This is a genomic window from Mesorhizobium sp. LNHC229A00 (genome assembly GCF_000502415.1).
Taxonomy (GTDB): domain Bacteria; phylum Pseudomonadota; class Alphaproteobacteria; order Rhizobiales; family Rhizobiaceae; genus Mesorhizobium.
The window spans coordinates 284423-397771 of sequence record NZ_AYWQ01000001.1; the positions used below are offsets into that span (position 1 = coordinate 284423).

The 113349-nt window shown below is 64.0% G+C and carries 101 protein-coding genes, 2 tRNA genes, 8 pseudogenes and 2 riboswitches (2 of these 113 only partly in view); of the genes and pseudogenes, 62 read left to right on the forward strand and 49 right to left on the reverse strand.

Translation table 11 applies throughout. The features are described from left to right. The 6 genes and pseudogenes from X742_RS168180 to X742_RS168160 all read left to right on the forward strand — a co-directional run. Window positions 1-45 carry the end of a LysE family translocator gene (locus X742_RS168180; RefSeq protein WP_023769741.1) on the forward strand. The gene continues 552 nt to the left of window position 1, outside the view, so only the last 45 of its 597 coding nucleotides appear in the window; its start codon lies off the left edge, out of view; it ends in the stop codon at window positions 43-45. A gap of 241 nt (window positions 46-286) precedes the next feature. Further along, window positions 287-1561: an efflux RND transporter periplasmic adaptor subunit gene (locus X742_RS168175; protein WP_023769742.1), complete on the forward strand. Its 1275-nt coding sequence runs from the start codon at window positions 287-289 to the stop codon at window positions 1559-1561. Beyond that, window positions 1558-4727: pseudogene (locus X742_RS01000000169460) on the forward strand (efflux RND transporter permease subunit). Before X742_RS168175 ends, X742_RS01000000169460 begins: the two are co-directional and overlap by 4 nt. Window positions 4728-4805: 78 nt before the next feature. Continuing rightward, the gene (nthA, locus tag X742_RS168170) at window positions 4806-5411 is read left to right on the forward strand and encodes a nitrile hydratase subunit alpha (RefSeq protein ID WP_023769743.1); all 606 of its coding nucleotides are present in this window, start codon (window positions 4806-4808) and stop codon (window positions 5409-5411) included. Continuing rightward, window positions 5408-6067, forward strand: coding sequence for a nitrile hydratase subunit beta (gene nthB, locus X742_RS168165; RefSeq protein WP_023769744.1), 660 nt, complete (start codon window positions 5408-5410; stop codon window positions 6065-6067). Before nthA ends, nthB begins: the two co-directional genes overlap by 4 nt. Continuing rightward, entirely contained in the window at window positions 6054-6515 is a 462-nt protein-coding gene (locus X742_RS168160) for a nitrile hydratase accessory protein (RefSeq protein WP_023769745.1), read from the forward strand. Before nthB ends, X742_RS168160 begins: the two co-directional genes overlap by 14 nt. A gap of 29 nt (window positions 6516-6544) precedes the next feature. On the opposite strand, the gene X742_RS168155 is transcribed toward X742_RS168160, so the two are convergent. Beyond that, window positions 6545-6868, reverse strand: a complete 324-nt coding sequence (locus tag X742_RS168155) for a hypothetical protein (protein WP_023769746.1) — start codon at window positions 6866-6868, stop codon at window positions 6545-6547. A gap of 208 nt (window positions 6869-7076) precedes the next feature. Here X742_RS168155 and X742_RS168150 point away from each other — a divergent pair, with 208 nt between their 5' ends. After that, window positions 7077-8204 carry an ATP-dependent RecD-like DNA helicase gene (locus X742_RS168150; RefSeq protein ID WP_023769747.1) on the forward strand — a complete coding sequence of 376 codons (1128 nt, stop codon included), beginning with the start codon at window positions 7077-7079 and terminating at the stop codon, window positions 8202-8204. 30 nt (window positions 8205-8234) lie between these two features. On the opposite strand, the gene X742_RS168145 is transcribed toward X742_RS168150, so the two are convergent. Further along, complete coding sequence (locus X742_RS168145) at window positions 8235-8663, reverse strand: STAS/SEC14 domain-containing protein (RefSeq protein WP_023769748.1); 429 nt, start codon at window positions 8661-8663, stop codon at window positions 8235-8237. 160 nt (window positions 8664-8823) lie between these two features. Here X742_RS168145 and X742_RS0135600 point away from each other — a divergent pair, with 160 nt between their 5' ends. The 3 genes from X742_RS0135600 to X742_RS168135 all read left to right on the forward strand — a co-directional run bounded on the left by X742_RS0135600 (window position 8824) and on the right by X742_RS168135 (window position 12792). Further along, window positions 8824-9708 carry a pyridoxine 5'-phosphate synthase gene (locus X742_RS0135600; protein WP_023769749.1) on the forward strand — a complete coding sequence of 295 codons (885 nt, stop codon included), beginning with the start codon at window positions 8824-8826 and terminating at the stop codon, window positions 9706-9708. 98 nt (window positions 9709-9806) lie between these two features. Continuing rightward, entirely contained in the window at window positions 9807-11720 is a 1914-nt protein-coding gene (locus X742_RS168140; protein ID WP_023769750.1) for a potassium transporter Kup, read from the forward strand. 31 nt (window positions 11721-11751) lie between these two features. Further along, on the forward strand, window positions 11752-12792 hold the full coding sequence (locus X742_RS168135; protein ID WP_023769751.1) for an aldehyde reductase: 1041 nt from the start codon (window positions 11752-11754) through the stop codon (window positions 12790-12792). Between the two features lie 34 nt (window positions 12793-12826). On the opposite strand, the gene X742_RS168130 is transcribed toward X742_RS168135, so the two are convergent. Then, a complete protein-coding gene (locus X742_RS168130) occupies window positions 12827-13717 on the reverse strand; it encodes an SDR family oxidoreductase (RefSeq protein ID WP_023769752.1) in 891 nt (296 codons plus the stop codon). Window positions 13718-13852: 135 nt separating this feature from the next. Here X742_RS168130 and X742_RS168125 point away from each other — a divergent pair, with 135 nt between their 5' ends. Further along, on the forward strand, window positions 13853-14275 hold the full coding sequence (locus tag X742_RS168125; RefSeq protein WP_023769753.1) for a helix-turn-helix domain-containing protein: 423 nt from the start codon (window positions 13853-13855) through the stop codon (window positions 14273-14275). Window positions 14276-14316: 41 nt separating this feature from the next. Next, a complete protein-coding gene (locus tag X742_RS168120) occupies window positions 14317-15582 on the forward strand; it encodes an NAD(P)/FAD-dependent oxidoreductase (RefSeq protein ID WP_023769754.1) in 1266 nt (421 codons plus the stop codon). On the opposite strand, the gene X742_RS168115 is transcribed toward X742_RS168120, so the two are convergent. After that, window positions 15530-16264: a glutathione S-transferase family protein gene (locus X742_RS168115; protein WP_023769755.1), complete on the reverse strand. Its 735-nt coding sequence runs from the start codon at window positions 16262-16264 to the stop codon at window positions 15530-15532. The two genes, X742_RS168120 and X742_RS168115, sit on opposite strands and share 53 nt — an antisense overlap. Window positions 16265-16364: 100 nt before the next feature. On the opposite strand from X742_RS168115, the gene X742_RS168110 reads away from it, so the two are divergent. From X742_RS168110 to ilvC, 3 genes are all read left to right on the forward strand, one after another. Beyond that, window positions 16365-16823 carry a MarR family winged helix-turn-helix transcriptional regulator gene (locus tag X742_RS168110; protein ID WP_023769756.1) on the forward strand — a complete coding sequence of 153 codons (459 nt, stop codon included), beginning with the start codon at window positions 16365-16367 and terminating at the stop codon, window positions 16821-16823. Between the two features lie 148 nt (window positions 16824-16971). After that, window positions 16972-17625: a TetR/AcrR family transcriptional regulator gene (locus X742_RS168105; protein WP_023769757.1), complete on the forward strand. Its 654-nt coding sequence runs from the start codon at window positions 16972-16974 to the stop codon at window positions 17623-17625. A 24-nt stretch (window positions 17626-17649) separates the two neighbouring features. Further along, window positions 17650-18669: a ketol-acid reductoisomerase gene (ilvC, locus tag X742_RS168100; protein WP_013531065.1), complete on the forward strand. Its 1020-nt coding sequence runs from the start codon at window positions 17650-17652 to the stop codon at window positions 18667-18669. A gap of 78 nt (window positions 18670-18747) precedes the next feature. Here ilvC and X742_RS168095 read toward each other — a convergent pair whose 3' ends face one another. Beyond that, window positions 18748-19329 carry a BA14K family protein gene (locus X742_RS168095; protein ID WP_023769758.1) on the reverse strand — a complete coding sequence of 194 codons (582 nt, stop codon included), beginning with the start codon at window positions 19327-19329 and terminating at the stop codon, window positions 18748-18750. 191 nt (window positions 19330-19520) lie between these two features. Between X742_RS168095 and X742_RS168090 the strand changes: the two genes are divergently transcribed. Further along, the gene (locus tag X742_RS168090; protein ID WP_023769759.1) at window positions 19521-20633 is read left to right on the forward strand and encodes an endonuclease/exonuclease/phosphatase family protein; all 1113 of its coding nucleotides are present in this window, start codon (window positions 19521-19523) and stop codon (window positions 20631-20633) included. A 78-nt stretch (window positions 20634-20711) separates the two neighbouring features. After that, window positions 20712-21428, forward strand: a complete 717-nt coding sequence (locus tag X742_RS168085) for a hypothetical protein (protein ID WP_023769760.1) — start codon at window positions 20712-20714, stop codon at window positions 21426-21428. Here the strand turns inward: X742_RS168085 and X742_RS168080 are convergent. The 4 genes from X742_RS168080 to X742_RS168065 all read right to left on the reverse strand — a co-directional run bounded on the left by X742_RS168080 (window position 21425) and on the right by X742_RS168065 (window position 25007). After that, the gene (locus tag X742_RS168080) at window positions 21425-21664 is read right to left on the reverse strand and encodes a hypothetical protein (protein WP_023769761.1); all 240 of its coding nucleotides are present in this window, start codon (window positions 21662-21664) and stop codon (window positions 21425-21427) included. The two genes, X742_RS168085 and X742_RS168080, sit on opposite strands and share 4 nt — an antisense overlap. A gap of 130 nt (window positions 21665-21794) precedes the next feature. Then, on the reverse strand, window positions 21795-23012 hold the full coding sequence (locus X742_RS168075; protein WP_023769762.1) for an ABC transporter permease: 1218 nt from the start codon (window positions 23010-23012) through the stop codon (window positions 21795-21797). Then, window positions 23009-23716: an ABC transporter ATP-binding protein gene (locus tag X742_RS168070; RefSeq protein ID WP_023769763.1), complete on the reverse strand. Its 708-nt coding sequence runs from the start codon at window positions 23714-23716 to the stop codon at window positions 23009-23011. The genes X742_RS168075 and X742_RS168070 overlap by 4 nt, the downstream gene beginning before the upstream one ends. Window positions 23717-23720: 4 nt before the next feature. Then, the gene (locus X742_RS168065) at window positions 23721-25007 is read right to left on the reverse strand and encodes an efflux RND transporter periplasmic adaptor subunit (protein WP_023769764.1); all 1287 of its coding nucleotides are present in this window, start codon (window positions 25005-25007) and stop codon (window positions 23721-23723) included. A 100-nt stretch (window positions 25008-25107) separates the two neighbouring features. Here X742_RS168065 and X742_RS168060 point away from each other — a divergent pair, with 100 nt between their 5' ends. Together X742_RS168060 and X742_RS168055 are read left to right on the forward strand one after the other, a co-directional pair. Further along, window positions 25108-26016, forward strand: coding sequence for a PhzF family phenazine biosynthesis protein (locus X742_RS168060; protein WP_023769765.1), 909 nt, complete (start codon window positions 25108-25110; stop codon window positions 26014-26016). Window positions 26017-26122: 106 nt separating this feature from the next. Further along, a tRNA-Lys gene (locus X742_RS168055) sits at window positions 26123-26198 on the forward strand. Between the two features lie 518 nt (window positions 26199-26716). Here X742_RS168055 and cobT read toward each other — a convergent pair. The 7 genes and pseudogenes from cobT to X742_RS168025 form a co-directional block, all read right to left on the reverse strand. Beyond that, a pseudogene (gene cobT / locus X742_RS01000000169465) lies at window positions 26717-27734 on the reverse strand (nicotinate-nucleotide--dimethylbenzimidazole phosphoribosyltransferase). Window positions 27735-27781: 47 nt separating this feature from the next. After that, window positions 27782-28558: an adenosylcobinamide-GDP ribazoletransferase gene (locus X742_RS168050; protein WP_023769766.1), complete on the reverse strand. Its 777-nt coding sequence runs from the start codon at window positions 28556-28558 to the stop codon at window positions 27782-27784. Between the two features lie 4 nt (window positions 28559-28562). Beyond that, window positions 28563-29876, reverse strand: coding sequence for a cobyrinate a,c-diamide synthase (locus X742_RS168045; protein ID WP_023769767.1), 1314 nt, complete (start codon window positions 29874-29876; stop codon window positions 28563-28565). Then, window positions 29873-30691: a uroporphyrinogen-III C-methyltransferase gene (cobA, locus tag X742_RS168040; RefSeq protein ID WP_023769768.1), complete on the reverse strand. Its 819-nt coding sequence runs from the start codon at window positions 30689-30691 to the stop codon at window positions 29873-29875. The genes X742_RS168045 and cobA overlap by 4 nt, the downstream gene beginning before the upstream one ends. Further along, on the reverse strand, window positions 30688-31452 hold the full coding sequence (gene cobM / locus X742_RS168035; RefSeq protein ID WP_023769769.1) for a precorrin-4 C(11)-methyltransferase: 765 nt from the start codon (window positions 31450-31452) through the stop codon (window positions 30688-30690). Before cobM ends, cobA begins: the two co-directional genes overlap by 4 nt. Continuing rightward, complete coding sequence (locus X742_RS168030) at window positions 31449-31835, reverse strand: cobalamin biosynthesis protein (protein WP_023769770.1); 387 nt, start codon at window positions 31833-31835, stop codon at window positions 31449-31451. Before X742_RS168030 ends, cobM begins: the two co-directional genes overlap by 4 nt. Beyond that, window positions 31832-33073: a bifunctional cobalt-precorrin-7 (C(5))-methyltransferase/cobalt-precorrin-6B (C(15))-methyltransferase gene (locus X742_RS168025; protein ID WP_023769771.1), complete on the reverse strand. Its 1242-nt coding sequence runs from the start codon at window positions 33071-33073 to the stop codon at window positions 31832-31834. Before X742_RS168025 ends, X742_RS168030 begins: the two co-directional genes overlap by 4 nt. 1 nt (window position 33074) lies before the next feature. Here X742_RS168025 and X742_RS168020 point away from each other — a divergent pair, with 1 nt between their 5' ends. Then, window positions 33075-33842 (forward strand): cobalt-precorrin-6A reductase, encoded by a 768-nt coding sequence (locus X742_RS168020; RefSeq protein WP_023769772.1) that lies wholly within the window; start codon window positions 33075-33077, stop codon window positions 33840-33842. Here X742_RS168020 and X742_RS168015 read toward each other — a convergent pair. The 8 genes and pseudogenes from X742_RS168015 to X742_RS167985 all read right to left on the reverse strand — a co-directional run bounded on the left by X742_RS168015 (window position 33806) and on the right by X742_RS167985 (window position 43905). Beyond that, on the reverse strand, window positions 33806-34570 hold the full coding sequence (locus X742_RS168015; protein WP_023769773.1) for a precorrin-3B C(17)-methyltransferase: 765 nt from the start codon (window positions 34568-34570) through the stop codon (window positions 33806-33808). The genes X742_RS168020 and X742_RS168015 overlap by 37 nt on opposite strands. After that, window positions 34567-35325: a precorrin-2 C(20)-methyltransferase gene (locus tag X742_RS168010; protein WP_023769774.1), complete on the reverse strand. Its 759-nt coding sequence runs from the start codon at window positions 35323-35325 to the stop codon at window positions 34567-34569. The genes X742_RS168015 and X742_RS168010 overlap by 4 nt, the downstream gene beginning before the upstream one ends. Beyond that, complete coding sequence (locus X742_RS168005; protein WP_023769775.1) at window positions 35322-35954, reverse strand: precorrin-8X methylmutase; 633 nt, start codon at window positions 35952-35954, stop codon at window positions 35322-35324. Before X742_RS168005 ends, X742_RS168010 begins: the two co-directional genes overlap by 4 nt. Window positions 35955-35956: 2 nt before the next feature. Next, on the reverse strand, window positions 35957-37369 hold the full coding sequence (gene cobG, locus X742_RS168000; RefSeq protein WP_023769776.1) for a precorrin-3B synthase: 1413 nt from the start codon (window positions 37367-37369) through the stop codon (window positions 35957-35959). After that, a pseudogene (cobN, locus tag X742_RS1000000171920) lies at window positions 37366-40794 on the reverse strand (cobaltochelatase subunit CobN). The gene cobG and the pseudogene cobN overlap by 4 nt, the downstream one beginning before the upstream one ends. Window positions 40795-40812: 18 nt before the next feature. Continuing rightward, the gene (gene cobW / locus X742_RS167995; RefSeq protein ID WP_023769777.1) at window positions 40813-41850 is read right to left on the reverse strand and encodes a cobalamin biosynthesis protein CobW; all 1038 of its coding nucleotides are present in this window, start codon (window positions 41848-41850) and stop codon (window positions 40813-40815) included. Between the two features lie 2 nt (window positions 41851-41852). Further along, on the reverse strand, window positions 41853-42281 hold the full coding sequence (locus X742_RS167990; protein ID WP_023769778.1) for a DUF1636 family protein: 429 nt from the start codon (window positions 42279-42281) through the stop codon (window positions 41853-41855). A 113-nt stretch (window positions 42282-42394) separates the two neighbouring features. Next, window positions 42395-42601: riboswitch (cobalamin riboswitch) on the reverse strand. A gap of 29 nt (window positions 42602-42630) precedes the next feature. Continuing rightward, on the reverse strand, window positions 42631-43905 hold the full coding sequence (locus X742_RS167985) for a winged helix-turn-helix domain-containing protein (protein ID WP_023769779.1): 1275 nt from the start codon (window positions 43903-43905) through the stop codon (window positions 42631-42633). 334 nt (window positions 43906-44239) lie between these two features. Between X742_RS167985 and X742_RS167980 the strand changes: the two genes are divergently transcribed. From X742_RS167980 to X742_RS167900, 17 genes and pseudogenes are all read left to right on the forward strand, one after another. Continuing rightward, entirely contained in the window at window positions 44240-44605 is a 366-nt protein-coding gene (locus X742_RS167980; RefSeq protein WP_010910112.1) for an NADH-quinone oxidoreductase subunit A, read from the forward strand. Continuing rightward, window positions 44596-45177 (forward strand): NADH-quinone oxidoreductase subunit B, encoded by a 582-nt coding sequence (locus X742_RS167975; protein ID WP_015317338.1) that lies wholly within the window; start codon window positions 44596-44598, stop codon window positions 45175-45177. Before X742_RS167980 ends, X742_RS167975 begins: the two co-directional genes overlap by 10 nt. A 4-nt stretch (window positions 45178-45181) precedes the next feature. Beyond that, window positions 45182-45784 carry an NADH-quinone oxidoreductase subunit C gene (locus X742_RS167970; RefSeq protein WP_015317339.1) on the forward strand — a complete coding sequence of 201 codons (603 nt, stop codon included), beginning with the start codon at window positions 45182-45184 and terminating at the stop codon, window positions 45782-45784. Next, complete coding sequence (locus X742_RS167965; RefSeq protein ID WP_023769780.1) at window positions 45784-46974, forward strand: NADH-quinone oxidoreductase subunit D; 1191 nt, start codon at window positions 45784-45786, stop codon at window positions 46972-46974. The genes X742_RS167970 and X742_RS167965 overlap by 1 nt, the downstream gene beginning before the upstream one ends. Next, a pseudogene (gene nuoE / locus X742_RS167960) lies at window positions 46975-47985 on the forward strand (NADH-quinone oxidoreductase subunit NuoE); the annotation flags it as partial. Window positions 47986-48007: 22 nt separating this feature from the next. Further along, complete coding sequence (nuoF, locus tag X742_RS167955; protein ID WP_015317342.1) at window positions 48008-49312, forward strand: NADH-quinone oxidoreductase subunit NuoF; 1305 nt, start codon at window positions 48008-48010, stop codon at window positions 49310-49312. A gap of 65 nt (window positions 49313-49377) precedes the next feature. Beyond that, window positions 49378-50073: an NADH-ubiquinone dehydrogenase subunit gene (locus X742_RS167950; protein WP_023769782.1), complete on the forward strand. Its 696-nt coding sequence runs from the start codon at window positions 49378-49380 to the stop codon at window positions 50071-50073. Window positions 50074-50146: 73 nt separating this feature from the next. After that, on the forward strand, window positions 50147-52228 hold the full coding sequence (gene nuoG, locus X742_RS167945; protein WP_023769783.1) for an NADH-quinone oxidoreductase subunit NuoG: 2082 nt from the start codon (window positions 50147-50149) through the stop codon (window positions 52226-52228). 2 nt (window positions 52229-52230) lie between these two features. Further along, the gene (nuoH, locus tag X742_RS167940) at window positions 52231-53274 is read left to right on the forward strand and encodes an NADH-quinone oxidoreductase subunit NuoH (RefSeq protein WP_015317345.1); all 1044 of its coding nucleotides are present in this window, start codon (window positions 52231-52233) and stop codon (window positions 53272-53274) included. Further along, window positions 53274-53765 (forward strand): NADH-quinone oxidoreductase subunit NuoI, encoded by a 492-nt coding sequence (gene nuoI / locus X742_RS167935; protein WP_015317346.1) that lies wholly within the window; start codon window positions 53274-53276, stop codon window positions 53763-53765. The genes nuoH and nuoI overlap by 1 nt, the downstream gene beginning before the upstream one ends. A 237-nt stretch (window positions 53766-54002) precedes the next feature. Beyond that, the gene (locus X742_RS167930) at window positions 54003-54623 is read left to right on the forward strand and encodes an NADH-quinone oxidoreductase subunit J (protein ID WP_023769784.1); all 621 of its coding nucleotides are present in this window, start codon (window positions 54003-54005) and stop codon (window positions 54621-54623) included. 1 nt (window position 54624) lies between these two features. Continuing rightward, on the forward strand, window positions 54625-54933 hold the full coding sequence (gene nuoK, locus X742_RS167925) for an NADH-quinone oxidoreductase subunit NuoK (RefSeq protein ID WP_013894819.1): 309 nt from the start codon (window positions 54625-54627) through the stop codon (window positions 54931-54933). Between the two features lie 10 nt (window positions 54934-54943). Then, window positions 54944-56917: an NADH-quinone oxidoreductase subunit L gene (gene nuoL, locus X742_RS167920; protein ID WP_023769785.1), complete on the forward strand. Its 1974-nt coding sequence runs from the start codon at window positions 54944-54946 to the stop codon at window positions 56915-56917. Then, window positions 56917-58422 (forward strand): NADH-quinone oxidoreductase subunit M, encoded by a 1506-nt coding sequence (locus X742_RS167915; protein ID WP_023769786.1) that lies wholly within the window; start codon window positions 56917-56919, stop codon window positions 58420-58422. Before nuoL ends, X742_RS167915 begins: the two co-directional genes overlap by 1 nt. Window positions 58423-58441: 19 nt before the next feature. After that, entirely contained in the window at window positions 58442-59878 is a 1437-nt protein-coding gene (gene nuoN, locus X742_RS167910) for an NADH-quinone oxidoreductase subunit NuoN (RefSeq protein WP_023769787.1), read from the forward strand. Window positions 59879-59882: 4 nt separating this feature from the next. Then, entirely contained in the window at window positions 59883-60704 is an 822-nt protein-coding gene (locus X742_RS167905; protein WP_023769788.1) for a biotin--[acetyl-CoA-carboxylase] ligase, read from the forward strand. 91 nt (window positions 60705-60795) lie between these two features. Next, window positions 60796-62466: a ribonuclease J gene (locus X742_RS167900; RefSeq protein WP_023769789.1), complete on the forward strand. Its 1671-nt coding sequence runs from the start codon at window positions 60796-60798 to the stop codon at window positions 62464-62466. Here the strand turns inward: X742_RS167900 and X742_RS0135625 are convergent. Then, window positions 62456-62824, reverse strand: coding sequence for a hypothetical protein (locus X742_RS0135625; protein ID WP_023769790.1), 369 nt, complete (start codon window positions 62822-62824; stop codon window positions 62456-62458). The two genes, X742_RS167900 and X742_RS0135625, sit on opposite strands and share 11 nt — an antisense overlap. A gap of 263 nt (window positions 62825-63087) precedes the next feature. On the opposite strand from X742_RS0135625, the gene mce reads away from it, so the two are divergent. The 6 genes from mce to X742_RS1000000171420 all read left to right on the forward strand — a co-directional run bounded on the left by mce (window position 63088) and on the right by X742_RS1000000171420 (window position 68897). Continuing rightward, window positions 63088-63492: a methylmalonyl-CoA epimerase gene (gene mce, locus X742_RS167895; RefSeq protein ID WP_023769791.1), complete on the forward strand. Its 405-nt coding sequence runs from the start codon at window positions 63088-63090 to the stop codon at window positions 63490-63492. Continuing rightward, the gene (locus tag X742_RS167890; RefSeq protein WP_023769792.1) at window positions 63489-63773 is read left to right on the forward strand and encodes a DUF1467 family protein; all 285 of its coding nucleotides are present in this window, start codon (window positions 63489-63491) and stop codon (window positions 63771-63773) included. Before mce ends, X742_RS167890 begins: the two co-directional genes overlap by 4 nt. Before the next feature lie 652 nt (window positions 63774-64425). Next, a complete protein-coding gene (gene proS, locus X742_RS167885; RefSeq protein ID WP_023769793.1) occupies window positions 64426-65754 on the forward strand; it encodes a proline--tRNA ligase in 1329 nt (442 codons plus the stop codon). Continuing rightward, window positions 65741-66970: a lipoprotein-releasing ABC transporter permease subunit gene (locus X742_RS167880; protein ID WP_023769794.1), complete on the forward strand. Its 1230-nt coding sequence runs from the start codon at window positions 65741-65743 to the stop codon at window positions 66968-66970. The genes proS and X742_RS167880 overlap by 14 nt, the downstream gene beginning before the upstream one ends. Further along, on the forward strand, window positions 66922-67650 hold the full coding sequence (locus tag X742_RS167875; protein WP_174361970.1) for an ABC transporter ATP-binding protein: 729 nt from the start codon (window positions 66922-66924) through the stop codon (window positions 67648-67650). Before X742_RS167880 ends, X742_RS167875 begins: the two co-directional genes overlap by 49 nt. A gap of 1061 nt (window positions 67651-68711) precedes the next feature. Continuing rightward, window positions 68712-68897 (forward strand): outer membrane beta-barrel protein, encoded by a 186-nt coding sequence (locus X742_RS1000000171420; protein ID WP_023769795.1) that lies wholly within the window; start codon window positions 68712-68714, stop codon window positions 68895-68897. Between the two features lie 129 nt (window positions 68898-69026). Here the strand turns inward: X742_RS1000000171420 and X742_RS167870 are convergent. Next, a pseudogene (locus X742_RS167870) lies at window positions 69027-69344 on the reverse strand (transposase); the annotation flags it as partial. A gap of 204 nt (window positions 69345-69548) precedes the next feature. Between X742_RS167870 and X742_RS167865 the strand changes: the two are divergent. Beyond that, on the forward strand, window positions 69549-71501 hold the full coding sequence (locus X742_RS167865) for a caspase family protein (RefSeq protein WP_084569468.1): 1953 nt from the start codon (window positions 69549-69551) through the stop codon (window positions 71499-71501). An 85-nt stretch (window positions 71502-71586) separates the two neighbouring features. Here X742_RS167865 and X742_RS1000000173740 read toward each other — a convergent pair. Then, window positions 71587-71753, reverse strand: a pseudogene (locus X742_RS1000000173740) (metalloprotease); the annotation flags it as partial. 410 nt (window positions 71754-72163) lie between these two features. Between X742_RS1000000173740 and X742_RS167860 the strand changes: the two are divergent. After that, the gene (locus X742_RS167860) at window positions 72164-73414 is read left to right on the forward strand and encodes a peptidase M50 (protein WP_023769799.1); all 1251 of its coding nucleotides are present in this window, start codon (window positions 72164-72166) and stop codon (window positions 73412-73414) included. A 7-nt stretch (window positions 73415-73421) separates the two neighbouring features. On the opposite strand, the gene lipB is transcribed toward X742_RS167860, so the two are convergent. The 7 genes from lipB to X742_RS167825 all read right to left on the reverse strand — a co-directional run bounded on the left by lipB (window position 73422) and on the right by X742_RS167825 (window position 79655). After that, on the reverse strand, window positions 73422-74165 hold the full coding sequence (lipB, locus tag X742_RS167855) for a lipoyl(octanoyl) transferase LipB (protein ID WP_023769800.1): 744 nt from the start codon (window positions 74163-74165) through the stop codon (window positions 73422-73424). Between the two features lie 142 nt (window positions 74166-74307). Next, a tRNA-Leu gene (locus X742_RS167850) sits at window positions 74308-74392 on the reverse strand. A 185-nt stretch (window positions 74393-74577) separates the two neighbouring features. Beyond that, window positions 74578-75477 carry a succinate--CoA ligase subunit alpha gene (gene sucD / locus X742_RS167845; RefSeq protein WP_023769801.1) on the reverse strand — a complete coding sequence of 300 codons (900 nt, stop codon included), beginning with the start codon at window positions 75475-75477 and terminating at the stop codon, window positions 74578-74580. A gap of 13 nt (window positions 75478-75490) precedes the next feature. After that, window positions 75491-76675: a malate--CoA ligase subunit beta gene (locus X742_RS167840; protein WP_023769802.1), complete on the reverse strand. Its 1185-nt coding sequence runs from the start codon at window positions 76673-76675 to the stop codon at window positions 75491-75493. Window positions 76676-76696: 21 nt separating this feature from the next. Continuing rightward, window positions 76697-77659 (reverse strand): CoA ester lyase, encoded by a 963-nt coding sequence (locus X742_RS167835; protein WP_023769803.1) that lies wholly within the window; start codon window positions 77657-77659, stop codon window positions 76697-76699. 13 nt (window positions 77660-77672) lie between these two features. Beyond that, window positions 77673-78863: an aminotransferase class V-fold PLP-dependent enzyme gene (locus X742_RS167830; RefSeq protein ID WP_023769804.1), complete on the reverse strand. Its 1191-nt coding sequence runs from the start codon at window positions 78861-78863 to the stop codon at window positions 77673-77675. A gap of 123 nt (window positions 78864-78986) precedes the next feature. Further along, a complete protein-coding gene (locus X742_RS167825; RefSeq protein WP_023769805.1) occupies window positions 78987-79655 on the reverse strand; it encodes a response regulator transcription factor in 669 nt (222 codons plus the stop codon). A gap of 387 nt (window positions 79656-80042) precedes the next feature. Here X742_RS167825 and mgtE point away from each other — a divergent pair, with 387 nt between their 5' ends. Both mgtE and X742_RS167815 read left to right on the forward strand, forming a co-directional pair. Next, entirely contained in the window at window positions 80043-81461 is a 1419-nt protein-coding gene (gene mgtE, locus X742_RS167820; protein ID WP_023769806.1) for a magnesium transporter, read from the forward strand. 139 nt (window positions 81462-81600) lie between these two features. Continuing rightward, window positions 81601-81987: a MerR family DNA-binding transcriptional regulator gene (locus X742_RS167815; protein ID WP_006203215.1), complete on the forward strand. Its 387-nt coding sequence runs from the start codon at window positions 81601-81603 to the stop codon at window positions 81985-81987. 6 nt (window positions 81988-81993) lie between these two features. Here X742_RS167815 and X742_RS167810 read toward each other — a convergent pair whose 3' ends face one another. Further along, the gene (locus X742_RS167810) at window positions 81994-82482 is read right to left on the reverse strand and encodes an isoprenylcysteine carboxylmethyltransferase family protein (RefSeq protein ID WP_023769807.1); all 489 of its coding nucleotides are present in this window, start codon (window positions 82480-82482) and stop codon (window positions 81994-81996) included. Next, a pseudogene (locus X742_RS01000000169475) lies at window positions 82479-83437 on the reverse strand (DUF1624 domain-containing protein). Before X742_RS01000000169475 ends, X742_RS167810 begins: the two are co-directional and overlap by 4 nt. A gap of 236 nt (window positions 83438-83673) precedes the next feature. On the opposite strand from X742_RS01000000169475, the gene X742_RS167805 reads away from it, so the two are divergent. Next, a complete protein-coding gene (locus tag X742_RS167805; RefSeq protein ID WP_023769808.1) occupies window positions 83674-84873 on the forward strand; it encodes an MFS transporter in 1200 nt (399 codons plus the stop codon). Window positions 84874-85013: 140 nt separating this feature from the next. On the opposite strand, the gene X742_RS167800 is transcribed toward X742_RS167805, so the two are convergent. After that, complete coding sequence (locus tag X742_RS167800) at window positions 85014-86180, reverse strand: aromatic ring-hydroxylating dioxygenase subunit alpha (protein ID WP_023769809.1); 1167 nt, start codon at window positions 86178-86180, stop codon at window positions 85014-85016. Between the two features lie 142 nt (window positions 86181-86322). Next, window positions 86323-86522, forward strand: a riboswitch (cobalamin riboswitch). A gap of 35 nt (window positions 86523-86557) precedes the next feature. Between X742_RS167800 and X742_RS167795 the strand changes: the two genes are divergently transcribed. From X742_RS167795 to cobO, 4 genes are read left to right on the forward strand one after another with little or no spacing between them, the layout of a single operon-like run. Beyond that, a complete protein-coding gene (locus tag X742_RS167795) occupies window positions 86558-86737 on the forward strand; it encodes a CbtB domain-containing protein (RefSeq protein ID WP_015317373.1) in 180 nt (59 codons plus the stop codon). A gap of 15 nt (window positions 86738-86752) precedes the next feature. After that, a complete protein-coding gene (locus X742_RS167790; protein WP_023769810.1) occupies window positions 86753-87556 on the forward strand; it encodes a CbtA family protein in 804 nt (267 codons plus the stop codon). Continuing rightward, window positions 87549-88064, forward strand: a complete 516-nt coding sequence (gene cobU, locus X742_RS167785; RefSeq protein WP_023769811.1) for a bifunctional adenosylcobinamide kinase/adenosylcobinamide-phosphate guanylyltransferase — start codon at window positions 87549-87551, stop codon at window positions 88062-88064. The genes X742_RS167790 and cobU overlap by 8 nt, the downstream gene beginning before the upstream one ends. Window position 88065: 1 nt before the next feature. Further along, on the forward strand, window positions 88066-88674 hold the full coding sequence (gene cobO / locus X742_RS167780; protein WP_023769812.1) for a cob(I)yrinic acid a,c-diamide adenosyltransferase: 609 nt from the start codon (window positions 88066-88068) through the stop codon (window positions 88672-88674). Here cobO and cbiB read toward each other — a convergent pair. Beyond that, window positions 88671-89645, reverse strand: a complete 975-nt coding sequence (cbiB, locus tag X742_RS167775) for an adenosylcobinamide-phosphate synthase CbiB (protein ID WP_023769813.1) — start codon at window positions 89643-89645, stop codon at window positions 88671-88673. The two genes, cobO and cbiB, sit on opposite strands and share 4 nt — an antisense overlap. Here cbiB and cobD point away from each other — a divergent pair. Together cobD and X742_RS167765 are read left to right on the forward strand one after the other, a co-directional pair. Continuing rightward, entirely contained in the window at window positions 89644-90690 is a 1047-nt protein-coding gene (gene cobD / locus X742_RS167770; RefSeq protein WP_023769814.1) for a threonine-phosphate decarboxylase CobD, read from the forward strand. The two genes, cbiB and cobD, sit on opposite strands and share 2 nt — an antisense overlap. Next, window positions 90687-91196 (forward strand): tyrosine phosphatase family protein, encoded by a 510-nt coding sequence (locus X742_RS167765; protein WP_023769815.1) that lies wholly within the window; start codon window positions 90687-90689, stop codon window positions 91194-91196. The genes cobD and X742_RS167765 overlap by 4 nt, the downstream gene beginning before the upstream one ends. Here X742_RS167765 and X742_RS167760 read toward each other — a convergent pair whose 3' ends face one another. Both X742_RS167760 and X742_RS167755 read right to left on the reverse strand, forming a co-directional pair. Further along, window positions 91197-92000 carry a creatininase family protein gene (locus X742_RS167760; protein WP_023769816.1) on the reverse strand — a complete coding sequence of 268 codons (804 nt, stop codon included), beginning with the start codon at window positions 91998-92000 and terminating at the stop codon, window positions 91197-91199. It abuts the gene before it with no gap. Window positions 92001-92055: 55 nt separating this feature from the next. Further along, entirely contained in the window at window positions 92056-92439 is a 384-nt protein-coding gene (locus tag X742_RS167755) for a RidA family protein (protein ID WP_023769817.1), read from the reverse strand. A 268-nt stretch (window positions 92440-92707) separates the two neighbouring features. On the opposite strand from X742_RS167755, the gene X742_RS167750 reads away from it, so the two are divergent. Genes X742_RS167750 through X742_RS167720 form a run of 7 tightly spaced genes read left to right on the forward strand, consistent with a single transcriptional unit; the run spans window position 92708 to window position 99260 of the window. After that, window positions 92708-93712, forward strand: coding sequence for an ABC transporter substrate-binding protein (locus tag X742_RS167750; RefSeq protein ID WP_015317382.1), 1005 nt, complete (start codon window positions 92708-92710; stop codon window positions 93710-93712). 11 nt (window positions 93713-93723) lie between these two features. Beyond that, entirely contained in the window at window positions 93724-94548 is an 825-nt protein-coding gene (locus X742_RS167745; RefSeq protein WP_023769818.1) for an ABC transporter ATP-binding protein, read from the forward strand. Then, a complete protein-coding gene (locus X742_RS167740) occupies window positions 94535-95383 on the forward strand; it encodes an ABC transporter permease (protein ID WP_023769819.1) in 849 nt (282 codons plus the stop codon). The genes X742_RS167745 and X742_RS167740 overlap by 14 nt, the downstream gene beginning before the upstream one ends. 4 nt (window positions 95384-95387) lie before the next feature. Next, complete coding sequence (locus tag X742_RS167735; RefSeq protein WP_023769820.1) at window positions 95388-96689, forward strand: cytosine deaminase; 1302 nt, start codon at window positions 95388-95390, stop codon at window positions 96687-96689. Then, on the forward strand, window positions 96689-98092 hold the full coding sequence (locus tag X742_RS167730; protein ID WP_031247596.1) for an FAD-binding oxidoreductase: 1404 nt from the start codon (window positions 96689-96691) through the stop codon (window positions 98090-98092). Before X742_RS167735 ends, X742_RS167730 begins: the two co-directional genes overlap by 1 nt. Further along, window positions 98092-98673 carry an NAD(P)H-dependent oxidoreductase gene (locus X742_RS167725; protein WP_023769822.1) on the forward strand — a complete coding sequence of 194 codons (582 nt, stop codon included), beginning with the start codon at window positions 98092-98094 and terminating at the stop codon, window positions 98671-98673. The genes X742_RS167730 and X742_RS167725 overlap by 1 nt, the downstream gene beginning before the upstream one ends. Beyond that, window positions 98673-99260, forward strand: a complete 588-nt coding sequence (locus X742_RS167720; protein WP_023769823.1) for an NAD(P)H-dependent oxidoreductase — start codon at window positions 98673-98675, stop codon at window positions 99258-99260. Before X742_RS167725 ends, X742_RS167720 begins: the two co-directional genes overlap by 1 nt. Window positions 99261-99418: 158 nt before the next feature. On the opposite strand, the gene X742_RS167715 is transcribed toward X742_RS167720, so the two are convergent. From X742_RS167715 to X742_RS167695, 5 genes are all read right to left on the reverse strand, one after another. Then, complete coding sequence (locus X742_RS167715) at window positions 99419-101713, reverse strand: FAD-dependent oxidoreductase (RefSeq protein ID WP_031247598.1); 2295 nt, start codon at window positions 101711-101713, stop codon at window positions 99419-99421. Further along, window positions 101710-102891: a pyridoxal phosphate-dependent aminotransferase gene (locus X742_RS167710; RefSeq protein ID WP_023769825.1), complete on the reverse strand. Its 1182-nt coding sequence runs from the start codon at window positions 102889-102891 to the stop codon at window positions 101710-101712. The genes X742_RS167715 and X742_RS167710 overlap by 4 nt, the downstream gene beginning before the upstream one ends. Further along, a complete protein-coding gene (locus X742_RS167705; protein ID WP_023769826.1) occupies window positions 102884-103789 on the reverse strand; it encodes a homocysteine S-methyltransferase family protein in 906 nt (301 codons plus the stop codon). The genes X742_RS167710 and X742_RS167705 overlap by 8 nt, the downstream gene beginning before the upstream one ends. Next, window positions 103786-106239 (reverse strand): FAD-dependent oxidoreductase, encoded by a 2454-nt coding sequence (locus X742_RS167700; protein ID WP_023769827.1) that lies wholly within the window; start codon window positions 106237-106239, stop codon window positions 103786-103788. Before X742_RS167700 ends, X742_RS167705 begins: the two co-directional genes overlap by 4 nt. A 92-nt stretch (window positions 106240-106331) precedes the next feature. After that, complete coding sequence (locus X742_RS167695) at window positions 106332-106928, reverse strand: XRE family transcriptional regulator (RefSeq protein ID WP_224682457.1); 597 nt, start codon at window positions 106926-106928, stop codon at window positions 106332-106334. An 891-nt stretch (window positions 106929-107819) separates the two neighbouring features. Between X742_RS167695 and X742_RS1000000175395 the strand changes: the two are divergent. Next, window positions 107820-107921, forward strand: a pseudogene (locus tag X742_RS1000000175395) (nitroreductase); the annotation flags it as partial. Window positions 107922-107942: 21 nt separating this feature from the next. On the opposite strand, the gene X742_RS167690 reads toward X742_RS1000000175395, so the two are convergent. The 4 genes from X742_RS167690 to X742_RS167675 all read right to left on the reverse strand — a co-directional run. Continuing rightward, window positions 107943-109385, reverse strand: coding sequence for an MFS transporter (locus X742_RS167690; protein WP_023769830.1), 1443 nt, complete (start codon window positions 109383-109385; stop codon window positions 107943-107945). Between the two features lie 163 nt (window positions 109386-109548). Beyond that, the gene (locus X742_RS167685) at window positions 109549-110136 is read right to left on the reverse strand and encodes a sarcosine oxidase subunit gamma (RefSeq protein ID WP_023769831.1); all 588 of its coding nucleotides are present in this window, start codon (window positions 110134-110136) and stop codon (window positions 109549-109551) included. Beyond that, entirely contained in the window at window positions 110129-113122 is a 2994-nt protein-coding gene (locus tag X742_RS167680) for a sarcosine oxidase subunit alpha (RefSeq protein WP_023769832.1), read from the reverse strand. The genes X742_RS167685 and X742_RS167680 overlap by 8 nt, the downstream gene beginning before the upstream one ends. Next, a protein-coding gene (locus tag X742_RS167675) for a sarcosine oxidase subunit delta (protein ID WP_015317398.1) crosses the window boundary here: on the reverse strand, window positions 113119-113349 show its 3' portion. Its footprint extends 66 nt past the window's final position; 231 of the gene's 297 nt are visible here — the last part of the coding sequence; the start codon falls outside the window, past its right edge; it ends in the stop codon at window positions 113119-113121. Before X742_RS167675 ends, X742_RS167680 begins: the two co-directional genes overlap by 4 nt.

The window sequence follows — 113349 nt, forward strand, 5'->3', positions numbered from 1 at the left end:
ATGGGCGTGCTGCTGGCGGCGACGCTTTGGCCGATGCTGCGCTAGATCATAAGCCTCCATCTGCCCCCTCGAAGCATTTTCGGAGCCCACCCTACCTCCGGTTTTTAACGATAGCCGGCTGCACAGCTATTGTGCAGTGCACATTAAATCTTCGTAATGCCGTGTTTTGGCCCTTTTCCGACAAACCCGCGTCCTATCTATTCGGCGAAATCGCGGCAACGAGCCGGAATTGCGCTAGAATACGACCACCTGGCTACGGCGTGTCGGACGGAGAGGTCTTTTGTCGATGCGTGGAAAAGTCGTTCTTTCATTGCTGGCGGTCGCCTGTGTCGGCGCGGCCTGGCTTTATCTGTCGCCGGACGCGCTGAATAAGGCTCAGCAGTTCCTCGGGGCAAAGCAGGTCGCCGCGACGGGCAAGCCGGCGGCCGACAAGCCAGCGGCCGACAAGCCGGCGGGGGACAAGGCGGCGGGTAGCGGCAACGGTGCCCGTTCGACCTCGATCGTTTCGGCGACGGCTACAACCGCGGATTTCCCGATCCGCCGCTATGCCATCGGGTTCGTTTCCTCTCCGGCCGTGGTCAACATCAACGCGCGCGTCTCCAGCCAGATCGTGTCGATCGACGTCAAGGACGGGCAGATGGTGAAGGCTGGCGACCTCCTGTTCTCGCTTGACGACCGGGCGCTGAAGGCGCAACTCGCCAAGGACCAGGCGGCGCTTGCCAAGGACCAGGCGCTGCTCGCCAGCTCGAACTCCGATCTTCAGCGCGCCAAGGACCTTGTCGCCAAGCAGGCCGGTACGCAACAGACCTACGATCAGGCCGTTGCCGCGCAGAAGGCGGCGGCGGCGACGGTCGAGGCCGACAAGGCGACGATCGACGCCGACAACGTCCAGCTTGGCTTTGCCAGCATCACCGCGCCGATCGACGGCAGGCTGGGCGCCGTGAATGTCGCCGTAGGCGACCTCGTCACCGTCAGCAACGGGAACAGCAGCACGGCGACGCCACTGGTGACCATCACCCAGATGGACCCGCTGCAGGTCAACTTCAATCTGCCGGAAAGCAACCTTGCACTGCTTCACAAGGCGCTTGCCAATCCACGGCAGAACGCCGTGACATTGACCCAGAACGGCGACCCGACGCCGATTGGCAAGGGCACGCTCGATTTCGTAGATTCCAGCGTCGACACCGCATCGGGCACGATCGCAACGCGGGCAAGCATTCCCAATGCCGATCTTTCCCTTTGGCCTGGCCAGTATGTGAATGTCGTGCTCGACGCCGGCATCATGCCGCGGATGACCTCCGTTCCGACCGTGGCGGTGCAGCCCAGCCAGAAGGGGCCGTTCGTCTATGTGGTCAAGCCAGACAACACCGTGGAGATGCGGCCGGTGCAGGTGGCGCTGACCGAAGGCGCAAACAGCGCCATCAGCCAGGGGCTGAAAAGCGGCGAGAAGGTTGTCACCGAGGGCCAGACAAGGCTGAAGGACGGCGCCGCGGTGCATGAAGGCAACGCGGCCGCGCCCAAGGTGGCCGAGGCGACCAGCGCCGGCGAGGCGGCCCAATGATCTCCGAATTCTGCATCCGCCGGCCAGTCGCCACCCTTCTGATGTCGTTCGCCCTCGTGCTGGGCGGACTGTTTGCCTATAAATTCCTGCCGGTGGCGGCACTGCCCAGCGCCGAATTCCCTGTCGTCAACGTCTCGGCCTCGCTGCCTGGCGCCTCGCCGGAAACCATGGCCACGTCGGTGGCGACGCCGCTGATCAAGCAGTTCGCGACCATCGCCGGCATTGATTCCATTTCGACCACCAATTCGCTCGGCCAGACCTCGATCGCCATCCAGTTCGTGCTCAACCGCGACATCGACGCGGCCGCCGCGGACGTCCAGGCGGCCATCGCGCGCACGCAGAAATCGCTGCCGCCGCAGATGACGGCGCCGCCGAGCTATCGCAAGGTCAATCCGGCCGATGCGCCGATCCTGCTAATGTCGCTGGTCAGCGACACGGTTCCGCTGACCGACCTCGATGCCTTCGCCGAAAACGTGATCTCGCCATCGCTGTCGACCATCGACGGCGTCGCGCAGGTCTCGATCTTCGGCCAGCAGAAATACGCGGTGCGCATTCAGATCGATCCGACCGCGCTTGCCGCGCGCGGCATCTCGATCGATCAGCTGCAGGCAGCGGTCGCATCCGCCAACAGCAACACGCCGCTCGGCGTGCTGCAGAACAACAAGCAGCAGCTCACCATCACCGCCAACACGCAGCTTACCGACGCGGCCGGTTTCTCAAACCTCATCATCGCCACCAAGAACGGCCACCCGGTGCGGCTGGGCGAGGTGACCCGTGTCGTCGATTCGGTGCAGACCACCACGACCGCAAGCTGGTATGACGGTACCCGCGCGATCATCATGGCGGTGCAGCGCCAGCCGGACGCCAACACGGTCGACGTCGTCGACAAGGTCAAGGCGATGCTGCCGTCCTTCCAGGACCAGATGCCGGCCGCAGCCCAGATCAAGCTGCTCAACGACCGCTCAAGCTCGATCCGCCAGGCGGTCGACGACGTACAGTTCACGCTGCTCTTGACCATCGCGCTGGTGGTGATGGTGATCTTCGTGTTCCTGCGTCGCGTGACGGCGACGATCATCCCGGCCGTGGCGGTGCCGATCTCGCTGATCGCCACGCTCGGCGCGATGTTCCTGTTCGGCTTTTCCATCGACAACATATCGCTGATGGGCCTGACGCTCGCCGTCGGCCTCGTCGTCGACGATGCCATTGTGATGCTCGAAAACATCTTCCGCCACATGGAGGAGGATGGGCTTTCAGCCTTCGACGCGTCGCTGAAGGGCGCGCGCGAAATCGGTTTCACCATCATCTCGATCTCGATCTCGCTGGTNCAGACGTGTGCTCTTCCGATCTGGTGCTTCTGATGGGCGGCGTGATCGGGCGCATCTTCAACGAGTTCGCTGTCGTGGTCACCGTCGCCATCCTGGCCTCCATGTTCGTGTCGCTGACACTGACGCCGATGCTGTGCTCGCGGCTGCTGTCAGTCAGCAAGGCCGACCGCGAGGCACATGGTGCCGGCCACAAGCGCGATTTCATCACGCGCGGCTACGACCGGATTCTGAGTTTCTGCCTGCGGCACACCTTCCTGGTGTTCCTCGTCTTCGTCGGCACCGCGGCAGCCTCGGTGTGGCTGATCGAGGTTTCGCCGAAGGGTTTCTTCCCGCAAGAAGATATCGGCCAGATTTCAGTGACCACCATCGCGCGCCAGGACATTTCGTTCGACGCCATGGCCAAGCTGCAGGGGCAGGTGGCGAGCGTGTTCTCGAAGTCGCCCTATGTCGACCATGTGGCCTGGTCGGCGGGCAGCGGTAACAATGCGCTGAACCAGGGACAGCTCTTCGTCCAGCTCAAGGGCAAGGACCAGCGTCCCGATATCGAGAAGGTGCTTTCGGATCTGCGCAAGCAACTGGCCGGCGTGGCGGGCATCGAGACCTACATGCAGCCGGTGCAGAATCTGCGGCTCGGCTCACGCTCGTCGGCCAGTGCCTACCAGCTCGTGGTTCAGGGCCTCGACACCGGCCTGACAGATCAGTGGGCGCAGAAACTGAATGACGCGATGGCGGCCGACCACACGACCTTCACCGACGTCACCAGCGACCTGCAGAACAACGCCTTGCAGGCGACGCTGGTGGTGGACCGCGACAAGGCCGCCCAACTCGGCATCGACACCGACACGCTGCGCTCGGCGCTTTATGGCGGGTTCGGCACCGACCAGGTTTCAACGATCTTCGGCTCGGCCGACAGTTACGAAGTCATTGCCGAACTCGATCCCAAGATCGAATGGTCGCCGGAGCGGATGCTTGCCATCCAGATGCGGACGGCGAGTGGCAGCCTGGTGCCGCTCGGCGCCTTCGCCCGGGTCGACCGCACGGCCGGCGCCTTGACGGTCAACCAGCTCGGTCAGCTTCCGGCGGTGACCATCTCCTATAACCTTCCGCAGGGCGTGGCGCTGGGCGACAGCGTGAAACGCATCGATGCGCTGAAAGAGCAGATCGGCATGCCGACGGCGATCTCGACGACCTTCGCCGGCACCGCAAAGACCTTCCAGGATTCGCTTGCCAACCAGGGCCTGCTGGTCGGCGGCGCCATCCTGACCATCTATATCGTGCTCGGCATTCTGTATGAGAGCTTCATCCACCCACTCACCATTCTGACCGGCCTGCCGTCGGCCGTGCTCGGGGCGGTTGTCGCCTTGCGCTTCGCCGGCATGGATCTGTCCGTCATCGCGGTGATCGGCATCCTGATGCTGATCGGCATCGTGAAGAAGAACGGCATCATGATGGTCGACGTCGCGCTTGAACTGCGACGAGAGGGCATGTCGGCCACCGATTCCATCCACAAAGCCTGCCTGATGCGGTTCAGGCCGATCATGATGACGACGCTGGCAGCACTGATGGGCACGTTCCCGATCGCGCTCGGCACCGGCGCCAGCGCGGAACTGCGCCAGCCGCTGGGCGTTGCCGTCGTCGGCGGCCTGCTCGCCTCGCAGGCGCTGACCCTGTTCGTGACACCGGTAATCTACGTCTACATGGAGAATTTCTCGGGCTGGCTGGTCGGACTCATGCCGAAGCGCAAGGCCGAGTTGCACCTAGTCGAAGTGGGCGACCAGCCCTCGCTGTTCGGCACAAATGACGACATCCCCGGTGAGCCGCAGAAGACTGCCGCCGAGTAGCAGGCAGGCACGCGCCGAGTTCCGCTGGCCCAAGCCGTAATACTTGCGGCAGGCGGATCGGAACTTTAGTTTGCCATCATGTCCCACGATCATGACCACGACAACGAACTCGATCCGTTTGCCGCGCGGGTGCGCGCGCTGGAAACCATCCTGACCCGCAAGGGACTGATCGATCCGGCCGCGATCGACGTCATCGTCGATACCTACGAGACGAAGATCGGTCCGCGCAACGGCGCCCGGGTAGTGGCCAAGGCCTGGAGCGATCCCGCTTTTGCCGCGTGGCTGAAGCGCGACGCGACGGCGGCGATCGAATCGCTGAGCTATACCGGCCGGCAAGGCGAGCATATGCAGGCGGTGTTCAATACCGGGGATACCCACAACCTCGTCGTCTGCACATTGTGCTCCTGTTATCCGTGGTCCGTGCTTGGCCTACCGCCGGTGTGGTACAAGGCGCCGCCCTACAGGTCGCGCGCGGTGATCGATCCGCGCGGCGTGCTCGAGGAGTTCGGGCTGGTGCTGCCGGCGGGGACGAAGATACGCGTCTGGGATTCGACAGCGGAACTGCGCTATCTCGTCGTGCCGATGCGACCGGAGGGCACCGAAGGCTGGAGCGAGGAGCGGCTGTCCGAGCTGGTGAGCCGCGATGCCATGATCGGCACGGCTCTGGCAAGTCACCCCGCATGAACGGGCCGCAGGATCTCGGCGGACAGATGGGTTTCGGGCCGGTCGCGCCCGAACGAGATGAGCCGTATTTCCATGCCGAATGGGAGAGGCGGGCGCTCGGCGTGACGCTCTGCGCCGGCGGCATGGGCGCCTGGAACATCGACGAGAGCCGGCACGCGCGCGAATCGCTGCATCCGGCCGATTATTATGGCTCCAGCTACTATCAGATCTGGATCAAGGCGCTTGAGATCTTGCTCAAGCGGCATGGTTTCGTCAGCGAGCGCGACCTCGGGGCGGGCGAGGCGATCGATCCGGCGGCGAAGCCCAAAAGAGTGCTGAAGGCGGAAAACGTTCCCGCTGTGCTGGCCAAGGGCGGTCCTTGCGATCGGCCGGTGGAGACAGCGCCGCGCTTCAAGGCCGGGGATTCTGTGCGGACGAAAAACTTCAACCCGACCGGCCACACCAGGCTGCCGCGCTATGCGCGCGACAAGCAGGGCACCATCGAGGCGGTGCGCGACGGCTTCGTCTTTCCCGACAGCAACGCGCATGGGCAGGGCGAGAATCCGCAATGGGTCTACACCGTGGTTCTCGACGGCACGGAAATCTGGGGCGAGGGCGCCGACCCGACGCTTGTCGTCTCGATCGATGCCTGGGAGAGTTATCTTGAGCCGGCCTGAAGCGAAGGGGTCCGCCGCCAGTTTGCCCGCCGGCTTCGACGCACCTGTGTTCGCCGAGCCATGGCAGGCCGAAGCCTTCGCCATGACTATGGCGCTGCACCGTAAGGGCCTGTTTTCGTGGAACGAATGGGCGGATGCCTTGTCAGCCGAGGTGAAGAAGCCAGATGCCGCGGCGGACGGCCACGATTATTACGAGCATTGGCTGGCGGCGCTGGAAGGGCTGCTCGCCTCCAAGGGGCTGGCCGCCAAACCCGATGTCGACGCGATGGCGCGGGCCTGGGAGCGCGCCGCGCACGCCACGCCGCATGGCAAGCCGATCCTGCNCAAACCCGATGTCGACGCGATGGCGCGGGCCTGGGAGCGCGCCGCGCACGCCACGCCGCATGGCAAGCCGATCCTGCTGGAGAACGATCCCGGGCCGACCGTAGGTGGTGGCCACACCGAGTAAGGTCGCCGTGGCCCGCGACCCGAATGGACCTACGTGCGCGTACCAAAAACACGGATAATAAGGAGAAGACTGCCGAAGGAGGCGAGACTACCGGCTATTGCAGAGAACATGAGTCGGCGCAGGTATTCAAATTCACTTTGGACCAAGATGCTGCTCACTCGACTGTTCTTGCGTGCAGCCCGCTCCCAATATGGCAGAGCTCTTTCATCGACCTTGGTTACAAGCGCTTCCGTCCTGGTCAGGGCGAGATAGATACCGCAAAGCACTCCCAAAAAGCTGACGAGAAACACGGCAACACACGCCCACACCGCAAGGTGGACGAGTAGTGGTTGTCCTTCCATGACCAACTTCATGTGCTCTCAATCCTTGGTAGTGCTGCCTTGCTAACTTAGGCGCCTTAACCTCTAGTTCCCACTGTCGCTTCAAATCGAGACATGGATTTTTGTTCCCTTTACGTTCTTGTCTTCGCTTGATAATCTGTGGCAGGGGCGTTCGGCGCCGGTAGCGTCGATGCATGGCGGCTATCTTGTCTTTCTCTCGCGAATCCGGTCACACGATCAGATGGAATTTTCACCCCAACAGGATGAGGCGCTGCAAGCGGTCGCCCGCTGGCTGAAGACCGGCAAGCCGCAGCTGTTCCGGCTGTTCGGCTATGCCGGCACCGGCAAGACGACGCTGGCGCGCTATTTCGCCGAACATGTCGACGGCCAGGTGCAGTTCGCAGCCTTCACCGGCAAGGCCGCCCAGGTGCTGCGCTCCAAGGGCGCGGTCAACGCCCGCACCATCCATTCGCTGATCTACAGGCCCAAGGGCGAGGAATCGGTGGCCGACGAGGTCACCGGCAAGACCTCGATGTCGCCAACCTTCTCACTCAACCGGCAGAGCCCGATCTCGCGCGCGAAACTGGTAGTCATTGACGAGTGCTCGATGGTCGACGAGCAGCTCGGCCGCGACCTGATGAGTTTCGGCACGCCGATCCTGGTGCTGGGCGACCCCGGCCAGTTGCCGCCGATCTCGGGTGGCGGCTTCTTCACCGATCATGAGCCGGACTTCTTGCTGACCGAAATCCACCGGCAGGCGCGCGACAATCCGATCCTGCGGCTGGCGCTCGATGTGCGCGAGGGCCGCGAATTCATGCGCGGCGACTATGGCACCGCGAAGGTGATCGGCAAGGAAGACGTCAATCAGGAACTGGTGCTGAGGGCGGACCAAGTGCTGGTCGGCACCAACCGCACGCGGCGGCGCTACAACCAGCGCCTGCGCGAGCTCAAGGGCTTCAATGCCGATTACCCACAAGCCGGCGACAAGCTGGTGTGCCTGCGCAACGACCCAGCCAAGGGCCTGCTCAACGGATCGCTGTGGAAGGTGATGACCTCGTCGCGCGAGACGGTCAAGCCCGGCATCAATCTTCTGGTTTCGCCCGAGGAGGACGATCCGGATCGCGGCGTCGCCAAGATCAAGTTGCTGAAGGCGGCGTTCGAGGATCCGGACGCCGAAATCCCTTGGCAGCAGAAGAAGCGCTTCGACGATTTCGACTATGGCTATGCGCTGACGGTGCACAAGGCACAGGGCTCGCAGTGGAACGAGATCGTGCTGTTCGACGAGAGCTGGGCCTTCAAGGAAACGCGCCAGCGCTGGCTTTACACAGCCATCACCCGGGCCGCCGAACGCCTGACCATCGTCAGGTAGAAGACTCGGCGGGTGGCCGGGAGAACCTTTTCATCCTCTTTCTGGAGCGGCGGTCGCCTCCTCACTCGTCGGCCGCGCGCCGAGCCATTCCCAGGCAGCTGCCTCGTCCTCGATCTTGAAATGCCTGAATTCGACGGGCGAGGAAGCGGGCAAGGCGTATCGTGCGTTCGGCGTCCAGTCAGGGGCGCCGATCGCCGCGCAACGGCCAACATGTTCCAATGCATGGATGGCACCCTTCTTGATGGTCTCGTCCGAGATGTCGGCCCAGTCGACGCCCTCGTGATCGACTATGCGCACGGCCACGTCGATCTTCTGATGGAGCAAATAGGCCGCCTCCAGCAGACCGAACAGGTTTTCGGCATCGGCGGCCGAGACATGGCCGACCACGTCGATGGCAAAGAGGTCGTCGCGGCTGGTCTCGATGCGGCGGATCGCCGGCACGGATTGGAGGAAATTCAAGGTGGTGCCTCCCTTTCGTGGAGTATGTTGGTCTTCTGGAACACCGGAAAGGCCCTATCTGTTCCCGTCAAAGACGCTATAGATGCGCCGTCTCAAATGCGCCGTGCCGGAACGAATGAGCGCGGCGCGCCTCGATCGCCTGTTTCACGGACGCCAAACCATGCCCGCCAAGCTTTCCGTCAACCTCAACGCCATCGCCATGCTGCGCAACCGGCGCGACCTGCCGTGGCCCGATGTGATCGGTGTCGGCCGCCTCGCGCTTGCCGCCGGAGCGCATGGGCTGACGGTGCATCCGCGCCCCGACGAACGTCATACAAGGCATTCCGACCTGCCCGAGATCAGGGCGCTGATCGACGACGAGTTCCCACGGGCGGAATTCAACATCGAGGGCTACCCAAGCGAGGATTTCCTGGCGCTGGTGGAGAAACATCAGCCCGAACAGGTGACGCTTGTGCCCGACGATCCCTCCCAGGCGACCTCCGACCATGGCTGGAACTTCATCGCCGATGCGGCGTTTCTGACGCCGATCGTCAGACGTCTAAAGAAGGGCGGTTTCAGGGTCTCGCTGTTTTCCGATGCCGATCCCGCCGGCATGGCGGCCGCGCGCGACACTGGCGCCGATCGTATCGAACTCTATACCGGTCCTTATGGCAGCTATCATTCCGATTCCGGTAAGGCGGCCAAAGAATTGGAACGATTGGGGAAAACGGCTGACGCGGCATTTGCCGCCGGTCTCCAGGTCAATGCCGGGCACGATCTGACGGTNCGTATCGAACTCTATACCGGTCCTTATGGCAGCTATCATTCCGATTCCGGTAAGGCGGCCAAAGAATTGGAAGGATTGGGGAAAACGGCTGACGCGGCATTTGCCGCCGGTCTCCAGGTCAATGCCGGGCACGATCTGACGGTGGCCAATCTGCCCGCGCTGGCAAGGCGTGTTCCGGCATTGGCCGAAGTGTCGATCGGACATGGGTTGACAGCCGACGCGTTGGAGTATGGCATGGCCGGCACAGTGGGCCGGTTCCTCAGGGCATGCGGCTGGTAGGGGTGGTAATACTTCGTATTGGTATGGCAGCCATCGCGTGCATTTGATATCGTATCGCAGCATGCATAAAGCACCGCGCGCTTGTCGGAGAGTGGTCGATGGCCCTTGCCAATAGCGGGAGCGAGGCTGAAACCGTCGAGCAATCGGGCCATGCCGGGGTCGAGCAGCACAGCACCAAGGTTCTCATGCTGGGCGCGCTCGGCGTTGTCTATGGCGACATAGGCACAAGTCCGATCTACGCCTTTCGCGAGGCGCTTCACGCTTCGCCCGGCATCGATACGCGCGTTCACGTGCTTGGCGTGCTGTCGCTGATCGTCTGGGCGCTGACGATCATCGTGACCGTCAAATACGTTGCCTTCGTGCTTCGTGCCGACAACAAGGGCGAAGGCGGCACACTGTCACTGATGTCGTTGGCACGCAGCGCCTATCCCAAAGGCGCTCGACTGATTCTGGTGATCGGTCTTTGCGGCGCGGCGCTGTTTTTCGGCGATTCGATCATAACGCCGGCCATCTCGGTGCTGTCGGCGGTCGAAGGCCTCACGGTGGTGACCCCAACGCTGGACGCCTATGTCGTGCCGATCACCCTGGTCATCCTTGCCATCCTGTTCTCCGTGCAACGCTTCGGCACGGGAAAGGTGGCGGCGGTGTTCGGGCCGGTGACGGCGCTGTGGTTCCTGGCCATCGGCGTTGCCGGCATCTATCACTTGCTGGACGATCCATCGATCCTGCTTGCCATCAATCCCTATTACGCGGTCGCTTATCTGGCCAGCACACCGACCGCCGCCTTTGTCACCGTCGGCGCCGTGTTCCTGGCGGTAACCGGGGCCGAGGCGCTTTATGTCGATCTCGGCCATTTCGGACGCAAGCCGATCGTGCTGGCATGGTTTTCCGTGGTTTTCCCCTGCCTGCTGCTCAACTATTTCGGGCAGGGCGCCTTTGTGCTCGCCAATGACGGAAAACCGACCAACCCGTTCTTCCAGATGCTGCCCGACTGGGCGCTGATGCCGATGGTGGGGCTTGCAACGGCGGCGACGGTCATTGCCAGCCAAGCGGTCATTTCAGGGGCTTTTTCGCTGACCCGACAGGCGGTGCAGCTTAATCTTCTGCCGCGCATCGAGGTGCAGCATACGTCGGAGATGCAGTCCGGGCAGATCTACATGCCGCGCGTCAACCTACTCATCGCGATGGGCGTGATGCTGCTGGTGGTCGGTTTCGGCAGTTCGAGTTCGCTGGCGTCCGCCTACGGCATCTCGGTGACCGGCGAAATGCTGATGACGACGATCCTGCTGTTCGTGGTGATGCGCAAGATGTGGAAATGGAAGCTGGCGCTCGCCCTGGCGCTTACCTTGCTGTTCGGCATCATCGACAGCGGCTTCTTCCTGGCCAATGTCGTGAAGATCGTGGAAGGCGGCTGGGTCTCGATCACCGTTGCCTGCCTAATGGGGCTGATCATGTGGACGTGGATACGCGGCAGCCGCTATCTCTTCGACAAGACCCGGCGCAACGAAATCCCGCTCGATTTCCTCGCCGGCAATCTGTTGAAGAAGAAGCCGCAGCTGGTGTCCGGCACCGCGGTGTTCCTGACCAGCGATCCGCTCAGCGCGCCAACCGCGCTGATGCACAGCCTCAAGCACTACAAGGTGCTGCACGAGCAGAACGTCATCCTTTCGGTGGTGACCGCGCCGCAGCCCGTCGTGCCCGACAGCGAACGCGTCAAGATGGAGACGGTCAACGAGTTGTTCATGCGGGTGACGCTGACCTTCGGCTACATGGAACAGCCCAACATTCCACGCGCGCTGGCGATCTGCCGCAAGCAAGGCTGGAAGTTCGACATCATGACGACGTCCTTCTTCCTTTCGCGGCGGTCGCTCAAGGCCTCGCCCAATTCAGGCATGCCGGTGTGGCAGGACAGGCTGTTCATCGGCTTGGCGCGCTCGGCGGCCGATGCGACGGAGTATTTCCAGATCCCGACCGGACGTGTGGTAGAAATCGGCACGCAGGTGGCGATCTGACGAGTTGGATCGCCTGAACGGGGAGGCGGCCATGGGCGGCGAATTGGTGCTTGTCACCGGCGGATCGGGTTTCCTCGGGGCGCACTGTATTCTTGCCCTGTTGAAGGCGGGCTATCGCGTGCGCACGACGGTGCGCTTCGCCAAGCGTGAAGCCGACGTTATCGCCATGCTCAAGGCCGGCGGCGGCGAGCCGGGCGACAGGCTTTCCTTTGCCATCGCCGACCTCATGAGCGATGCGGGCTGGCCCGACGCTGTCGCCGGCTGCGACTATGTCCTGCATGTCGCGTCACCATTTCCGCCCGGCGTGCCGAAGCATGAGGACGACCTGATCATCCCGGCTCGCGAAGGCGCGTTGCGCGTACTCAGGGCGGCGCGAGACGCTGGCGTCAAACGCCTTGTGCTGACCTCGTCCTTCGCCGCCATAGGCTATGGCAAGATGCCGCCCGGCGACCGGCCTTTCAACGAGGAGAGCTGGACAGATCCGACGGCCAAGGTCAGCGCCTATGTGAAATCGAAGACGCTTGCCGAGCGCGCGGCCTGGGATTTCATCGCCGCCGAGGGTGGCAGGTTGGAGTTGGCCGTCGTCAATCCGGTCGGCATTTTCGGGCCCGTGCTCGGGGCCGACCATTCTACCTCCACCGAATTTGTTCAGCGCATGATGAACGGTGCGATGCCCGGGTTGCCACGCCTGTCCTTCGGCGTGGTCGACGCGCGCGACGTGGCGGACCTGCATGTGCGCGCAATGACCAATCCCGCCGCCAGTGGCGAGCGCTTCCTGGCCGTTGCCGGCGATTTCATGACCGTGAGGGAGATCGCCCAGACGGTGAAAACGCGGCTCGGCGCGGCCGCCTCGCGGGTCACGACGCGGGAGCTTCCCGATTGGTTGGTGCGGGTAGTGGGGCTGTTCAACGCGGAAGCCGCGCAACTCGTGACGGAACTCGGCAAGGTCAAGAACGCCACCAACGCCAAGGCCGTGCGCATGCTCGGCTGGGCGCCGCGCTCGCGCGAAGACGCGCTGGCCGCCACCGCAGAAAGCCTGGTCCGGCTCGGGCTGGTCAAGACCCTGAAATAGCGCGGCGGGAGAAAGACTTCCCGCCGCGCTGATATCAACCCGCCAGTGCGGCCTTGTTGGCCTCGAGGAACTGCTTCAGCGGTACCGATTTCCGACCGGAAAGTGTCTCTACCGAGTCCGTTACCATGCCAAGGTCGCCGGCGCGCGTGGCGGCGTCGAAGGACACCAGGAGCCTGGCAATCGGCTCGGGAAGTCCGGCTGCCTTCATGCCCTCGGTCAGCGCTTCATCGGAGAGCTGGACGACCTGGATCGGCTTGCCTGTGACTTCGGTGACGAGCACGGCAACTTCGGCTGATGTATAGGCCTTGGGGCCAGTCAGCGTGTAAGTCGTGCTTTCGGTGTTATCCGAAGCCAGCCCCGCGGCTATGGCCGCGGCGAGGTCGTCACGGGCGCCATAGGAAATAGCGCCGTCGGCCGCCGACGTATACCATTGGCCCGATGCGAGGATTTGGGGCATCGCCATGAACAGGTTCTCGTCGTACCAGCCATTGCGGAAGATGGTGTAGGGAATGCCGCTGGCCTTGATCGCCTGTTCGGTGTCGTAGTGGTCGGGAGCAAAGAGCACGGCGGAACCAGGTTCGGTGTTGGGCAACGAGGTGTAAAGCAGGTGGCCGACACCAGCCTGCCGGGCCGCCGCGACGGCGGCAAGCTGCTGCTCGCGACGCTTTCCCTGGATCGCGAGTTCGTTGGTCGAGATGATGAGCGCCCGGTCGGCGCCCGCGAAGGCTTTGGCAAGCGAGGCCCGATCGTCGAAATTTGCCTCGCGAACAGTGACGCCGCGCGCCGACAGGTCGGCAAGGGTGGCGGGCGTGCGGGTCGTGGCGATGATCCGGGCCGCCGGCACCTCGAACGTGTCCAGCAGATGGTTGATGACGCTGCGGCCGAGCTGGCCGGACGCGCCGGTGACGAGAAGAGTTGCGGTCATTGGGGATCCTGACATTGCGCCGGAAGGGCGGTTCGGGTGGTGGTCTCAAAAAGAGACCAGCACTAAAATAGGAATTGACCCACTGCCGTAAAGAAGGCAGTTTTTGGGGAGGTAGGCACACGCAGGGAACCAGCCATGGACAGCCGGACCGTCAATCTGAAATCCAAACTCGAAGTCTACAAAGCGATGACCGACGGCGGAAACATTGCCGATTGCCCGGTCCGCGATGTCATCCAGGGACTCAACGGCAAATGGAGTTCGCTGCTGACGGCAGCGCTGGCCGAGCAGCCTTATCGCTTCGGCGAGCTGCGGCGGCTGGTTCCCGATATCTCACAGCGCATGTTGACCCAGACGCTCCACGATCTGCAGCGCGACGGCTATGTGCGCCGCGAGGTGTTTGCGACCAAGCCGCCCAGTGTCGAATACAGCCTCACCGACCTTGGGCGATCGATGTTCGACGCTTTGCAGTATCTGCTGCAGTGGGCCGAAAACAACCATGATGCTGTGCGCGGCGCGCGCACTGCCTTCGATTCGACGCAGGCTTTACCAGCCGGGTAGCGCTCGGCGTCGCGACTTGATTTCATCCGGCGGCTGAAGGATTGTCCCGGCCAGTTCGGCTTGGGGGCAGCGGCATTTCCTACGATATCGCAATCGCCGGCGCCGGTCCGGCCGGGCTCGCCGCGGCGCTCTATGTCAAGCGCGCCGGCCACCGCGTCACCATCTTCGAGCGCTTCGAGGAACCGAGGCCGGTAGGCTCCGGGCTGATCCTGCAGCCGACTGGGCTGACGGTGCTCGCCGAACTCGGCCTGCTCGACGACATCATGGCGCTGGGCAGCAGGATCGATCGGTTGCATGGCGTCGACGCCTCGAGCGGCCGCACCGTCCTCGATGTCCGCTACGATGCCCAGCGCGGCAACCGTTTCGGCCTGGCGGTGCACAGGGCCGCCCTGTTCGGCGTACTCTTTCGCGCTGCCCGGCGCGAGGCGATCCCCATCGAGACCGGCGTCGAAATCGAGACCCTGGAGACCGGCGAGCGGGTCACCCTGATCAAAGGTCATGGACGAAAGGCAGGGCCGTTCGATCTGATTGTCGACGCCAGCGGCGCGCGCTCCAAGCTGCGGCAGAGCATCGGCAATCAAGACGAGCCAAGGCCACTCACCTATGGCGCGTTCTGGGCATCGCTCGGCTGGCGCGGCGAGGGCTTTGACGAGCACGCGCTTCTGCAGCGCTACGACAAGGCCAGCGTGATGATCGGCGTGCTGCCGATCGGGCGGCCCGAGCCGGGCGCCGAGAAGACGGCGGCGTTCTTCTGGAGCCTGAAGCCGGCCGATGCCGACGCGGTGCGCGCCGGCGGTCTCGACACCTGGAAGGAGAGGGTGGTGCGGCTGTGGCCGCAGGCCGAGGCGTTCACAAGTCAGATCGACAGTTTCGACCAGCTCTCGCTGGCCCGCTACGGCCATCACACGATGAAGTTTCCGGTTGGCCGGCGGCTGGCCGTTATTGGCGACGCCGCCCATTCGGCCAGTCCGCAGCTTGGCCAGGGCGCCAACATGGCGCTGCTCGACGCCGCGGCACTTAACTATGCGCTGGCGCGAGCGGACGGCTTGGAGACAGCGCTGGAAGCTTATGCGCGAGCCCGGCGCCGGCATGTGCGGGTCTTTCAGGCGCTATCGCTGGCGTTCACGCCCTTCTACCAGTCGGATTCGGTGGCGCTGCCCTTCATCCGCGACAGGCTGGTGGCGACGATCGCCAAGATCCCGCCGGCGCCGCGGTTGCTGGCCGCGATGGTCGCCGGCACGGTGATCGATCCGTTCACGCCGGCTGGGCTTGCCGAAGCGCGATGGCCGGATCGCCTTGCCGAATGAGGCTCGATAGAAAGGATGGCTTCGCCCGCAGGAAGGCATGCAGGCGCTGCGGATAGTCCGGCGCCACGGCCTGCCTGATCGACGGACGGTCACTCAACGCTCCGCGCCAGGCCTGGACAAGCGGCTTGCCGTCAAGAATGCCGAAATCGCCGATCCGATCGAAGGCTTCGAGGTAGCGGAAGACCGGACCGTAAACGGCATCGACGAGGGAAAAGCGCCTGCCAGCGAACCATGGCCCACTCGGCAAGCCGCCCGGCAGTTCAGCCTCAATACGGTCGAACATCGCCGACAGCGCGCTGGATTCGGCGAGGAAGCCGGCCTCGCTCGGCGCTGAATAGAACCGGCCGATGGCGTTGAGGATGGCTGAGCCATACTCGATCCAGGCACGGTGCCGGGCGCGTGCATAGGGGTCGGCGGGGTGGAGGGGATTGGCCTGCGTTTCCTCGAGGAATTCGAGGATGACCGCGGATTCGAAGATTATCGTCTCGTCGCCATTTTGCCGTACGCGCAGCAATGGCACCTTGCCGAGCGGCGAGATCGCCTTGAACCAGTCCGGTTTGTCGGCAAGGTCGATGTCGATCCGCTCGAAGGGCACACCTTTCTCGGCCAGCGAGATCGCGGCGCGCTGGACATAGGGGCAGAGCAAATGGCTGATGAGAACGAGGGTGTCGGCGGGTTCCATAGGAATGTGCCTTTCGAGGTCGATGCAATTGCATTTATGTAGATGCATGTGCATTGAACGTCAAGCTTGATGCATCTGCATCTATCGCCTATGGTAAGCCATGACGGAAAAAGCCAAGCCTTCGCCTGAAACCATCAAGGCCTGGGCCCGCCTGATGCGGGTTTCGCGCCAACTAATGGAACGGGCCGAAGACGCGCTGAAGGAGGGCGGCCTGCCGCCGCTCGCCTGGTACGACGTGCTGCATGAGCTTGCGGAGGCCGGAGAGGGCGGGTTGCGGCCGTTTCAATTGATTGAACGCACCCTGTTCGCGCAGTACAACATCTCGCGGCTATTGGCCCGGCTCGAGTCCGACGGGTTGGTCGAGAAACTGCCGGTGGCCGACGATGGCCGCGGCCAGACCATCCGCGTCTCGGCCAAGGGACGTGAGACGCGCCGCCGCATGTGGGCGATCTACGGCAGGTCGATCGAGGAACTGGTTGGTGCCAAACTCTCGCCGGATGAACTGAGCATGATCTCGGCACTGCTGGGCCGCCTGCGTCATCCGCCTACTACGGACTGAGCATCCGGATTGCGCGGCTGCGCGGAACATCGGCGGATTTTGCTTCTTTGCCCTTGCGCTGCTCACCGGATTGCGCAATATGCCGAACCGTAACGTACGGTACGGCAGGTCGAATTCACGCCCTGCTTTGTCCTGCCGAGGGAAGAGCGTGTTGCAAGACGTGCCCGACATCGACAACAGCGAGGCGCTGACGGAGCGGCAGCAGGCCGTTCTGGATGCGGCTTTGCGGCTGCTGGTCGAGGAGGGCGATCATCTGACCATGACCGCCGTGGCGCGCCGCGCGAGCTGTTCCAAGGAAACGCTCTACAAATGGTTCGGCGACCGCGACGGGCTCTTGACGGCGACCGTGCAGTGGCAGGCCTCGAAAGTGCGGGTGGCTTCGGTCGACGGCAAGGGGCTTGACCTTGCCTCGCTCACGGCGGGCCTGGAGCGCTTTGCCTCCGACTGGTTGAAGGTGATCTCCAGCGATACGTCGATCGCGCTCAATAGGGTGGCGGTCGGCCATGCCGGTTCGGGGAAGGACAATCTCGGCGCCGTCGTGCTGGAGAATGGGCGCTTTGCACTGGCCAAGCGGCTGAAGCCAGTGCTGGAAGCCGGCCGGCAGGCCGGGCTGCTTGAATTTGCGGATGCCGAGACGGCCTTCCGTACCTTTTTCGGGCTGGTTGGCCGGGATGTGCAGATCCGCCTGCTGCTCGGCGACCGGCTGGAATTGACTGAGGCGGCGATCGGCGGCGATGCCATCCGCGCGACGCATCAGTTTCTCGCTCTTTTCGGAGCAAAAAACGGGCCTCAAGGCTTTTGATCTTCAAAACGGGAAGGAAGTAAAATGCGTGTCTATTACGATCGTGATGCCGATCTCAACCTGATCAAGGGCAAGAAGGTTGCCATCATCGGCTATGGCAGCCAGGGCAGGGCGCATGCGCTCAACCTCAAGGATTCCGGCGCCAAGGAGATCGCAATCGGTCTCAAGGCCGGCTCGGCGACCGCCAAGAAGGTCGAGGCCGACGGGCTCAAGGTGATGAGCGTCGCCGACGCCGCCAAATGGGCCGACCTGATGATGATGGCGACGCCCGACGAATTGCAGGCCGACATCTACAAGAACGAGATCGCGCCGAACATCCGCGACGGCGCCGCGATCGCCTTCGCGCATGGCCTCAACGTGCATTTCGGCCTCATCGAGCCGAAGTCGACCGTCGATGTCGTCATGATCGCGCCGAAGGGCCCGGGCCACACGGTGCGCGGCGAATACCAGAAGGGCGGCGGCGTGCCGTGCCTGGTCGCCGTCAATCAGGACGCCTCAGGCAACGCGCTCGATCTCGCGCTGTCCTATGCCTGCGGCGTCGGCGGCGGCCGTTCGGGGATCATCGAGACCAATTTCCGCGAGGAATGCGAGACCGACCTGTTCGGCGAACAGGTCGTGCTGTGCGGCGGCCTGGTCGAACTGATCCGCGCCGGCTTCGAGACGCTGGTGGAAGCGGGCTACGCGCCCGAAATGGCCTATTTCGAGTGCCTGCACGAGGTCAAGCTGATCGTCGACCTGATCTATGAAGGCGGCATCGCCAACATGAACTACTCGATCTCGAACACCGCCGAGTGGGGCGAATATGTGTCGGGTCCGCGCATCATCACCGCCGAGACCAAAGCCGAGATGAAGCGCGTGCTGAAGGACATCCAGACGGGAAAGTTCACCTCGGAATGGATGCAGGAATACCGCGCCGGCATGTCGCGCTTCAAGGGCATCCGCCGCAACAACGACAGCCACCAGATCGAGGAAGTCGGCGCCAAGCTGCGCGCCATGATGCCGTGGATTTCCAAGAACAAGTTGGTCGACAAGGCCAAGAACTGAGGATTCGCGCTTCGCGATCAATAATGAAAACGGCGCCACGTGGCGCCGTTTTCATTTCTGGTATCAGCCGCAGGCAGCTCAGCTATAGGGCGACCAGCACTGCTGGCGCGGGCCGTTATAGGGTTGGAACGTGTTGTCGTAGGCGCGATACGAGCGGTAGCGGTTGTAGCACCATTGCACATGGGCGTTCGACAGCCGGCCGGCGCGATAATAGCGGCGCGGCGCCGGCGCATAGTAATCGTAGTTGTTGTAGTTGTTGTACATGCTGCCGAGGCCGAGCCCCAGGCCGAGACCGAGGACCGCGGCAGCGCCATCATCATAGTAGCGCCCGCCACGATAATGATGGCGGCCATGGCGCCAGCGCCAGTTGTCGCCGCCGTTCCAGTTGCCACCACCGTTCCAGTGGCGGCCGCTCCAGTTATCTGCGCCATTCCAGTGGCGGCCGTTCCAATTGCCTGACCGGCGCCATCTCCAATCGCCGCCGTTGTTGCCGCCAGCCCAGCCCTCGCGGACCGGGGTGACCGTCGGCGCGGAGGTGCTGGCCGGGATCGACACATCCGGCTGCAGAATCGGCCCGGCAGCGGATGGCGCCGTGATGCCGGAGACAATACCGAGCGCTATCAGCCCGGATTTGACAGTGGAAGAAAAGAGCGCGTTCATTGCACTTCTCCAAGAGAACAGGCCCCACGCCTACCCTGGGAATGGGCTTACCGTGGACCTTTGCGTCTGAACGGCGGATGAACGGAAAGGTTCCGTCAGCCACAGCGCGAAGGCCATCAGGACCAAGGGATCCCTGCTTGTGGTCCCGCGCGATCTTGTCTTCCGCCGCTCTTGCAGGCAAAGGTCAGCGCATGTCGCTGCGCCTTGCCACCTTCAATGTCGAGAACCTGATGAACAGGTTCGATTTTTCCGGCTTTCGCAACCAGCTCAACGAGGATCGCACGCTGGCGCTCTTCGATATCCAGAGCGAGGCCGAGTACAAGATGCTGGAACAGGCGCGCGCCATCGCGCAATCCGACGACACGCGGCAGCTGACGGCGTTGGCGATTGCCGCCGCCCGTGCCGACATCATCTGCATGCAGGAGGTCGACAACATCGAGGCCTTGAAGGCCTTCGAGTACGGCTATCTGTTCAAGATGGTGGGGCAGGGCTACCGCCAGAAATACACCACGTCGGGCAATGATTCGCGCGGCATCGATGTCGCGGTGATGATGCGCAACGAGACCGCGCAGGGACAGCCGATCGAATTCGTGCGCATGACCAGCCACGCCTATGTCACCTACGAGCAGTTCGGGTTGCATACGCCGGAGCTGGCGGCCCTCGGCAACCAGCCCAATGAACGCATCTTCCGGCGCGACTGCCTGGAGGTCGACATCACGGTGGGCGGCGTGCCGTTGACGCTCTATCTCGTGCATTTCAAGTCCATGGGCTCGCCCCGCAACGGGCTCGACGGACGCGAGGCGACGATGCCGGTCCGCGTCGCGGAGGCGAAGGCCGTGCGGCGCATCATCGAGGAGCGTTTCGGGGCGGAACACGCGGCCGACAAGCGCTGGGCGATCTGCGGCGACATGAACGATTACCGCCAGCGGGTGAAGGTCGCCGGCGATGAGGTCGACGGCTACCGTTTCGAGGTGGTCGACGAGAACCTGTCCTGCGTCAATGTGCTGACGGCGGGCGGCTTCTGTGAAAATGTGGTCGAGCGGCGGCCGGAAATGAACCGCTGGACCTTCTATCACACACGCGGGCCGCAAGAGCGGCATCTGTGCCAGCTCGACTATATCCTGCTGTCAAAGGGGCTGGCGGCGAAGAACGCCACCGCCGTTCCCGACATCATCCGCAACGGCCAGCCCTGGCGCACGATCTTTCCCGCGGGGCAGGAAGTCGAGCGCTTCCCGCGCGCCGGCTGGGATCGGCCCAAGGCTTCGGATCACTGCCCGGTGGCGATCACGCTGGACATCGCTTGATGACGAGTATGGGCCTGATGACGAGTATGGGCTGATGAGGAGTATGGGCCTGATGGGCAGGATCGGGGCTTGATCCGCATGAGCTTCGATCTTCCGCGCAATGTCATCCTGCCTCTCGACGCCATCGACGTCCGTCTCGATGCCGCACCGCATCCATTCGCTGTCGACAATCTGGCGGCGATTGCCGAGAACTGGCAGAGTGAGATAGAGGCCAATCCGGCGCTGTTCGACGGCACTGTGGTGCTGCTTTCCGAACTTGCCTATCGCGACCGCAGCCTCATCGGCCGCTGCCATGCGGTCAACTACTCGACCTTCATGCTATGGCGGAAGCGGCGCGAGAATTCCGGCGCCGAACACGCCTATGCCCATGCCGTGCTGGTGGCCGGCGACAACGCGCTGGTGGCGATCCGCATGGGACCGCGAACCGTCAATGCCGGCCGGGTCTATTTCGCCGCCGGTTCCTTCGAGCCGATCGATTTCCGCGACGGTCTCGTCGATGTCGATTTCAACATGATGCGGGAGGTGCGCGAGGAGACCGGGCTAAACCTGTCGAACGCCAGGCGTGGTGTGCGCTGGCACGCCCTGTCGACTGCAAGCGGCACCGTCATCTTCCGCCGCTATCATGTCGACGCGCCCGCCGATGAGATCGCGCGACGAATCTCGGCCTTCGTCGCCACCGAAGCCAACCCGGAGATCGAGGGGCCGGTGATCATCCGCCATGCCGGCGACCTGCCGGACGGCCTGTCGCCGCATATGAAGCCGCTGATCGAGTGGCATTTCGCGCGCGAGGGCTAACGCATCTTGTCTTGCGCCGCCTTGCTGTCGTTGCGGGCGGCGACGAAAAACAAGATGAAACCGATGCCCAGTAGCCCACCCATCGCCATGCCCATCGTCTGGCCGACGACCGCCTGGAAATCCGATGTGACCCGATCGGGATTGGCCATGCCGTAGCGGGCGAGGTACCACCATATGCCTGCAAGGGCGGCCTCGATGATCACCATCACCAGGGTTAGACGTGCCTTCTTGCTCATGCATTGTCCCTCGACTGGAAATGTCTTGCCTTAGCATCGTCGACCGGCGCGCGACAGTGCTGTCGGTGCCGGTGCGGGCAAGCGTGCAAGCTTGGGGAAAGCTGTTGATCGCGGCGGAGTGGCTCGGCCGCTATTCGTGCCGCAAGGCGTCGATAGGATCGAGCCTGGCGCCGCGCAGCGCCGGGAAGAAGCCGAACACCATGCCGATCAGCGCCGAGAAGCCGACGGCAAGCAGAATGACGGCCGGGCTTGGCGCGAAAGGTATGGTGAGCGTCACCGAGGCAAGGCCGGCCAGCGCCAGCCCAATCAGGATGCCGATGATGCCGCCAAGCAGCGACAGCACCGTCGCCTCGACCAGGAACTGGATGAGGATGTGCTTTTCGTGCGCGCCGATGGCGAGCCGGATGCCGATCTCGCGCGTGCGCTCGGTGACCGACACCAGCATGATGTTCATGATGCCGATGCCGCCGACCAGCAGGCTGACGCCGGCGACCGCGCCCAGCATGCCAGTCATGGTGGTGGTGGCGCTGGCCATGGCGTCGGCGATCTGGGTCATGTCGCGGATGCCGAAATCGCTCTCGCGGTCGGGCGTGATACGGCGCGCATCGCGCAGGATATCCTCGACGCGCGGCTGCAAGTCGCTGGTCGGCGTGCGGTCGTCGGCGGCGATGTAGATGTTGTCGATGTCGCGATTGCCGGCGATGCGGCGCTGATAGGCGGCGAGCGGCATCAACACGACATTGTCCTGGTCCTGGCCGAAGCCGGTGTAGCCTTTCGGCTCGAGCAGGCCGATGATCCTGCAGGAGGTGCGGTTGACGCGGATGATCTCACCCTCGGGATCGCCGGCGCCGAAGAACTGCTGGCGCACCGTCTCGCCGATCAGGCAGACGCCGGTTCCCGAGCGGGTTTCGGAATCGCTGAAGGGGCGGCCGGACACCAGTTTCCAGTCGCGTGCGTCGAGATAGGCGCTGTCGGTGCCGGTGACGCCAGAGGTCAGGCTCTCGGTGCCGAAGATGACGCGCACCTGCTTTTGCGCGGCCGGCGAGATGGCGCGGGCGCCGGTGAGATGCGCAACCAGCGCCGCCAGATGCTTTTCCGCCAGCGGCCGCGCCGCCTGGTCGAGCCCGCCCGGACCGCCGGGGCCGGCCGGGCGCCCGGCTCGGACGACCAGCAGATTGCTGCCGAGCTTGGAAATGTCGGACTTAACCTTTTGCGTGGTGCCGGAGCCGATGGTCAGCATGGCAATCACGGCGGCGACGCCGATGACGATGCCGAGCAAGGTCAGGAACGAGCGCAGCACGTTGCGGCGGATCGAGCGCATCGAGAGGCGGACGGTTTCCCAGATCATGCCATCTCCATATTCATGGTGTCGGAGGCGACATGGCCGTCGAGGAAGCGGATGGTGCGCTCGGCATATTCGGCGACATCGGCTTCGTGGGTGACCATGGTGACGGTCAGGCCAAGCTCTTTGTTGAGCCGCGTCAGCAACTCCATGATCTCGTGCGTGCGTGCGGTGTCGAGATTGCCGGTCGGCTCGTCGGCGACGAGCAGCGTCGGCCTAGTGACGATGGCGCGTGCGATCGCCACGCGCTGCTGTTGGCCGCCCGACAATTCGGCCGGCGTATGATGCTCCCGGCCGACAAGGCCGACCTCGGCCAGCGCCTGCATGGCAAGGTCGCGGCGCTCGCGGGCGGCGACGCCGCGATAGATCAGCGGCAGCTCGACATTTTCGGCCGCGGTGGTGCGCGCCAGCAGATTGTAGCCCTGGAAGACGAAGCCGACATAGAGGTTGCGCAGCATGGCACGGCGGTTGCGGTCGAGCCGGCCGGCATCGACGCCCATGAAGGAATAGGTCCCGGCCGTCGGCGTGTCGAGGCAACCGACGATGTTCATCGCCGTCGACTTGCCGGAGCCCGATGGTCCCATGATGGCGACGAATTCACCGCGCTGGATGGCAAGGTCGACTCCGGCCAGCGCATGCACCTTGGCTTCGCCCTGGCCGTAGCTTTTCCAAACCTTGTCGAAGGTGATGAGGGGGGCGCCCGCGGCCACTGGCTCAGCTCCGCGACTGCGAAGCGGTGATGATCTGCGCGCCTTCCTCCAGGCCGGAGGTGATCTCGGTCAGTTCGCCATCGGTCGAACCGATCTTGACGTTGACCGGGCGCGGGCGGCCGTTCTCCAGCACATAGAGCGTACGGGACCCATCGGTCGGGGCCTTCGCCGCCTGGCGCTGGCGATTGCCGCGGCCCATGCGGCCGGTGAACAGGTCGCTTAGGCTCCAGCCGCGCGCCGCTTGCTGCGCCGGGCGATAGCGGAAAGCGGACGAGGGCACGGTGAGCACGCCCTTGGCTTCCCGCGTAACCACAGAAACGGTGGCGGTCATGCCGGGACGCAGCAGAAGCTCATTGTTGTCGACCTCGAGCCGCGCATTGTAGGTGACGACGCCGTCCGTGGTGACCGAGGCATAGGAGATGTCGCGGATTTCGGCATCGAACGGCCGCTCCGGGAAGGCGTCGACGGTGAAGCGGGCATGCTGGCCCGACTTGACCGCGCCGATATCGGCTTCGTCGACCGCCGCTACCAGTTCCATGTTCCTCAAATCGGCGGCGATGATGAACAGGACCGGCGCCTGCAGCGAGGAGGCGACCGTTTGGCCGGGGTCGACCGAACGCGTCAGCACGATGCCGTCGATCGGCGCGTAGATGGTGCTGTTGGCAAGGTCGGTCTGCTGCGACTTGAGATCGGCATTGGCGATGGCGAGATTGGCCTCGGCGCTTTCGAGCGCCGCCTTGGAACGGTCGCGCGCCGCGGTCGCTGCCTCGAGCGACTGGTCGGTTGCCATGCCGCGCTTGGTCAGGGCCGCGGCGCGGACAAGCGCACTCTCGTTCTCGGCGAGCGTCACCCTGGCGTCCTCCACATTGGCGGCCGCCCCCTTCGCGGACGCTTCGGCGCGTTCGATCTGGACCTGCAGCTTGGCGGTGTCGAGGGCCGCCAGCACGTCGCCCTTCTTGACCTGCTGGTTCTCGTTGACGGCGACCGAGCCTATGATGCCTGAGAGCTGGCTTGATATGTCGACCTGGGTGAGCGGCTGCAGCGTGCCTGTCGCCGACACCTGGACGGTGAGGTCGGCCTTGGCGGCCGGCACCGTGGTATAGTCAGTCCTGGTCGGCGTGCCCGCATACCATTGATAGAGGCCAAGGCCGGCGGCAAGCACGATAAGGGTCAGCAACGCATAGAGCCAGCCACGCCGGCGCGTCCTGCGTCGACCGGTCTGGTCTAGCCCAAGCGCCGTCTCGATGGCGGAATCCGATTCCGCCTTTGGCAGATTGACAATCTGGTCCACGTCGGACCCCTATGATGCGTATGTCCCTGTCTGTGCACAGATCAGGCTTACCGGTTCGAATATCAAATTAAATTTCGCCCATGTTGGGATTGAGGCAAGGATGCAAACCCGGAATTACTTGCTTTACGATGTGTTTACGACCGAGCGACTGGCCGGCAACCCGCTGGCGGTGGTGTTGGATTGCAAGGGTCTGGACACGGCCGCGATGCAGGCCATCGCGCGCGAGTTCAACCTGTCCGAATCGGTTTTCGTGTTGCCGCCGGACAATCCCAAGCACCGCAACCGCATCCGCATCTTCACGCCCGACTATGAAATGCCGTTCGCCGGCCATCCGACGGTGGGCTCGGCCATCGCGCTAGCCGAACTGGCGGGCGAGGGCGGCGCCGGCATCTTCGTGCTTGAAGAGAACATCGGCCCGGTGCGTTGCGCGGTCAGCACGCACGATGACGCCACATTCGCCGAGTTCGACCTGGCGAAATTGCCGGAGCCGCTGAAGCTGGAGGCCGATCCGGAGGCGATCGGCGCTGCCCTTGGCCTGGCGCCGCACGAGATCGGCTTCGAGAATCACCGTGTCGCCTTCTGGTCGGCCGGCGTGCCCTATGTGACCATTCCGGTCGCCAACCTCGAAGCGGCGGGCCGGATCCGGCTGGACAACCAGGCGTGGTCCGAACTGGCGCCGCGCAAGAGCGAATGGGCCTTCGCCAGCCCGTACGTCTATTGCCGCGAAACGGTGAACCACGAAAGCGCTTTCCATGTCCGCATGATCGTTCCCGGCACGCCTTCCTACGAGGACCCGGCGACCGGTTCGGCGGCGGCGGCCTTCGCCGGCGCCATCATGCATTTCGACGGCCCGACGGACGGGGTTTCGCAGCTATGGATCGAACAGGGACTGGAGATGGGCCGGCCGTCGCGTATCCGCCTCGAACTGACAGTGCAAGGCGGAAAACTGGCGTCCGCGCGCATTGGCGGGCATGCGATCAAGGTGGCGGAAGGCAAGCTTTTCGTCTGATTGGAGAGAGCCCCGCTCGATTTGTCGGGAAATGATTCCAGCAGGGCTGGACAGGACCGGTATCGGCGGCTATATGCCCGCCAACGCCGGTTTTTGCCGGTCGAGTGGGTGCGTAGCTCAGTTGGTAGAGCAGCTGACTCTTAATCAGCGGGTCCACAGTTCAATCCTGTGCGCACCCACCAAAAATCCTTGGATTTGGTGGAAAGACCTTGGAATAAAAGCCGGTTCAATCGCCGCGCTCGTTTCGTCACTATTCGGCTGCCTTCGCAGCCGGGCCGCCTGTGGGGCGAGCCGTCGGACTTTGCAGCCGAGTTGGGGCAGCCGAGTTGGGGCAGCCGAGTTGGGCAGCCGAGTTGGTCAAAGACCGCGATTGCCGCGACCGAAAAACGCGATTCAGAAACTTGCCGAAACGGAAACCAATGCCGTTGTCCGCGTTCTGACGACCAGCATCAACGCTGGCCTTTCCTCGTGAAAAGTCCCTGATGAGCCACCGGACCAATATGAGGAAGAGGACAAGGAGGATGTCTCCGGGTCCGTCACCCGAAAACCCGCTACGCCAAATTATACCGGCAAGCAGCACGGCGATAGTGGCGGCAGCAGCGAGGGGATCAAGTTTTTCATCCACCAGAGTTACTGAATAACTGCAAGAAAAGGAAGATCGCCGCCCGGAAAAGCTTTTATCCACGGTTGACGCTGGTGACTATTTCTCAGACACGCCCGCCTCGGCAAAGCTCGCCATGCGAGCGTGGCACTCCAGCGCCGAGCGGACGATGTTGACGGCGAGGCATGCACCGGAACCTTCGCCTAGCCGCATGCCGAGATCGAGCAGCGGCGGCAGGGCCAGCGCTTCGAGCAGGCCGCGGTGGCCCGATTCGGCTGAGACGTGAGCAGCAATCGTGTGGGCGAGGCCAGTTGGGTGCAGCTTCGCCAGCGGCGCGGCGGCGGCGGTGCAGACGAAGCCGTCGAGCAGCACGGGTATGCCGAGGTGACGGGCGGCGAGCGTGGCGCCGAAGATGGCGGCGAGTTCGCGTCCGCCGAGGCTGGCAGCGATCCCCAACGGGTCGGCNGTCGGCAAGGGCAGCGGCATGGCGCTTCAGGCCGGCTTCGATGGCGACCACCTTGCGCTTCAGGCCGGCATCGTCGACGCCGGTGCCGCGCCCCGTCCATTTTTCCGCCCCACCGCCGAATAGCGCCGCCGAAATAGCGGCCGCCGGCGTGGTGTTGCCGATGCCCATTTCGCCAAAGCAGACCAGGTCGAGGTCTTTCGTTATGGCGTCATAGCCCGCCGAGACAGCGGCGAGGAAGGCCTTCTCATCCATTGCCGCCACTTGCGTGAAATCGCCGCTTGGATGATCGAGATCGAGCGGGATGACGTCGAGTTCGGCGCCGGCGATGCGGGCGAGCTGGTTGATGGCGGCACCGCCGCCGGCAAAATTCGCCACCATCTGCACGGTGACTTCGGAGGGGTAGGCCGACACGCCCTGCGCGGTGACGCCGTGGTTGCCGGCGAAGACGAACACTTTCACCCGGTCGAGCCTGGGCATGTCGCGGCCTTGCCAGCGCGCCAGCCAGGCGGCGATCGTTTCGAGCTTGCCGAGGCTGCCTTGCGGTTTGGTCAGCGTGTCCTGGCGGTTTGCAACGGCCTTTGCAGCGGTATCGCTGCCGGCGGGCAGATCGAGGCAGGCGGCGCGCAATTCATCGAGGGATTTGAAGGGCATGGGGGAAGGTCTCCGGAAAGGAATCAAGGGGGATCAGGCCAAGGCGATCAAGAGAGCGCGACGGAAGCGACGAGCAGCACCGCGATTTCGCTCAACTGTTGCAAGGCGCCAACCGCGTCGCCGGTCTGGCCCTCGATCTGGTTGAGGCAAAGGGCGTGGAAGGCGGCAAAGAACAGGCCGAGCAGGATGAGCGCGGCAATGGCGCCGCCAAGCCCGAGGAGGAGCAGCGGAATCGCGCCGAGCACGGCTCCGGCTATTGCCGTTTCGAGCGAAACGGTGCCGGCGCCAGCCGACAGGCCGTCGGACCGCGCCGGCGGCAAAAGATGCATGAAGGCACCGAGCACGCCACGCGAGGCTGCGTGCGCCGCGACGAGAGCAAACAGGGCCTGTGTGGGTTCGACCACTTGCGACAGCGCGCTCCAGCGGATCAGCAGCGATAGCGCCAGCGCCACGGCGCCATAAGCGCCGATGCGGCTGTCGCGCATGATCTCGAGCTTGCGCCCGCGCGACTTGCCGCCGCCGAAGCCGTCGGCGACGTCCGACAATCCATCCTCATGCAGGCAGCCCGTGGTAGCCACGGTTGCAACAAGGGCAAGGGCGGCCGACGGGCCAATGGCAAGGCCAAACCGTTCCGCCGTGGCAAAGACGATGGCGCCGATCAAGCCGACGACAAGGCCGGCAATCGGGGCGGCCCAGATCGCGGCGGCGAGGCCCCGGCCACGAAAATCGAACACTGGCAGCGGCAGGCGGGTGAAAAAAACCAGGCAGAGCGCGATGTCGTCGAGGACTTGCCGGGGCGACAGGGTGATTTTCGGGAGCTTCATCGCCCTAGCTCCTCGCAATGGCATGAAGAAAGGTGCCGCTGACATGGCCGCGCCGGTAGCCGGAGGCGCCGAGCGGATTGCCCTGGCCATCGGCGAGATCGGCCAAAGGCTCGTCATTGCCGGTGGCCGTCATCTGCGCATAGTGGAATTCGTGACCTCGGATCAGCGCGCCCTGCGAACCCAGCGGACAGTCGGCGCGCAGCCGTGCCTCGCGGTAGCCAAGGTTCATCTTGCGCCTGGCGAAGCTGGTGGAATGGCCGAGCAGGCCGAGCATGGGATGCGTTTCGCCTGATGCATCCTCCAGCGCTTCACCAAGCACCATGAAGCCACCGCATTCGCCATGGATCGGCTTTGTCGTGGCGAAACGTGCCATCCCCGCATGGAAATTCACGGCGGCGGTGAGTTTGCCGGCATGAAGCTCGGGATAGCCGCCGGGCAGCCAGCAGACGTCGCAATCCCCGTCCGGCGCCTCGTCGGCGAGCGGCGAGAACGGGACGATTTCCGCGCCGGCCTTGCGCCAATAGGCGGCGACGTGCGGGTAGAGGAAGGTGAAGGCGGCATCCTCGGCAAGCGCGATGCGTTGGCCAGGCGGCCGCAGCGCGTCGGCGAAATCGCCGACCGCCGGGACGAGAGGTGTTGCCAGCGCCATCACCGCGTCGAGGTCGAGCGACTTTTCCGCCATGTCGGCGAGCCGGTCCAGGTGCGCCATCAGGTCTTCATATTCGCCGGCCTGGACGAGACCGAGATGGCGTTCGGGCAAATTAAGCGAGGGGTCGCGTAAAATGGCGCCGACGACAGGCAGGCCGATCGCCTCGATGGCGTCGCCGGACAGCTTGCGATGGCGCTCGCTGCCCAGCCGGTTGAGCACGACCCCGGCCATGCGCACATCAGGGTCGTAAGTGGCGAAACCTTTGGCGACGGCCGCAGCCGTCGTCGACTGGCCGGAGACGTCGAGCACCAGCAGCACCGGCAGGCCGTAAAGCCGGGCCAGATCGGCAGCCGAACCGGTGCGGCCAAGCGAGGCCGGGATGCCGTCGAACAGGCCCATGGCGCTTTCGAGGATGACGAAATCGGTGTCGTCGGCTGCTTGTGCGGCCAGCGCATTGAGCAGCGACGGCGACATCGCCCAGCTGTCGAGATTGACGCCGGACAGGCCGGTGGCGGCGGTGTGGAAGCCTGGATCGATATAGTCAGGGCCGGATTTGGCGCCGCGCACTTTCAGGCCGCGCCGGGTGAGTGCGCGCAGGATGCCGATGGTGACGCTGGTCTTGCCCGAACCGGAGCGCGGCGCGCCGATGATGATCGCCCGGGCCGTCATGCTCCGCCCGCCAGTGCAGCGCGCATGGCGACGATGCCGCCGACGACGATCAATGCCGGCGAGGCGAGCCCGGCCGCCGCCGCTGCCCCGGCAATGGTGGCGAGCGTGGCTATGACGGTCCTTTCCCGCGGCGTCGTCGCGGCGACGATTATGGCCGCCGGTGTCGATGGCGCCAGTCCGCCGTCGAGCAGGGCGGCTGCTATGAGAGGCAGATTTGCCATGCCCATATAGACGACGACCGGCTGGCCGGTGCGGGCGATCGCCGCCCAGTCGAGATCGTCATCGGTGCCGGCGGCGTGGCCGGTCGCCAGAATGACAGCCTTGTTGATGCCGCGCATGGTGGCTGGAATGCCGGTCGCGGCGAGCGCGCTGAGACCTGAGGTCAGGCCGGGCAGCACCCGGAAAGGGATGTTTTGACGCGCCAGCGCCAGCGCCTCTTCGCCGCCACGGCCAAAAATATAGGGATCGCCGCCTTTCAGCCTGACGACGCGGCGGCCTTCGCGCGCCAGCCGCACCAGCAGAGCGGTGATGTCGTCCTGCTTCATCGATGGCTGGCCGCCGCGTTTTCCCGCGAAGAAAAGCTCGGCGCTTCCGGCAATAGCAACCACATCGGGCGAAACCAGCGCGTCGTAGACCAGCGCATCCGCCTCGGCCAGTGCCGCCAGCACCTCCAGCGTCAGGCAGCCGGGATCGCCGGGACCGGCGCCGGCCAGCCAGACATGGCCCGGCTCCAGCGGACGCGGCTTGAAGTTCAGCCGTGCCAGCGCCTGTTCGAGCGTGGCGTTTTCGCCGTTGTTTCCAGTGCTGGCGCTCACAATCCGTCCCGTCCGCGAAAACGCCGCTGGTAATGGGCGTCGTACAATGAACTCTCGCCGAAATCTTGTGCCGCCAGCGAACGGCCGACGAATATGAGCGCTGTGCGCTCCATTGGATCGGCGGCCAGTAGCGCCTCGATCGTTTCCAGCGTGCCGGTCAGCACGCGCTCGTCCGGCCAGGAGGCGCGGAAGACGATCGCCACCGGGCAATCGCTACCATAGTGCGGCGTCAGCTCGGCGACGACGCGGTCGATGGCATGGATGGCAAGGTGGATGGCCAGCGTGGCGCCGGTGCGGCCGAAACCGGCCAGCGTTTCGCCGGGCGGCATTTTCGACGCACGTCCTGACACGCGGGTCAGCACCAGGCTTTGCGCGACTTCGGGGATGGTCAGCTCGCGGCGAAGTGCGGCGGCGGCGGCCGCGAAGGAAGGGACGCCCGGCGTCAGCGTGTAGGGGATACCATGCTTTTCCAGCCGGCGGATCTGCTCGGCGACGGCACTCCACACCGACAGGTCGCCGGAATGCAGGCGGGCAACATCATGGCCGGCCATGTCGGCGGCCACATATTCAGCCTCGATTTCGTCGAGCGACATCGGCGCGGTATCGATCAGCTTCGTTCCCGGCGCGCAATGCTGCAGCAATTCCGGCGCGACGATGGAGCCGGCGTGGAGACAGACCGGGCAACGCGCCAAGAGCCTTGCGCCACGCAGCGTGATGAGGTCGGCCGCACCTGGCCCGGCGCCGATGAAATGGACGGTCATGGCGCGTCTCCGCTGATGGCGATGGCGCAGGTGACCGGACCGAGCACGGTGCGGGACCCGAGCAGGGTCGCGCCTTTGCCGGCGACGGCAAGGGCCGAGGCTTCCGAGACGGATGGTGTGCCCGCCAGCTCCCGCGAGAGGCTGGAGCTGGTTAGCGTCCCCGGCGAGGCGGCCTGAAGGGCTGCGTCATCAACGATAATGACGGGAAGGTTCAGCTTGCGACCAGCGGCGGCGATTGCTTGTTCATCCTTCTTGAGCGCCGCGGTGGCCAGTGCCGAAAGAGCCGACATCGGCAGGCCATGCGCTTCGAGCGCTGTTTCTATCGCCGCGAGCACGTCCTCGACGGTGACGCCCCTTCGGCTGCCGATGCCCGCGACCATCATGGCTTCACCCAACTCCATTGCGTGACGGGCATGGCCGGCCGCCATGCCTGCATGGAGCCGACCGGCGAAGCGCGGGAGATGCCGATGCGGGTGAGGTCGCCGCCGCGCTTTGTGTGCTGGGCGAGGAGCAGGGCTTCCATTTCCAACGTCACCGCGTTGGCGACAAGACGGCCGCCTGCGCGCAAGGCTCTGATGGCGGCATTCAAGACGCCGGCGTCGCTGCCGCCGCCGCCGATGAAGATGGCATCAGGTGTCTCCAGTCTGGCCAGGACCTTGGGCGCGCTGCCTTCCACAATGACGAGGCCGGGAACGCCGCAGGCGACGGCGTTATGAGCGATGCGGGCGGCGCGAGCCGGGTCGGCCTCGATGGCGATGGCGCGCAGCGAAGGGTGGGCGAGCATCCATTCGATGCCGATCGAGCCCGAGCCGGCGCCGACATCCCACAGCAATTCGCCGCGCCTCGGCGCCAGCGCCGACAGGGTGATAGCGCGGATTTCGCGCTTGGTGATCTGGCCGTCATGCTCGAACAGATGGTCGGCGAGGCCGGATGTGAGCGGCAGCACACGCGCCTGCGTGGCCGAATCAATTTCGATGGCCAGGACATTGAGCGGATTGATGTTTTGGAGGTCGAAGGCATCGGCGCGAGCCGAGCGCAATGTCTCCTTCGGCCCGCCCAATGCCTCCAGCACCGTCAGGCGCGAAGCCCCGAAGTCGAGCTCGGCGAGCAGCCGGGCAATTGCCGCCGGAGCAAAGCCATCGGATGTCAGCGCCAGGATGCGGGCGTTGGGCTGCAGCAGCGGGCGGATGAGGTCGATCGGGTGGCCGTGCAGTGAGATGGTCTCGATATCCTGCAGGGCCCAGCCAAGCCGCGCCGCGGCCAGCGACATCGCCGACGGCGCTGATATGACATTCATCTCGCGCGGCTTGACCTTGCGGGCGAGGGTGGCGCCGACCCCGTGGAAGAACGGGTCACCGGAGGCGAGCACGCAGACGTTCCTGCCGGCAAGCGCCAGGACATCGGTCATCCCTGCATCGAAAGGAACCGGCCAGGGACGCGGCTTGCCCTTGGCGAAGGAAGCGACGAGCGCCAGGTGCCGCTTGCCACCGAAGATGAACTCCGCCTCGGCGATCCGCCGCTTGGCCTCGTCGCCGAGACCCGCTAAACCGTCCTCGCCGATGCCGATGATTGTGAGCCATCTCGGGTTGGGCTTGGCGGCGCGGGGACCCTCAGCAGGCATGATGACCCACCGTATTCTGATCCTCGGCGGCACCACCGAAGCCCGGCAACTGGCCGGAAAACTGGCGGCGCGCGCCGATTGCTCGGTCACGCTGTCGCTGGCCGGCCGTACGGGAAACCCCGTCGCGCAAGGCGTGCCCGTGCGAAGTGGTGGGTTCGGCGGTGCCGACGGTTTGGCCGCTTATCTCAGGGAGGCAGGCACTGGTCTGCTGATCGACGCCACGCATCCCTACGCGGCGCGTATCTCCGCCAATGCCGCGCAAGCAGCACGCGCCACCGGCGTGCCGATCCTTGCCTTGCGGCGTCCAGGCTGGGAAGCTGCCCAGGGTGACCGCTGGCTTGAGATCGACGGCGTTGCCGGGGCGGCGCGGGCGCTTGGCGATGTGCCGCGCCGCGTGTTTCTGGCGCTTGGCCGGCAGGAGGTCGCCGTCTTCGAGGCCGCACCCCAGCACCACTACCTCATCCGCAGCGTCGATCCGGTCGAGCCGAAGCTGGTTGTGCCCGATGCCGACTATCTGCTGGCGCGCGGGCCGTTTGGCGAGACCGACGAGCGCGTGTTGCTCGAAAAGCATCGTATCGATGTCGTGGTGTCGAAGAACAGCGGCGGCGCGGCGACATACGGGAAGATTGCCGCTGCCAGGGGGCTCGGCATCGAGGTGATGATGGTTCGCAGGCCCGTCCTGCCGGATGTGCCTTCGGCTGAAACCGTCGAAGCGCTGGCCGGGATGGTGCGTCATTTTGTCGAGCCCGACGCCGAGCGCGGCGTGTAGACCAGCGCCGGCTTTTCGCCGCGCTTGATGATCCGGGTCTCCGGCGAACCGATGATGATGCAGGTCGCCATGTCGGCCTTTTCGGCGTCGACATCGGCCAGCAGATAGACCTCGATGCGTTCATCCGGCCGGCCGGCGGCGCGGCCGAAGATCACCGGCGTCGTTCCGGGCAGGATGGCGGCCAGGCATTCGAAGGCGCGGCCAAGCTGCCAGGGGCGCGCCTTGCTGATCGGATTGTAGAGCGCGATGACGAAGCCGGCGCCGGCTGCCGCCAGGAGGCGCAGTTCGATCAGATCCCAAGGCTTCAGATTGTCGGACAGCGAAATGGCGCAGAAGTCGTGGCCAAGCGGCGCGCCGATGCGGGCGGCGACCGCGAGCATGGCGGTGACGCCAGGCACGACGGCGACATCGACCGTGCGCCATTCGGCCGGGCCGGCCTCGATGGCCTCGCAGACCGCTGCGGCCATGGCAAAGACGCCGGGGTCGCCACCGGACACCACGGCAACGTCGTGGCCCTCGGCAGCCTTGGTCAGGGCATCCTTGGAGCGGGCGAGTTCCTCGCGGTTGTCGGAAGCGACACGGATCTGGTCCGGGCGCAGCTCGAGCCGGTCGAGGTAAGGCTTGTAGCCATAGAAGAATTTTGCCTCGGCGATAGCGTGGGTGGCTTGCGGCGTGACCTGGTCGGCATTGCCGGGCCCGAGGCCGATGACGGTGAGACGGCCGCTCATATCTGGGCTCCAGCCGCGCTTGCCCGACCGGACCAGCCGGCAACCAGCACGATGGCGAAGTAGGGCGCCTTGTCGTCCGGCTTATCGGCAAGTTTCATCGAGACGCTGCCGGCCATGGTGCCGCGCTCGACATAGACGGCGCGCGTCAGCTTGCCGGTCGCCTCAAGCGCGCGCCTGATCTTGGGCAGGTTGCGGCCGACCTTCATGATGACGGCGGCATCGGTGTCGGCGAGGCGGCGCGTCAGCTCGAACTCGCTCATCGTGCCGGGCAGCACGGTCAGCACGTCGTCGCCTTGGACGATCGGCACACCGGTCTGCGACCAGCAGCCGGACATTGCGGTGATGCCCGGGATGACCTCGGTGTGGAAACGATGGGCAAGGCGGACATGCAGGTGCATGTAGGAGCCGTAGAACAGCGGATCACCCTCGGACAGCACGGCAACCAACCTGCCGGCGTCGAGGTGCTCGGCGACCTGTTCCGCCGACTCCTCGTAGAAGCCGGTGATCTGCGACCGGTAGTCGTCGTGATCCTTGTCGATCTCGGTGGTCACGGGATAGAGCAGCGGCAGTTCCAGCATGTCAGGCCGGAAGCGCGCCTCGACGATGGCGCGTGCATTGCTGTTGTTGCCGCGCTTGGCGAAATACGCCACGACATCGGCCTCGGCCAGCACCCGCGCGGCCTTCAGCGTCAACAATTCTGGGTCGCCGGGACCGGTGCCGACGCCGACGAGACGGCCTTTGGGGAGCGCGTTCACAAGCCCGGCCTCGCCAGTGAATTGAGTGCGGCGGCGGTCATGGCGCTGCCGCCGAGCCTGCCGCGCACAATGGCATAGGGCACGCCATAGGAATTCTCGGCCAGTGCGTCCTTGGATTCGGCAGCGCCGACGAAGCCGACCGGCATGCCTATGATGGCGGCCGGCCTGGGCGCGCCGTCGCGCAGCTTCTCCAGGAGATAAAAGAGCGCGGTCGGCGCGTTGCCGATGGCGACCACCGAACCGGCCATGCGCTCGCTCCACAGGTCGATGGCGGCCGCCGAGCGGGTGTTCCCGATCTCCCTGGCGATGTCGTGCGTGCGCGGGTCGCGCAGCGTGCAGATCACCTCATTCCCGGCCGGCAGCCGGGCGCGCGTGACGCCATGCGAGACCATTTCGGCGTCGCAGAAGATCGGCGCGCCGGCCGCCAGGGCTTTGCGCGCGGCGCTGACGAAGTCGGGGGAGAAAACGAAATGATTTACCGCCTCGACCTGGCCGCAGGCGTGGATCATGCGGATGGCGACATCCGCCTCGGCCTCGGAAAAGCGCGAGAGATCGGCCTCGGCGCGGATGATGGCGAAGGAACGCTCGTAGATCGCCGTGCCGTCGTGAATATAGTCGTAGGCGGCCATGCTCATTCCTGTAAATACGTCTGGGCAAGACCAGCCGTCCCAAGCCTTGTCAGGCAAGCGGCGGCGGTTTCGCCCTGATATCGTGCACCGCGGATCATCGCCGCGACGCGGCTGAAGCCGCGCGCGGCGTCATAGCCCGGCCTGTAGCCGGCAGGAAGAGCCTTTGCCGTCGCGTTCACGACAAGTCCGGCTCCATTTTCGCCGCCGACTATTGTGAGCGCTGCCGGGCCGGGATTGGCGCAGCCCTTGGCGCAGCCGGAGACGTGCAGCGTGAAGTCAAGGATGTCGGCGTTTTCGGTGGCGATCGCCTCGGCGATGTCGCGCGTCGCGATCCGGCCGGAAGCGCAGGCCGGGGCGCCGGGGCAAGCCGCGATGCGCGTGCGCGGGTCGGTGGGAGAGGTGACGAAGCCGAGGGTGGCGGCGGTGTGGTGAAGGGATTGATTCGCATTCGCCGGCTGACCGAGGAAAAGCAAGGCGCGGCCGGGGGCGAGGCGGATTTCTGACGTGCCGAGGGCGAGGGAGCTTTGCGCGAGGCCGATGATCTTGTCCGCCGGCATGCTGCCATAGGGGAGGCCGATGCCGAAGGCGTGGCCGTTGTTCAAGTCGAAGAGGCCAACCGGCAGGCAACTATGCTCCACGGCGCCCTCCTCTGTCCCGCCGATCTCCGGCAGGACAGAGGGGGGCGGCGTGGAGTGCCAACCTGCGAGAGAGGCCAACTGCCGCTCCGACAAATCCCGTGTGTGTGCGTCCCGACCTTTCTCGGCGACCATCCGAAGCGCCGCGACAGCAATGTCGCGCGCCGCATCTTCGTCAGCCGTCGCAAGTCGCTTCTCACTTTGGCTGTCACCGGCAACTGATATGGCCCAAAGAGTGCCAGCGCTGACCCCAACCGCCTTCAACCTGACATCGGCCGTCACCGCATCCAGCGTGAGTTGCCCGCCGCCGTCGACGACCACCGAAACCTTCGGCCCAAGCCTTGGCGCCAGTCCTGCACCTTCGATCGCCGCCGTGATCCGCTCAGCCATTGGCCGGGGATCCGCGATCTCGTGTGGGTCGATACCCGCCAGCGGGCCGGTCTCGACCGGTAAGCCGGTGCGCACCGCGATGCCCAGCGCATCGACCTCCGTTGCCAGCAACGCGGCACTTTCCGTCGTCAGGCCACGGATCTGCAGGCTGCCGCGCGCCGTCACTTCCATGATGCCGTTGCCGTGCCGCGAGGCGGACTCAGCAAGGGCGATCAACAGCTTCGGCGACAACCCTCCGGAAGATGGGCCTCCGGAAGACGGGCCTCCGGAAGATGGGCCTCCGGAAGATGGGCCTCCGGCGACCGGATTGAGCCGCACCAGCAGGCCGTCGCCTGTCTGCATCGGCGCCGACAAGGCAGGGCAGGCGCCACGGCGCGAGAAGGCGTTCATGGCGCGACCCCGAGCGCGTTGGCCTCGGCGATCAGCGCGGCGAGATCGTCGTCGATGGAATTGCGCACGGGATGCCAGAGACCACGCCGGCGCGCCGACAGGAAGCGCTCGGCAATGACTTTGGCGGCTGCGGGATTTTCGCGCAGGATGAAGGCGCGGACGTCCGCGTCGCCAAGATAGGCATCGTGCACAGCCTCGATCAGCGCGCCTGAAATGGCATGGGTGGTCTCGGCGAAGCCGACCAGCCGGTCGACGGTTTCGGCGAATTCGGAGGCGCCGCGCGGGCCGTGGCGCATCTGGCCCGATATGAAGCGTGAATTGACGGCACGGGCGCGCACCACGCGTGACACTGCTTCGCCGACCGATCGCGGTTTCGGCCTGCGCGGATCCGTGGTGTCGAGCACGATGACGTCGGCGTTCCTGCCGAGTGCGGCCAAGGCGGCCGAGAAGCCGCCGATGAAGGCGACGTCGGCGGAGCCTTCGAGAATGTCGCGGCCGGGGTCATCGCCGGTGTGGACGAGAAGATCGGCCTCGGCGATGCGGCCTTCAAACGCTCCCGGTGCCGAGACGCCTTCGCCGCCGGCACCGCCATAGGCATGCGAGGTCGCGTCGAGATAGGCGCGGCCGATCTCTTCCCGCGCCGTCCAGTAGCCGCTCGACAGCATGTCCTCGACGCCGGCGCCGTACGTGCCGGGCGAAGTGCCGAAGATCCGTGGGCTGACCTTGCCGTCGGCGCGGGTTTTGGCGGCGAGCGGGTTTTCCGAATCGTCCTCGTCGCGCGCGGCAACGGCCCTGGCGGCGGCGTCGATCAGCGCGATCTGGGTCGGGAACATGTCGCGGAACAGACCTGATATGCGCCAGGTGACGTCGACACGCGGGCGGCCGAGCGCAGCCGGGGGCAGCACCTCGATGCCGGTGATGCGGCCGGTGGCAGTGTCCCATTGCGGTCGGCAGCCGATCAAGGCCAGGCCCTGCGCGATCTCCTCGCCGCCGGTGCGCAGCGATGCCGAGCCCCAGAGATCGATCACCAGCGAACGCGGCCAGTCGCCATGCGACTGCATGTAGCCGCGCACCACTTCTTCGGCCGCCGCTTTGCCAAGATCATATGCGATCGGCGTCGGCATGGTTCGCGGATCCGAGGTGAACAGGTTGCGGCCGGTTGGAAGCACGTCACCGCGGCCGCGCGCGGGTGCGCCGGCCGGGCCCGCCTTGACGTGACGCCCATCGAGCGCGGCGAGCAGGGAGGCCTTCTCGGTGCCCGCGCTTTGCCGGCGCATGGAGTCTGGTTCGTCGTTTGGGACGCGGCCGTAGATGTGCAGCCCGTCCTTGATGGCGAAATCCTTGAGGTCGCAGAGCCAGGCGTCGATGCGGCGCAGCGCTTCGTCGGGCGCGTCGGTCTTGGCGACGCCGGCTTCGGAGGCAAGGCCGGTCTTTTGCGCGGTTTCGACAATCAGCCTGGCGAGCCGGTCGCGGCGACGCCGGTCGAGCCCGTCGGCCTGGGCATATTCGTCGACCAGCCGTTCGAGCTCGTGCTGGTCCTCGTCCAGCCCGGCGCCTGCCAGCGGCGGCGGCAAATGGCCAAGGGTGACGGCGGCAATGCGCCGTTTGGCCTGCGCGGCTTCGCCGGGGTTGGAAACGATGAAAGGATAAATGACTGGTAATGCGCCGGTGACGATCTCGGGAAAGCAGGTTTGCGACAGCGCGACGGTCTTGCCGGGCAGCCATTCCAGCGTGCCGTGGGCGCCGACATGGATGAGAGCGTGGGTGCCGATCGATTTGCGCAGCCACAGGCCAAAGGCGATCAAGGCATGGCGCGGGGGGAGGGTCGGATCGTGGTAGTCGGCGCGACGATCGGCCGAGCGGCCCCGGTCGGGGGCGAGTGCCACGGTGACATTGCCGAAATGCGCGGCGCGGAAGGGGAAGTGGTGTTTGCCTGATAGCGAAGTTGTGTGCGAGGTCTCATTTTCCGCTCTGCCCCACGCAGCCTTTACCGCGGCAATCGCCGATGTCGGCAACTCTTTCGAGAAGTCGAGATAGTCATTCAACCCCAGCCCATCACTGCCCCGCTCCAGCATCTGCAACAATTCACNATCGCCGATGTCGGCAACTCTTTCGAGAAGTCGAGATAGTCATTCAACCCCAGCCCATCACTGCCCCGCCCCAGCATCTGCAACAATTCACGCGGCGTTTGCGGAATCCCCTCAACGGCATAGCCCTGTTCGCTCAAGTCGTGCAGCATGGCCAGGACGCTGGATGGCACATCCAGCCCGACCGCATAGCCTGTGCGGCCAGGTGCACTGGGATAGTCGGGGATGAGGATCGCGAGCTTGCGCTCGTCCCGCTTCGTCTCCCGCAGCCGGATGAAAGCCGAGACTCGACCGGCCACTTGCTCCACCCGGTCCAGTTCCGGCCGGTTCGCCAACGCGCGATGGCCAAGCGCCGGATCGATATCGCTCTCGGCCTTGAAGGAAATGGCGCCGGCGAGGATGCGGCCGTCGAGTTCGGGCAGCACGACATGCATGGCAAGGTCGGCTGGCGCCAGGCCGCGCTGGTTGTTTTCCCAGACGTCGCGGCGCGTGGTGGCGACGATGACCTGGAAGACGGGCACGCCGGCGCGGTCGAACAGGGTTTCGACGCCGGGTTCCGCGCCGGATGCGAAAGCGGTCGCGGTGACGATCGCGGCGGGTTTCAGCGATGCGATGGCATTTTCGACGAATGCCAGCGACGCCGGATCCTTCAGACTGGAAACGAAGATCGGGACCGGTGCCAATCCCCTGGAGCGCAAAGCCTCGGCCAGCGCGTCGATCGGGGCGACATCGGCGGCAAGCAGCATCGATCGGTAGAAGAGAATCGGGATAATGGGAGTGTCGCTATTGGAACCGGCCGGCTCCTCCGAGACCCCCAATCCAGCCTGATAGTACCCGGCCTTCGGCACGCTGACCGGGTTGGCGACGGGCGTATCCTGTCCGGCCAGGCCTGCCAGCTTGTGCACCAGCGCGCTCATATTGGCCGGGCCGCCCTCGCGGAAATAGCCGAGCAGGCCGTCCAGTTCGGCACGCGGCAGCGTCGAGGCTTCGACCAGCCTGAGATCCTCGTCGTGGCTTTCGCCGGGAAGCAGCGCCAGTTTGATGCCGCGTTCGCGGGCAATCACCGCCAGTTGGTCGCAGCCATAGCGCCACCACTCGTAGCCGCCGAGGATGCGCACCAGGATGATTTTGGCGTGGCGGGCGACGGTGTCGATCCAGAGGTCGACGGACATGGGATGGCGCAGGTCGCGCAGTGCGGCCAGCCGCATCGAGGGCANCAGACGTGTGCTCTTCCGATCTGGTGAAGGATAGGGCCACGATGTCCGCCGGCGCCTGCCTGAGATCGACAGGCTCGGCGAGGTCGTCGAGCGAGGCGGAGGTCGTCGTGAGGATGTGCATCGCGGCCCGGCCTGGAAATCAGCCGGCGAGGATACGTTCGATCGCAGGACGGTTCAGCCCCTTGGGGCCGATGACGACGAGGCGCGATCGGCGGTCGTCCCCGGCGGTCCAGGCACGGTCGTAGTAATGATTGACCCGCGGGCCGACGGCCTGCAGCAGGAGCCGCATCGGCTTGCCGCCGACCTCGACGAAGCCTTTCACGCGCAGCACGTTTTCCTGTTCGGCGGCGGCGGCGACGCGCTTTGCCAACTCGTCGGGATTGGCGATCGAGGGAATGTCGACGATGAACGTGTCGAAGTCGTCATGCTCGTGATCGAATGCGCCGTCATGGTGGGACTTGCGGTTCTCGATGTCGTCCTCGACGGCGAGACCGAGCCCGAGCAGCACCGAGGGATCGACCTTGCCATGGGACGTCGGCACGATCTTCACGGCGCGGGCGGAGTGTTCGTTGACGATGGCCTTGGCGCGAGCCGAGCCGGCGGCGTCCATCAGGTCGCTCTTCGACAGGATGATCAGGTCGGCGCAGGCGATCTGATCCTCGAACACTTCCTCGACCGGATCGTCATGGTCGAGGCTCTCGTCCTGCGCGCGCTGCGCCTGCAGGGCGTCCATGTCGTTGGCGACGCGGCCTTCCGCCAGTGCGGGGCCGTCGACCACGGCGATGACGCCATCGACGGTCACGCGGCTCTTCACCGTCGGCCACTGGAAGGCTTGGACCAGAGGCTTGGGCAGAGCGAGGCCCGAGGTTTCGATCAGGATATGGTCGACCTTCGGCGTCAGCGACAGGATCTTGTCGAGGGCCGGCACGAAATCGTCGGCCACGGTGCAGCAGATGCAGCCATTGGCCAGTTCGACGATGTTTTCCTCTGGGCAGGTGTCGATGCCGCAGCCCTTGAGGATCTCGCCGTCGATGCCGATGTCGCCGAACTCGTTGACGATGATGGCAATCCGCTTGCCGCCCGCGTTTTCCAGGAGATGGCGGACCAGCGTCGTCTTGCCGGCGCCGAGGAAGCCGGTGACGACGGTGCAGGGAACGCGAGACAGAGATGTTGTCATGATCAGTCTTTCAGCATGTCGAGGGGTGGAATGCGGGCAACGAGGCCGCGCTTGAGGCTATCGGGCCTGCCCCGCCAGGGAATGAGGCCGTCGCTCGAGGTGGCGAAGAGTTTCGCGCCGGTGACGAGATCGGCGCCGCTGGTCGTGGTCAGATCGCCGAACACATAGCTCCAGCAGCCGTCGCGCAGGATCGCGGCGCTAAGCCGGCGCTTGCAATTGCCGAGGCATTCGACCGTGCGGACGCGAATCTTCTCGGCCAAGGCGGCTTGGCGCGTATCTTCAGCCAAAAGTTCGCCGGCCCGGGGACGGGCGTCGGAGCCGGTCTCGTCGCGACAGGAAGCGCAGACAATGACCGTGATGCCGGCCAGGGAATCATCCCCGCCGGACGAAATGTCGGTTGTTTCAGCCGAAAAGCTGCTGTCGCGATCCAAATCAGGCTCCTTGCCCGGAAAACCCGCCAGGCGATCGGATTATNGTTTCAGCCGAAAAGCTGCTGTCGCGATCCAAATCAGGCTCCTTGCCCGGAAAACCCGCCAGGCGATCGGATTATTGCATTCCAGACGGCAGGTCTCCTGGCTCGCGGGTCATCGCCTTGGTAGCCGCCTTCCCGGGACAATCCCAGTGGCTTTCGGCCTTGGCTCTTCGCTCACAGTTGCGGGGACAGCCGCGGATTTGGGATTTTCAATCCCGCACCGCATTCCCTCTTGGCTCCTCCCTTTGCCGAGAGGAGACCGTCTGGATGGGATTTAGGCTCTTGCAGGCAGCGGTGTCAACGCGAGCTTACGACACCGCGATGTCGGACAGCGCCGGGCCGAGATCGCCGACAGGGGTTATTTCCATGCGCTCAAGGCCAAGCCAGCCCTGCATCTGCTTCAATTCCTCGAAGAGCTGGGCGGCGGTTTCGGGCGGTGCGTCGGGCTCGGGGTAGGCGGCATGGACGCGCAGGACACTGGCCGGCCGGTCGGCCTTGAGGTCGATGCGCGCCACAATCCTGTCGCCGAGCAGGAAAGGCAGGACATAGTAGCCATATTGCCGCTTGTCGGCCGGCGTGTAGATTTCGATGCGGTAATGGAAGTCGAACAGCCGCTCTGAGCGCGAGCGCTCGAAGACGACCGGATCGAACGGCGCCAGCAGGGCGCGGGCCTCGATCTTGCGCGGCATACGGGCGTCCTTGTGAAGGTAAGCCGGCTTTTCCCAGCCCTCGACACGGACCGGCAGCAAGTCGCCGAGTTCGACCAGTTCCTCCAGCCGGCCTTTCATGTCGGCCGGCGAGAGTCGAAAATAGTCGCGCAGGTCGCCTGAAGTCGCCACGCCATGGGCACGGGCGGAAATGCGCAGCAATTCGCGATGCGCGTCCTCAGGCGTCGGTACCGGCAGATCGAGGATCGGCNGGGCACGGGCGGAAATGCGCAGCAATTCGCGATGCGCGTCCTCAGGCGTCGGTACCGGCAGATCGAGGATCGGCTGCGGCAGCACGCGCTCCGGGAGGTCGTAGAAGCGCTCGAAGCCGCGTCGGTGCGCGGTGGTAATGCGCCCGGCCCAGAACAGCCACTCGAAGGCGTGCTTGGCGTGGCTCCAACCCCACCAGCCGCCGGAGCCTTTCTGGCCTTCGAGCGCCGAAGCGGCGATCGGCCCGCGCGCGACGACCTCGCGGTAGATCTCTTCTATATAGGCGGCGTGCTCGCGGCCCCATTTGGCCAGTCCCGGATACATTTCATCGCCTTGCTCGGCGCGCTGCATGCGCCAGCGCATCAGCGGGTAGGTCTCGACCGGCAGGAACGAGGCTTCATGCGCCCAATATTCGAAGACGGTGCGCTTGCGCGTCACGGCGGCGTTGTCGAGCAAAGCGAGGGGATAGGGGCCGAGACGCGAATAGAGCGGCATGTAATGAGCGCGCACCACGGCACTGACGGAATCGATCTGCAACAGGCCGGTGCGGGACAGAACGCGGGCGAAATGGCGACGGTCCGGCGTGCCGGCCGGGCGGGGATCGAGAAATCCCTGGGCGGCGAGCGCGATGCGCCGGGCGGCGGCAAGCGAGATCTTTTCCTTCATGCGGATGCGTCTCTGATGGACCTGTCTGGCACATTGCTGGGCGTGATTCCCATCCATGCTAGCAGGGTTTTGGCGGCAACCGTGTCAGGAGAGAAAAGTGGAGTTTAAAGCGAAGGAAATCAAACAGGAGCGGATGGGACCAGTTTCTCCCGGAATGCCGTCCAGCGCGGAGTTTTGAACAAGGTTTGACTTGCTTCGCTGGAAGTGCTGCGCTAACCCTCGCCGCGTTGCAGCATAGGCCCCTTAAAACGGTTCAGCGGTTAATCTGTCACGCTTCCGCATTAAGGTTCGGTGCTGTAGTCAAAGTGGATTGGCGCCAACGGAAAGCCGCTGCATGAACGCACTTCTCAGTTCGTACCTGCCCATCGTCCTGTTTATCGGCGTGGCACTGGTCGTCGGCCTGGCGCTACTGGCGGCCCCGTTCCTGGTGGCGTATCGCAACCCCGATCCTGAAAAACTTTCCGCGTATGAGTGCGGTTTCAACTCGTTCGACGACGCCCGCATGAAATTCGACATCCGCTTCTACCTGGTGTCGATCCTGTTCATTATATTCGACCTGGAAGTAGCCTTCCTCTTCCCCTGGGCAGTGTCCTTCTCGAAGATCGGCATGCTCGGTTTCTGGTCAATGATGGTGTTTTTGGCAGTGCTGACCATCGGCTTTGCCTATGAATGGAAAAAAGGAGCGCTGGAATGGGATTGAACGACAGTTCAGGCACCCTCGTCGCGCCGAAGCCCAAAGGTATTATCGATCCCAACACCGGCAGGCCGGTGGGGGAGGACGATCCCTTCTTCCTCGAAATCAACAATGAGCTTGCCGACAAGGGTTTTCTGGTCACCTCGACCGAGGCGCTGATCACCTGGGCGCGCAGCGGCTCGCTCATGTTCATGACCTTCGGTCTGGCGTGCTGCGCGGTCGAGATGATCCACACCTCGATGCCGCGTTACGATTCGGAGCGGTTCGGTGTCGCGCCGCGCGCGTCTCCGCGCCAGTCCGACATCATGATCGTGGCCGGCACGCTGACCAACAAGATGGCGCCGGCGCTGCGCAAGGTTTACGACCAGATGCCGGAGCCGCGCTACGTCATCTCGATGGGTTCGTGCGCTAATGGCGGCGGCTACTATCACTATTCCTATTCGGTGGTGCGCGGCTGTGATCGGGTCGTGCCGGTGGACATCTACGTGCCCGGCTGCCCGCCGAGCGCCGAAGCCCTGCTCTACGGCATTCTTCTGCTGCAGAAGAAGATCCGCCGCACCGGCACGATCGAACGGTAAATCCATGGCCGCCTCCTTAAGCGAACTGTCGACCTATCTCGGCGAGAAGCTGCCTGGCCGCTTCGGCGATGCGGTATTCGCCTATGGCGAGCTCACCGTTCACGTCGAGCCTCAAAACTTGATCGAGGTGATGACCTTCCTGCGCGACGATGCGCGCTGCCAGTTCATCTCGATCATCGATGTCTGCGGTGCCGACTACCCGTCGCGGGCCAAGCGCTTCGACGTCGTCTATCACCTGCTTTCGCCTAAGCAGAATGTGCGCATTCGCATCAAGGTGCAGGCCGACGAGGAGACGATGGTGCCTTCGATCACCGGCGTCTATCCCGGCGCCGACTGGTTCGAGCGCGAAACCTACGATCTCTATGGCGTGCTGTTTTCCGGCCATCCGGACCTGCGCCGCCTGCTGACCGACTACGGTTTCGAAGGCCATCCGCTGCGCAAGGATTTCCCGCTCACCGGTTTCGTCGAAGTGCGTTACGACGACGAAGCCAAGCGCGTCATCTACGAGCCTGTGGAACTGAAGCAGGAATTCCGCAATTTCGATTTTCTGTCCCCATGGGAAGGCACGGATTACGTGCTGCCAGGGGATGAGAAGGCAAAGCAGTAATGGCTGAAACCTCCGTCCGCAACTTTAACATCAACTTCGGACCTCAGCACCCTGCCGCGCATGGTGTTTTGAGGTTGGTTCTGGAGTTGGACGGCGAAGTGGTCGATCGGGTCGATCCGCATATCGGGCTCTTGCATCGCGGTACGGAGAAGCTGATCGAGCATAAGACCTATCTGCAGGCGGTGCCTTATCTCGACCGGCTCGACTATTGCGCGCCGATGAACCAGGAGCACGCCTTCGCGCTCGCCGCCGAGCGCCTGCTCGGCATCGAGGTGCCGAGGCGCGGCCAACTGATCCGCGTGCTCTATTGCGAAATCGGCCGCATCATGTCGCACATCCTCAATGTGACGACGCAAGCCATGGATGTCGGCGCGCTGACGCCGCCGCTGTGGGGCTTCGTCGAGCGCGAAAAGCTGATGGTGTTCTATGAGCGCGCCTCCGGCTCGCGCATGCATGCGGCCTATTTCCGGCCCGGCGGCGTCCACCAGGACCTGCCGCGGCAGCTGGTCGAGGACATCGGCAAGTGGATCGACCCTTTCCTGAAATCGCTCGACGATCTCGACAGGCTGCTCACCGGCAACCGCATCTTCAAGCAGCGCAATGTCGACATCGGCATCGTCTCGCTGGCCGACGCCTGGGCCTGGGGCTTTTCGGGCGTCATGGTCCGTGGTTCGGGCTCGCCGTGGGACCTGCGCAAGTCGCAGCCCTATGAATGCTATTCGGAAATGGATTTCGACATCCCAATCGGCAAGAATGGCGACTGTTTCGACCGTTACCTCGTGCGCATGGAAGAGATGCGCCAGTCGGCACGGATCATGCGCCAGTGCATCGATCTCTTGCTCGGCAAGGAAAGCACCGGGCCGGTGTCGAACCTCGACGGCAAGGTGGTGCCGCCCAAGCGCCAGGCGATGAAGCGTTCGATGGAAGCGCTCATCCATCACTTCAAGCTCTATACCGAGGGCTACCGCGTCCCGGCCGGCGAGGTCTATGCGGCGGTCGAGGCGCCAAAGGGCGAGTTCGGCGTCTACCTGGTCTCCGACGGCACCAACAAGCCGTATCGCTGCAAGCTGCGCGCCCCCGGTTTCGCGCATCTGCAAGCCATGGATTTCCTCTGCCGCGGTCACATGCTGGCCGACGTCACAGCCGTCCTCGGCTCCCTCGACATCGTGTTTGGTGAGGTCGATCGCTAAATGTCAGTCCGCCGTCTCGCAGAAGCCAGCGTCCAGCCAGCCTCCTTCGCCTTCAACCGGGCGAATGCGGCAGCGGCGAAGCAATGGATCAAGAAGTATCCCAAGGGCCGCGAGCAGTCGGCGATCATTCCCCTGCTGATGATAGCGCAGGAGCAGGAAGGCTGGGTCACCAAGGCGGCGATCGAGACCATTTCCGACATGCTCGGCATGCCGCGTATCCGCGGCCTCGAGGTCGCGACCTTCTATACGCAGTACCAGTTGAACCCCGTCGGCACTCGTGCGCACATCCAGGTTTGCGGCACCACGCCCTGCATGCTGCGCGGCTCGGAAGCGCTGATGGACGTGTGCCGCTCGAAGATCCATCACGACCAATTCCACACCAACGACAAGGGCACCTTGTCGTGGGAGGAGGTCGAATGCCTCGGCGCCTGCGTCAACGCGCCGATGGTCATGGTGTTCAAGGACACGTTCGAGGATCTGACGCCCGAGCGTCTGGCCGAAATCATCGATCTCTACGACGCCGGCAAGGGCGCCTCGGTGACCCCGGGACCGCAGAACGGCCGCACCGGCTCGGAGCCGGCCTCCGGCCTGACCACGCTGAAGAGCGAAAAGGCGATCCTCAAGTCGACCCGCGACCGCGAAACTCGGGAAGCAGCCAAGGCCGCGAAGGCAGCGCCCGACGCCATCATCGCCGCGCCGGTGCCGGCACCGGCTGCCCCAGCCGCCCCAGCTGCGTCTGGTCCGGTTGCTCCGTCGAAATCCAGCAGGCCGAAGACCGCCGCGCCAGAGACCAACCCGACGTTGAAGACGCCGTCGCCGGCCAAGGTCGCGCCGGTCACCGAGAACGCGGCCAGCGTTGCGGCACCCCTCCACTCGGCCGCCAACGCCAACAAGGCCGCTCCTGAAGTCGAGGCGACTCCAAAACAACGCAATGGGCCGAAGAACCGGGCCGAACCGGGCAGCGCCTTCAAGGCGCCGGAGACCAAGCAGCCTGCCGCCAAGCCGACCAAGAAGCCGGTCTGAGGGACGAAAAATGCTTCAGGACAAAGACCGCATCTTCACCAATATATACGGCCTCTTCGACAAGTCGCTGGCCGGCGCAATGGCTCGCGGCGCCTGGGACAACACGCCCGGCATCGTCGCCAAGGGGCGCGAGTGGATCGTCAACGAGATGAAGGCGTCGGGCCTGCGCGGACGCGGCGGCGCCGGCTTCCCGACCGGGCTGAAATGGTCGTTCATGCCCAAGCAGAGCGACGGCCGGCCGAGCTATCTCGTCATCAACGCCGATGAATCCGAGCCCGGCACCTGCAAGGACCGCGACATCCTGCGCAACGATCCGCACACGCTGGTCGAGGGCGCGTTCCTGGCCGGCTTCGCCATGGGCGCGATTGCCGCCTACATCTATGTGCGCGGCGAGTTCATCCGCGAGCGCGAGGCGCTGCAGCGGGCGATCGAGGAGGCCTACGAAGCCAAGCTGATCGGCAAGAACAACACGTCGGGCTACGATTTTGAAATCTACATGCACCACGGCGCCGGCGCCTATATCTGCGGCGAGGAAACCGCGCTGCTGGAAAGCCTCGAAGGCAAGAAGGGCCAGCCCCGGCTGAAGCCGCCATTCCCGGCCAATGTCGGCCTCTATGGCTGCCCGACCACTGTCAACAATGTCGAATCGATCGCGGTGGCGCCGACCATCCTGCGCCGGGGGGCTGCCTGGTTCTCGTCCTTCGGCCGGCCCAACAATGTGGGCACCAAGCTGTTCTGCGTTTCCGGCCACGTCAACAATCCGTGCACCGTCGAAGAGGCGATGTCGATCCCGTTCCGCGAGCTTATCGAAACCCATTGCGGCGGCATCCGCGGCGGCTGGGACAATCTGCTCGCCGTCATTCCGGGCGGCGCCTCGGTGCCGCTGGTGCCGGCGGAGCAGATTATCGACACGCCGATGGATTTCGACGCGCTGCGCGATCTCAAGTCCGGCCTCGGCACGGCCGCCGTCATCGTCATGGACAAGTCAACCGATGTCGTGAAGGCGATCGCGCGGCTTTCCTACTTCTACAAGCATGAGAGCTGCGGCCAGTGCACGCCGTGCCGCGAGGGCACCGGCTGGATGTGGCGGGTGATGGAGCGGCTGGTGCGCGGTGAGGCTCAGAAGCGCGAGATCGACATGCTGCTCGACGTCACCAAGCAGGTCGAAGGCCACACGATCTGCGCGCTGGGCGATGCGGCGGCATGGCCGATCCAGGGCCTGATGCGGCATTTCCGCGGCGAGGTGGAGCGGCGGATCGACGAGTTTTCGCGCAACGCGCACCGGGCCGAACCGGTCATGGTGGCGGCGGAATAACAAGAAACTTTTGAACGCGGGAAGAAACGGGGCGGGGCGAACGAAGAAACGACCAGGAGAACTCTATGGCGCCGTATTCGACACCCTACCCATTGATGCCCAATTTGGACCAGATCGAGAAGATGAATCAGGACCTGACCAGGATGATGCCGAAGGAGATGGCCAGCGCCGTCCACCTTTTCGTGCACCCTGTCGTGGGTGCGGTGGCGATGTCGGCGCTTGGCATGGGGCTCGCCAATCATGCGTTCGGCGTCTGGATGGGTGCGCTTTCGGGGGCCGCCGAGGCATCGCACCGTCTCATGCAACCGCTGATCGAGGATTTCGAGGCACGCGTCGAACAATTCGACGACGCGAACCCCTCGTCCATCAAGGCGCGGGCGACCGCGAAGACGATGATTGCCGAGGCGCAGTCCTTCGCCCAGGAAGTCACCGATATCGCAGCCAGGGAAGCCGCCACCATCGCGCCGGCCGCCAATGCCGCTCCGGCAACAAGCGAGGCGGCGGATGTGCTGCTGCCGGAAGATTTCAAGCAGCCCAAGGCCATTGAGAAGCCGACGAGGCCCTCCGACCTCAAGGCGATATCGGGCATCGGCCCGAAGCTGGAAAAGGTGCTGAACGGCCTCGGTATCTGGACGTTTGCCCAGATCGCCGCATGGTCGCCGCAAGAGATCGCCTGGGTCGACGATTATCTGTCGTTCAAGGGCCGCATCGGCCGGGACGACTGGACCGCCCAGGCGGCGGTGCTGGCCGCGAAGAAGTGAATGAAATGTCGGGCGCTGCGTCTGTCGCGCCCGGAAAATGAGATTGCGGGAAATCCGCAGGGGTTTGAGGCGAATGGCAAAGCTCAAGGTCGACGGGAAAGAAATCACTGTACCCGACCACTACACGCTGCTGCAGGCGGCCGAGGACGCGGGCGCGGAAGTGCCGCGCTTCTGCTTCCATGAGCGGCTGTCGATTGCCGGCAATTGCCGCATGTGCCTGATCGAGGTGAAGGGCGGGCCGCCCAAGCCGCAGGCCTCCTGCGCCATGGGCGTGCGCGACCTGCGCCCCGGCCCGAACGGCGAGCCGCCGGAAATCTTCACCAACACGCCGATGGTCAAGAAGGCCCGGGAAGGCGTGATGGAATTCCTGCTGATCAACCATCCGCTGGACTGCCCGATCTGCGACCAGGGCGGCGAGTGCGACCTGCAGGACCAGGCGATGGCTTTCGGCGTCGATTCCTCGCGCTACCACGAGAACAAGCGCGCGGTGGAAGACAAGTATATCGGCCCGCTCGTCAAGACAGTGATGAACCGCTGCATCCACTGCACGCGCTGCGTCCGCTTCACCACCGAAGTTGCCGGCATTTCCGAACTCGGCCTGATCGGCCGCGGCGAGGATGCCGAGATCACCACCTATCTCGAACAGGCAATGACCTCGGAGTTACAGGGCAATGTGATCGATCTCTGCCCGGTCGGCGCGCTGACCTCCAAGCCCTTCGCCTTCCAGGCGCGGCCGTGGGAGCTGACCAAGACCGAATCCATCGACGTGATGGATGCCGTCGGTTCGGCGATCCGCGTCGATAGCCGTGGGCGCGAAGTGATGCGCATCCTGCCGCGCGTCAACGAAGCCGTGAACGAGGAATGGATTTCCGACAAGACCCGCTTCATCTGGGACGGCCTGCGCACGCAGCGCCTCGACCGCCCCTATGTGCGCAAGGACGGCAGGCTGGTTCCGGCGAGCTGGGCCGAAGCGTTCGCGGCGATCAAGGGCGCGGTTTCGGCGGCGGCCCCCGACAAGATCGGCGCCATCGCGGGCGATCTCGCCGCGGTCGAGGAGATCTATGCGCTGAAGCTCTTGATGGCCTCGCTCGGCTCGAAGAACACCGACTGCCGCCAGGATGGCGCGGCGCTCGATCCGGCGCTCGGACGCGCCAGCTATATCTTCAACCCGACCATAGAAGGCATCGAGCAGGCCGACGCGGTGCTGATCATCGGGGCCAATCCGCGCTTCGAGGCCTCGGTGCTCAACGCCCGCATCCGCAAGCGCTGGCGCCTCGGCAATCTGCCGGTCGGCGTCATCGGCGATGTCGGCGACACGCGCTATGACTACGAACAGCTGGGTGCCGGGCCGGATTCGCTGAAGGATCTGGCGGACGGCAACGGCAAGTTCTTCCAGACACTGAAGAAGGCGACGCATCCCCTTGTTATCGTCGGTCAGGGCGCCCTGGCGCGCGCCGATGGCCCGGCTGTGCTCGGCCAGGCGGCCAGGCTCGCCGCCGCCGTGAATGCCGCACGCGCCGACTGGAATGGCTTTGCCGTGCTGCACACCGCAGCGGCGCGCGTCGGCGGCCTGGACCTCGGCTTCGTGCCGGGCGAGGGCGGCAAGAACGTCGCCGGCATGCTGGGCGAGACGGATGTCCTGTTCCTGCTCGGCGCCGACGAGATCGACATGAGCAAGACCGGCGGCGCCTTCGTCGTCTATGTCGGCACGCACGGCGACGCCGGCGCGCATCGCGCCAATGTCATCCTGCCGGCGGCGGCCTATACCGAAAAGTCCGGCACCTACGTCAACACCGAAGGGCGCGTCCAGCAGACCAACCGCGCCGGCTTCGCGCCGGGCGACGCGCGCGAGGATTGGGCCATACTGCGGGCGCTGTCCGACGTACTGGGCAAGAAACTGCCGTTCGATTCGCTGACGCAACTGCGCGCAAAGCTCTATGGCGAATACCCGCATCTGGCCCGTATCGACCAGGTCGCGGCCGGCAATGCCGAGGATATCGCCGGCGTGGCGAAGCTCGGCGGGCGGTTGAACAAGGGAACCTTCACCTCGCCGGTCAAGGATTTCTACCTAACCAACCCGATCGCGCGCGCATCGGCCGTGATGGCGGAATGCTCGGCACTGGCCAAGAGCGGCTTCAAGCAGGCGGCGGAATAAGCATGGATACCTTCTTCTCCTTCTACGTGCTGCCGGCGCTGCTGATCCTCCTGAAGTCAGTCGTGCTGATCGTGGTGCTGCTGATCTTCGTCGCCTACATCCTCTATGCCGACCGCAAGATCTGGGCGGCCGTGCAGCTTCGCCGTGGCCCGAACGTCGTCGGCCCCTGGGGCACGCTGCAGGCCTTCGCCGACCTGCTGAAATTCGTCTTCAAGGAACCGGTCATCCCGTCGGGCGCCAACAAGGGCGTCTTCCTGCTGGCGCCACTTGTCTCCGCCGTGCTGGCGATCTCGGCCTGGGCGGTCATACCGGTCAGCCAGGGTTGGGCGATCGCCAACGTCAATGTCGGCATCCTCTATGTCTTCGCCATCTCCTCGCTCGAGGTCTATGGCGTGATCATGGGCGGCTGGGCATCCAACTCGAAATATCCGTTCCTCGGCGCTTTGCGTTCGGCGGCGCAGATGGTGTCCTACGAAGTTTCGATCGGCTTCGTCATCGTCACCGTGCTGCTCACCGCCGGCTCGCTCAACCTCAGCGATATCGTGCTGTCGCAGCAGGGTGGGCTTGGAACGCGGCTCGGACTGCCCAACACGTTCCTCGACTGGAACTGGCTGGCGCTATTCCCGATGTTCGTCATCTTCTTCATCTCGGCGCTGGCGGAGACCAACCGTCCGCCCTTCGATCTGGTCGAAGCCGAATCGGAGCTGGTCGCCGGCCACATGGTCGAATATTCGTCGACGCCGTTCCTCTTGTTCTTCCTCGGCGAGTATGTCGCGATTGTGCTGATGTGCGCGCTGGCCACCATCCTGTTCCTCGGCGGCTGGCTGCCTCCCTTCGACTTCGCGCCCTTCACCTGGGTGCCCGGCGTCATCTGGTTCGTGCTGAAGGTCTGTTTCGTGTTCTTCGGCATCTCGATGGTGAAGGCCTTCGTGCCGCGCTACCGCTACGACCAGCTGATGCGGCTGGGCTGGAAAGTGTTCCTGCCAATCTCGCTGTTCATGGTCGTCGCCACCGCGGCCTTCCTCAAGATCACGGGGTTTGCGTGATGTCCGCTTTGTCCCAGGCCGCAAAATCGCTGCTGCTGCAGGATTTCGTCAGCGCCTTTTTCCTCTCGATGCGCCAGTTCTTCGCGCCGAAGGAGACGATCAACTACCCGCACGAGAAGGGGCCGATCAGCCCGCGCTTTCGCGGCGAGCATGCGCTGCGCCGCTATCCCAACGGCGAGGAACGCTGCATCGCCTGCAAATTGTGCGAGGCGATCTGCCCGGCGCAGGCGATCACCATCGAGGCCGGCCCGCGCCGCAATGACGGCACGCGCCGCACGGTGCGTTACGATATCGACATGGTGAAGTGCATCTATTGCGGCTTTTGCCAGGAAGCCTGCCCGGTCGACGCCATCGTCGAGGGGCCGAATTTCGAGTTCGCGACCGAAACGCGCGAGGAACTCTACTACGACAAGGACAGGCTGCTGGCGAATGGCGACCGGTGGGAGCGCGAACTGGCGCGCAACATCTCGCTGGACTCGCCCTATCGCTGACATTCGACGCATGGACGGGGGCGAGGGCCTCGTCCAGAGGATGGATCCCGAAAAGTTGCGGAGTTTTCGGACAAGATCATCCTCCGGCAGACAAAAGTGTCGCATGTTTCTTTCGATCGGGTATTTCAACCCGATCGGAACATGCGATAGGACACAACGAAACTTGCCGACCGGAGGCGGTCGCAAAAATCAAACAGGACGAGCGTCCTGTTTGGACAGGAACCCGGGGGATCCCCAATGCTGAGTGGACTAGAGGCGGCTTTCTTCTACCTCTTCGCCTTTGTCGCCGTGGCGTCGGCGTTCATGGTCATTTCGTCGCGCAACCCCGTGCATTCGGTGCTGTTCCTGATCCTGACCTTCTTCAACGCCGCCGGCCTGTTCATGCTGACCGGCGCCGAGTTCCTGGCGATGATCCTGCTCGTCGTCTATGTCGGCGCGGTCATGGTGCTGTTCCTGTTCGTCGTCATGATGCTTGACGTCGATTTTGCCGAACTGAAGAGCGGCGCCCTGCAATACGCGCCGATCGGCGCGCTGGTCGGGCTGATCCTGGCGGCGGAGCTGATCGTGGTGCTGGGCGGCTACACCTTCGCGCCGAAGCTCGCCTCGACGGTCGCAAAGCCCATCCCGGATCTCGCCGCGCGCTCGAACACGGCGGCGCTCGGCGACATCCTCTATACCGACTACCTCTACTACTTCCAGATTTCGGGCCTCATCCTGCTGGTCGCCATGATCGGCGCCATCGTCTTGACGCTGCGGCACAAGGAAGGGGTCAAGCGGCAGTCGATCGCAGCCCAGGTCGGCCGCACCGCGGCGACCGGCATGGAAATCCGCAAGGTCAAGTCGGGCGAAGGAGTCTGAGATGGTCGTCGGCATCGCACACTATCTGACCGTATCGGCGATCCTGTTCACGCTCGGCGTGTTCGGCATCTTTCTCAACCGCCGCAACATCATCGTCATCCTGATGTCGGTCGAACTGATCCTTCTGGCGGTCAACATCAATTTCGTCGCCTTTTCGGCGGCGCTCGGCGATCTGGTCGGCCAGGTGTTCGCGCTGTTCGTGCTGACGGTCGCGGCGGCTGAAGCCGCCATCGGGCTTGCCATTCTCGTCGTCTTCTTCCGCAACCGGGGCTCGATCGCGGTCGAAGACGTGAACATGATGAAGGGTTGACGGGGCGACTATGTATCAAGCGATCGTCTTCCTTCCGCTGCTCGGCTTCCTGATCGTCGGCCTGTTCGGCAATGCGCTCGGTGCCAAGGCATCCGAATACATCACCTCCGGCTTCCTGGTGATCGCGGCCGTGCTGTCATGGGTCGCCTTCTTTTCCGTCGGCTTCAGCCATGGCGAGGTGTTCACGGTGCCGGTGCTGCACTGGATCCAGTCCGGCGGGCTGGACGTCTCCTGGGCACTCAGGATCGACACGCTGACAGTGGTGATGCTGGTGGTGGTCAACACGGTGTCGGCGCTGGTTCACGTCTATTCGATCGGCTACATGCACCACGATCCGAACCGGCCGCGCTTCTTCGCGTATCTGTCGCTGTTCACCTTCGCCATGCTGATGCTGGTGACGGCCGACAACCTCGTGCAGATGTTCTTCGGCTGGGAAGGGGTGGGCCTGGCGTCCTACCTGCTGATCGGCTTCTGGTACAAGAAGCCGTCGGCCAATGCCGCGGCAATCAAGGCCTTCGTCGTCAACCGAGTCGGCGATTTCGGCTTCGCGCTCGGCATTTTCGGCGTCTTCGTGCTGTTCGGCTCGGTCAATCTCGGCACCATCTTCGCTAATGCGGCGACGTTCATCCCGGCCGAAGGCGCGCCGCAGGGTGCCGCCGTGCTCACCTTCCTCGGCCATGCGCTCGACAAGCAGGCGGCAATGACCGTCGTCTGCCTGCTGCTGTTCATGGGCGCCATGGGCAAGTCGGCGCAGGTGCCGCTGCACACCTGGCTGCCGGACGCCATGGAAGGCCCGACCCCGGTGTCGGCGCTGATCCATGCCGCCACCATGGTGACGGCCGGCGTGTTCATGCTGGCGCGGCTTTCGCCGCTATTCGAATTGTCGCACTCGGCGCTGACGGTGGTCACCTTCATCGGCGCCTTCACCGCCTTCTTTGCGGCGACCGTCGGCCTGGTCCAGAACGACATCAAGCGCGTCATCGCCTATTCGACCTGCTCGCAGCTCGGCTACATGTTCGTGGCGCTCGGCGTTGGCGCCTATGGCGCGGCGATCTTCCATTTGTTCACGCACGCCTTCTTCAAGGCGCTGCTGTTCCTCGGCTCCGGCTCGGTCATCCACGCCGTCTCCGACGAGCAGGACATGCGCAAGATGGGCGGCTTGAGGAAGCTGATCCCGACCACCTACTGGATGATGGTGATCGGCACGCTGGCGCTAACCGGCGTCGGCATTCCGGTGACCGTCATCGGCACCGCCGGCTTCTTCTCCAAGGACGCCATCATCGAGGCCTCCTTCGCCGGGCACAATTCGGTCGCCGGCCTGGCCTTCATCCTGCTGGTCATCGCCGCCTGCTTCACCTCTTTCTATTCCTGGCGGCTGATCTTCATGACCTTCCATGGCAAGCCGCGGGCAAGCCACGAGGTGATGCACCACGTCCATGAATCGCCGCCGGTGATGCTGGTGCCGCTGTTCATCCTTGCGGCTGGGGCGCTGTTTGCCGGCATCATCTTCCACAATTCCTTTATCGGCGAAGGCTATGCCGAGTTCTGGAAGGCGTCGCTGTTCACGCTGCCGGACAACCATATCCTGCACGAGATCCACGAACTGCCGCTGTGGGTGGAGCTCTCGCCCTTCATTGCCATGCTGATCGGTTTCGCTCTGGCCTGGAAGTTCTACATCCGCTCGCCGGAGATGCCGGTCAATCTGGCCGCCCAGCATCGCGGGCTTTACGCCTTCCTGCTCAACAAGTGGTATTTCGACGAGCTTTACGACTTCCTGTTCGTTCGCCCGGCCAAGCGTCTCGGTCACTTCCTGTGGAAGACCGGTGATGGGACCATCATCGACGGGCTCGGGCCTGACGGCATTTCGGCGCGCGTCGTCGACGTCACCAACCGCGTCGTCAAGCTGCAGACCGGCTATCTCTACCACTACGCCTTCGCCATGCTGATCGGCGTTGCCGCACTCGTCACCTGGATGATGCTCTGATGACCGCCTGGCCAATCCTCTCGCTGGTCACCTTCCTGCCTCTGGTTGGTGTGCTGCTGATCCTGTTCATCAACGATGACAGCGAAAACGCGCGCCGCAACATTCGCGCCATTGCGTTCATAACCACGGCATTCACCTTCCTGGTGTCGCTGTTCATCTGGACCGGCTTCGACAATTCGCAGGCCGGATTCCAGTTCGTCGAAAAGGTCGCCTGGCTCGATTCCGGCATTTCCTACCATATGGGCGTCGACGGCATTTCCATGCTGTTCGTCATCCTGACGACCTTCCTGATGCCGCTTTGCATCCTGGCGTCGTGGGAAGCGATCGAGAAGCGCGTCAAGGCCTACATGATCGCCTTCCTGCTTCTGGAAACGCTGATGATCGGCGTGTTCTGCGCGCTGGACATCGTGCTGTTCTATGTCTTCTTCGAAGCCGGCCTGATCCCGATGTTCATCATCATCGGCGTGTGGGGCGGCAAGCGGCGCGTCTACGCCTCGTTCAAGTTCTTCCTCTATACGCTGGCCGGCTCGGTGCTGATGCTGCTCGCCATCATGGCGATGTTCTTCCAGTCCGGCACCACCGACATCCCGACGCTTCTCACGCACAGCTTCCCGGCCAACATGCAGACCTGGCTGTGGCTTGCCTTCTTCGCCTCCTTCGCGGTGAAGATGCCGATGTGGCCGGTGCACACCTGGCTGCCCGACGCGCACGTCGAGGCGCCGACGGCGGGCTCCGTCATCCTGGCCGGCATCCTGCTGAAAATGGGCGGATACGGCTTCCTGCGCTTCTCCTTGCCGATGTTCCCGCTCGCGTCGGAAATGTTCGCGCCACTGGTGTTCACACTGTCGGTCGTCGCCATCATCTACACCTCGCTGGTGGCGCTGATGCAGGAGGATATGAAGAAGCTGATCGCCTATTCGTCGGTCGCCCATATGGGCTTCGTCACCATGGGTATCTTTGCCATGAACCAGGAAGGCGTGCAGGGCGCCATCTTCCAGATGCTCAGCCACGGCCTGGTGTCAGGCGCGCTGTTCCTGTGCGTCGGCGTCATCTATGACCGCATGCATACGCGTGAGATCGCCGCCTATGGCGGGCTCGTCAACAACATGCCGAAATACGCCACCGTGTTCCTGATCTTCACCATGGCCAATGTCGGCCTGCCGGGCACGTCAGGTTTCGTCGGCGAGTTCCTGACCATGCTTGGCGTGTTCCGGGTCAACACCTGGGTGGCGTTCTTCGCCGCGACCGGCGTCATCCTGTCGGCGGCTTACGCGCTTTGGCTCTACCGAAGGGTGATCTTCGGCGCGCTGACCAAGGACAGCCTGAAGGGGCTGCTCGACCTGTCGACCCGCGAGAAGGCGATCATCTATCCGCTGGTCGTGCTGGTCATCTTCTTCGGCGTCTATCCCGCCCCCGTCTTCGACGCGACGGCCCAGTCGGTCAAGTCGCTCGTCACCAATGTCACTGCATCCATCGGCGCCGCGCAGACCGCGGCGGCCAACTGACCCAGGGGTTTTGCGAACCATGACGCCGGACCTTCTCTCCAGCCTGTCGCTCTCGACGCCCGAGCTGATCCTTGCCATCGGCGCGCTCGCGCTGCTGATGGTCGGGGCCTATTCGCGTTCCAACACCGCCAACACGGTGACCGGCCTTGCCGTCGCCGTCCTGGTGATCGCAGGCGCCTGGCTGATCTTCCACGCAGGGCAGGGCAGCGCCTATGGCAATGCCTTCATCCAGGATTCCTTCGCCCGCTTCATGAAGGTGCTGGCGCTGATCGGCTCGGCGGTGACGCTGATCATGTCGATGCGCTTTGCCAAGGCGGAGCGTTTCGACAAGTTCGAATATCCGGTGCTGATCCTGCTTTGCACGCTCGGCATGATGCTGATGATCTCGGCCAACGGCATGATCGGGCTCTATCTCGGCCTCGAACTGCAGTCGCTTGCGATCTATGTGCTGGCGGCGATCAATCGCGACAATCTGCGTTCGACCGAAGCCGGTCTGAAATATTTCGTCCTCGGGGCGCTGTCGTCTGGCATGCTGCTCTACGGCATCAGCCTGGTCTATGGTTACACCGGAAACACCGGCTTCCAGGAGATCGCCACCGCGCTTGGCGGCGGCGAGCGCCAGCTTGGCCTCGTCTTCGGCCTGGTTTTCGTGTTGGCCGGGCTTGCCTTCAAGATCTCGGCGGTGCCGTTCCACATGTGGACGCCAGACGTCTATGAGGGCGCACCGACACCAGTGACGGCCTTCCTGGCGGCAGCGCCGAAAATGGCGGCGATGGCGCTGATCGTGCGCGTCACCATGGGCGCGTTCAAGCCGATCGCTTCCGACTGGCAGCAGATCATCGTCTTCATCTCGATCGCCTCGATGGCGCTTGGCTCCTTCGCCGCGATCGGTCAGACCAATATCAAGCGGCTGATGGCCTATTCCTCGATCGGCCATATGGGCTACGCGCTGGTCGGCCTTGCCGCCAACAGCCAGGCCGGCGTGCGCGGCGTCGCCATCTACATGCTGATCTACCTGGTAATGACGCTAGGCACCTTCGCCTTCATCCTCGCCATGCGGCGCAAGGAAGGCAATGTCGAGCAGATCAGCGATCTCGCCGGCCTCTCGTCGACCAACCCTGTCATGGCGACGATCCTGACCATCCTGATGTTCTCGCTGGCCGGAATTCCGCCGCTCGCCGGCTTCTGGGGGAAGTGGTACGTCTTCCTCGCCGCCATCAACGCCAATCTGTATGCGCTGGCAATCATCGGCGTGCTGGCTTCCGTGGTTGGCGCTTACTACTACCTGCGCATCATCAAGATCATGTGGTTCGATGAGCCGGTCGGCGGCTTCGTGCCGATGGCCAGCGAGTTGCGTGTCGTGCTCGGCGTCAGTGGCGCCTTCGTGCTGTTCTACGTGCTGATCGGCGGGCCGATCGGCACCTATGCCGAAGCCGCCGCCAAGACATTTTTCTGACGGGATGGCATTTCGGCTGGCTCCAACCTCGGCGTCGGAAGGGTTCCGGCTCGAGGCGCATGACAGTGTCGGCTCCACCAACGCGTTGGCGCTGGACCATGCCCGGGCGGGCGACCCAGGCAAGCTCTGGGTCGTTTCCAAGAAGCAGGAAAGCGGGCGCGGCCGGCGTGGCCGTGCCTGGGCAACGCCAGAAGGCAATCTGGCGGCGACGCTGCTCCTCATCACCGGCGGCGAACTGCGCCTTGCCGCAACGCTCGGCTTCGTCGCGGGGCTCGCGCTGGCCGACGCGCTCGACGCGGTGGTGCCGAAGGGCCGCATCGCGATAGGCCTCGACGGAGCGAGCCAGGGACAGAACCGCTTCGAGCTGAAATGGCCGAACGATGTGCTCGCCTCCGGCGCCAAGCTGGCCGGCATCCTGCTGGAGTCGGCGATGCTTGACGGTAGCCGCTTCGCGGTGGCGGTGGGCATCGGGGTCAATGTGGTGGCGCACCCGCGGGATTTGCCTTATCCCGCGACATCGCTTCATGCGTTGGGCGCGGCTTGCGATGCCGAAACGCTGTTTCTGGCGCTGTCGGATGCCTGGAGCGAGAATGCCCGCCTGTGGGACGAAGGACGTGGCCTTGCCGCCATCAGGAAGCGTTGGCTGGCCCGCGCGGCCGGCCTTGGCGGCGAGGTTGCTGTCAGAATTGACGGTAATGTGGTGCGTGGCGTGTTCGAGACCATTGACGAGGACTGCCGTTTCGTGATCCGCGACGATGAGGGGTCTGTCCTGACGGTCGCCGCCGGCGATGTGCATTTCGGCGCGGTGGCGTCCGCGCGGATATAATTTGTTTTTGAGCGATTCCGGACGGAAAACCGGTAGGCACTTGCTGGAATTGCTTTAACGGCTTGGCCTGAGGGTCAGGAAGGAAAAAATCATGGCGAAAGCGGACAACGCCGAACTCGTCTTCGTGCCGCTCGGCGGCGTCGGCGAGATCGGCATGAACTTCGCCCTTTACGGCTACGGCCCGCCGAGCGCGCGCGAATGGATCGTCATCGATGTCGGCGTTACCTTTCCCGACGCGGCGCATCCAGGCGTCGACCTGATCCTGCCCGACACGCGCTTCATAGAGGAGAACCTCGCCGATCTGCGCGGCATCATCATCACCCACGCGCATGAGGACCACTACGGCGCGCTGCTCGACATCTGGCCGAAGCTGAAGGCGCCGGTCTGGATGACGCCGTTCAGCGCCGGGCTGCTGGAAGCCAAGCGTCAGGGCGTGCAGGGCGCGCCGAAGATCCCGCTGACGATCTACCGGGCGGGCGAAAAGTTCACGGTCGGTCCCTTCGAGATAGAAGCCATTCCGGTGGCACACTCCATTCCCGAACCCATGTCGCTGGCGATCACCTCGCCGGCCGGCACCGTCATCCATACCGGCGACTGGAAGATCGATCCGGAGCCGACAATCGGCCCCAAGACCGACGAGGCGCGGTTCCGCGCCTATGGCGACAAAGGCGTGCTGGCGCTGATCTGCGATTCGACCAATGCGCTGCGCGAAGGCGAGTCGCCTTCGGAAGTGGCCGTGGGCGAGGGGCTGAAAGGCGTGATCCAGGCCGCCAAGGGCCGCGTCGCCGTCACCACCTTCTCCTCCAATGTCGGACGCATCGTTTCCATCGCCAGGGCAGCGCGCGATGCCGGCCGCCAGTGCCTTGTGCTAGGGCGCTCGTTGAAGCGCGTCATCGATGTGGCCGGCGAGCTTGGCTACATGGACGGCCTGCCGGAGTTCATCGCCGAGGAGGATTTCGGCTTCATCCCGCGCGAGAACCTGGTCATCATCTGCACCGGCAGCCAGGGCGAGCCGTTGGCGGCACTTGCCAAGCTGTCGCGCGACGAAATGAAATCGGTGTCGCTGACGGCGGGCGACACGGTGGTGTTTTCCTCGCGCACCATTCCCGGCAACGAGAAGGGGATCCTCGAGATCAAGAACCGCCTCATCGATCTCGGCATCAAGATAATCGAGGACGGCGATGCTCTGGTGCACGTCTCCGGCCACCCGCGGCGCAGCGAACTGCGCAAGATGTATGAATGGGTGCGCCCGCGGATCGGCGTTCCCGTGCATGGCGAGGCCGCGCATCTGGTGGCGCAGGGCTCGCTGATGTCGACCTCCGGCATCGGCCAGGTGGCGCAAGTGCGAGACGGCGACATGCTGCGGCTCGCTCCTGGTCCCGCCACGATCATCGACCAGGTGCCGTTCGGCCGCGTCTACAAGGACGGCAATCTGATCGGCAGCGATCAGGCGATGGGTATTCGCGACAGGCGCAAGCTGTCGTTTGCCGGTCATGTCGCGGTCAATGTCGTGCTTGATGACAAGTACGAGCTGGCCGGCGATCCCGATCTGGTCGCCATTGGCGTCGCCGAAACCGATGCCCGTGGCGAGACGCTCGAGGACCTGATGATCGATGCGGCCGTCGGTGCGGTCGATTCGATCCCCCGCCAGCGCCGTAAGGACCTCGACCTGGTGCAGGAGGCGGTGCGGCGCGCGGTGCGAGGCGCGGCTAATGAAGCCTGGGGCAAGAAACCGCTGGTGACGGTTTTCGTCACCCGGTGACGGAGGCGGGGGCTCGCATGTCCAGCTGATAGCTGACCGGAATCCAGCGAAAGGAATGGTCTGTCCGCTCGACATAGCCCAGGCCCGGTAACGGCATGTGGTGGCCGGCGACGAGCAGGCGCTGTTCGGCAGCCATGCTCAGCAGCCGCTTGCGGGTCTCGATTGCCTTTTCCTTGTCGTCGTCGAAATCGGCATGCCACCGAGGACGCTGGATCGACACGACATAATGCAGGAAAGCGTCCGACCAGATCAGCAATTGCTGTCCGTCGCTTTCGGAACCGGTATCGATCAGCGTCGGGATGAAGCAATGCTCGTAGCGATCCTGGTCGATGAAGTTCGAGACCGCGAGTTCGAGCACGGCCGCCGGCGGCTGTCCGGCCGCGAATACCGATGCAAGCCCGTCTCTGACATCGACGGCATCGAGCAGAGCGGCAATTTTGAACGACCCGAGATCGAAGGTGAAAACGCGGGGGCGGGTGGGCTGGTTCCGGACATTGGCCTTTGTCCTTTGTGGCTGCCGGTCGCGACAGGTGCGACAGTGCGCTCCTCGCGAAAGGCTGTTGATCTCGGCTGATTTGACGTATGACGCCAGTCGTTGGACCTGGGAGAAAAAGCTCGGACATGCTCGGACGGCTGAACCATGTCGCGCTTGCGGTGCCGGATTTGACCGCCGCCGTTGCAGCTTACCGCAACACGCTCGGCGCCGAAGTGACCGAGCCGCAGGCTTTGCCGGAGCATGGCGTCACCGTGGTGTTCGTCGGTGTCGGCAACACCAAGATCGAGTTGCTGGAGCCGCTTGGCGAGGGCTCGCCAATCGCGGCATTCCTCGAGAAGAACCCGTCCGGCGGCATGCATCATCTCTGCTACGAGGTCGACGACATCCTGGCCGCGCGCGACCATCTCAGGGCCGCCGGTGCCCGGGTGCTTGGCGACGGCAATCCCAAGCCAGGCGCGCACGGCAAGCCGGTGTTGTTCCTACATCCGAAGGATTTCTTCGGCACGCTGATCGAACTGGAGCAATCATGAGCTGGGTCTCGTTCACCGCGCTGTTTTTCGCGACCTGGTGGGTGGTGCTGTTTGCCGTTCTGCCGTTCAGCGTCAGAACGCAGGACGACGATCACGACGTGACGCTGGGCACGGTGCCGAGCGCGCCGCGCGGGCCGCATATGCTGCGTGCCGTGATCCGCACCACCATCGCAACGGCGGTCCTGATGGGCATTTTCTACGGCCTGACGCACGGGCTGGGATATAGCCTCAACGACATCCCGCACATCGTGCCGGATTTCAGTCCGACCCCAGGGAAATAGACGTCGCGGCAAGGGTGCTCCGATAAGATCGGAGTGCCGCGGACGGAATTAAGATGCCGCCCTGTCTGCCGGCCGCTGGCTGATGACGCAACGTCATGTAGCCTGCCAATCTGCGGCGCTAACCAGATGATTGCACAAAAAAAATGCAAGGCACAAGGCCTTGCAATTAAACGCGTCCGATCTGTTTCCGGTATCCGGCGGCAGCGAGTAACCGCGCCTAGATCGCATCCTCCCAAGACTTTGACCGCGTAGGAGAGCAGATTTTTTTCTGCCCTCTCGGTTATCGGGGCACATTAGCCCAACGGAAATGAAAATGTCACGAAGAATTTTGCCTTGAATCGGGCATTCTCGTGCTGCACTGCACAATAGTGCGGCAGGCTTTGCTTTTGAAACGTCCAGTCAGGGTCGACAGAGCCTTTGCGGCATGTTCGCAATTGACGCGCGCAAAGAATTGACGGCCAAACCCGAAGAGGTTCGGTGCGTTCCATTGTCGGCGCGGGTCGATCCGGAAGCGAGGGATTCCGGCCCTGAAGGGGCTGGCGTGGTTGGATCGCCGGGTTTCCATTCGGTCATGAAATCGCTATGAAGCCGGGGCAAGCAAGCCTGCGCCGCGCCGATTCTGGCGTGGCCATTCTCATTCACGGACCTGTTCATGCGTTTGTCGCGCTATTTCCTGCCTATCCTCAAAGAGAACCCGCGCGAGGCCGAAATCGTCTCGCATCGGCTGATGCTGCGCGCCGGCATGATCCGCCAGCAGGGGCAAGGCAGTTTTTCCTGGCTGCCGCTGGGCAAACGGGTGCTGGACAAGGTCTGCAAGATCATCCGCGAGGAGCAGAACCGCGCCGGTGCGCTTGAGATCCTGATGCCGACCATCCAGTCGGCCGATCTGTGGCGCGAGAGCGGCCGTTACAACGACTACGGCAAGGAGATGCTGCGCATCAAGGACCGGCAGGATCGCGACATGCTCTACGGTCCGACCAACGAGGAAATGGTCACCGAGATATTTCGCGCCTACGTCAAATCCTACAAGGACCTGCCGCTCAATCTCTACCATATACAGTGGAAGTTCCGTGACGAGGTGCGACCGCGCTTTGGCGTCATGCGCTCGCGCGAATTCCTGATGAAGGACGCCTATTCCTTCGATCTCGACTTCGAAGGCGCGAGAGCCGCCTACAACAGGATGTTCGTGTCCTATCTCAGGACCTTCACGCGCATGGGCCTGCAGGCCATTCCGATGCGGGCCGACACCGGCCCGATCGGCGGAGATCTCAGCCACGAATTCATCATCCTGGCCGACACTGGTGAAAGCCAGGTCTTCTGCCACCGCGATTACCTGTCGCTTGCCGTGCCCGGCGCGAACACGGACTTCGCCAATGACGGCGAGATATCAGATATCGTCAAGACCTGGACGACGCCTTACGCCGCCACCGACGAGATGCATGACGAGGCGGCCTGGGAGAAGGTTCCGACAGGCGACCGGGTCTCGGCGCGCGGCATCGAAGTCGGCCATATCTTCCACTTCGGCGAGAAATATTCGAAGCCGATGGGCGCCAAGGTGACGGGGCCCGACGGCAAGGATCATTTCGCCTCGGGCGGCTCCTACGGCATCGGCCCGTCGCGGCTGGTCGCGGCGATCATCGAGGCCAGCCATGACGAGAACGGCATCATCTGGCCGGAAACGGTGGCGCCGTTCGATATCGGCCTGATCAACATGAAGGCGGGCGATGCCGACTGCGATCGCGTCTGCGACGAACTCAACGCCGCCTTCACCGCCGCCGGCAAGGATGTGCTCTACGACGACACCGACCAGCGGCCGGGCGGCAAATTCGCCACCGCCGACCTGATCGGCCTGCCCTGGCAAGTGATCGTCGGGCCGCGCGGCGTCGCCGCCGGCGAGGTCGAGATCAAGAATCGCAAGACCGGCGAGCGCGTGACGCTGCCGATCGCCGACGCGGCAAAGCGCTTCGGTGCCGCCGCATGAGCGAGGCAGCGGCAGCGAGNGCAAGGAGACGGTGATCTCGGTGATCGCCTCGATTTCTTTTCTTGGCATCATGCTGGGCGTTGCCACGCTGATCGTGGTCATGGCGGTGATGAACGGATTCCGCGCCGAGCTTTTGACGCGCATCCTCGGCGTCAACGGCCATCTGATCGTGCAGCCGCTCGATTCGCCGCTTGAGGACTATGCCCAGGTCGCCAGCCGCATCAACGGCGTACCCGGGGTCAAATACGCCATCCCGCTGATCGACGGCCAGGTGCTGGCGCAAGGCAATGTCGGCGGCGGCACTGGCGCGCTGGTGCGCGGCATCCGGGGTGAAGATCTCGGCAAGATCGCCATCGTGGCCAGCAACATCAAGCAAGGCACGCTCGCCGATTTCGATACCGGCGAGGGCGTCGCCATCGGCAAGCGCATGGCCGAGAATCTCGGCCTGACGCTCGGCGACACCATTACCTTGATCTCGCCGGACGGGGATGTGACGCCGCTCGGCACCACGCCGCGCATGAAGGGCTACAAGATCGCGGCGATCTTCGAGGTCGGCATGTCTGAATATGACACGTCGATCGTCTACATGCCGTTCTCCGAAGCGCAGCTCTACTTCAACATGGACGGTCGCGCGCAGACGATCGAGATCTATGTCGACAATCCCGATGATGTCGACGCGCTGAAACCCAAGGTGGAAGCGGCGGCGCAGCGGCCGATCGACATGGTCGACTGGCGCCAGCGCAACGAGACCTTCTTTTCGGCTCTGCAGGTCGAACGCAACGTCATGTTCATGATCCTGACGCTGATCGTGCTGGTGGCGGCACTCAACATCATTTCCGGACTGATCATGCTGGTGAAGGACAAGGGGCATGACATCGCCATCCTGCGCACCATGGGCGCCTCGCGCGGCGCCATCCTGCGCATCTTCCTGATGACGGGGGCGGCGATCGGCGTGACGGGGACGCTCGCCGGCGTGCTGCTCGGCGTCGTGATCTGCACCAACATCGAATCGATACGCCAGTTCTTCTCCTGGATGACAGGCAAGGTGCTGTTCAACCCGGAGCTCTATTTCCTCAGCCAGTTGCCGGCCAAGATGGATCCGCGCGAGACGACCTATGTCATCATCATGGCGCTTGCGCTGTCCTTCCTGGCCACGGTGTTTCCGGCATGGCGGGCGGCCCGCCTCGATCCGGTCGAAGCCTTGAGGTACGAGTAGTGGCCGAGGTCATTATCGAACTGAAGAGCGTCGAACGGCACTACGTTCAGGGGCCGCGCAAGCTCACCATCCTGAACGGCGCCGATTTCGCGCTGCGGCGCGGTGAAATGGTGGCGCTGGTGGCCCCGTCGGGCACCGGCAAATCGACGCTGCTGCATACGGCCGGGCTGCTGGAGCGGCCGGATGCCGGCGACGTGATCCTGTCCGGTCGCGCCTGTGGCCGGTTGTCCGACGACGAGCGCACCTCGATCCGCCGTAACGATGTCGGCTTCGTCTATCAGTTCCATCATTTGCTGCCGGAGTTTTCCGCGCTGGAAAACATCATGATGCCGCAGCTCATCAAGGGCCTGCCGCGCAAGGAGGCGTCCGAGCGCGCGGCGCAACTGCTCGACTACATGCAGATCGGCAAGCGTGCATCGCATCGGCCGTCCGAGCTGTCCGGCGGCGAGCAGCAGCGCGTCGCCATCGCGCGTGCGGTCGCCAATGCGCCGCTGGTGCTTTTGGCCGACGAGCCGACCGGCAACCTCGACCCGGTCACAGCCTCCTACGTGTTCGAGGCGCTGGAGGCGCTTGTGCGGCAATCGGGCCTCGCGGCACTGATCGCCACCCACAATCACGAGCTGGCATCGCGCATGGACCGGCGCGTCACGTTGGCCGACGGCAAGGTGGTGCCGCTTTAGGCTGTGCGTCAGGCATTGCGGACCTGCATGAAGCTCAACACATGCGGTTGTTTCGCGAGTGCCCGGAGCTGTAGTCTTTCCTACCTATTGATAGGCGTAGGCCAGTCAACCTTTTCTTAACCCTGCCAATCTGATCGCCCCGAAATTCTGGATGCGGTCGAATTCTGTTCGTTGACAAGGGGTATGGAGATAGCTCGGGAAATTAGCACGGTTAGCGAAGGGTTAACCGGCTCCCGGGCCCTCCTCAGATCACTCGCAACGAAAAGCATGGCAGCAATCCCCTACCTGAGACATTCCGAAGGGACTTTGAATTCCGACATGCGGCGGCCGGGCGCGTCTGAATACCAGGTGCCAGCCGGCTAGTGGTCAAAGTCTGACGTTTGGTACTGGAGCCGTAACCCCACGAACTCAGGTCGAACTCGGACGTTCTCGCCTTTGGGTGGCGATCAAATAGATTTTCAGTTTGTGGGAGAAAAGTTAGATCGCTTTCTCGGGACCATCTAAAAATGACACGTGGAATTCGCTTCTCCACCGCAGGCCAAAGGAATAGCCCGATGCGCACTTAAGTTTGCCTTTCTGGTTCGCTTGCGATTGCCACCCCCGCATTGGCGGCGGATCTTTCCCCCCAACCGATCCAGTCTGCGGCTTATAATTGGACCGGTGTCTACGTGGGCGCGCAGGCCGGGTACGTTTGGGGAAGTTCAACTTACGAGGGTGCGGGGTCTCCCGCTGGCCAACCCTACATCAGCACCTCCGTCGATCCTAAAGGCGGCTTTGGCGGTGCATTCGCCGGCTTTAACTACCACAGTTCGATGGTAATTATGTCGTCGGTGTTGAAGCGGACATCAATTTCACCGACGCCAAGTCGGACGATAACGCGTTTCCTGCGTTCCCTGGTGCCTTCGCAAGCAGTGATTTGCAATGGTTCGGATCGACACGCCTGCGCGCCGGCTACGCATTCGATCGTTTCTTGCCATTTGTAACTGGCGGTGTCGCATTCGCTAAATACTCCGGCGCAACCAATTTTCTGGGTGGGTCAAGCGAGATCAGCGACACCAGGGTTGGGCTGGACGCTCGGCGCTGGACTTGAATATGCCGTGACTGACAATTTGATTGGGCGCGTCGAATACCGCTATTCCGATTATGGCCGCGAATCGGTATCTCCGCCGTTCTCTTTCCCGACACAGCCTGTCGGGCTTGATCTGAAAACCAACGATGTTCGCGTTGGACTCAGCTACAAGTTCTGATTTTCGGACTGTGCCTCGTTCGTGGCCCCGCTTCGGCGGGGCTTTTTTGTTTCCCGAACGGGCGCGTCGCGGGCGCAAATCACTACTTCTCACATCGGAGGAACACGGAGATCGATTTAGCTCGGTCGGCTAGGACGTAGACTCATTACCGCGTAGCCAGATGCGGATTGCAACGAGCTTGAGGGCGGCGAGATCGGCTAGCTTGTCGTAGCGGGTTGCGATGCGGCGGAACTGCTTGGCTTTATTGAAGAAGCGCTCGACGAAGTTGCGCGCCTTGTAGAGGAAAGGACTGAAGCAGATCGGGTCCTTGCGGTTGGCCTTGGGCGAGATGTTGGCCCATGCCTTTCGCTCGGTGATGACGGTGCGCAATGCGTTGGCATCATAACCCTTGTCGGCGAGAAGCATTGCCCCCTCCGGCAAATCCCTGATCAATCTCACCGCCTCAAGCTTGAACTCGCGGCTGAATTTCCTTCTCTGCATCCCAACTCTCCAGTTCCGTTAAACACCTTATCTCGGTGTCCACGAAACCAGCAGCAGGCCAAGGTTCGGGCTTGCCAATGCCCGTTCCTGGCCTCAATCTTGCCCCGAAGAGCCGGTCATCCGGTTGATGTCGGTTTAGGCAACCAGACCATAACGAGGATGGGTTTTGCCATGCTGAAACGCTACGCGTTCCTTGCTGCCTTGATCCTCATGAGCCTCTCGGCGTTCGACGCTCGCGCCGACCGAAGGGTTGCGCTCGTGATCGGCAATTCGCAATACCAGGAAATCCCGGCGCTCAAGAATCCGGACAAGGACGCTGAGGACGTTTCGAACACGTTCCGGCAGGCCGGCTTCGACGTGTTCGTCGCCAAGGACGTGACCAAGCTCCAATTCGAAGAGAAGTTCCGCAACTATCTGGCCGCCGCCGACGGCGCTGATCTCGCCGTCGTTTATTATTCCGGCCACGGCTTTCAGATCGGGGGCGAGAATTTCCTGATCCCGGTCGATGCGTCGTTGAAGGATGCGGCCGACATGGAGGTGCAGACAATAAGGCTTAACGACGTGCTGCAACAATTGCGCACGAAGTCGAAGATTCAGGTGATCATCCTCGATGCTTGCCGCAACAATCCGTTCCCGCGCAAGGACTACTGGCTGCGCTCCCAATTGATCGTCTCCGACGGCACCGGGCTCGCGCAGGTAACAGGCTCGCAGAATGCGCTGATTGCGTTTGCCACCGAGCCCGGCGCTGTCGCTTATGACGGGTCCGGCGATCTCAGCCCCTTCTCATCCGCCTTTTCCCGCCGTGCGCTGGCGCCGAACCAGGAAATCGGTGCCGTCATGGCCGCCGTGCGCCGCGACGTGGTGAAGGCGACCAATGGCAGGCAGGTTCCGTGGGAGAACTCCTCGCTGATCGACGATGTCGTGCTGATGCGCGCGGCGGGGCAACCGGTGCAGCCGGCGCCCGACGCCCAGCAGAACCAGCAGGTGGCGGAGCGCGGAACCCTGGTCGCCACTGCCACCGAAGCTATCGAAAATCGCGACATCAGCGTCCCGGTCGGCGTCGGTCCGGTTGCGCTGAAGCTGGATTTTCCTGCCAAGGATGTTTCGATCAAACTCGCCGGCTATCCGGCAGTTGGAACGCTGTCCCTGCCGGATCGCGTCCTGTCGCCGCAGTCGAGCCTGATGGCCGCTGAAGTCGACCAATTGCGCTACGAGCCGCAGATCGGCTCGGCGGCTCCCGTCGAGATTGACTTTCAGATCCGCGCCGGCAACGCGTCGAAACGGGCGACGATGAAGCTGTCGCCGAGCGTCGACCTCTGCGACCAGGCTGCCGGCGAGCCGCTCGACCTGCAAGGCGTCGCCCCCGGCCGGTTACCTAACGAGATCGCAGACGGCGCGGTCGAGGCCTGCGAGGCTGCGGTGAAAGCCTATCCCGATGTCGCCCGCTTCCGTTACGAACTCGGGCGGGCGCTGCTCGTCGGCGGCAACATCGACGAGGCCAGGAAGGCCATCCAGGAAGCGTCCGACAAGGGACACGTCCGCGCCGTCTACGAACTCGGCTACCTCGCCTCCTCGGGAGTAGGGATGCCCGTGGAGGCCACGCAAGCGAATGGTTTCTATTCGCAAGCGTCCGACAGGGGCGATCCCTACGCCATGAGCGCGTGGGGCCGCGCCCTGTTCAATGGCGTCGGCGTCCAGCGCGATACCGGCAAGGGGCTTGACCTCATGCTCAAGGCAGCAGCGATGGGGCATATCAACGCCATGAATGATCTTGCGATGATCTTCAAGGAAGGTCGCAATGGCGTGCCCGCCGATCCGGTTCGTGCCTTGGCTTTCCTCAAGGCCGGCATCGAGCGGCAAGAGGCTTATTCGATGGGCATACTCGGTCTTTTGCCCAAACGAAGCACGCTGGCGGTCGCGGTGTGCACGCCCAAGGTGGTGACGAAAGTCATCACGAAGATAAAGGTGATCCGTACACCTGCGCCAAAAGTGCCGCCGCCGAAGATCGTTACGCCAAAGGTCCCGATGGTGCCAGGGGAAACCGGACCATCGCCCTGGCGTGGCACTGGCGGCGACCACGACACCAACAGTGGCAACAGTGGCAACGGTGACAACAGTGGCTGATGGCGACTGCGACGCCATGGTCGCACCGTCAGGACAGGTAGCGTCGAACCCATCATTCCGCAGCCGCCTGAACGCCGGCATCGACCTACTTGTCGGTGACGATCTTGACCTTGTCGCCGGCCGAAACCGCAGCCCCCGGTGACAGCGCATTCAGCATCCGGACAGGTCGAGCTTGCGGTCGACGCCGACCATCTGCGCGGCGAGCGTGCCAATGGTCTGGCCGGGCTGCACCGTGAGAACGCGAATATGCATTTATTCTTCTCCGCAAGTTCGACCAGTTCCAAAGCATCCCGGTCGTGATATGCCGACCGAGAACGGCGAGGTTTTGTCCTCGCTGAGGGCTGCGCCGCCAGTTAACCCTTCACTAACCGTGCTAATTTCCCGACTTATCTCCATACCTCTGTTTGTTGACAATGGAACAAAATTAGAACAAATTAGAAACATATCCACAACAGGAGAGAGTTATGACCGATCTGGTTCAGGATGTCATCTCGCTGGTTTGCATGAGCGCGTTTCTTGTCTCCATGGCGATCTGGATCGGGGCCATGTGATCTGGCGGCGTCGGCCCTCGCTGTTTCTGATGGCCAATGCCACCCCGCCGTTAAGCTTTTCTTGCCGCCGCGACGTTAGGGTGCGGCTCCAAGGCAGGGAGCAACGTCCAGGTGTCGCCCATCGTCACGGCCATTCTCGTGGCCAGCAATCTCGGGCTGATCTTTATCCTGATGACCGTGCCGCTTGGTTTGCGCACGGTTCGGTCGAGCCGCATCGTGGCGATGGACCGGCAGCGCCTGTGGCAGGCGCTGTGGCCGCTCGGCAGCGATGCTGGCTGGTCCGGCGAGATCCTGTCGGCGCAGCCGCTGGACGAAGAGGGCGTCGCCCGCATCACGCTGTCTTGGGAAGGCCGCGATGGCAAGCCGATAGAGCGCAGGGCGCGATTTGAAGATGTCGTCGAGGGCAGCCGTTTCTCGATGCGGGTGATCGAGGACACCGCGCTCGATGGCTCGTTCTGGAAGGACTATGGCGAGACCGCCGAACTGGTTTCGGAGGGCAGCGGCACGCGCGTGACGCTCAGCCGGACCGACCGGTACCGTGGCGTGGCTTTCCTGGTGTTTCGCTATTTCGCCATGCGCCGCGAGCTCTCCAAGCTGCAGCGTTGGGCAAGAACCGGGCAGTATCGCAAGGGTGGCTGGTTCGAGCATCCGCTGAGCCAGGTCGGCTTTGCCGTACTGTCGGCATTGATGCTGTGGCCGTTCTTCGGCCTTCACCTCGGCGGGCTGGCGCTGGCCGCGATCCTGACATCGGTGGTGGCGCTGCACGAACTCGGCCACATGGCGGCGTTCCGGCTGACGGGCCATCGCAGGGCGCGGATGATCTTCATCCCGCTGCTTGGCGGCATCGCCATTGGCGGCCGGCCCTATAACAGCCGTTTCGAAGTGGCCTTCGTGGCGTTGATGGGGGCGGGGTTCTCCGCCTTCCTGGTGCCGATCGTCATCGCCGCCAGCGTGCTTGCCGGCGGCGAGGGTCACAAGGCGGCTGCCGCGCTGCTCGCCGCGCTCGCAGGCTGCGCCGCGCTGTTCAACATCGCCAATCTGGTGCCGGTGTGGAAGTTCGACGGCGGCCAGGTGCTGCGCCAGATCTGCCCGGGGCCGGTCGTCCTGGCGCTGGCGTCCTTCTCGCTCCTTTCGGCCTTTCTGGCGCTTGGCTGGCGGGCCGGTTTTTCCCTGGGCTTCCTGCTCGCGGCCGGTGCGGTCTTTTCGATCCTCAGCCTGCTCACCGTCGGCAGCGGGGTGAAGCCACGCCACGAACTGGAGCCGATCGGCACTGTCGACCGTTTGGTCATCGCCGGGGCCTTGCTGGCGGTGTTCGCCATCCATGGCTGCGGCGTGCTGTGGGCCTCAGGGCAACTTCTCTGAAGCCGGATCAGCCGGCCTTGCGGGCCGATTCGATGGCCAGGGCCGCAGCTGCGCCGAACACATCCTCGAAAGAGGATTTCAGAGCGAGATCAAGATCAGCCATGCCAAGGGGAAGGCCGAGATCGACAAGGCTGGTGACGCCGTGGTCCTGGACGCCGCAGGGCACGATGCCGCCGAAATGGGAGAGGTCCGGCTCGACATTGATGGCGATGCCATGGAAGCTCACCCAGCGCCGCAGCCTTATGCCGATTGCCGCGATCTTGTCCTCGGCAGGCGAGCCGTCGGGCAAAGCAGGGCGATCAGGCCGTACCACCCAGACGCCGACCCGGTCCTCTCGTCGTTCGCCGCGCACGTTGAAGGCGGCAAGCGTGCCGATGATCCACTGTTCGAGCGCCGCGACGAAGGCGCGCACGTCCTCGCGCCGGCGCTTCAGGTCGAGCATGACATAGGCGACCCGCTGGCCAGGCCCGTGATAAGTGTATTCGCCGCCGCGTCCGGCCGCGAAGACCGGAAAGCGGTCAGGTTCGATCAGGTCCTCGATACGGGCGCTGGTGCCGGCGGTGTAGAGCGGCGGATGTTCGACCAGCCAGACCATTTCGCCGGCAGCCCCGCCGCGGATCGCTTCGGCGCGTGCCTCCATGAAGGCAAGCGCATCGGGATAGGCGGTAAGGCCGGGCTCGACCAGCCATTCGACCGGGGCCGAACCGGGCAAGGGCAGGAACGACGTGGCGATCTGGCTGCGTTCTGGCATGGCGTCTCTCTTGTCGCCTTCCATATGGCGATATCAGGCGGAAACGTCCAGTTCGCCGCGCGCGGGGCGCCGAGCATCCGACGCGCCGGCAAGACAATGAGTGCTTGCTGGTGCAGGTCGCAGCTGTGTCGTCAGGATGATTTGGTGCGGTCGAGAAGACTCGAACTTCCACGGGTTGCCCCACAGCGACCTCAACGCTGCGCGTCTACCAATTCCGCCACGACCGCACGTGGTAGAGCCGGAACCGACCGGCTCGCGGCGTGTAGCAAATCGTTTCCAGCGAAACAAGTGCGCCACGAGTATTTAATCGCTGGGAATGGCTATAACGGATCAATCGCTTTGCGCGCCCGGAAACGAGGGCGGCGGCGCGTCTTGGAGACTGCGTCGCCGCGGCTTTCGCCCGATCCTGCGGCTACGCCGCCTGCTTCCTCCGCGCCAGCGTATCGGCCACCACCTCGCCGAAGGAGGACGGGGTCGGCACGATGATGACGCCAGCTTCTTTTAGGATCTCGACCTTCTCCTGCGCGGACTCGCCGAAGGCCGAGATGATGGCGCCGGCATGGCCCATGCGGCGGCCTTTGGGGGCGGACAGGCCGGCGATGTAGGCGATCAGCGGCTTCCTCATATTGTCGCGCGCCCAGATCGCGGCTTCGGCTTCCTGCGGTCCGCCGATCTCGCCGATCATCACCACGGCGTCGGTTTCGTCGTCCTGCTCGAACAGCTTCAGAACGTCCTTGAAGGAGGAGCCGTTGATCGGATCGCCGCCGATGCCGACGCTGGTCGACACGCCGAGGCCGAGCGCCTTCATCTGCGAGGCGGCTTCATAGCCTAGCGTTCCCGAGCGGCCGACAATGCCGATGCGACCGGGCAAGTAGATCGAGCCGGGCATGATGCCCATCAGCGCCTGTCCCGGCGTGATAATGCCGGCGCAATTCGGCCCGACCAGCCGCATGCGATCCTCGAAGCGGTAGCGTCGCATGTAGCGCTTGACCTGCATCATGTCCTGCGAGGGGATGCCGTCGGTGATGCAGACGCAGAGCTTTATCCCGGCATCCGCCGCTTCCATGATCGAATCGGCTGCAAAGGGCGGCGGCACGAAAACGATGCTGGCTTCGGCACGGGTCTCGCGCACCGCGCCCTTGACCGTGTTGAAGACGGGCAGGCCGAGATGCGTCTGGCCGCCCTTGCCGGGCGTGACGCCACCGACGAGCTTGGAGCCGTAGCGCTTCATGTCCTCGGCATGGAAGCTGCCGATCTTGCCGGTGAAACCTTGCACGATGACGCGCGTGCTGCGGTTAAGCAGGATTGCCATTTTCCGTCCTCCCTCAGGCTGCTTTTTTGTTGGTGACCGCGCGCCATGCGGCTACGGCTTTTTCGGCGGCTTCGGCGAGCGTATCCGCGACGATCACCGCCTCGCCGGAATCGGCCAGGATCTTGCGTCCTTCCTCGGCCCGGGTGCCGGACAGCCGCACCACCAGCGGCACGTTGACGCCGAGCTCGCGGATCGCCTTGATGACGCCCTCGGCGACCCAGTCGCAACGGTTGATGCCGGCGAAGATGTTGACCAGGATGGTTTCTACATTCTTGTCGCCGAGCACGGCGCGGAACGATTTAGCCACCCGCTCGGGCGAAGCGCCGCCGCCGATGTCGAGGAAGTTCGCCGGCTCGCCGCCGGCGATCTTGATCATGTCCATCGTCGCCATGGCGAGCCCGGCGCCATTGATGATGCAGCCGATATTGCCGTCGAGGCCGACATAAGAGAGGCCGCGGTCGCTGGCGAAGGTTTCGCGCGGGTCTTCCTGGCTCTTGTCGCGCAATTCGGAAATTTCGGGTCGCCGGAACAGCGCGTTCTCGTCGAACGACATCTTGGCGTCGAGCGCCACCAGGCTGCCGTCGCGGGTCACCACCAGCGGATTGATCTCCAGCATCGAGGCGTCGTAGTCGCGGAACACCTGGTAGCAGCTGAAGATGGTCTCTGTCGCCTTGCCGATCAGGCTATCCTCCAGCCCAAGCCCGAAGGCGATCTCGCGCGCCTGGAAGCGCTGCATGCCGACGCCGGGATCGACGGTGGCGCGGATGATCGAATCGGGTGCCTTCTCCGCGATCTCCTCGATTTCCATGCCGCCGGCGGCCGAGGCCACGATCATGACGCGCTCTTCCTTGCGGTCGAGCACGAAGCCAAGATAGAGCTCCTGCGCGATGTCGACGGCCTCCTCCAGATAGAGGCGCGAGATCAGCTTGCCGCGCGGGCCGGTCTGGTGCGTCACCAGCTTGCGCCCGAGCATGGCTTCGGCGGCGCTGGAAATTTCCTCGTCATTGGCGCAAAGCTTGATGCCGCCGGCCTTGCCGCGCGCGCCGGAATGAACCTGCGCCTTCAGCACCCATTTGCCGCCGCCGATCTCGCGCGCCCGGTAGGTCGCCTGTTCGGGGCTGTAGGCAAGGCCGCCACGCGGCACATGGATCCCATGCCGGGCGAGCAGTTCCTTGGCTTGGTATTCGTGGATGTCCATTCTTTTCTCCTCCCCAAATCGTCAAAGTGCCGCGACGTGCTGTTGGCCGGCGCGTTCGATGGCGTCGTTGACCACCAGAACATTCCTGGCCATGCGCTCCGACGCGGCGTCGATCATCTTGCCGTCGAGCGCGGCGGCACCCTTGCCCTGCGCCTCCGCCTCTTTCAGCACTTCGAGGATGCGGCGAGCTCGCGTGACTTCCTTCTCCGGCGGCGAGAAGACGTCGTTGGCCAAGGCAATCTGCGAGGGATGGATCGCCCACTTGCCTTCGATGCCGAGCGCGGCGGCGCGCCTGGCGGCCGCCTTGTAGCCTTCCGGATCCGAAAAATCGCCGAACGGTCCGTCGATGGCGCGCAGACCGTAGGCGCGGCAGGCGACGGTCATCCGCGACAGCGCGAAATGCCACTGGTCGCCGGGATAGTCGGGGTTGAGGCCGCCAATATTGACCGTCCGCGCCTTGCAGCTTGCCGCATAGTCGGCAACGCCGAAATGCATGGCTTCCAGCCGTCCAGGGGCGGCGGCGATAGCCTCGACATTGGCCATGCCGAGCGCGGTCTCGATCAGCGCTTCCAGGCCGACGCGGGTCTTGAAGCCCTTGGCCATCTCGATCTGGTTGACCATGGCCTCGACCATGTAGAGATCGGCCGGAACGCCGACCTTCGGCACCAGGATGGTGTCCAGCCGGCCGCCGGCCTGTTCCATCACGTCGACCACGTCGCGATACATGTAGTGGGTGTCCAGTCCGTTGATGCGTACCGAAACGGTCTTGCCCTTGGCGCGCCAGTCGATGTCGTTCAGGGCTTGGATGATGTTCTTGCGTGCGCGTTCCTTGTCGGGCGGCGCGACGGCGTCCTCAATGTCGAGGAAGACGAAGTCGGCGGCGCTGTTGGCCGCCTTGTCAATCATCTCCGGGCTGGAGCCTGGGACCGCCAGCTCGCTGCGCTGCAGCCTGAGTTTTTTGAGGTGGTTGATGGTGTGGCTCATCGTTTCAACTCCCTCAGGCGGCTTTGGCGACCGGCACCGCGGCCGAGGCGCGGAAATGCTGGATGGCGGCGCCGACGCCGGAGCCCGGCGCCAGCCGGACGCCACAATCGAGCAGCGCCATTTCCGCCGCCGAAAGCGAGGCCAGCACCATCACCTCGTTCAGCCAGCCGAGATGGCCAATGCGGAAAACCTTGCCGAACACCTTGTTGAGGCCGCCGCCCAGCGATGTCTGGTACGCCTGGTAGGCGCGCTTGACGACGTCGCCGCTGTCCATGCCATCCGGCACGAGAATGGCGCTGACCGTGTCCGAGTGCCATTTCGGCGCCTTGGCGCAGAGCTTCAGGCCCCAGGCGTCGACCGCCTTGCGCACGCCTTCGGCAAGGCGATGGTGCCGGGCGAAGATGTTCTCAAGCCCTTCCTCGGCGATCAGGTCGAGCGAGGCGCGCAGGCCGCGCAGCAATTGTGTCGCCGGCGTGTAGGGGAAATAGCCGGCATCGTTGGCGCGGATCATGTCCTCGAAGGAGAAGAAGCAGCGCCGGTGGGTGGCGGTTCTCGAAGCGACGAGCGCCTTCTTGCTCACCGACAGGAAGCCGAGGCCGGCCGGCAGCATGAAACCTTTCTGCGAGCCGCTGACGGCGCAGTCGACGCCCCATTCTTCCTGGCGAAAGTCGATCGAGCCGATCGACGAGACGCCGTCGACGAAAAGAAGGGCAGGGTGGTTCGCATCGTCGAGCGCGGCGCGGCAGCCGGCGACGTCGCTGGTGACCCCTGTCGCCGTTTCGTTCTGGGTGCAGAAGATCGCCTTGATGCGGTGCGTCTTGTCCGCCTTCAGCCGCTCCACATAGAGTTCCAGCGGCACGCCGGTTCCCCATTCGCAGTCGATGATTTCGACCTCGAAACCGAGCCGTTCTGCCATGTCGACCCACAGATGCGAGAACTGGCCGAAGCGCGACATCAGCACGCGGTCGCCGGGGCTGAGCACATTGGTCATCGCCGCTTCCCAGGCTCCGGTGCCCGAGGACGGGTAGATGAAGACGCGGCCGGTCTCGTTCTTGAAGACCCGTTTGATGTCCTCGAACAGCGGTAGTGTGAGGTCGGGGAAGGTGGCCGCGCGCATGTCCTCCATCGGCAGGTTCATCGCTTGGCGTACCTGCTCGGGGATGTTGGTCGGCCCGGGAATGAAAAGATGGGTGAAACCGGCCATGATGCGAACTCCTCCTGATCCAGCAAAGCGGTGAGGGGAGTTTCGTTTCGACGGCCAAAACCCACAACACCTTGGCGGGTAATATCTCGCCGCGCGCGGGTGGGGCGGGCCTACCCGGCGGGCCTACCCGAAAGGCTGCTTCTGGGTGCGCCTCTCTCGGGAATAGAGCGCGACGGCCATCGCCCGGTTGCGGACGTCGAGCTTGTCGTAGAGATTCTTGAGATGGTACTTCACGGTGTTTTCGGAGATGCCGGTCCGGGTCGCGATCTGCAAATTGGTCCAGCCGTCGGACAGTACCGCCAGCAGTTCACGCTCGCGCACGGTAAGCCGGGATAGAGGCGTGTCGTTGACCTTGTTGATGTCGATGTAGGGAATGCAGATGCGGCCGTGCGCGACAGCCAGTATCGTATCGAAGATGATGGCGGGATCGTCGAACTGGAAGCAGTAGCCCTGGGCCCCCAGGCGCACGCACTGTTTCAGGATGCCGATGTCATGGTCGTTGGAAAAGACGGTGATGCGCACGTCGAGCTTGCGGGCCTGGACCTCGGCCAGGATATCAGCGCCGTCCATGTCGGAGAGCTTCCAGCCGATCACGGCGACATCGAACTCCTGGACCGCTGCAAGCTCCAGGAAATGCCTGCCGCTTTGTACGGAGGCCAAAAGCTCGAAGCGCCCGTCGCAGTCCAGCATTTCGCGCAGAGCCGATATGACGAGCGGATTGCGTTCGGCCACGACCACGCGAACACGCCGCTCGTCGATTGCCTTGTCTTCTGTCCGCGACCTGATCTTCAAGGGCTTCCGGCTTTTCGTTACGGCCTGGCAGGTCCAGCCGATGCCTGGACCCGCGTCATGACAATTCTGCCCCAATGGCGCACGGGTGCTCTTTCCCCAGCGACATCGGCTGTCGCGCCACCGGGCCACAAGCGCACCCGCTTTTGACGTAATCGACCAGGTCGCGCACGCCGGACAGTGTGGCGGCGGCCGAAAACGACGCCGTTGCGCAAGCGGGACTTTTCGGCTGCAATTCCCGTGCGTTGGAGCGACAGGCTGCGAAATCGAATCACTCCGCCGCTCCTAATTTCTTGTTTGTGGTCGGACCCAAAACCGATTTCCACTTTTCGGAATCATGGTCTAGACCTGATTGGCACCTTTCCGGGATTCTGATGGCTGGAGACGCTGGTGGAAGGCCAGGACAAGCAGACGACCTCCGCCAAGGCGGCTGACGACGCCCACGCCGACATTTATGGCGAGGACGGCGCGGTCCTTTCGTCCTTCCTTGCCCAGATCGGTGCGGCGATCGCCGACCGCGATACGCTGACCCTCAAGCGCGAAGTCGACGACCTGCACCAGTCGGAACTTGGCGACCTCATCGAGGCGCTGCATCCCGAGCAGCGGCGCGCGTTGGTCGAGCTGCTGGGCGCGGACTTCGATTTTTCCGCGCTGACCGAAGTCGACGAGGCGATCCGCATGGATATCGTCGACAATCTGCCCAATGCGCGAATCGCGCAGGCCGTGCAGGCACTCGATTCCGACGACGCGGTCTACATTCTCGAAGACCTCGAGCCGGAAGACCAGGACGAGATCCTGTCGCAGCTGCCGTTCACCGAGCGGATCAGGCTGCGGCGCTCGCTCGACTACCCGGAGGAGACCGCCGGGCGGCGCATGCAGACCGAGTTCGTCGCGGTGCCGCCTTTCTGGACCATCGGCCAGACCATCGACTACATGCGAGATGACAAGAACCTTCCGGACCGCTTCAGCCAGATCTTCGTCATCGATCCGACCTTCAAGTTGTTGGGGGCCATCGATCTCGACCAGATCCTGCGCGCCAAGCGCGCGGTCAAGGTGGGGGAGGTCATGCATGAGACGCGGCACGCCATTCCCGCCACCATGGACCAGGAAGAGGCGGCGCGGGAATTCGAACAATACGACCTTTTGTCGGCCGCGGTTGTCGACGAAAACGAACGGCTGGTCGGCGTGCTGACCATCGACGACGTCGTCGACGTCATCCAGCAGGAAGCGGAGGAAGACCTGCTGCGCATGGGTGGCGTCGGTGACGAAGAGCTCTCCGACAGCATTCTGGCGACCTCGCGCTCGCGCGTTCCCTGGCTGCTCGTCAATCTGCTGACGGCATTTCTGGCGGCATCGGTGATCAGCCTGTTCGACCACACGATCGAGCGGATCGTGGCACTCGCCGTGCTGATGCCGATCGTGGCCGGCATGGGCGGCAATGCCGGTTCGCAGACCATGACCGTCACCGTGCGGGCGCTGGCGACCAGGGATCTCGACATCTACAACGCCGGCCGCATCATCCGCCGCGAGATGGGCGTCGGCTTCATCAACGGCATCGTCTTCGCCGTGCTGATCGGCATCGTCGCGGCTGCCTGGTTCCACGACCCCAATCTCGGCGGCATCATCGCGGCGGCTATGATCATCAACATGTTCGTGGCGGCCCTTGCCGGCATCCTGATCCCGCTGCTGCTCGACAGGTTCAAGGTGGATCCCGCGGTCGCTTCGGCCGTTTTCGTCACCACGGTCACCGATGTCGTTGGGTTCTTTGCCTTTCTCGGCCTCGCGAGTTGGTGGTTCGGCGTCCGGTAAGTGTCTCAATTGACTTTTACGTAAATGCCGTGCGAGGCTTATGCGGGGTGCCGCGTCGATTCCGGCGGGCAAGGGTTTGGTTCGGGACAGAAGGGCGACGCCGCATCGCGGTCGGCTGGAATTCCGGCAGGGAGTGACAATGCGGGAATATTATTCGATCACCGAACTGACCCGCGAATTCGACGTGTCGACGCGGACGCTGCGTTTCTATGAGGATGAGGGACTGGTGCAGCCGGTGCGGCGCGGCCGCACCCGGCTGTTTCGCCCTTCCGACCGCCACCTCATCCGGCAGATCATGCGCGGAAAACGCCTCGGCTTCTCGATCAACGAGATCCGCGAGATCATCCAGATGTACAAGGAGCCGCCGGGCGAGGTCGGGCAGCTCAAGTTGATGATCAAGCGCATCGAGGAAAAGCGCGAAGATCTCAGGCAGAAACGTCGCGACCTCGAGGAGACACTGGCCGAACTCGATCAGGCCGAGGAGTCTTGCGTCGAGCGGCTGGTGGAGCTCGGCGTCAACACGTAGCCCTGCTCAAATCCAGCGCCGGACCCTTTTTGCATAGTCGCGGTATTTCTTGCCGAATTTCGCCGCCAATATCTTCTCCTCGCCTTCGATCGCGACCTTCTGGGTGAGGAAGGCGGCGACGAAGGCAAGCAGGAAGAACCAGGCGATGCCCGAGACGAAGGCAACGCCGATCAACAGCAGCGTGTTGGCCAGGTACATCGGATTGCGGCTGACGCCGAAGGGGCCGGTCGTGACGAGATGATCGGGCACGGCGTTGGGATTGAGCGTGGTCCTGGCCCGTATCATGGTGCGGATCGCTGTGAACCAGAGTACGGCGACGGCGAACAACGCCACCCAGCCGGCGGCAAACAGGATGTCGCCAAGGAGATCGCCGATCCAGGGCAGCGGGATGTAGAGGCCGAGCACGACACTGATGAGGATGGCGGCGGCGTAGATCACCGGGGGCCACGGTATCAGCCCAGGCTTCGGTTCGGTCCCAGGCTTTGGCCCGATCATTGTGTCCCTCCCTCCGTCATCTTGTCGTCGGTCTTGGCAGTGCACGTTGCTGCAAGATCGGACAGATGCGCCCTGAAGTCCGCAGTCTGGTCGTTGTTGAAGAGCCGATCAAGAGCGGCTTCACCTTCGAGCGTTTCGAGCATGCAGCCGCAATAGCTCGAACAGAAGGTTGCGTTGCGCATCTGCTCGCACGAGCGCTGGCAGGTTTTGAGGAAATTGACCTGCGGGGTTTCGACCTGCGCCGGCATCACTTGCGAGAACAGCCAGACGCAGCCGATCAGCAGCGGCTGGTGGATCAGGTAGAAAGCCAGGCTGTGGCGTCCGATGAAGACCAGCGGGTTGGACCAGCCTCCGGGCGCCAGGTTGGCCAGGCGTGCCCTCATGCCGGAAGTGGAAGCGATTTTCGCCACTGCAATTCCCGTAAGCACGGCGCCGAACCAGGGGAACAGCGGAACGTAGTCGTTGGAGCGCGGATTGATCGCCGACAGGCCGATCCACCAGAGCCAGGGATGATCGAGGGCCTCGAAGCGCAGGTAGACTGGCGCCGCGATGACGAGCGCGGCGACGGCAAGCGTCAGCAGCGCCGGCAGGCGCAGGAAGGCGAGGCCGAGCAGGCTGGCGAGCGCGATCTCGTGCAGGATGCCGNCGAAATGGCGACCGCCGCGCCCGCGACCATGGCGAACCGCTTCCAGAAGCCGTTCCAGCGGATCTGTCGGCCATGGGCGAGATAGAGGCTGACGCCGACCAGGAACAGGAAGGTCGATGCGATGCAGCGGGCGTAGAATTTCCACCAGCCGAAGGCGGTCAGGCCGGGATCGGTGTAGCCGAAGAATTCCAGGTCCCAGGTGAAGTGATAGCTTGCCATCGCGATCAGCGCGATGCCGCGCAAGATATCGATGGCGACGATGCGCTTCGATGGCTGCGGGACGGGTACGGTCGGCGTGTGGATGCTCATGGTCTCGCGATCTGATTCAGCCCTTCCAGGACGACTATCACGGTTGCACCGGATAGAAGAAGACCGGTCGCCTTGGCCTGCACCGCGCGGCCGGATCCGCGCCTGGCGCTGGGTTGGGCCAGCGCGGAAAAGCCTTTGACCGGCTTCGCTTTTTGCCGGATGTGCGTCGGTTTCCTCTTAATGGGCCTGAAATGTCCACGGCAGATTTGACGCCGCGATTCTGCTTTGGGGAAGCAATGTCCACCCATGTTCGCCATCCGATCTGGCTTTCGGCCCTCAAGGCCGCGGATGCGCGCACCTTCGCTTCGCTTTACGCGGTCGAATCCTTCGCCCGCGCCATGGTGTCGAGCGTCATACCGATCCAGGCCTACGAGATTCTCCACAACGAGCAGATCGTCTCGATACTCTACACCGCCGTGTCCCTGCTCGGCCTGTCGGTGACCTTGTTCATGCCTATGCTGATCCGCCGCTTCGCGCGGCGCTGGGTCTACACGGCGGGCGCCTGCCTGCTCGCCATCGGCTCGCTGTTCTTCCTCACCCACACGCTCGCCGGGCAACTGGCCGGGATGCTGTGCCGGGTGATGGGCGCCAGCGCGCTGTCGATCACGCTCAACCTCTACATCATGGATCACATCCGCAAGACCGATTTCATGCAGGCCGAATCGCTGCGCATGGCGTGGTCGATGGTTGCCTGGACGGGTGGACCGACGCTCGGCATTTTTCTCTATACGCGCTTCGGCATTTATGCCGCGCATGGCGCGGTGGCGGTGTTCGCCATGGCCTTGCTGGCGCTGTTCTGGACCTATCGGCTGAGCGACAACCAGTCGATCCGCCCGGGCAAGACACGACCGGCCAATCCGCTCGCCAATATCGGCCGCTTCGTCGCGCAGCCGAGGCTCAGGCTGGCCTGGCTGATCGCCTTCGGCCGCTCCTGCTTCTGGACGACCTTCTTCGTCTATGGACCGCTGTTCATGGTCATCACCGGCGAGGGCGAATTGGCTGGCGGCCTGCTGGTCTCGGCCGGCAACGCGCTGCTGTTCATGGCGATCTTCTGGGGCAAGGCGGGAAAGCGCTTCGGCGGCCGCAGGACCATGACATTTGCCTATTTCGCCATGTCGGCGACGTTGCTGGCGGCCGGTGCCGTGGGCGTAACCGTGCCGCTGCTCACCGGCGCCTTCCTGCTGTGCGGCGCCTTCTTCACGATCGCGCTCGACGCGCTGGGTTCGACCGCCTTCATGCGCTCGGTGCGCTCTTATGAGCGCGCGCAGATGGCTGCGGTCTACCGCACCTATCTCGATTTCTCCGAACTGACGCCGCCGCTGGTCTATTCGGTGGTGCTGGCCTTTTTCGGTCTGGGATCGGTGTTCGTCACGCTCGCACTACTGGCCGCGTTTTGCGGCTTCGTGACCTGGCGATATCTGCCGAAGTCGCTGTAGGTATGTCGATATTCAGGTGATGCCGGCCTGCGAACGGCAGGTTTGCGCGCTTCCGGTAATCACGTACCCGAAAGTACGTTCCGTTCCGGTTCTCGACCTCCGCCCTTCTCGGCTTGGCCTGACCTGAATGTCGACAGACCTCATGTCACCGCGGCATGGCGCTCGCGCACCCAATCGTGGAAGCGGTGCAGGTCGTACTCCTCGGGCATCAGCACGCCAGCTGTATGACGCATCGAGCGCAGCCCCTTCTGGTTGACCTCGCAGATCGCCGCGTCCTCCTCCAGCACCTGTGTGCCGAAGGCGACGATGTTGTCGATGTCGGTCTCGGCGAGCGCCTCGGGCGCGAACAGCCATTCTGCGGTCAATTCGGTCTGTTCGGGACCGAGCGGCGTAAGCCGCACAGTCCTGACATAGTCGACATGGCCGACGATGAACATGGACGGCAGGCTGGTGGCATAGGTCTGACCGGCGCTGCGCTCCGCCGGCGTCAAGCTCGGGAAGACCGGCCCGTGCGTCTGCCCATCACGCGACCATGTCTCAGCCCCGGCGCGCAGGCCGCCTGAAAATTCCGGCGCGTCATTGTCGGCGTGGCGGAGCCATTCGGGATCGTCATGCCGGCTCATCAGGCCGCGGCCATAGATCGGCACCAGCCGCGACAGGTCCTTGTGGACGCCCGGGCAGTGCAGGCACTCGTTGAAGTTTTCCCAAAAAATCTTCCAGTTACAGTTCATCACCTTGTGCAGCACATGGCCCGATACCAGCGTTTCCAGCGGCCAGTTGCCGAGATCGCCGGAGGCTGGGTCGAAGGAGGATTGCGCCGAGCCGGCGTCATCTTCCGCCAGATTGACGAAGACGAAGCCCCGCCACACCGAGAGCGCGACGCGATAAAGCGGATGATCGGCCTTGTCGAAGCCGTCAGGCAGCGATTTCGACGGCACGCGCACCAGATCGCCACGCAGCGAATAGGACCAGGCATGATACGGGCAGGTGATCAGCCGCGCCTTCAGCCGGCCCTCGCTTTCCTGGCAAAGCTGCGAGCCGCGATGCCGGCACGTGTTGTGGAAGGCACGCAACTCGCCGGTGTCGTCGCGCAGCACGAGGATTTCCTGCATACCGACGCGGAAGGTGCGGAATGCCAAAGGCTGGGCAAGATCGGCCTCGCGGCAGACGAGCAGCCAGTCCCTGTACCAGATGGCGTCGAGATCGCGCTTATAGTTGTCCTGGTCCCAATAGGCCGATGAGGGCAGCGTCGGCTCGGTTCGAGTCAGGCCGTTATAGGGCTCGCGCTCGCTGGCATTGGGCTGCATGGCTGGCTTCCCGTGAGGGTGCCAGCCGACACCCGGCCATGAAGTTTGTCAATCGGGACGGGGTGAGGGCAGCTTCGCCGATACGACGCTCCTGCGCTGGCGGTTGTCGGAATTTGGTTTGCCGGGCGCGGCGAATTTCCCTATAGTCGCCGATGTCGTCGGTTCCTTTTTGGAGCCAAGAGGGAATGCGGTGCGGGGAGGAATTCCTGCCCAATGCCGTGGCTGCCCCCGCAACTGTGTGCGGTAGTCCTCTCCATATGCCACTGAAGATTTTTCTTCGGGAAGGTGGGGAAGGGCGCTTATCCGCGAGCCAGGAGACCTGCCGGCGACAGGAAACTGACTTCGATGCCCTCGGGTGGAGGGCGAAAGGACAAGACATGACTACCGCTTCCGTCTCCCTCGGCGCCTCCGTCTCCTCGCAGTCGCGTTTCATGCAGCTCGCGCTCGCGGCGCTGCTCGGCATCTTCGTCGTCGGCTTTGTCGGCTTCTCGCATATCGATGCGGTCCACAATGCTGCCCACGACTATCGCCACTCGATGGCGTTTCCCTGCCACTAACGAGGATCCGACATCATGAATCTGTTTCGCAACGTCGTGTTCGTCGCGGCGATCGCGGGGCTTGTGGCCGGTGTCGTTCTCGCCTGCATGCAGGCCTATGCCACCGTGCCGCTGATCCTCAAGGCCGAAGTCTACGAAAAGGCCGGCGGCGGCCACCACCATGATCACACGGCCGCACCAGCGGCGACCAATGACGCGATGAGCACGGTGGCGCCCGCTGGGAATGCCACGAGCTCTGCCGCGCCCGCGGGCACCGATGCCATGGCACCGGCGGAGGAAGACGAAGGCTGGGCGCCGGCCGACGGTTTCGAGCGTTTCGCCTTTAGCGTGGTTGCCAATATCGTCACCGGCATCGGCTTCGCGCTGGTCCTGGTCGCGGTTTCCGAGTTCTTCGGTGGCGTCGGCAACTGGCGCCAGGGCGTGTTCTGGGGCTTGGCCGGCTTTGCCGTGTTCACACTGGCACCGGGCCTCGGACTGCAGCCGGAACTGCCGGCAATGCCGGCGGCCGATCTTCTGCCGCGCCAGATCTGGTGGACGGCAACGGCGGCCGCGACCGCGATCGGCCTAGGCCTGATCGTGTTTCGCAGATCGTTGCCATTGACCATCCTCGCCGTCTTGCTGATCGTCGCGCCGCATGTCGTCGGCGCGCCGCAGCCCGACAGTTTCGAGACGCCGATCCCGGAAGGCCTGCACCATCAGTTCGTGGTGGCGGTGACGGTGACCAATCTGGTCTTCTGGCTGGTGCTGGGCGCGATCGTGGGCGTGGTGCGCCGGCGCTTCACCGGCACGGCGACCAGCATGCGCGACAGTTTTGCCTGATCGCGGCAGGCTGACCTTCATCATCGGTGGTGCGCGCTCCGGCAAGAGCGCGCACGCCGAAACCCTGGTGACGGCATTGGCCTCGCCATGGGCCTATATCGCCACGGCGCAAGCTTATGACAACGAGATGCGCGAGCGCATCGCGCTGCACCGCTGGCGGCGCGGTGAGGGCTGGTCGACCATCGATGCGCCACTCGACCTCGCCGAAGCGCTGGAGGCGTCGCCGGACGGTCAGCCGGTGCTTGTCGACTGTCTGACGCTGTGGCTGACCAATCACATGCTGGCCGATCACGACGTCGATGCCGCGTGCCGACGGCTGGCGGACGTGCTGTCTCGGCCGCGCGGACCGTGGTTCGTGGTGACGAACGAGGTCGGGCAGGGCATCGTGCCCGACAACGCGTTGGCGCGCCGGTTTCGCGATGACGCCGGCCGACTTAACCAGCGGGTCGCGGCAGTGGCCGACACGGTGCTGCTCATGGTGGCGGGGCTCCCGCTCAAGGTGAAGTGAAATGACCGACGACAAGGATGAAGAACGCCATCGCGCCAAGATGGCCAAGCGCAAGGCGGTGCAGGACGCCGAGGTTGCGGGCAAGACGATGGAGAAGGGATTGCTGATCGTCAACACCGGTCCCGGCAAGGGCAAGACCACGGCCGCCTTCGGTCTCGCGCTGCGCATGCTCGGCTACGGCAAGCGCGTCGGCGTCGTTCAGTTCATCAAGGGCAAATGGCACACCGGCGAGAAGGACGCCTTTGCCGCCTTTGGCGACCGCGTCGTCTGGCATGCAATGGGCGAGGGTTTCACCTGGGAGACCCAGGACCTGAAGCGCGACATCGCGGCCGCCGAGGCCGCCTGGGCCAAGGCCCTGGAATTGATCGACGATCCCTCGATCAGCCTTGTCGTGCTCGACGAGCTCAACATCGCGTTACGCTACGATTATCTCGCTCTCGACAAGGTGGTTGCGGCGCTCAAGGGCCGGCGCGAGGGTCTGCATGTCGTCGTCACCGGCCGCAACGCCAAGCCGGGGCTGGTCGAGGCTGCCGATCTGGTCACCGAGATGGGCGTGACCAAGCATCATTTCTCGGCGGGCGTGAAGGCGCAGCAAGGCATCGAGTTCTAAAAAACCAGAACAGCGATCAGCGCGACCAGGCCGAACAAGCCGATCAGCAGGTAGTCCGCGACCCGGTAAAGCTTGAGCGCCCGCCTGATGTCGCCGCTGTCGACATCGCGGCGGCCGCCTTCGCCCATGAAGATGTCGTCGACCATGATACCACCATAGCTGCGTGGTCCGGCGAGCGCCAGCCCAAGCGCGCCGGCCATGCCCGCTTCCGGCCAGCCAGCATTGGGCGAGCGGTGTTTTTTCGCGTCACGCCGCACTGCCTGCCAGGCACCGCGGGGGTCGGCGCCCTCGACCAGGAGGGAAGCGAGCACGATCAGCAGCGCCGTCAGCCGCGATGCCGGCAGGTTGATCCAGTCGTCGAAGCGCGCCGCCGCCCAGCCGAAGGCCTCATGGCGCGGAGTCCGGTGGCCGATCATCGAATCGGCGGTGTTGGCCGCCTTGTAGGCAGCGCCGCCGGCGAGCCCTCCGACCCCGGTCCAGAAGGCGGGGGCGACGATGCCGTCGGAAAAATTTTCCGCTAGGCTCTCGATCGCCGCGCGGCAGACGCCGGCGCGGTCGAGCGTCTCGGGATCACGGCCGACGATCCGCGAAACGGCGGCCCGGCCCATGTCGAGGCCTCCGCTGTCGAGCGCGTCGGCGACGGCTTCGACATGTTCGTAAAGGCTTTTCTGCGACAGGAGCGATGTCGCCAGAAAGACGGCAATGATCCACCCCAGGGGGACAAACCAGAGCAGAACAAGCTGCACGCAAAGGCCTGCTATCGCCGGCACCAGCACGATGAACAGAAGCGCCTGGACACCACGTTGACGACGCAGCGCGTCGGGATCAGTGGCGCGATTGAGCCGCAAGTCGAGAAAGGATATCAGCCTGCCGAACCATGTCACCGGATGGCCGATGGCGCGAAACAGCCAGTCGGGATAACCAAGGGCGAATTCGACAATTAATGACAGGAAAGCGATCAGGACTGACATGAAGCTTCTTGAAGGAGCGGTGGACCATGGTGGAAGTCTTGGCCGGGCAAGGGCGCTTTTCCCCAATGCCGTGCTGCCTTTCGTCGACCTCTCGACCGGTATCAATCCGCACTCCTACCCGCTTTTCGACCTGCCCGCCACCTCGCTGTGGCGATTGCCAGAGGCCGCGCGTGGGCGCGAATTGATAGAGATTGCGGCCAACATCTATGGCGCGCCTTCCCCAGCAAGCGTGGTGGCGGCCCCTGGTACGCAGATCCTGTTGCCGCGCGTCGCCTCGCTGGTGAGGCCCGGCAAGGCAATGGTGCTTGGGCCGACCTATGCCGAACACGCCCGGGCGGCGGCGATTGCCGGGCACGACGTGGTCGAGGCCAGCGATTTCGCGACGTTGGCGGAAGCGGACCTCGCCATCATCGTCAATCCGAACAATCCGGATGGGCGCATCATCGAGCGCGACCGGTTGCTGGTGCTGGCCGCCGGACTTCGCGCCAAGGGCGGGCTGCTGGTCGTGGACGAGGCGTTCATGGATGTGGGCCCACGCGAGCACAGCCTCGCCGGCGATGTCGGCCAGGGCGGCATCGTCGTGCTACGTTCCTTCGGCAAGTTCTTTGGTCTGGCAGGCCTGCGGCTCGGGTTCGCGCTTGCCGACGCGCCGACCGCTGAACGGCTGGACATGCAGTTCGGGCCATGGGCTGTCGCAGGACCGGCCCTGGAATACGGCGTCCGCGCGCTCGCCGATCTCGACTGGCAGGATGCGATGCGGGCCTCGCTGGCGGAAGCGACGGGGCGGCTCGACGCGCTGTTTAGCCGTTTCGGCGTTCCCGTCGCGGGGGGCACCACGCTGTTCCGCTATCTCAGCCTGCCCGATGCCAGCGGCCTGTTTTCCGGGCTTGGCCAGAGCGGTATCCTGCTGCGGCATTTCTCCGAACGGCCCCATGCCCTGCGCGCCGGCCTGCCGGGGAGCGAGGAGGAATGGCGCAGGCTCGAATCCGCCCTTGCCGATTGGGCGTCGCGGCGCGAGGATCGGTCGAAAGGTTTCAAACAATGATCCATGTCTGCTCGCTGGCGAAGATCGAGGAAGTGGTGGCCAGGACCGGCGCCGACCGCATGCTGTCGCTGCTCGCCGCCGGAACGGACGTAATCCGACCGGCCTCGATCGCTCGGGAAAACCATCTGCACCTGGTCATGCACGACATCGCCGTGGCGCAGGACGGCATGACCATGCCGGGCGAGGAGCATGTCCGTAACCTGCTCGATTTCGCACGCCGCTGGGACCGGGCGAGACCAATGCTGGTGCACTGCTATGCCGGCATCAGCCGTTCGACCGCCTCGGCCTATATCATCGCCGCGGCTTTGGCGCCGAAACGCAACGAGGTGGAACTGGCGCAGACGCTGCGAGCGCTGTCGCCTTCGGCGACCCCCAATCCGCGGCTGATCGCGGTGGCCGACGCGCTGCTCGAGCGCAACGGCCGCATGATCGAGGCGATCGAATCGATTGGGCGCGGCGCCGACGCCTTTGAAGGCACGCCGTTCGCGCTCAAGATCGACGGCTAGTTATTTCAGCCACTCCGCGAGCTTGGCCTTGCGCACATCGCGCACCAGGTTGATGAACCCGTCAGCCTGATATTCCGAGGTCAGCCGGCCTTTCTCGGCTGTCGCGATGCTGGCGTCGCCGACCACGCCGTTCGGGTTGAGATCGCTGGCGATCCAGGCGAAGGCGTGGGTGCCTGTCTGGCGCAACAGCGAGAATTCCTGCTCGGCCTTGGCGACATTGGAAACGAAATTGTCGGCCTTGCCCATCTCGACGAGATCGGGCCGGAAATGCAGCATCAGCGACGTCTCGACATCGCCGCCATGAATGCCATGACGATCCTCGAGTTCGGTGTACATGCCGGCCGGGCGGCCAAAGCGCTGCCAACTGGTCTTCACCGCCAGCATCTTTTCGCGCACGCGCAATTCCCGCGTGACGATGCCCATGATCTCCTCATTGCCGCCATGCGAATTGACGACGATGAGCTTGCGCACGCCGGCGCGCGCGATCGAGACGCCAAGCTCGGTCCAAGCGTCGACCAGCGTCGTTGCCGGCAGGGTCAATGTGCCCGGCGCGTGCAGATGCTCGTTCGACTTGCCCACCGCCTGGACCGGCAGGATGCGGATATCGAGATCGTCGGGCAAGCGTGAAATCACCGTATCGAGCATGCCGTTCATGATCGAAGTGTCGGTCGAGACGGGCAGATGCGGTCCATGCTGCTCGATCGCCGCCAGCGGCAGCACCGCGATTGTCGCCTCGGGATCGATCGAGGCGTATTCGGTGGTCCGGTAGTCGCCCCACCATACGCGTTTCTTGCCAGTAGTCATGTCGCGCCTCTTCAATGATCAGGTCAGACCTAGCGCGGTGCGGCCGGCCTGTCGATCACCCGGCCGCGATGGCCTCGACCTCGACCTTGAATTCGGGCCGGGCAAAGCCGGAAACGATCATCAGCGTCGAGGCTGGCGCCGGGCTGGAAAACAGCCGGTCGCGGACCTCCATGTAGGGCCGCAGATGGCTGCGGTCGGTGACGTAGGCGTTGATGCGAACGATGTCGCCAAGTCCCAGCCCGGCTTCGCCCAGAACCGCCGCGATGTTCCTGAAGCAGAGTTCGGCCTGCGCGCCGGCGTCTTCCGGTATCTGGTCGTCCGCCGTGATGGCGACCTGGCCCGAGCACAGCACCAGCCGCTTCCCGGCCGGCACCTCGACGCCGTGGCTGTAGCGGGCAAAGGGCGGCTTGATCGACTTAGGGGTGAGGAACTTGAACATGGCGATCTCCTGGATATCGCCAGCCTAAGGCCGGAGGCATTGCACCATCAAGATGGTGGTGCATGTCGCCCGTGCGATTGTGGACAGGCGTTCAAAAAATAGGCACGATGCGCTTCGGTGCAGCACGACCTTTCCGGCTTTCGCAGATGGCTGTGGTGCAGGCGGGCGGGTCCCGGCGCGTGACGCTGGTGGCATGTGTCTTGCTTCTTGAATCTTTGGTGTCAAGCACGGCGCGCAACGCGCCGGTGCAAATAAAGGGCGGTGGTCAATGTACGTGAAACAGAAGATTTCGGCCGCGGTGGTGGCACTGCTTGCGGCCAGCACGCTGGGCGCGGCGGCGAATGAAAAAGTCACTTTCGGCACCAACTGGCTCGCCGAGCCGGAACATGGCGGCTATTACCAGGCCGTGGCCGATGGCACCTACGCCGCCTGCGGTCTCGACGTCACCATCATGCAGGGCGGCCCGCAGGTCAGCGGCCGGCCGATGCTGCTCGCCGGCAAGATAGATTTCTACATGGGCGGCAATTTGCTGTCTGCCTTCGACGCCGTCCAGCAAGGCATTCCGATGCGTGTGGTGGCAGCCGACTTCCAGAAGGACCCGCAGGTCATCATGTCCCACCCTGGCGAGGGGCTCGACAAATGGGAAGACCTCAAGAACGCCGAGCAATACATACTGGGCGACGAAGGTGTGCAGACCTTCTTCCAGTGGATGGTCATAGAGCTCGGTTTCGACGCTTCAAAGCGCGTGCCCTACACCTACAACACCGCGCCTTTCCTCGCCAACAAGAAGTCGATCCAGCAGGGCTACGTCACCTCGGAGCCGTTCGCGGTCAAGAAGGAAGGCGGCTTCGTGCCGAACCAGTTCCTGCTCGCCGACTATGGCTGGGACACCTATTCGACCACGATCGAGGTGATGCAGGAGACGATCGACAAGAAGCCTGAGGTGGTCCAGTGCTTCGTCGATGGCTCGGCCAAGGGCTGGTATAAATACCTCTACGGTGACAACAAGGCCGCTAACGACATGATCAAGAAAGACAATCCTGACATGAGCGACGAGCAGATCGCCTTCTCGATCGAGCAGATGAAGAAGTTCGGCCTGGCCGATTCCGGCGACACCGAGAAGCTCGGCATCGGCGCCATGAAGGAAGAACGTATCAAGAGCTTCTACGACAAGATGGTCAAGGCCAAGGTCACGCCAGAAGGCATCGACATCACGAAAGCCTACACGCTGGCCTTCATCAACAAGGGTGTCGGGCTCGAGCTGAAGAAATAGGCCGGCCCGGCATGATGCGCGAACAGGTGGCGCAAGCGCCAGCCTCGGACATGGCTCCGAGCTTGCTGGCGCTGCGTGGCGTCGGCAAGGTCTTTTCCAATGGCGTGACGGCGCTTAGCGATGTCGACCTGACGATCCGGGAAGGTGATTTCCTCAGCCTGCTCGGACCGTCGGGCTGCGGCAAGTCGACGGCGCTGCGGCTGATTGCCGGCCTGTCCACGCCGACATCCGGCGTGCTCGACTGGCGCGGCGGCGGTTCGCTCGACCGCGCCAATATCGGCTTCGTCTTCCAGGAGCCGACGCTGCTGCCCTGGGCCAGCGTCTTCGACAATGTCTGGCTGCCGCTCAGGCTGAAAGGCATCTCCCGCGCCAAAGCCGCCCCGGCGATAACGGAGATGCTGGCGCGGGTGCACCTCACCGGCTTCGAGGACGCCGTGCCGCGCGAACTCTCCGGCGGCATGAAGATGCGCGTCTCGATCGCGCGCGCCATGGTGACCAAGCCACGCGTGCTGTTGATGGACGAGCCGTTCGCGGCACTCGACGAGATCACCCGCTTCAAACTCAACAACGACCTGCTGGAACTGTGGCAAGACGAACGCTTCACCGTCGTCTTCGTCACTCACAGTGTGTTCGAAAGCGTGTTTCTCTCCAACCGCGTCGTGGTCATGGCGGCTCGGCCGGGCAGGGTGTTCGACGAACTCGCGATCGAGGCCTCCTATCCGCGCGATGAGGCGTTTCGCACCTCGCCTGACTATGCGGCCCTTTGCCGGCAAGCCTCGGATGTGTTGGTCAATGCCATCAATTCAACAGTGGGCTCGCATCATGACAGCCATTGACGGCACGTTGAAACTCGACCCCGAGGAAGCGCGCCGCGTGCGACAGGAGCGGTTTGAGCGGATCGGCCGCTGGGTTCTGCCGCTGGCGATCATGATCCTGGCGATCTGGCTGTGGGACCGCATCTGCGTGTGGAACGAGATCCCGCAATACATCCTGCCGCGCCCCGGCGTTGTGCTGAGGACGCTCTACAACGATGCCGGCCTGCTGTTTTCCGCACTGCTGGTCACCTTGCGCATCACCTTCCTCAGCCTGCTGCTGGCGGTTGTCGGTGGCGTCGGCCTGGCGGTCTTGTTCGCCCAGTCGAAGTGGGTGGAGATGTCGTTCTTCCCCTTCGCCATCGTGCTGCAGGTTACACCGATCGTGGCGATCTTTCCGCTGATCAACATCTATGTCGACAATCAGATGACCAAGCTCCTGCTCTGCGCCTGGATCGTCGCCTTCTTCCCGATCCTGTCCAACACCACGCTCGGCCTCAACTCGGTCGACCGCAATTTGCGCGACCTGTTCAAACTCAACGGCGCGACGCGCTGGCAGCAGTTGCGCTATCTCAGACTGCCGGCGGCGATGCCGTATTTCCTCGGCGGGCTGAAGATCGCCGGCGGCCTGTCGCTGATCGGCGCCGTGGTGGCCGAGTTCGTCGCCGGCGCCACTGGCCAGTCGTCCGGGCTTGCCTCGCGCATCATCGAAGCGGGTTACCGGCTCAACGCGCCAAGGCTGTTCGCGGCGCTGTTCCTGATCTCGCTCACCGGCATCCTGATCTTCCTCGTGCTGTCGCTGATTTCGCATCTCATTTTGCGGCGCTGGCACGAGAGCGCGCTGAAGCAGGAGCGTTAGGCCTTTGATTCCCAACGCAGGTTCATACCGGCTCGCCAACGCCCGGCTTCACGCGTCCCTGACACCAGGGCTCGCCGCGACCTATGACAGCGACGGCTTTGCGCTTGCCGATATCGCTGTCGCAGATGGCAGGATTTCCGCCATCGCAGCGCACGATCGTGCAGCCATATCCAGCGGTGCCGTCGATCTCGCCGGCCGTATCGTGCTGCCCTGCTTCGTCGATTGCCACACGCATATCGACAAAGGGCATATCTGGCCGCGAAAGCCCAATCCTGATGGCACCTTCATGGGCGCGCTCAATGCCGCCGGTGCCGACCGCGTGGCGCGCTGGACCGCCGAGGATGTGGCGCGCCGCATGGATTTCTCGCTGCGCTCGGCCTACGCGCATGGGACCAGGGCGCTTAGAACTCATATCGATAGCGTCGCGCCGCAGGAGGAAATCTCCTGGCCTGTGTTCGAGACGATGCGCGACGCATGGCGTGGCCGCATCGAATTGCAGGGTGCCTGCCTGCTCGGCATCGAGGGCGTGCGCGACACGAAATGGTTCGACGGGCTGGCCAAACGCGTGGCCGCCGCCAAGGGCGTGCTTGGCGTCGTCACCTACATGGTGCCGGACCTGGAAGAGCTGCTCGATCATGTCTTCGCGCAAGCGATCAAGCACGGGCTCGACCTCGATTTTCACGCCGACGAGACCGACGACATCGCGGCAATTTCGCTGAAGAAAATCGCCGAGGCGGCGCTGTGGAACGGCTTCGAGGGCAACATCCTAGTCGGCCATTGCTGCTCGCTGGCGCGTCAACCCGATCTCGAGGTGCTGGACACGCTGGACAAGGTGGCGAAGGCCGGGCTGGCAATCGTGTCGCTGCCGATGTGTAATCTCTATTTGCAGGACCGTCGCGCTGACCAAACCACACCGCGCTGGCGTGGCGTGACGCTGCTGCATGAGATGAAGGCGAGGGGCGTTCCCGTGGCCGTCGCTTCGGACAACACGCGCGATCCCTTCTATGCCTATGGCGATCTCGACATGCTGGAGGTCTACCGCATGGCAACGCGCACCCTGCATTTCGATCATCCGGTCGGCGACTGGCCGCAGGCGGTCACCGCGACGCCGGCCCAGGTGATGCGGCTCGAGGGCTTCGGCACGCTCGCCGCCGGAGGCGATGCCGACTTCGTGCTGTTCAAAGGTAGAAGCTGGACGGAATTGCTGTCGCGCCCCGAATCGGATCGCATCGTCGTGCGTGCGGGGCGAGCGATAGATCGGCAATTGCCCGACTATGCCGAACTCGACGGACTGATGGTGGAATGATGGATCTTTCGGCGCTCAAACGTGATCTCGACGGGATCAAACTCGACGACAATCCAGCCATCGTCCAGCAGAAGAGCCGCGACTTCTACTGGTACAGTCCGATGCTGAAACAACAGCTCGACCATGTCACCGGCGACCTCATCGTGACGCCCAGGAACGAGGCCGAACTGATCCGCGTGCTTGCCGCCTGTCATCGCCATGGCGTGCCGGTGACGCCGCGCGGCAGCGGCACCGGCAATTATGGCCAGGCAATGCCGCTTTCGGGCGGTGTGGTCCTTAATCTCGCCGAGATGAACGAGATCAAGTCGATCGCGCCGGGGCGCGTGGTGACCGGGCCGGGCGCGGTCCTGGCCGACATCGACAAGGCGACGCGCGCGCATTCCGGGCAGGAGCTGCGGCTATCGCCCTCCACCTACAACACCGCCTCGATCGGCGGTTTCATCGCTGGCGGCTCAGGCGGCGTCGGCTCGATCAATTTCGGCGGATTGCGTGATTTCGGCAATGTGCTGCGTCTGCGCGTGGTGACGATGGAGGCCGAGCCGAGGGTGCTCGAACTCACCGGCGAGGACCTGCACAAGGTGACCCATGCGTATGGCACCAATGGCATCATCTCCGAGGTCGAGATGCCGCTGACGGCGGCCTATGACTGGATCGACGTCATCGTCGACTTCGACCAATTCATGGATGCGGCGCACTATGGCAATGCGCTGGCCTGCCAGGACGGCATCCTGACCAAGCTGATCACGCCGATATCAGCACCCGTGCCTCAGCTTTATTTCAAGCGGCACCAGAAATTCTTCAGGGAAGGTCAAAGCATCTGCGTCATCATGGTGGCGCAACATGGGCTAGATGCTTTTCTGGCCTTTACGCGCCGCGCCGGGGGTGAGGTGATCTACAACGCCACCACGGCGACGCCGGAGGAGAAAAAGGGCCTGCCGCCAACCTATGAACTGGCCTGGAACCACACGACGCTCCGGGCGCTGCGCGTCGACCCCGCCATCACCTACCTGCAGTCGCTCTATCCCTTTCCCAACCAGCTGGCGCTGGTCGAGAAAATGGATGGGATGTTTCCCGGCGAAGTGTTCTCGCATCTCGAATTCGTGCGGCTGGATGGCAACATCACCTGCTTCGGCCTGCCGCTGGTCAAGTTCACCACAGAGGCGCGGCTTAACGAGATCATCCGCCTGCATGAGGAAAATGGCTGCCCGATCTTCAACCCGCACCGCTATACGCTGGAAGAGGGCGGCATGAAGCAGACCGACGCGGTGCAACTCGCCTTCAAGCGCGAGACCGACCCGCAAGGCCTGCTAAACCCCGGCAAGATGATCGCCTGGGAAAACCCGGACTATGACTACCGTTCGGGCCGGACGTTCCTGTTCAAGGGACTGCAAAAGGCAGGGTAATGAACATCCTCGTCCTCTATGCCCATCCGGTCGAGACCAGCTTCAATGCCGGCCTGCACCGGATGATCGTCGAGCGGCTCACGATGGCTGGCCATTCGGTCGATGACTGCGATCTCTACGCCGAGGATTTCGAACCGCGGCTCACCCGCCAGGAACGGCTGGACTATCACAATCCGCGCGGCTGCGCCGACCCTGCGGCACCCTATGTCGAGCGCCTGTTGCGGGCCGATGCGCTGGTGCTTTCCTATCCGGTCTGGAATTACGGCTTTCCAGCAATCCTGAAAGGGTTCTTTGATCGCGTCTTCCTGCCGGACGTGTCGTTCAAGCTGGTCGACGGCAAGGTGCAGCCGTCGCTGCACAACATAAGAAAGGTCGCGGCGGTCACCTCCTATGGCGGCAGCCGGTTCCGCGCCTTTCTGATGGGGGATCCGCCGCGAAAACTGATCAAGCGCATGCTGCGCGCCACGGTCAAGCCGGGCGCGCCGGTGACCTACCTCGCGCATTATTCAATGAACCTGTCGACCGATGAAACCCGGAAGTCCTTCACGGCGAAGGTCGCGGCCAGCATGGATGCATTCTGATGCGTGCGCTTGTCGTCTATTGCCATCCGGTGCCGGAGAGCTTCTGCGCTGCCATTCGCGACACCGCCGTGGATGTGCTGACGCGGCGAGGCTGGGACGTGCGGCTGCTCGATCTCTATGCCGAAAAGTTCGATCCGGTGATGAGTTGCGAGGAGCGGCGTACCTACAACAGTCAGGCGCCGCAGGATCCGGCGCTGAAACCGCATTTCGAACTGCTCAACTGGGCCGAAGCGATCCTGTTCGTCTACCCGACCTGGTGGTACGGGCTGCCGGCGATGCTGAAGGGCTGGCTCGACCGGGTGTGGGCGACCGATGTCGCCTTCAAGCTGCCGGCGGGCAAGGGAGGGATCAAGTCGCTGATGACGCATGTTACCAAGGTCGGCGTCATCACCACTTGCGGTGCACCGACCTGGTGGAGCGTCGTCGTCGGCCAGCCCGGGCGAAAGACCTTGTTGCGCGGCATGCGGGCCCTGTGCGCCAGGCGCTGCAAGACGTTCTTCCTGGCGCATTACTTGATGGACGCCTCGACGCCGCGGACGCGAGCGGCGTTTCTGGTCAAGGTGCGGGCGAAGCTGGAGCGGTTTTGAGCAATTAGCGCCCTTGTCCGTTTACGGGGAGAAGATGCGGGCAGGCAGATGAGGGGCAGCGTCAGCGTTTGCCTCAGTTCGAGACGTTCGCGCCGCCCCTCATCCGGCCCTTCGGGCCACCTTCTGCCCGTGAACGGGGAGAAGGAAGAGGCGCCGCGCTACATCTTCGTCCGTTCCGACCTCGGATCGTACATCGGTTTCACCGATGCCTCAGCCGCAAACCGTTCGCCGGCGATCTCGATTTCATAAGTCGAGGCGAGCACATCCGCCTCGCTCTGCCCTTGGCACGGCACATAGCCCAGCCCGATCGCTCCGCCGAGATGGTGGCCGTAATTGCCCGAAGTGATCGGACCGATGATCTTGCCATCGCGCAGGATCGCCTCGTTGTGGAAGAGCAGGGGCTGCGGGTCCTTGAGGCGGAACTGGACCAGGCGGCGGTTCAATCCGGCCTCCTTCTTCTTCAGCACGGCATCTCGGCCGATGAAATCGCCCTTGGCCGTCTTCACCGCGAAGCCGAGGCCCGCCTCCAGCACATTGTCCTCGTCGGTGATGTCGTGGCCGAAATGGCGGAAAGCCTTTTCGATGCGGCAGGAATCCAGCGTGTGCAGTCCGCAGAGTTTGAGGCCGACATCGGCGCCGGCCTCGTCGATCGCCTCGAAGACGTGGGCGGCCTGTTCGGTCGAGATGTAAAGCTCCCAGCCGAGTTCGCCGACATAGGTGACGCGATGCGCCCGGGCGAGGCCCATGCCGATTTCGATCTCCTGGAACGTGCCGAAGGGATTGTTCTCGTTGGAGAAGTCGTTGGGGCTGACCTTCTGGATCAGTTTTCGCGCATCCGGGCCCATCACGCAGAGCACGCTTTCAGCGGCGGTTACGTCCGTGATGACGACGAACTGGTCGCCGACGTGCCGGCGCAGCCAAGCGAGGTCGCGCTGCAGCGTGGCGCCCGGCACGACGAGGAAATAAGCCGTATCCGAAAGCCGCGACACGGTGAGGTCGCTCTCGATGCCGCCGCGCTGGTTGAGCATCTGCGTGTAGACGATCTTGCCCGGCGCGACATCCATGTCGTTGGCGCAGAGCCTTTGCAGGAAGGTACAGGCGTCGCGCCCCTCGACGCGGATCTTGCCGAACGACGTCATGTCGAACAGACCGACCTTGTTGCGGACCGCCAGATGCTCCTCGCGCTGGTTGTCGAACCAGTTCTGCCGCTTCCAGGAATAGCGATATTCGCGCTCCTGGCCTTCGCGGGCGAACCAGTTGGCACGCTCCCAGCCGGCGACTTCGCCGAACACTGCGCCGCGCGCCTTCAGATGCTCGTGCAGGGGCGAGCGGCGGACGCCACGCGAGGTTGCCATCTGGCGATAGGGGAAATGGTCGGCATAAAGCAGGCCGAGCGTTTCGGAGACGCGTTCCTTGAGATAGCGGCGGTTCTTCTGGAACGGCTGAGTGCGGCGGATGTCGACTTCCCACAGGTCGAACGGGGCTTCGCCATCGTTGATCCACTGCGCCAGCGCCATGCCGGCGCCGCCCGACGAGACGATGCCGATCGAATTGTAACCGGTCGCCATCCAATAGCCGCGCAACTCCGGCGCCTCGCCGAGATAGTAGCGATCGTCAGGGGTGAAGCTTTCAGGGCCGTTGAAGAAAGTGTGGATGCCGGCCGTCGCCAGCATCGGCATGCGGCTAACGCCCATTTCGAGGATCGGTTCGAAATGGTCCATGTCCTCCGGCAACTGGTCGAAGCAGAAATCCTCGCGGATGCCGCCCATGCCCCATGGCTTGGCTACTGGCTCGAAAGCGCCGAGCATCATCTTGCCGGCGTCTTCCTTGTAGTAGGCGCACTCGTCCGGCACGCGCAGCACAGGCAGGCGGCCAAGGCCGGGGATCGGCTCGGTGACCAAATAAAAGTGCTCGCAGGCGTGCAGCGGGATGTTCACGCCGTTCTGGGCGCCGAGGTCGCGCGCCCACATGCCGGCGCAGTTGATGACGATGTCGGTCTCGATCGTGCCCTGGCCTTCGCCTTGCGCCCAGGACACGCCGGAGACGCGGCCGTTTTTAGTATGGACCTTGGTGACCTTCACATTCTCGGCGATGGTGGCGCCGCGTTGGCGGGCACCCTTGGCCAGCGCCATGGCGATGTTGGCCGGGTCGCACTGGCCGTCGAGCGGCAGATGCACGGCGCCGACNTCGGTCTCGGCTTCCAGCTTGACGTAGAGATCGGCCGAATATTTCGCCAGCCGGGTCATGTTCTGCGAGCCGCGCAACTGGCCGATCAGCCCGGCGGCGTGCCATGTCGTGCCCGAGGTCAGCTGCTTGCGCTCCAGAAGCACGATGTCGGTCCAGCCAAGCTTGGCCAGGTGGTAGGCCACCGAGCAGCCGGAGACGCCGCCGCCGATGATGACGGCCCTTGCCTTGGCGGGAATGGCTTTCGTGGGAAGGCTCCTGGCGGTCATGCGGCCTCACGACGGTAGCTGGAAACGAAACGGCGCAGCCGGGCGGCTGCTTCCCTGAGCACGGGTTCGGGCTGGCACAGGCTGATTCTGATATGGCCGGCGGCGGCTTCGCCGAAGCTCGAGCCCGGCATGACGCCGACCTTCTCCTTGTCGAGGAAGGCGAAGGCGAACTTCTCGTCGTCGGGTTCGACATCAGATATGTCGAGCATGACATACATGCCGCCTTCGGAACCGCGCACGGTGACATCGTTCATGCCGCGTACCGCATCGAGCAGGACGGTGCGGCGTGCCGCGTAGCGTTCGGCGATGTCCTTGACGCCATAGTGCTGCTCCAGCGCCTCGGTGCAAGCGATCGAGATGAAGGCCGGCAGGCCATAGGTCGTCACCAGGTTGAGATTGATCAGCAGCGTGATCATTTTTTCCGGACCGGTCAGCCAGCCCATGCGCCAGCCGGTCATGCCGTGGCTCTTGGACATCGAGTTGATCACCAGCGTGCGCTCGGCCATACCGGGCAGCGAGCGCGGCGAGACATGCTCGCCGCCGCCCAGCGTCCAATAGACCTCATCGGACAGCAGCCAGAGATCGTGCTCACGGCAGATTTCGGCCAGCTGTTCCAGCGGCTCGCGCGAATAGACGGCACCGGTCGGGTTGTTCGGTGTGTTGATCAGTATGGCGCGCGTGTTGGGCTTGATTGCCGCACGGATCATGTCCGCGCGCGGTTGGAACCCATCCTCGGCCGGTGTTTCGACGACGGTGAAACTGGCACCGGCGGCACTGAAGGTGTTGGGATAGGTAGCATAGTAGGGGGCAACCACGATGGCGTGGTCGCCCGGGTCGAGAACGGCCTGCACGGCCGCGTAAAGTGATGCTTGGCCGCCGGGCGTGGCGATGACTTCTTCCGGCGTCGTCTCGACACCGGTGCAGGCGCTGGAGGCCGCCGCCATCGCCTTGCGCAGGCGCGGCAGACCGGGCAGCGGCGTGTAGTGATGGTTGCTGCCGCGAACCGCCGCAACGCAGGCTTCGATCGTCTCCGACGGCGTGTCGAAATCGTGGTCGCCGACCGACAGCATGATAATGTCCTCGCCGGCTTCCTTGCGGGCCCAGGCGGCGAAATGAACTTCCCAGCCGTCCTTGCCCGATGGCACGATGCCGGTGATGCGCGATGATGGTTTAGGCATGTGAGACTCCCGAGATCGCGTAGCCGCCCTGTTGCAGCCGGTCGCGCAAGGCGGCGATATGGGCAGGACCGACCTCGCAGCAACCGCCGACGATGTCCGCACCCGCTTCCACCCAGCCGACAGCCTGGTCGGCGTAGGCATCCGGACCGAGGTCGTGGCGGGCATGCAGTACATCCACCGTGCCGCCATGCTTGAGCGCTTCGGTGGAAGTGAAGCCATTGGCATAGGCACCGACCGGGCCGCCGAGCTCGATCAGTTCAGGCAAGGCCGCCGCGATCGCTTCGGGGCGGCAGCAGTTGAGCAGCCGCGCCGCCACCGGCAGATTCCCGAGCGCATCGGTCGCCGACGCAATCGTCTCGCCGCTGCGCAAGCGCGGCGTGCCGTGATCGGCCAGCGTCCATGACACCCAGGCAGGCTTGCCGCTTTCCGATGCGGCGGTGACGGCCGCGCGCGCTTCCTCCGACGACGCCATGGTCTCGCAAAGGAACAGGTCGACACCGTCCGCCTGCTCGGCGACGATGCGGCGGTAGATGTCGAGCGTGTCCTGGTAGGAGATCGTCAGCGCCGGTGCGTAGCTGCCGAAGAGCGGCGACAGGCAGCCGGCGATCGCCGCATCGCCGGCCTCGTCGCGCGCTTGCCTGGCGAGCTCGATGCCAAGCTTCTGCAATGGCTTGAACAGGTCTTCCGCGCCTTCGCGCGCCAGGCGTTCGGGGGTCGCAGAATAGGTGTTGATGGTGATGACGCGGGCGCCGGCACGGATGAATTCGGCATGCAGGCCTCGCACAAGGTCCGGTTCGTCGATCAGCACCCTGGCCGACCACAGCGGCGTCGGCTCGGACCGGCTGCGCCGCACCAACTCCTGGCCCATGCCGCCATCAGTGAGGATAACGTTCTTCATGCGCGCAGTCTTTCGTTCCTGGGATCCCACAAGGGCTCGTCCTGTTGCACGATCGCCTTGAAGCGATCGCCGAAGATCTCGACCTCAACTGATGTGCCGGGTTCGGTCAGGTCGGCGCGCAGCATGCCGAGCGCGATCGCCTTGTCGATGCGATGGCCCCAGCCCGCCGATGTCGTCTCGCCGACGATCTGGCCGTCATGCCAGAGCGTCGACATGTAAGGTGCGTCGCAGTCGCCGGGATCTTCGACGACCAGCGTGACGAAGCGTTTCTTCACGCCTTGCTGTTTTTCGTTCTGGAGGGCCACCTTGCCACGGAAATCGGGCTTTTCCCATTTGACAAAGCGCTCTAGCCCGCCCTGCAGGATCGAATAGTCGGTAGACAGATCACCCTTCCAGGTCCGGTAGCCTTTTTCGAGCCGCAGCGAATCCAGCGCGTACATGCCAAATGGCTTCAGCCCATGATTCTGCCCGGCAGCGCAGATCGCATCGAAGATCGCGGCAGTGTCGTCGACCCTGGTGTGGATTTCCCAGCCTAGCTCGCCGGCGAAGGAGACGCGGACCAGCTTGGCCCATCGCCCGGCAATCCTGGTCTCCTGATGCGTCAGCCAAGGCAAGATCAGGTCGGCGTCACAGACGTCGGCAAGGATTTTTCGCGAGTTGGGACCGGCCAGGATCTGCGTGGAGAATTCTTCCGTCCGGTCGATCAGCTTGAACGCCGCATCCCCGGGCATGTGCGATTTCAGCCATTCGAAGTCATGCCACTGTGCCACCGCCGCGGTGATCAGCGTCATGGACTCCTCGCCATGACGCACCACCGACATTTCGGTGACGATGCGGCCCTTGTCATCTGAGAAATAGACAAGGCCGATGCGGCCGGGTTTCGGCACCAGGCCGGTCACCTGCCGGCTCAGCCATTCGGCGGCACCAGGGCCCTCGAGATTGAAGCGCGAGAAGCCGGGCAGGTCGAGGATGCCGGCGGTGTCGCGGACAGCCAGGCACTCTTCGCGCACGCGCTGCTGCCAGGGACCGTCGCGACGGAAGGTCAGCGTGGCTTCCTCGGAGACGTCGTCGCCGTCCTGCGCGTACCAGGTGGCGCGTTCCCAGCCATTATAGGCGTCGAAACGGGCACCCAGCGCCTTGATCCGATCGTGGATCGGCGACAGTTTCCTGTCACGTCCTTCCGGCCAGGCATGGCGCGGGAACTGGATGGCGTATTCGTTGCCGTAGATCTCCATGCCCTTGGCCACGCAATAGTCCGGCGCGGAAGCAAAGGAGGTGAAGCGGCGCGGATCGCACGACCACATGTCCCATTCGGTCTGGCCTTGCGTCACCCATTCGGCCAGCACCTTGCCGGCACCGCCGCCCTGGGCGATGCCGAAGGTGAAGACGCAAGCCTCGAAGGCGTTGGGAACGCCGGGCATCGGCCCGATCAGCGGATTGCCGTCCGGCGCATAAGGGATCGGACCGTTGATGACCTTCGACAGGCCGGCGGTGCCGAGGATCGGCACACGGGCGACGGCGTCGGCCAGGTAATGTTCCAGCCGGTCGAGGTCGTCGGGGAAGAGCTGGAAGGAAAAATCGTCCGGCATGGGATCGTTGTGGGTGGCCCAGTGCGCGCGGCAATTGCGCTCATAGGGGCCGAGATTCATGCCAGCCTTTTCCTGGCGCAGATAATAGGAGGTATCCACGTCGCGCAGCAGCGGCAGCTTCTTGCCCTGCTCCTTCGACCAGGCGGCGAGTTCGGGGATTTCCTCGAACAAAATGTACTGGTGGCTCATCACCATCATCGGCACTTCGCGGCCGAACATCCTGCCGACTTCGGCGGCACGGTAGCCGGCAGCATTGACGACGATCTCGCAGCGGATCTCGCCTTGCGGCGTCTCGACCACCCACTCGTCCTTTTCGCGGCGCACACCTGTCACGGAGCAGAACCGGATGATTTTCGCACCCATGTCGCGCGCGCCCTTGGCCAGCGCCTGCGTCAGCTGTGCCGGGTCGATGTCGCCGTCGCTCGGATCGTACAGCGCGCCCTTCAACTCATGTGTTTCGAGGAAGGGGTAGCGGCGCTTGATTTCGTCGAGCCCGATCACGTCCATGTCCATGCCTTGGTAACGGCCCATGCCCTTGGCGCGCTGGAATTCCTGGATGCGCTCCTTCGTGTGGGCTAGCCTGAGCGAGCCGGTGACATGGTAATTCATGGGATAGTCGACGGCGTCGGCGAGGCCGCGATAGAGCTCGGTCGAATAGCGCTGCATGTTCATCAGCGACCAGGAGGAGGAGAAGGTAGGCACATTGCCGGCCGCATGCCAGGTCGAGCCGGAGGTCAGCTCATTCTTTTCCAGGAGCACGCAGTCCGTCCAGCCGGCTTTAGCCAGATGATAGAGCGACGAGGTGCCCACAACGCCGCCTCCGATGATCACCACGCGCGCCGTGCTCGGCAAACCCGCCATCTTCTTCTCCCAATCTCAAGCGCGCTGCGCCGTTATTTTTGTTTGATGCCTGTCGTTATCCCAAACCGCTGCTCAGTTTGGGCGATATGCGCTCAATAGACCGGCGGCGAAACCACCCAGATGACAACCGCCGGTTCGCTGCCCGGATTGCGCCAGCGGTAAGGCTTGCCTTCGAAGCGGAAGGAGTCGCCTTCGCCAAGCCGGTGCCAGACGCCCGCAATCTCGATGTCGAACTGCCCCGACGCGATGTATCCGGCCTCCTCGGTCGGCCGGCGGGCCTCGTTCTTCAACTCCGCGCCCGGCGCGAAGACAGACCGCACCATCTCGAAGGTACCACCGAGGTCCGGTGACAGAAGCTCCTCCACGAGGCCGGATTCGCTGGTGCCAAGCGTGCGGCGCTTGCCGGCGCGTACCACGACGCCGCGCTCGCTTTCCACGGGCACGTCATGGCTGAAGAAGAGGCTGATCGGCACGCCGAACAACTCCGCGAAGGCCCTGAGATCGCTGAGCGACGGCGTCGACAGCCCGCGTTCGACCTGGCTGACCCAGCCGACCGAACGGCCGAGCTTCAGCGCGATCTCGGCCAGCGTAAGCCCGCGCACCCGGCGCAACGCTCTGATGTCGCCGGCCAGCACTCGCTCGTCAGGTCCCTGCAATGTTCGTGCGGTAGGGGAGGCCAAATCGCTCACTTCATGAAAATTTTCAGGCGAATTTCATGAGAAATGAGGCTCATGAAAAAATCAAGTAGATTTTCACCAATGCTCAAGATTTGCTTGCAGGATTTTGACGGTTCATGCAAAGCCTCCGCCGCGAGCGGCGAGTGGGGACGTCCGATCGCGAACATGGCTAAGGGACGGCCCATGCTGGAAAAGAAGGCTCGAATCGCGGTTGACGCCGAAATCGTCGACGATGCGATCATGTCGCGCCGTTCGGTGCGCGCATTTCTGCCCGACATGATCGACGACGAGACGATCCGTGACATACTGACTGTTGCGGCGCGCGCTCCTTCCGGCACCAACATGCAGCCTTGGCGGGTCTACGTTACCAAGGGCGGGACCAAGCAGCGGATCACGGATGCCATCATGAATTCCGGCATCCGTGCCGAAAAAGCCGACTGGGACGAATATCGCTATTATCCGACCCAGTTCTTCGAGCCTTACCTCACCCGCCGCCGTGCCAACGGGTTCGGCCTCTATGGCGCGCTCGGCATAGGACGTAGGGAAGTCGACAAGATGCGTGCCCAGCACGACCGCAACTTCGTCTTCTTCGACGCGCCGGTCGGCATGATCTTCACCATCGACCGCCGGCTCAACCAGGGTTCGTGGATCGATTACGGCATGTTCCTGCAAAACATCATGGTCGCGGCGCGGGGCAGGGGTCTGCATACCTGTCCGCAAGCGGCCTTCGCGCCCTATCACCGCCAGATCCGGCCGGTGCTCGGCATTCCCGACGAGGAGATCGTCGTCTGCGGCATGGCGCTCGGGTATGAAGACACATCCAAGCCCGAGAACGCCTTCCGCACCGAACGTGAGCCGCTCNTCGTGATGTGACTGGAGTTCAGACGTGTGCTCTTCCGATCTGTCTGCGGCATGGCGCTCGGGTATGAAGACACATCCAAGCCCGAGAACGCCTTCCGCACCGAACGTGAGCCGCTCGAGGAATGGGTGAGGTTCAGCGAATAGGCTGCGTCCGCCGCAAGCCCGCTATTCCGTATTCATGTGCGCGCCGTGGCCACTCACATGGGCGCCGTCCTGCGGCGTCAGCTTGAGATAGGCTGATAGCGCGCAGAGCGTGATTACGCCTTCGATCACGAACAGGATCCGGAAGTCGCTGGCGACGGCAGGCCCGCCGCCGGCGAGAAACGACAGCATCGCAGCCGCCAGGCCGACGCTGATGGCGACCGCCAGTTGCCACAGGATATAGTAGAGCGCGCTGAAACGGGCGAGCTGCTCCGGCGCGATGTCGGAATAGGCGAGGTTGCCGGTTGAGGCCCATTGCACCGAGCGGAAGACGCCGAAGACGAAGATGTAGGTGAGCGTGATCCAGACCGGGGTTGTTGCCTGCACCAAGGCGAAGCCCGCGACCATGGCGGCAACCACGGGCGTGTTGAAGACCAGCACGCGGCGAAAACCGAAACGGTTGAGGAGGCGTGGCATGAAGACACGCATACCCACCGAACCGACCGCCGCCACGAAGGTCAGCGATCCCGCCTGCACCGCGCTCATGCCGAAGCCGAGCTGGAACATCAGCGGCAGCAGGAAGACGACGGAGCTGAGGCCGATCGTGTCCAGGCCGCCGCCGGTAAGAAACGAGATGCGGAAGGTGCGGATGCGCAGGAGCTTGAGATCGAGCAGCGGATTGCGCACGCGCAGGCAGTAGAAGGAGGCTGCCGTCAGGATGATGAGCGCCAGCGCAAGCTCGGCCGCGATCATGCCGCCGGCGGCGTCTTTCGACGCCAGCGAGTCCATGCCGAAGACCAGCAGCAGCATGCCGCTGCCGACCAGCGCAAAGCCTTGAAAATCGAACCGCGTGCGCACCGGCTTGGTCATCGTCGGGAACAGCGAGGCGGCAAGGATCGCGGCCGCGAGCGCGAACGGCACGTTGATGAAGAAGATCCAGCGCCAGGAGATGTAGGTAGTCAGCGCGCCGCCGACGAGCGGACCGACCAGCGGTCCGGACTGGCCGGCCAGCGATATGTACATGTTGATCTTCAAGGTCCGGCTGCGCGGGAAGGTCGACAGGATTACGACCTGGCCAAGCGTTCCCATCAGCGCGCCGCCGAAGCCCTGCAGCGCGCGGGCGCCGACCAGCATCCAGAGGTCGTTCGAGAGCCCGCACATGGCCGAAGCAGCGGCAAACACCAGCAAGGCAAAGCAATAGACGTTGCGCAGCCCGAAACGGTCGGCCGCCCAGCCGCCGAGCGGCATCGAGATGATCAGGCTGGCGACGTAGACGGTGATCAGCAGGCCGAGCTGGCTAGGCGGACGGCCAAGGCTTTGGCCGATGCCCGGCAGCGCCGTCACCACGACGTTCTGGTCGAGGCTGGTCATGAACACGCCGCAGGCGACTGTCAGTGGCAACAGGAGCAAGGCTCTGGCCGGCACATCGGCGCGATCGGTAGCGCCGGCGGATAGTTCAGCGGTCATGGGGATGTTCGAACCAAATATGCCGACTCTGAGAGGGGATTTTCATACCCCTTTGGACCGGTTGGGCGGCCACCTTTTCTATCATGGGCGCGCTCGGCAGGATTCTCTAGCGGCAGAACCAGCCGGCATTGAGGCCAGAGGCCGCGGCTCTAAGGCCGCATGCCTACTGCACCTCGTAGCCGACTTCCTCGCTTGCGTGGCACAGCGCCTTCCAGAACGAGCGGGCGAAGGAGCGAAAGACATAGATGTCGAACTGGTCGGTGCCGGTGCGCTGGATCTGGGCGAAGACATCGTGATGCATTGTCGAGCGGCCGGCGCCGACCGGAAAGGCAGGCAGGGCGAAGTCGATGGCGAAGAATTTCGACAGCACCCATTCGGCTTTCGGCCCGGCAATGCGGATCGCGGTGCGGCCATGCGACAGGTCCGTCACCGTGCCGATGGCCGGCGTCACCGCCTTGGTCAATGCTACGGCCAGTCCTTCGGCTTCATCGGTCACCGTGAATTTTCCCGGCGCGAAACCGAATACCGCTTTCACGCCGTCGCTCGAGCCGCCGCCGGCGCCATCGGGCAGAGCAAGCCCGGTCACGGTGCGGATGGCCTCCATCAGTTTCTTTTCCTCGCCGGGCCATGCCGCGAGTTGCACGATCGAGCCCGGCCTGGTTTCGGTGAGCAGGATCTCGACGCCACGTTCGAAATTGCCGTGCGAGCCGACATTGAACTCCGGCTCGAGGGGCGATTGACGCTCAGCCATGCATGCGGGTTCCTTCCGGATCGTAGAAGTGGGTGGAGACAATCTCCACGGGTCCGAAGCGGTTGCGCAAGGGATCGGAGACATGCGCACGCGTGCCGTGCCTGGCCTTGCCGCCCTTGACCAGCGCCAGCGCGATATGCTTGCCGAGCGCCGGCGAATAGCAGCAAGCGGTGATGTGCCCGATCGAGCCGTGCGGATTGGCTTCGTCGACGTCCTCGACAATGTGCGCGCCGCCATTGAGCGGCCGGTTGTCGAGCGCGATCAGGCCGACCAGATCCAGCCGCTCGGACGCGACGAGACCTTCCCGATCCATCATCGCGGAGCCGATGAACGGCTTTTTCTTCGACAGCATCCAGTCGAGATGCAGGTCGCGCGCGGTGGTGCGGCCATCGATCTCGGCGCCGGTGACATGGCCTTTCTCGATGCGCATCGTGCCCAGCGCCTCGAGGCCGTAGGTGACCAGCCCGAACGGCTTGCCGGCCTCGACCAGCGCTTCCCAGACATGGGTGCCATGGCCGGCGCCGGAATAGACCTCGAAGGCCATTTCGCCGGAGAAGGAAAGCCGGCAAATCATCACCGGGACGCCTGCGATCTCGCCGTGCACGATGCCCATGAAGGGCAAGGTGGCGTTGTCCACGGCAGTGCCGGTGACGCAGGCTGCCAAAATCTGCCGCGCTTTCGGGCCGCCGATCGCGGCTCCCGCCCATTGGTCGGTCACCGAGGTGACGTGGACCTTGAGTTCCGGCCAGATCACGTCGAGGAAATATTCCAGATGCTGCATCACCTTGCCGGCATTGGCCGTGGTGGTGGTCATCAGGAAATCCTGTTCGCCCAGCCGCCAGGTGGTGCCGTCGTCGAAGGCAAAGCCGTCCTCGCGCAGCATCAGCCCATAGCGCGCCTTGCCGACGGCGAGCGTCGAGAACATGTTGGTGTAGACACGGTCGAGGAACGCGGCGGCGTCGGGACCCTGCACGGCGATCTTGCCCAGCGTCGAGACATCGACGATGCCCGCGCTTTCGCGCGTCGCCTTGGCTTCGCGCACATAGGCCTGTTCGACAGTTTCGCCCGAAAGCCCGTAGATCATCGGGCGGTACCAGAGGCCGGCGGAGTACATGGTCGCGCCATTGTCGACATGCCAATCATGCATCGGCGTCAGCCGCTCGGGCTTGAGGTCGCCGAAGCGCTCGGCTGCCAGCGAGCCGATCGAAACCGGCGCGAAGGGTGGCCGGAAACGGGTGGTGCCGACTTCTGGGATGGGTTTGCCGAGTGCTTCCGCCATGATGGCAAGGCCGGGGACGTTGGAGCTCTTGCCCTGGTCGGTGGCCATGCCGAGTGTGGTGTAGCGCTTCAGGTGCTCGACAGAGACGAAGCCTTCGCGATGCGCCAGGCGGACATCCTCCGCCGTGACGTCGTGCTGAAAGTCGACAAAGCTCTTGCCGCTGCCCTTGATTTCGAACACCGGCGCGGGATTTGGATCTCCGGAAGGTGCCTCGACAGTGGGCAGCGCCGCCGGCGTTGGGGTCCCGCCACTCGCGGCAAGGCCCGCGGCGCGCCCTTCGGCCATCGCCTCTACCGTCGAAAAGCTGCCGGTGAACGCGCCGGCGCCGATCCAGCTTTGCGTCGGCTTGGGCGGCAGGAAGGCCTGCCGGGCCGCGTTCCATTCAGCCTTGGCGCCGGCCTGGCTGGCCAGATGGATGGTCGGCGACCAGCCGCCGGACATCAGCACGCAATCGGCGTGGATGCTGCGCGCATCGCCGCTCAGCGCACCCGCGACCATGTCGAAGCGCTGAACCTTGAGGCCGGACAAGGCCTTGCCGCCTTCCGTGCCGACCACCGCATGGCCGGAAAGCAGTTCCGCCTCGGCTTCGCCGGCCAGGGCGCCCATCTCGGCGGATGGTGGCGCGCGCACGTCGACGATGGCAACGATCGCCGCTCCTGCCTGCTTCAGCGCCAGCGCCGAACGGTAGGCGCTGTCATTGTTGGTAAACAGCACGATCCGCTGCCCCGGCAGCACGCCGAATTCGTTGGCGTAGCGCGCCGCCGCATGCGCCAGCATCACGCCGGGCCGGTCATTGCCCGGAAACACCAGCGGCCTTTCGAAGGCGCCGGTGGCCAGCACCACGGATCCGGCGCGGATCGCCCAGTATCGATGGCGCGGCTCACCCTTGGCGGGCTGCGCCTTGTGGTCGCTGACCCGCTCGAGCGCGGCAAGCGTATTGTTGTCGTAGTAGCCCCAGACGGTGGTGCGCGGCAGAAGCCGGACATTGTCTCGCGCTTCAAGCTGGGCCACGGTACGCCGCACCCAATCAGCGGCGGGGGCGCCATCGATGGTTTCGCCGGACCAGTTGGCCGATCCGCCGAAGCGCGGCTCGAGATCGGTCAGGATCACACGGGCGCCCTGATCGGCGGCTGCCTTGGCGGCCATTAGCCCGGCCGGGCCGGAGCCGACCACAAGCACATCGCAAAAGGCGTTCATGCGCTCGTAGCGGGCCGGGTCCTTCGCCGATCCGGCGCTGCCGAGGCCGGCGGCGCGGCGGATGAACTGTTCGCAGAACATCCAGAAGCGCGTGCCTTTCAACGGGCCGACAACCGGTCCCATGAAGGTCTTATAGTAGAACCCGGCCGACAGCAGTTTGCCGCCGAGCTGGTTGACGGCATGGATGTCGAAGGCAAGCGAGGGGAAACGGTTCTGGCTGACGGCGACCAGCCCGTCATGGATCTCGACCATTGTCGCCGGAATGTTGGGTTCGCGCACCTCGCCCTTCAGCACCGTCACCAGCGCGTTGGGCTCCTCGACGCCCGCGCTCAGCAGGCCGCGCGGCCGATGGTATTTGAAAGAACGTCCTAACAGGGTGACGCCATTGGCCAGCAGCGCGGACGCCAGCGTGTCGCCGCCATGCCCGGTATAGGCAACGCCGTCGAAGGTGAAGCGGATCGTCTTCAGCCGGTCTATGCGGCCGCCGGTGTCGGTGCGGCGCGGGCTCATGGCTTGTCCTCCGCCTTGCGGCGAGCGGCCGAGCTGTGATCGCCACGCGCGAAGGCGACACTGGAAATCTCGTGCGTCAGCGTGTTGCGCACGACCCTCAGGTGAGCCCGGCAGCCACCGGAATGTTGCCAGATTTCATTGTGGTCGCCGGCCGGGTTCAGCCGGTCGTAGACATAGGCATTCCAGGCCTCGAAATTCTGCGAAGCGGGGTCGGGACGTTCGCGGTT

Excerpts from the sequence above, each read along its gene's own strand:
- X742_RS168155 (WP_023769746.1), bottom strand. The coding sequence starts at position 6,868 with ATGAAGTTGGTCATGGAAGGACAACCACTACTCGTCCACCTTGCGGTG.
- X742_RS167915 (WP_023769786.1), top strand. The coding sequence starts at position 56,917 with ATGACCGCCTGGCCAATCCTCTCGCTGGTCACCTTCCTGCCTCTGGTT.
- X742_RS168125 (WP_023769753.1), top strand. The coding sequence starts at position 13,853 with ATGGACAGCCGGACCGTCAATCTGAAATCCAAACTCGAAGTCTACAAA.
- X742_RS167930 (WP_023769784.1), top strand. The coding sequence starts at position 54,003 with ATGCTGAGTGGACTAGAGGCGGCTTTCTTCTACCTCTTCGCCTTTGTC.
- nuoL (WP_023769785.1), top strand. The coding sequence starts at position 54,944 with ATGTATCAAGCGATCGTCTTCCTTCCGCTGCTCGGCTTCCTGATCGTC.
- nuoI (WP_015317346.1), top strand. The coding sequence starts at position 53,274 with ATGTCCGCTTTGTCCCAGGCCGCAAAATCGCTGCTGCTGCAGGATTTC.
- X742_RS167840 (WP_023769802.1), bottom strand. The coding sequence starts at position 76,675 with ATGGACATCCACGAATACCAAGCCAAGGAACTGCTCGCCCGGCATGGG.
- X742_RS168075 (WP_023769762.1), bottom strand. The coding sequence starts at position 23,012 with ATGATCTGGGAAACCGTCCGCCTCTCGATGCGCTCGATCCGCCGCAAC.
- X742_RS167755 (WP_023769817.1), bottom strand. The coding sequence starts at position 92,439 with ATGTTCAAGTTCCTCACCCCTAAGTCGATCAAGCCGCCCTTTGCCCGC.
- X742_RS168060 (WP_023769765.1), top strand. The coding sequence starts at position 25,108 with ATGCAAACCCGGAATTACTTGCTTTACGATGTGTTTACGACCGAGCGA.
- X742_RS168135 (WP_023769751.1), top strand. The coding sequence starts at position 11,752 with ATGGGCGGCGAATTGGTGCTTGTCACCGGCGGATCGGGTTTCCTCGGG.
- X742_RS167805 (WP_023769808.1), top strand. The coding sequence starts at position 83,674 with ATGTCCACCCATGTTCGCCATCCGATCTGGCTTTCGGCCCTCAAGGCC.
- X742_RS167765 (WP_023769815.1), top strand. The coding sequence starts at position 90,687 with ATGATCCATGTCTGCTCGCTGGCGAAGATCGAGGAAGTGGTGGCCAGG.
- sucD (WP_023769801.1), bottom strand. The coding sequence starts at position 75,477 with ATGGCAATCCTGCTTAACCGCAGCACGCGCGTCATCGTGCAAGGTTTC.
- X742_RS168080 (WP_023769761.1), bottom strand. The coding sequence starts at position 21,664 with ATGAGCAAGAAGGCACGTCTAACCCTGGTGATGGTGATCATCGAGGCC.
- X742_RS167905 (WP_023769788.1), top strand. The coding sequence starts at position 59,883 with ATGGCATTTCGGCTGGCTCCAACCTCGGCGTCGGAAGGGTTCCGGCTC.
- X742_RS167950 (WP_023769782.1), top strand. The coding sequence starts at position 49,378 with ATGGCGCCGTATTCGACACCCTACCCATTGATGCCCAATTTGGACCAG.
- X742_RS167970 (WP_015317339.1), top strand. The coding sequence starts at position 45,182 with ATGGCCGCCTCCTTAAGCGAACTGTCGACCTATCTCGGCGAGAAGCTG.
- X742_RS168115 (WP_023769755.1), bottom strand. The coding sequence starts at position 16,264 with ATGGAACCCGCCGACACCCTCGTTCTCATCAGCCATTTGCTCTGCCCC.
- nuoN (WP_023769787.1), top strand. The coding sequence starts at position 58,442 with ATGACGCCGGACCTTCTCTCCAGCCTGTCGCTCTCGACGCCCGAGCTG.
- nuoG (WP_023769783.1), top strand. The coding sequence starts at position 50,147 with ATGGCAAAGCTCAAGGTCGACGGGAAAGAAATCACTGTACCCGACCAC.
- X742_RS167740 (WP_023769819.1), top strand. The coding sequence starts at position 94,535 with ATGACAGCCATTGACGGCACGTTGAAACTCGACCCCGAGGAAGCGCGC.
- nuoK (WP_013894819.1), top strand. The coding sequence starts at position 54,625 with ATGGTCGTCGGCATCGCACACTATCTGACCGTATCGGCGATCCTGTTC.
- X742_RS167725 (WP_023769822.1), top strand. The coding sequence starts at position 98,092 with ATGAACATCCTCGTCCTCTATGCCCATCCGGTCGAGACCAGCTTCAAT.
- X742_RS168045 (WP_023769767.1), bottom strand. The coding sequence starts at position 29,876 with ATGACGGCCCGGGCGATCATCATCGGCGCGCCGCGCTCCGGTTCGGGC.
- X742_RS167730 (WP_031247596.1), top strand. The coding sequence starts at position 96,689 with ATGGATCTTTCGGCGCTCAAACGTGATCTCGACGGGATCAAACTCGAC.
- X742_RS167790 (WP_023769810.1), top strand. The coding sequence starts at position 86,753 with ATGAATCTGTTTCGCAACGTCGTGTTCGTCGCGGCGATCGCGGGGCTT.
- cobM (WP_023769769.1), bottom strand. The coding sequence starts at position 31,452 with ATGACCGTCCATTTCATCGGCGCCGGGCCAGGTGCGGCCGACCTCATC.
- X742_RS167810 (WP_023769807.1), bottom strand. The coding sequence starts at position 82,482 with ATGATCGGGCCAAAGCCTGGGACCGAACCGAAGCCTGGGCTGATACCG.
- X742_RS167865 (WP_084569468.1), top strand. The coding sequence starts at position 69,549 with ATGCTGAAACGCTACGCGTTCCTTGCTGCCTTGATCCTCATGAGCCTC.
- X742_RS168020 (WP_023769772.1), top strand. The coding sequence starts at position 33,075 with ATGACCCACCGTATTCTGATCCTCGGCGGCACCACCGAAGCCCGGCAA.
- ilvC (WP_013531065.1), top strand. The coding sequence starts at position 17,650 with ATGCGTGTCTATTACGATCGTGATGCCGATCTCAACCTGATCAAGGGC.
- X742_RS167720 (WP_023769823.1), top strand. The coding sequence starts at position 98,673 with ATGCGTGCGCTTGTCGTCTATTGCCATCCGGTGCCGGAGAGCTTCTGC.
- X742_RS167690 (WP_023769830.1), bottom strand. The coding sequence starts at position 109,385 with ATGACCGCTGAACTATCCGCCGGCGCTACCGATCGCGCCGATGTGCCG.
- cbiB (WP_023769813.1), bottom strand. The coding sequence starts at position 89,645 with ATGTCAGTCCTGATCGCTTTCCTGTCATTAATTGTCGAATTCGCCCTT.
- mce (WP_023769791.1), top strand. The coding sequence starts at position 63,088 with ATGCTCGGACGGCTGAACCATGTCGCGCTTGCGGTGCCGGATTTGACC.
- X742_RS167900 (WP_023769789.1), top strand. The coding sequence starts at position 60,796 with ATGGCGAAAGCGGACAACGCCGAACTCGTCTTCGTGCCGCTCGGCGGC.
- X742_RS167710 (WP_023769825.1), bottom strand. The coding sequence starts at position 102,891 with ATGCCTAAACCATCATCGCGCATCACCGGCATCGTGCCATCGGGCAAG.
- X742_RS167750 (WP_015317382.1), top strand. The coding sequence starts at position 92,708 with ATGTACGTGAAACAGAAGATTTCGGCCGCGGTGGTGGCACTGCTTGCG.
- X742_RS168025 (WP_023769771.1), bottom strand. The coding sequence starts at position 33,073 with ATGCCTGCTGAGGGTCCCCGCGCCGCCAAGCCCAACCCGAGATGGCTC.
- cobW (WP_023769777.1), bottom strand. The coding sequence starts at position 41,850 with ATGACAACATCTCTGTCTCGCGTTCCCTGCACCGTCGTCACCGGCTTC.
- nthB (WP_023769744.1), top strand. The coding sequence starts at position 5,408 with ATGAACGGGCCGCAGGATCTCGGCGGACAGATGGGTTTCGGGCCGGTC.
- X742_RS167975 (WP_015317338.1), top strand. The coding sequence starts at position 44,596 with ATGGGATTGAACGACAGTTCAGGCACCCTCGTCGCGCCGAAGCCCAAA.
- X742_RS167965 (WP_023769780.1), top strand. The coding sequence starts at position 45,784 with ATGGCTGAAACCTCCGTCCGCAACTTTAACATCAACTTCGGACCTCAG.
- X742_RS167890 (WP_023769792.1), top strand. The coding sequence starts at position 63,489 with ATGAGCTGGGTCTCGTTCACCGCGCTGTTTTTCGCGACCTGGTGGGTG.
- X742_RS167800 (WP_023769809.1), bottom strand. The coding sequence starts at position 86,180 with ATGCAGCCCAATGCCAGCGAGCGCGAGCCCTATAACGGCCTGACTCGA.
- X742_RS167835 (WP_023769803.1), bottom strand. The coding sequence starts at position 77,659 with ATGAGCCACACCATCAACCACCTCAAAAAACTCAGGCTGCAGCGCAGC.
- X742_RS167745 (WP_023769818.1), top strand. The coding sequence starts at position 93,724 with ATGATGCGCGAACAGGTGGCGCAAGCGCCAGCCTCGGACATGGCTCCG.
- X742_RS168015 (WP_023769773.1), bottom strand. The coding sequence starts at position 34,570 with ATGAGCGGCCGTCTCACCGTCATCGGCCTCGGGCCCGGCAATGCCGAC.
- nuoH (WP_015317345.1), top strand. The coding sequence starts at position 52,231 with ATGGATACCTTCTTCTCCTTCTACGTGCTGCCGGCGCTGCTGATCCTC.
- cobD (WP_023769814.1), top strand. The coding sequence starts at position 89,644 with ATGAAGCTTCTTGAAGGAGCGGTGGACCATGGTGGAAGTCTTGGCCGG.
- X742_RS168175 (WP_023769742.1), top strand. The coding sequence starts at position 287 with ATGCGTGGAAAAGTCGTTCTTTCATTGCTGGCGGTCGCCTGTGTCGGC.
- X742_RS168150 (WP_023769747.1), top strand. The coding sequence starts at position 7,077 with ATGGAATTTTCACCCCAACAGGATGAGGCGCTGCAAGCGGTCGCCCGC.
- X742_RS167815 (WP_006203215.1), top strand. The coding sequence starts at position 81,601 with ATGCGGGAATATTATTCGATCACCGAACTGACCCGCGAATTCGACGTG.
- X742_RS167700 (WP_023769827.1), bottom strand. The coding sequence starts at position 106,239 with ATGGCGGGTTTGCCGAGCACGGCGCGCGTGGTGATCATCGGAGGCGGC.
- X742_RS168050 (WP_023769766.1), bottom strand. The coding sequence starts at position 28,558 with ATGAAGCTCCCGAAAATCACCCTGTCGCCCCGGCAAGTCCTCGACGAC.
- cobG (WP_023769776.1), bottom strand. The coding sequence starts at position 37,369 with ATGAACGCCTTCTCGCGCCGTGGCGCCTGCCCTGCCTTGTCGGCGCCG.
- X742_RS167685 (WP_023769831.1), bottom strand. The coding sequence starts at position 110,136 with ATGGCTGAGCGTCAATCGCCCCTCGAGCCGGAGTTCAATGTCGGCTCG.
- nuoF (WP_015317342.1), top strand. The coding sequence starts at position 48,008 with ATGCTTCAGGACAAAGACCGCATCTTCACCAATATATACGGCCTCTTC.
- X742_RS167980 (WP_010910112.1), top strand. The coding sequence starts at position 44,240 with ATGAACGCACTTCTCAGTTCGTACCTGCCCATCGTCCTGTTTATCGGC.
- proS (WP_023769793.1), top strand. The coding sequence starts at position 64,426 with ATGCGTTTGTCGCGCTATTTCCTGCCTATCCTCAAAGAGAACCCGCGC.
- X742_RS168130 (WP_023769752.1), bottom strand. The coding sequence starts at position 13,717 with ATGACCGCAACTCTTCTCGTCACCGGCGCGTCCGGCCAGCTCGGCCGC.
- X742_RS167830 (WP_023769804.1), bottom strand. The coding sequence starts at position 78,863 with ATGGCCGGTTTCACCCATCTTTTCATTCCCGGGCCGACCAACATCCCC.
- X742_RS167875 (WP_174361970.1), top strand. The coding sequence starts at position 66,922 with ATGGCGGGCGGCCCGCCTCGATCCGGTCGAAGCCTTGAGGTACGAGTA.
- X742_RS167680 (WP_023769832.1), bottom strand. The coding sequence starts at position 113,122 with ATGAGCCCGCGCCGCACCGACACCGGCGGCCGCATAGACCGGCTGAAG.
- X742_RS168005 (WP_023769775.1), bottom strand. The coding sequence starts at position 35,954 with ATGGCCGCCTACGACTATATTCACGACGGCACGGCGATCTACGAGCGT.
- nthA (WP_023769743.1), top strand. The coding sequence starts at position 4,806 with ATGTCCCACGATCATGACCACGACAACGAACTCGATCCGTTTGCCGCG.
- X742_RS167795 (WP_015317373.1), top strand. The coding sequence starts at position 86,558 with ATGACTACCGCTTCCGTCTCCCTCGGCGCCTCCGTCTCCTCGCAGTCG.
- X742_RS168085 (WP_023769760.1), top strand. The coding sequence starts at position 20,712 with ATGAGCTTCGATCTTCCGCGCAATGTCATCCTGCCTCTCGACGCCATC.
- X742_RS168110 (WP_023769756.1), top strand. The coding sequence starts at position 16,365 with ATGACGGAAAAAGCCAAGCCTTCGCCTGAAACCATCAAGGCCTGGGCC.
- X742_RS168095 (WP_023769758.1), bottom strand. The coding sequence starts at position 19,329 with ATGAACGCGCTCTTTTCTTCCACTGTCAAATCCGGGCTGATAGCGCTC.
- X742_RS168030 (WP_023769770.1), bottom strand. The coding sequence starts at position 31,835 with ATGATGGTCGCGGGCATCGGCAGCCGAAGGGGCGTCACCGTCGAGGAC.
- lipB (WP_023769800.1), bottom strand. The coding sequence starts at position 74,165 with ATGCCAGAACGCAGCCAGATCGCCACGTCGTTCCTGCCCTTGCCCGGT.
- X742_RS168140 (WP_023769750.1), top strand. The coding sequence starts at position 9,807 with ATGGCCCTTGCCAATAGCGGGAGCGAGGCTGAAACCGTCGAGCAATCG.
- cobO (WP_023769812.1), top strand. The coding sequence starts at position 88,066 with ATGACCGACGACAAGGATGAAGAACGCCATCGCGCCAAGATGGCCAAG.
- X742_RS167705 (WP_023769826.1), bottom strand. The coding sequence starts at position 103,789 with ATGAAGAACGTTATCCTCACTGATGGCGGCATGGGCCAGGAGTTGGTG.
- X742_RS167760 (WP_023769816.1), bottom strand. The coding sequence starts at position 92,000 with ATGACTACTGGCAAGAAACGCGTATGGTGGGGCGACTACCGGACCACC.
- X742_RS168090 (WP_023769759.1), top strand. The coding sequence starts at position 19,521 with ATGTCGCTGCGCCTTGCCACCTTCAATGTCGAGAACCTGATGAACAGG.